Source organism: Faecalibacterium sp. An192, assembly GCF_002160175.1.
Lineage (GTDB): Bacteria > Bacillota > Clostridia > Oscillospirales > Ruminococcaceae > Faecalibacterium.
The window spans coordinates 1-96,458 of the sequence record NZ_NFKB01000005.1; the positions used below are offsets into that span (position 1 = coordinate 1).

90 protein-coding genes, 3 tRNA genes and 2 riboswitches are annotated in these 96,458 nt (G+C 63.8%); of the genes, 44 read left to right on the plus strand and 49 right to left on the minus strand.

Going from position 1 to position 96,458, the window contains the following annotated elements:
* Window positions 1–146: 146 nt before the first annotated feature.
* Together B5F27_RS02785 and B5F27_RS02790 are read right to left on the minus strand one after the other, a co-directional pair.
* Window positions 147–1,334 (minus strand): cation:proton antiporter, encoded by a 1,188-nt coding sequence (locus B5F27_RS02785; protein ID WP_087364531.1) that lies wholly within the window; start codon window positions 1,332–1,334, stop codon window positions 147–149.
* 63 nt (window positions 1,335–1,397) lie between these two features.
* Window positions 1,398–1,470: riboswitch (Fluoride riboswitch) on the minus strand.
* Between the two features lie 398 nt (window positions 1,471–1,868).
* Window positions 1,869–2,333 carry a CBS domain-containing protein gene (locus B5F27_RS02790; protein WP_087245339.1) on the minus strand — a complete coding sequence of 155 codons (465 nt, stop codon included), beginning with the start codon at window positions 2,331–2,333 and terminating at the stop codon, window positions 1,869–1,871.
* Window positions 2,334–2,664: 331 nt separating this feature from the next.
* Here B5F27_RS02790 and B5F27_RS02795 point away from each other — a divergent pair, with 331 nt between their 5' ends.
* The 6 genes from B5F27_RS02795 to B5F27_RS02820 all read left to right on the plus strand — a co-directional run bounded on the left by B5F27_RS02795 (window position 2,665) and on the right by B5F27_RS02820 (window position 11,798).
* Entirely contained in the window at window positions 2,665–4,197 is a 1,533-nt protein-coding gene (locus tag B5F27_RS02795) for an ABC transporter substrate-binding protein (RefSeq protein ID WP_087364533.1), read from the plus strand.
* Between the two features lie 52 nt (window positions 4,198–4,249).
* On the plus strand, window positions 4,250–4,600 hold the full coding sequence (locus B5F27_RS02800) for an Asp23/Gls24 family envelope stress response protein (protein ID WP_087245335.1): 351 nt from the start codon (window positions 4,250–4,252) through the stop codon (window positions 4,598–4,600).
* 56 nt (window positions 4,601–4,656) lie between these two features.
* On the plus strand, window positions 4,657–6,363 hold the full coding sequence (locus B5F27_RS02805; RefSeq protein WP_087245333.1) for a DAK2 domain-containing protein: 1,707 nt from the start codon (window positions 4,657–4,659) through the stop codon (window positions 6,361–6,363).
* 511 nt (window positions 6,364–6,874) lie between these two features.
* Window positions 6,875–9,523: a cation-translocating P-type ATPase gene (locus B5F27_RS02810; protein WP_087364535.1), complete on the plus strand. Its 2,649-nt coding sequence runs from the start codon at window positions 6,875–6,877 to the stop codon at window positions 9,521–9,523.
* A 281-nt stretch (window positions 9,524–9,804) separates the two neighbouring features.
* On the plus strand, window positions 9,805–11,103 hold the full coding sequence (locus tag B5F27_RS02815; RefSeq protein ID WP_087364538.1) for a potassium transporter TrkG: 1,299 nt from the start codon (window positions 9,805–9,807) through the stop codon (window positions 11,101–11,103).
* A gap of 14 nt (window positions 11,104–11,117) precedes the next feature.
* Window positions 11,118–11,798 (plus strand): TrkA family potassium uptake protein, encoded by a 681-nt coding sequence (locus B5F27_RS02820; protein WP_087245325.1) that lies wholly within the window; start codon window positions 11,118–11,120, stop codon window positions 11,796–11,798.
* 91 nt (window positions 11,799–11,889) lie between these two features.
* On the opposite strand, the gene B5F27_RS02825 is transcribed toward B5F27_RS02820, so the two are convergent.
* From B5F27_RS02825 to B5F27_RS02870, 10 genes are all read right to left on the minus strand, one after another.
* Window positions 11,890–16,179, minus strand: coding sequence for a PolC-type DNA polymerase III (locus B5F27_RS02825; RefSeq protein ID WP_242962045.1), 4,290 nt, complete (start codon window positions 16,177–16,179; stop codon window positions 11,890–11,892).
* Between the two features lie 12 nt (window positions 16,180–16,191).
* On the minus strand, window positions 16,192–16,698 hold the full coding sequence (locus tag B5F27_RS02830; protein ID WP_087364540.1) for a GNAT family N-acetyltransferase: 507 nt from the start codon (window positions 16,696–16,698) through the stop codon (window positions 16,192–16,194).
* Window positions 16,695–17,741 (minus strand): flavodoxin-dependent (E)-4-hydroxy-3-methylbut-2-enyl-diphosphate synthase, encoded by a 1,047-nt coding sequence (ispG, locus tag B5F27_RS02835; RefSeq protein WP_087245321.1) that lies wholly within the window; start codon window positions 17,739–17,741, stop codon window positions 16,695–16,697. Before ispG ends, B5F27_RS02830 begins: the two co-directional genes overlap by 4 nt.
* Window positions 17,742–17,763: 22 nt before the next feature.
* Window positions 17,764–18,882 carry a site-2 protease family protein gene (locus B5F27_RS02840; protein WP_087245319.1) on the minus strand — a complete coding sequence of 373 codons (1,119 nt, stop codon included), beginning with the start codon at window positions 18,880–18,882 and terminating at the stop codon, window positions 17,764–17,766.
* 58 nt (window positions 18,883–18,940) lie between these two features.
* On the minus strand, window positions 18,941–20,092 hold the full coding sequence (gene dxr, locus B5F27_RS02845; RefSeq protein WP_087364542.1) for a 1-deoxy-D-xylulose-5-phosphate reductoisomerase: 1,152 nt from the start codon (window positions 20,090–20,092) through the stop codon (window positions 18,941–18,943).
* 27 nt (window positions 20,093–20,119) lie between these two features.
* Window positions 20,120–20,980, minus strand: coding sequence for a phosphatidate cytidylyltransferase (locus tag B5F27_RS02850; protein WP_087364544.1), 861 nt, complete (start codon window positions 20,978–20,980; stop codon window positions 20,120–20,122).
* Window positions 20,981–21,009: 29 nt separating this feature from the next.
* Complete coding sequence (gene uppS, locus B5F27_RS02855) at window positions 21,010–21,726, minus strand: polyprenyl diphosphate synthase (RefSeq protein WP_087245313.1); 717 nt, start codon at window positions 21,724–21,726, stop codon at window positions 21,010–21,012.
* A 105-nt stretch (window positions 21,727–21,831) separates the two neighbouring features.
* Window positions 21,832–22,386, minus strand: a complete 555-nt coding sequence (frr, locus tag B5F27_RS02860; protein ID WP_087245311.1) for a ribosome recycling factor — start codon at window positions 22,384–22,386, stop codon at window positions 21,832–21,834.
* Between the two features lie 165 nt (window positions 22,387–22,551).
* Window positions 22,552–23,262 carry a UMP kinase gene (pyrH, locus tag B5F27_RS02865; protein WP_087364546.1) on the minus strand — a complete coding sequence of 237 codons (711 nt, stop codon included), beginning with the start codon at window positions 23,260–23,262 and terminating at the stop codon, window positions 22,552–22,554.
* A 156-nt stretch (window positions 23,263–23,418) separates the two neighbouring features.
* Window positions 23,419–24,114: a DNA alkylation repair protein gene (locus B5F27_RS02870; protein ID WP_087364548.1), complete on the minus strand. Its 696-nt coding sequence runs from the start codon at window positions 24,112–24,114 to the stop codon at window positions 23,419–23,421.
* A 115-nt stretch (window positions 24,115–24,229) separates the two neighbouring features.
* Between B5F27_RS02870 and B5F27_RS02875 the strand changes: the two genes are divergently transcribed.
* The 3 genes from B5F27_RS02875 to B5F27_RS02885 all read left to right on the plus strand — a co-directional run bounded on the left by B5F27_RS02875 (window position 24,230) and on the right by B5F27_RS02885 (window position 26,018).
* Window positions 24,230–24,304, plus strand: a tRNA-Gly gene (locus tag B5F27_RS02875).
* 72 nt (window positions 24,305–24,376) lie between these two features.
* On the plus strand, window positions 24,377–24,877 hold the full coding sequence (locus B5F27_RS02880; protein ID WP_087364550.1) for a GNAT family N-acetyltransferase: 501 nt from the start codon (window positions 24,377–24,379) through the stop codon (window positions 24,875–24,877).
* 151 nt (window positions 24,878–25,028) lie between these two features.
* Window positions 25,029–26,018: a C-GCAxxG-C-C family (seleno)protein gene (locus tag B5F27_RS02885; protein WP_158098180.1), complete on the plus strand. Its 990-nt coding sequence runs from the start codon at window positions 25,029–25,031 to the stop codon at window positions 26,016–26,018.
* A gap of 105 nt (window positions 26,019–26,123) precedes the next feature.
* Here the strand turns inward: B5F27_RS02885 and B5F27_RS02890 are convergent, their stop codons facing one another.
* The 25 genes from B5F27_RS02890 to B5F27_RS03010 form a co-directional block, all read right to left on the minus strand.
* On the minus strand, window positions 26,124–26,837 hold the full coding sequence (locus B5F27_RS02890; RefSeq protein ID WP_242962046.1) for a TraX family protein: 714 nt from the start codon (window positions 26,835–26,837) through the stop codon (window positions 26,124–26,126).
* 25 nt (window positions 26,838–26,862) lie between these two features.
* On the minus strand, window positions 26,863–27,543 hold the full coding sequence (locus tag B5F27_RS02895) for a precorrin-8X methylmutase (RefSeq protein WP_087364554.1): 681 nt from the start codon (window positions 27,541–27,543) through the stop codon (window positions 26,863–26,865).
* Window positions 27,540–28,052 (minus strand): cob(I)yrinic acid a,c-diamide adenosyltransferase, encoded by a 513-nt coding sequence (locus tag B5F27_RS02900; protein WP_087245299.1) that lies wholly within the window; start codon window positions 28,050–28,052, stop codon window positions 27,540–27,542. Before B5F27_RS02900 ends, B5F27_RS02895 begins: the two co-directional genes overlap by 4 nt.
* Before the next feature lie 2 nt (window positions 28,053–28,054).
* On the minus strand, window positions 28,055–29,536 hold the full coding sequence (locus B5F27_RS02905) for a cobyric acid synthase (RefSeq protein ID WP_087364556.1): 1,482 nt from the start codon (window positions 29,534–29,536) through the stop codon (window positions 28,055–28,057).
* Window positions 29,533–30,606, minus strand: a complete 1,074-nt coding sequence (locus B5F27_RS02910; RefSeq protein WP_087364559.1) for a threonine-phosphate decarboxylase — start codon at window positions 30,604–30,606, stop codon at window positions 29,533–29,535. The genes B5F27_RS02905 and B5F27_RS02910 overlap by 4 nt, the downstream gene beginning before the upstream one ends.
* Entirely contained in the window at window positions 30,603–31,580 is a 978-nt protein-coding gene (gene cbiB, locus B5F27_RS02915; RefSeq protein WP_087364562.1) for an adenosylcobinamide-phosphate synthase CbiB, read from the minus strand. The genes B5F27_RS02910 and cbiB overlap by 4 nt, the downstream gene beginning before the upstream one ends.
* On the minus strand, window positions 31,574–32,182 hold the full coding sequence (locus B5F27_RS02920) for a histidine phosphatase family protein (RefSeq protein WP_087364564.1): 609 nt from the start codon (window positions 32,180–32,182) through the stop codon (window positions 31,574–31,576). Before B5F27_RS02920 ends, cbiB begins: the two co-directional genes overlap by 7 nt.
* Window positions 32,179–32,517: a bifunctional adenosylcobinamide kinase/adenosylcobinamide-phosphate guanylyltransferase gene (locus B5F27_RS02925; RefSeq protein ID WP_087364566.1), complete on the minus strand. Its 339-nt coding sequence runs from the start codon at window positions 32,515–32,517 to the stop codon at window positions 32,179–32,181. The genes B5F27_RS02920 and B5F27_RS02925 overlap by 4 nt, the downstream gene beginning before the upstream one ends.
* A 27-nt stretch (window positions 32,518–32,544) precedes the next feature.
* Entirely contained in the window at window positions 32,545–33,432 is an 888-nt protein-coding gene (locus tag B5F27_RS02930) for an adenosylcobinamide-GDP ribazoletransferase (RefSeq protein ID WP_242956722.1), read from the minus strand.
* The gene (locus B5F27_RS02935; RefSeq protein WP_087364568.1) at window positions 33,429–33,959 is read right to left on the minus strand and encodes a bifunctional adenosylcobinamide kinase/adenosylcobinamide-phosphate guanylyltransferase; all 531 of its coding nucleotides are present in this window, start codon (window positions 33,957–33,959) and stop codon (window positions 33,429–33,431) included. The genes B5F27_RS02930 and B5F27_RS02935 overlap by 4 nt, the downstream gene beginning before the upstream one ends.
* A gap of 1 nt (window position 33,960) precedes the next feature.
* Window positions 33,961–35,043, minus strand: coding sequence for a nicotinate-nucleotide--dimethylbenzimidazole phosphoribosyltransferase (gene cobT / locus B5F27_RS02940; RefSeq protein WP_087364570.1), 1,083 nt, complete (start codon window positions 35,041–35,043; stop codon window positions 33,961–33,963).
* A gap of 5 nt (window positions 35,044–35,048) precedes the next feature.
* Window positions 35,049–36,386, minus strand: a complete 1,338-nt coding sequence (locus B5F27_RS02945) for a cobyrinate a,c-diamide synthase (RefSeq protein ID WP_087364639.1) — start codon at window positions 36,384–36,386, stop codon at window positions 35,049–35,051.
* A 30-nt stretch (window positions 36,387–36,416) separates the two neighbouring features.
* Window positions 36,417–37,613 (minus strand): precorrin-6y C5,15-methyltransferase (decarboxylating) subunit CbiE, encoded by a 1,197-nt coding sequence (gene cbiE / locus B5F27_RS02950; protein ID WP_087364640.1) that lies wholly within the window; start codon window positions 37,611–37,613, stop codon window positions 36,417–36,419.
* Window positions 37,601–38,353, minus strand: coding sequence for a precorrin-6A reductase (cobK, locus tag B5F27_RS02955; RefSeq protein ID WP_087364572.1), 753 nt, complete (start codon window positions 38,351–38,353; stop codon window positions 37,601–37,603). The genes cbiE and cobK overlap by 13 nt, the downstream gene beginning before the upstream one ends.
* Window positions 38,350–39,081: a precorrin-3B C(17)-methyltransferase gene (gene cobJ / locus B5F27_RS02960; protein WP_087245281.1), complete on the minus strand. Its 732-nt coding sequence runs from the start codon at window positions 39,079–39,081 to the stop codon at window positions 38,350–38,352. Before cobJ ends, cobK begins: the two co-directional genes overlap by 4 nt.
* Window positions 39,078–40,076: a cobalamin biosynthesis protein gene (locus tag B5F27_RS02965; protein ID WP_087364574.1), complete on the minus strand. Its 999-nt coding sequence runs from the start codon at window positions 40,074–40,076 to the stop codon at window positions 39,078–39,080. Before B5F27_RS02965 ends, cobJ begins: the two co-directional genes overlap by 4 nt.
* The gene (cobM, locus tag B5F27_RS02970; protein WP_087364577.1) at window positions 40,073–40,831 is read right to left on the minus strand and encodes a precorrin-4 C(11)-methyltransferase; all 759 of its coding nucleotides are present in this window, start codon (window positions 40,829–40,831) and stop codon (window positions 40,073–40,075) included. Before cobM ends, B5F27_RS02965 begins: the two co-directional genes overlap by 4 nt.
* A 4-nt stretch (window positions 40,832–40,835) precedes the next feature.
* The gene (gene cobI, locus B5F27_RS02975) at window positions 40,836–41,543 is read right to left on the minus strand and encodes a precorrin-2 C(20)-methyltransferase (protein WP_087364579.1); all 708 of its coding nucleotides are present in this window, start codon (window positions 41,541–41,543) and stop codon (window positions 40,836–40,838) included.
* Window positions 41,533–42,681: a cobalt-precorrin-5B (C(1))-methyltransferase CbiD gene (gene cbiD, locus B5F27_RS02980; RefSeq protein ID WP_206422984.1), complete on the minus strand. Its 1,149-nt coding sequence runs from the start codon at window positions 42,679–42,681 to the stop codon at window positions 41,533–41,535. The genes cobI and cbiD overlap by 11 nt, the downstream gene beginning before the upstream one ends.
* Window positions 42,682–42,706: 25 nt before the next feature.
* Window positions 42,707–43,474, minus strand: coding sequence for a sirohydrochlorin cobaltochelatase (locus B5F27_RS02985; protein WP_087364581.1), 768 nt, complete (start codon window positions 43,472–43,474; stop codon window positions 42,707–42,709).
* The gene (locus B5F27_RS02990) at window positions 43,471–44,244 is read right to left on the minus strand and encodes an ABC transporter ATP-binding protein (protein WP_087364583.1); all 774 of its coding nucleotides are present in this window, start codon (window positions 44,242–44,244) and stop codon (window positions 43,471–43,473) included. The genes B5F27_RS02985 and B5F27_RS02990 overlap by 4 nt, the downstream gene beginning before the upstream one ends.
* Window positions 44,241–45,317 (minus strand): iron ABC transporter permease, encoded by a 1,077-nt coding sequence (locus B5F27_RS02995; RefSeq protein WP_087245269.1) that lies wholly within the window; start codon window positions 45,315–45,317, stop codon window positions 44,241–44,243. The genes B5F27_RS02990 and B5F27_RS02995 overlap by 4 nt, the downstream gene beginning before the upstream one ends.
* Window positions 45,317–46,339 carry an ABC transporter substrate-binding protein gene (locus tag B5F27_RS03000; protein ID WP_087364586.1) on the minus strand — a complete coding sequence of 341 codons (1,023 nt, stop codon included), beginning with the start codon at window positions 46,337–46,339 and terminating at the stop codon, window positions 45,317–45,319. The genes B5F27_RS02995 and B5F27_RS03000 overlap by 1 nt, the downstream gene beginning before the upstream one ends.
* A 217-nt stretch (window positions 46,340–46,556) precedes the next feature.
* Window positions 46,557–46,753, minus strand: a riboswitch (cobalamin riboswitch).
* Window positions 46,754–46,787: 34 nt separating this feature from the next.
* A complete protein-coding gene (gene dusB / locus B5F27_RS03005; protein WP_087364589.1) occupies window positions 46,788–47,783 on the minus strand; it encodes a tRNA dihydrouridine synthase DusB in 996 nt (331 codons plus the stop codon).
* 97 nt (window positions 47,784–47,880) lie between these two features.
* Window positions 47,881–48,543, minus strand: a complete 663-nt coding sequence (locus B5F27_RS03010; RefSeq protein ID WP_087245263.1) for a GntR family transcriptional regulator — start codon at window positions 48,541–48,543, stop codon at window positions 47,881–47,883.
* A gap of 357 nt (window positions 48,544–48,900) precedes the next feature.
* Here B5F27_RS03010 and B5F27_RS03015 point away from each other — a divergent pair, with 357 nt between their 5' ends.
* Both B5F27_RS03015 and asnB read left to right on the plus strand, forming a co-directional pair.
* A complete protein-coding gene (locus B5F27_RS03015) occupies window positions 48,901–49,347 on the plus strand; it encodes a transcriptional repressor (protein ID WP_087245261.1) in 447 nt (148 codons plus the stop codon).
* A 329-nt stretch (window positions 49,348–49,676) separates the two neighbouring features.
* Window positions 49,677–51,251, plus strand: a complete 1,575-nt coding sequence (gene asnB / locus B5F27_RS03020; protein WP_087364644.1) for an asparagine synthase B — start codon at window positions 49,677–49,679, stop codon at window positions 51,249–51,251.
* Window positions 51,252–51,613: 362 nt separating this feature from the next.
* Here asnB and B5F27_RS03025 read toward each other — a convergent pair whose 3' ends face one another.
* From B5F27_RS03025 to B5F27_RS03040, 4 genes are all read right to left on the minus strand, one after another.
* Window positions 51,614–52,363 carry a DUF4097 family beta strand repeat-containing protein gene (locus tag B5F27_RS03025; protein WP_087364591.1) on the minus strand — a complete coding sequence of 250 codons (750 nt, stop codon included), beginning with the start codon at window positions 52,361–52,363 and terminating at the stop codon, window positions 51,614–51,616.
* A 112-nt stretch (window positions 52,364–52,475) separates the two neighbouring features.
* Window positions 52,476–53,657: an HD domain-containing protein gene (locus B5F27_RS17105; RefSeq protein ID WP_242962047.1), complete on the minus strand. Its 1,182-nt coding sequence runs from the start codon at window positions 53,655–53,657 to the stop codon at window positions 52,476–52,478.
* A gap of 183 nt (window positions 53,658–53,840) precedes the next feature.
* A complete protein-coding gene (locus tag B5F27_RS03035; RefSeq protein WP_087245257.1) occupies window positions 53,841–54,359 on the minus strand; it encodes a transcription repressor NadR in 519 nt (172 codons plus the stop codon).
* Window positions 54,360–54,375: 16 nt separating this feature from the next.
* The gene (locus B5F27_RS03040; protein WP_087245255.1) at window positions 54,376–55,734 is read right to left on the minus strand and encodes an alpha-amylase family glycosyl hydrolase; all 1,359 of its coding nucleotides are present in this window, start codon (window positions 55,732–55,734) and stop codon (window positions 54,376–54,378) included.
* Between the two features lie 190 nt (window positions 55,735–55,924).
* Between B5F27_RS03040 and glgB the strand changes: the two genes are divergently transcribed.
* From glgB to B5F27_RS03135, 20 genes are all read left to right on the plus strand, one after another.
* A complete protein-coding gene (gene glgB / locus B5F27_RS03045) occupies window positions 55,925–57,871 on the plus strand; it encodes a 1,4-alpha-glucan branching protein GlgB (RefSeq protein WP_087364594.1) in 1,947 nt (648 codons plus the stop codon).
* 165 nt (window positions 57,872–58,036) lie between these two features.
* The gene (locus B5F27_RS03050; protein WP_087364596.1) at window positions 58,037–59,947 is read left to right on the plus strand and encodes a hypothetical protein; all 1,911 of its coding nucleotides are present in this window, start codon (window positions 58,037–58,039) and stop codon (window positions 59,945–59,947) included.
* 105 nt (window positions 59,948–60,052) lie between these two features.
* Entirely contained in the window at window positions 60,053–60,322 is a 270-nt protein-coding gene (locus tag B5F27_RS03055; RefSeq protein WP_087245249.1) for a glutathione S-transferase N-terminal domain-containing protein, read from the plus strand.
* Window positions 60,323–60,337: 15 nt separating this feature from the next.
* A complete protein-coding gene (tig, locus tag B5F27_RS03060) occupies window positions 60,338–61,330 on the plus strand; it encodes a trigger factor (protein ID WP_087364599.1) in 993 nt (330 codons plus the stop codon).
* Between the two features lie 6 nt (window positions 61,331–61,336).
* Window positions 61,337–62,575: a 4Fe-4S dicluster domain-containing protein gene (locus B5F27_RS03065; protein ID WP_087364601.1), complete on the plus strand. Its 1,239-nt coding sequence runs from the start codon at window positions 61,337–61,339 to the stop codon at window positions 62,573–62,575.
* A 204-nt stretch (window positions 62,576–62,779) separates the two neighbouring features.
* Window positions 62,780–64,810: an ABC transporter substrate-binding protein gene (locus tag B5F27_RS03070; RefSeq protein WP_087364603.1), complete on the plus strand. Its 2,031-nt coding sequence runs from the start codon at window positions 62,780–62,782 to the stop codon at window positions 64,808–64,810.
* Between the two features lie 118 nt (window positions 64,811–64,928).
* Entirely contained in the window at window positions 64,929–65,870 is a 942-nt protein-coding gene (locus B5F27_RS03075; protein WP_087245242.1) for an ABC transporter permease, read from the plus strand.
* Window positions 65,870–66,904: an ABC transporter permease gene (locus tag B5F27_RS03080; RefSeq protein WP_087364605.1), complete on the plus strand. Its 1,035-nt coding sequence runs from the start codon at window positions 65,870–65,872 to the stop codon at window positions 66,902–66,904. The genes B5F27_RS03075 and B5F27_RS03080 overlap by 1 nt, the downstream gene beginning before the upstream one ends.
* A gap of 15 nt (window positions 66,905–66,919) precedes the next feature.
* Window positions 66,920–67,972, plus strand: a complete 1,053-nt coding sequence (locus tag B5F27_RS03085) for an ABC transporter ATP-binding protein (RefSeq protein WP_087245238.1) — start codon at window positions 66,920–66,922, stop codon at window positions 67,970–67,972.
* Entirely contained in the window at window positions 67,973–68,908 is a 936-nt protein-coding gene (locus B5F27_RS03090) for an ATP-binding cassette domain-containing protein (protein ID WP_087245237.1), read from the plus strand.
* 261 nt (window positions 68,909–69,169) lie between these two features.
* Entirely contained in the window at window positions 69,170–70,900 is a 1,731-nt protein-coding gene (locus tag B5F27_RS03095; protein WP_087364607.1) for a class I adenylate-forming enzyme family protein, read from the plus strand.
* Between the two features lie 656 nt (window positions 70,901–71,556).
* Window positions 71,557–72,771, plus strand: coding sequence for a GDSL-type esterase/lipase family protein (locus tag B5F27_RS03100; RefSeq protein WP_158098181.1), 1,215 nt, complete (start codon window positions 71,557–71,559; stop codon window positions 72,769–72,771).
* A gap of 249 nt (window positions 72,772–73,020) precedes the next feature.
* Window positions 73,021–73,094, plus strand: a tRNA-Arg gene (locus tag B5F27_RS03105).
* Between the two features lie 8 nt (window positions 73,095–73,102).
* Window positions 73,103–73,179, plus strand: a tRNA-His gene (locus B5F27_RS03110).
* Between the two features lie 223 nt (window positions 73,180–73,402).
* Window positions 73,403–73,990, plus strand: coding sequence for a DUF3793 family protein (locus B5F27_RS03115; protein ID WP_087245231.1), 588 nt, complete (start codon window positions 73,403–73,405; stop codon window positions 73,988–73,990).
* A gap of 166 nt (window positions 73,991–74,156) precedes the next feature.
* Window positions 74,157–74,369, plus strand: a complete 213-nt coding sequence (locus B5F27_RS03120; RefSeq protein ID WP_087245229.1) for a FeoA family protein — start codon at window positions 74,157–74,159, stop codon at window positions 74,367–74,369.
* A 64-nt stretch (window positions 74,370–74,433) separates the two neighbouring features.
* Window positions 74,434–74,655, plus strand: a complete 222-nt coding sequence (locus B5F27_RS03125) for a ferrous iron transport protein A (protein WP_087245227.1) — start codon at window positions 74,434–74,436, stop codon at window positions 74,653–74,655.
* Window positions 74,656–74,682: 27 nt separating this feature from the next.
* Entirely contained in the window at window positions 74,683–76,866 is a 2,184-nt protein-coding gene (gene feoB, locus B5F27_RS03130; RefSeq protein WP_087364609.1) for a ferrous iron transport protein B, read from the plus strand.
* A 43-nt stretch (window positions 76,867–76,909) separates the two neighbouring features.
* The gene (locus B5F27_RS16440; RefSeq protein ID WP_143405370.1) at window positions 76,910–77,083 is read left to right on the plus strand and encodes a FeoB-associated Cys-rich membrane protein; all 174 of its coding nucleotides are present in this window, start codon (window positions 76,910–76,912) and stop codon (window positions 77,081–77,083) included.
* Between the two features lie 27 nt (window positions 77,084–77,110).
* Window positions 77,111–77,500, plus strand: a complete 390-nt coding sequence (locus tag B5F27_RS03135; protein ID WP_087245223.1) for a MarR family transcriptional regulator — start codon at window positions 77,111–77,113, stop codon at window positions 77,498–77,500.
* 64 nt (window positions 77,501–77,564) lie between these two features.
* Here the strand turns inward: B5F27_RS03135 and B5F27_RS03140 are convergent, their stop codons facing one another.
* From B5F27_RS03140 to B5F27_RS03155, 4 genes are all read right to left on the minus strand, one after another.
* The gene (locus B5F27_RS03140) at window positions 77,565–78,074 is read right to left on the minus strand and encodes a phosphatase PAP2 family protein (protein WP_087364611.1); all 510 of its coding nucleotides are present in this window, start codon (window positions 78,072–78,074) and stop codon (window positions 77,565–77,567) included.
* Between the two features lie 10 nt (window positions 78,075–78,084).
* A complete protein-coding gene (locus B5F27_RS03145) occupies window positions 78,085–78,648 on the minus strand; it encodes a DUF1643 domain-containing protein (RefSeq protein ID WP_087245219.1) in 564 nt (187 codons plus the stop codon).
* A 111-nt stretch (window positions 78,649–78,759) separates the two neighbouring features.
* Window positions 78,760–79,149, minus strand: coding sequence for a hypothetical protein (locus tag B5F27_RS03150; protein ID WP_087364613.1), 390 nt, complete (start codon window positions 79,147–79,149; stop codon window positions 78,760–78,762).
* 30 nt (window positions 79,150–79,179) lie between these two features.
* Entirely contained in the window at window positions 79,180–79,563 is a 384-nt protein-coding gene (locus tag B5F27_RS03155) for a hypothetical protein (RefSeq protein ID WP_087364615.1), read from the minus strand.
* A 314-nt stretch (window positions 79,564–79,877) separates the two neighbouring features.
* Between B5F27_RS03155 and B5F27_RS03160 the strand changes: the two genes are divergently transcribed.
* Entirely contained in the window at window positions 79,878–81,836 is a 1,959-nt protein-coding gene (locus B5F27_RS03160) for a BMP family ABC transporter substrate-binding protein (protein WP_087364617.1), read from the plus strand.
* Between the two features lie 67 nt (window positions 81,837–81,903).
* Window positions 81,904–82,566 (plus strand): metallophosphoesterase family protein, encoded by a 663-nt coding sequence (locus B5F27_RS03165; RefSeq protein WP_087245213.1) that lies wholly within the window; start codon window positions 81,904–81,906, stop codon window positions 82,564–82,566.
* Window positions 82,567–82,804: 238 nt separating this feature from the next.
* Here B5F27_RS03165 and B5F27_RS03170 read toward each other — a convergent pair whose 3' ends face one another.
* Window positions 82,805–83,794 (minus strand): D-isomer specific 2-hydroxyacid dehydrogenase family protein, encoded by a 990-nt coding sequence (locus B5F27_RS03170; RefSeq protein ID WP_087245211.1) that lies wholly within the window; start codon window positions 83,792–83,794, stop codon window positions 82,805–82,807.
* Window positions 83,795–84,045: 251 nt separating this feature from the next.
* Between B5F27_RS03170 and pepT the strand changes: the two genes are divergently transcribed.
* Window positions 84,046–85,263: a peptidase T gene (pepT, locus tag B5F27_RS03175; RefSeq protein ID WP_087364620.1), complete on the plus strand. Its 1,218-nt coding sequence runs from the start codon at window positions 84,046–84,048 to the stop codon at window positions 85,261–85,263.
* A 54-nt stretch (window positions 85,264–85,317) separates the two neighbouring features.
* On the opposite strand, the gene B5F27_RS03180 is transcribed toward pepT, so the two are convergent.
* On the minus strand, window positions 85,318–85,860 hold the full coding sequence (locus B5F27_RS03180; protein ID WP_087245207.1) for a GNAT family N-acetyltransferase: 543 nt from the start codon (window positions 85,858–85,860) through the stop codon (window positions 85,318–85,320).
* Between the two features lie 265 nt (window positions 85,861–86,125).
* On the opposite strand from B5F27_RS03180, the gene B5F27_RS03185 reads away from it, so the two are divergent.
* The 3 genes from B5F27_RS03185 to B5F27_RS03195 are packed head-to-tail and all read left to right on the plus strand — an operon-like array spanning window position 86,126 to window position 88,277.
* Window positions 86,126–86,881, plus strand: a complete 756-nt coding sequence (locus B5F27_RS03185; protein WP_087364623.1) for a GntR family transcriptional regulator — start codon at window positions 86,126–86,128, stop codon at window positions 86,879–86,881.
* A 15-nt stretch (window positions 86,882–86,896) separates the two neighbouring features.
* Window positions 86,897–87,838: an aspartate carbamoyltransferase gene (gene pyrB / locus B5F27_RS03190; RefSeq protein WP_087245203.1), complete on the plus strand. Its 942-nt coding sequence runs from the start codon at window positions 86,897–86,899 to the stop codon at window positions 87,836–87,838.
* A 1-nt stretch (window position 87,839) separates the two neighbouring features.
* Entirely contained in the window at window positions 87,840–88,277 is a 438-nt protein-coding gene (locus B5F27_RS03195) for an aspartate carbamoyltransferase regulatory subunit (protein WP_087364625.1), read from the plus strand.
* A gap of 81 nt (window positions 88,278–88,358) precedes the next feature.
* Here the strand turns inward: B5F27_RS03195 and B5F27_RS03200 are convergent, their stop codons facing one another.
* Together B5F27_RS03200 and B5F27_RS03205 are read right to left on the minus strand one after the other, a co-directional pair.
* Window positions 88,359–88,646, minus strand: a complete 288-nt coding sequence (locus B5F27_RS03200; RefSeq protein WP_087364627.1) for a hypothetical protein — start codon at window positions 88,644–88,646, stop codon at window positions 88,359–88,361.
* A 226-nt stretch (window positions 88,647–88,872) separates the two neighbouring features.
* Window positions 88,873–89,763 carry a LysR family transcriptional regulator gene (locus B5F27_RS03205; protein WP_087364628.1) on the minus strand — a complete coding sequence of 297 codons (891 nt, stop codon included), beginning with the start codon at window positions 89,761–89,763 and terminating at the stop codon, window positions 88,873–88,875.
* Window positions 89,764–90,005: 242 nt separating this feature from the next.
* Between B5F27_RS03205 and B5F27_RS03210 the strand changes: the two genes are divergently transcribed.
* The 7 genes from B5F27_RS03210 to atpC are packed head-to-tail and all read left to right on the plus strand — an operon-like array spanning window position 90,006 to window position 96,305.
* A complete protein-coding gene (locus B5F27_RS03210; RefSeq protein WP_087245195.1) occupies window positions 90,006–90,848 on the plus strand; it encodes a F0F1 ATP synthase subunit A in 843 nt (280 codons plus the stop codon).
* Window positions 90,849–90,885: 37 nt separating this feature from the next.
* Window positions 90,886–91,281 carry an ATP synthase F0 subunit C gene (locus B5F27_RS03215; protein ID WP_242962050.1) on the plus strand — a complete coding sequence of 132 codons (396 nt, stop codon included), beginning with the start codon at window positions 90,886–90,888 and terminating at the stop codon, window positions 91,279–91,281.
* 17 nt (window positions 91,282–91,298) lie between these two features.
* Window positions 91,299–91,805: an ATP synthase F0 subunit B gene (locus B5F27_RS03220; protein WP_087364630.1), complete on the plus strand. Its 507-nt coding sequence runs from the start codon at window positions 91,299–91,301 to the stop codon at window positions 91,803–91,805.
* Complete coding sequence (atpA, locus tag B5F27_RS03225; protein ID WP_087245191.1) at window positions 91,783–93,546, plus strand: F0F1 ATP synthase subunit alpha; 1,764 nt, start codon at window positions 91,783–91,785, stop codon at window positions 93,544–93,546. The genes B5F27_RS03220 and atpA overlap by 23 nt, the downstream gene beginning before the upstream one ends.
* Window position 93,547: 1 nt before the next feature.
* Window positions 93,548–94,462 carry an ATP synthase F1 subunit gamma gene (gene atpG, locus B5F27_RS03230; RefSeq protein ID WP_087245190.1) on the plus strand — a complete coding sequence of 305 codons (915 nt, stop codon included), beginning with the start codon at window positions 93,548–93,550 and terminating at the stop codon, window positions 94,460–94,462.
* A gap of 5 nt (window positions 94,463–94,467) precedes the next feature.
* Window positions 94,468–95,871: a F0F1 ATP synthase subunit beta gene (atpD, locus tag B5F27_RS03235; protein WP_087245188.1), complete on the plus strand. Its 1,404-nt coding sequence runs from the start codon at window positions 94,468–94,470 to the stop codon at window positions 95,869–95,871.
* Window positions 95,871–96,305, plus strand: a complete 435-nt coding sequence (atpC, locus tag B5F27_RS03240; protein WP_087245186.1) for an ATP synthase F1 subunit epsilon — start codon at window positions 95,871–95,873, stop codon at window positions 96,303–96,305. The genes atpD and atpC overlap by 1 nt, the downstream gene beginning before the upstream one ends.
* The last annotated feature ends 153 nt before the right edge of the window (window positions 96,306–96,458 follow it).

Sequence of the window (96,458 nt, forward strand, 5' to 3'; positions counted from 1 at the left end):
AGACTGGCCTGGCTCCGCTCTCGCTTCGCCAGGCCAGTCTTTGATTCGCTTGTTCTACCCCTTGCAGGCCTCTTTTTTGTACTGTCCGCACAATATGGGGCGGTTCAGCTGCCGGGGCTTTTTTCAAGTCGTCTCGGGTTCCCTGGTCAGGAATTTCCTGTATAGGTCAGGTCCATTCCCAGAGCGCCCAGCGGGGCGGTGATGAGGATGGCCAGCACCGCCACCGACAGCACCATCTGGCCGCAGGGCAGGCCCATGGCCAGGGGCACCGAGCCGATGGCCGCCTGAACGGTGGCCTTGGGCAGGTAGGCGATCATGCAGAACAGCCGCTCTTTCCAGGTCAGCTGGGTGCCGGCCACGCAGAGAGCCACGCCCACCGACCGGAAGGCCAGCGCCGCCAGAATCATCAGAACGGCGGCGGGGCCGGCGGTGAGGGTGTAGCGGATATCCACCGCCGCACCCACCAGGACGAACAGGATCACCTCGGCGGCCAGCCACAGCTTGCCGAATTTTTCGCTCAGGCGTTTGGACACAAAGCTGGTGCTGCGGATTTTCAGGACGCAGGCCATGCTGACCACCGCCAGCAGGCCCGACACCGACACAATCCCCTCCAGCCAGGTCTCCACCGCCATCAGTAAAAAGGACACCCCCAGCACCACAATCACCTTCATGCTGTTGCGGACATAGTGCTTGTGGGCGTAGGCGGTCTCAAAGAACTGGCTCAGCAGCCAGCCCGCCGCGGCGCCCAGCAGCACCCCCAGCACAATGGACACCGGAATATTCACAAAGTCCATCACATGGGCCGCGCCGCCCTGGGCCATGCTCACAAAGGTGGAAAAGAGGACGATCACATAGATGTCGTCGCAGGAAGCTCCCGCCAGCACCATCTGGGGGATGCTCTTGCCGGTACCGTAGCGGCTGTCCATCAGCTGGACCATCCGGGGCACCACCACCGCCGGGGACACCGCGCCCAGCACCGCGCCCATGACGGCGGCCTCGATGCGGTTCACCCCCAGAATGGCCGGGGCCAGCAGAAAGAAAGCCAAAATCTCAAAGCTGGCCGGGACGCAGGCCATCATCACCGCCGGCCGGCCCACCTTTTTCAGGTCGGCCAGGTCCAGGGACAGGCCCGCCTTGAGCAGAATGATAATCAGGGCCATCTGCCGCAGGTCGGCCGAGATGGACAGGATGGACGGGTCCAGCACGTTCAGCACATAGGGATCCAGCAGGATGCCGGTGAACAGCATCCCGATGATGCGGGGCAGGTGCAGACGCTGGCACAGCGCCGCCAAAGCCAGCCCCACCAGGAAAATAAACGCCAGAGATGTGAGCATAAAATCGTTTCCTCCTATCGAATCGGGACAGGACGCAAAAAAGCCGATGCCTTCTGCGACCTTGCAATCACAGAAGTCATCAGCTTGTTCAAGCGGTTCAGGTTGCCCTGGGGAGAACTTCATTCCCCGGCGCACGCCCCATCTGCGGGCCCGGAACGGGCCGGCGGGGACGTCTCCGCGGGAGATTATACCCCCCTGCTGCCGGTTTGTAAAGGACTTTTTTCAGCCCTGCAGCTCCTCCATGGCCTCCCGCAGGTTGTCGGCAGAGAAGAGGAACGCCCCATTTCTGCTGTATACCTCCACATGTCCGCCCACATACCGGATCTCGATTTCGCTCATCTTCTGTCTCTCCTCTCTGTCGGATGTTTCGGGGAGGGTTCCCTCCCTCGTCCTGACAAGAGAATACCAGAACAAAAGCCCCATAAACCGTACTTTCAAGTTTTTTCTGCGGCTTTTGGCGCAAAATTTGATGGGATGGACCTTCCGGGGGCAGAAAAAAGCCCCCGCCGGGCGGCAGGGGTGAAGCGATCTTGTTCAGTTGCGGGCGGTGCAGACCGCCATGCCGGCGTTCTGGTCCGGGCTGTTTGCCTGTTCGCACCGGCGGGACTTGTCGTAGCAATAGCGGATGATGGCCTGGCGGCGGACAATCCCGATGAACACGCCCCGGTCATCCACCACCGGCACAAAGTTCTGGTTCATGGCGGCCTCGATCAGCTGGTCCATGCTGGTGTTGACCGTCACCGGCAGGTAATCCCTCTTGCGCTCAAAGCTGCTGATGGGGATATCCTCGGCCCCCTCGATGTCCAGGCCGTGGTACCGCTTGATCCCCCACAGCAAATCTCCCTCGGTGAGGGTGCCCACATATTCCCCTTTCCGGTTCAGGATGGGAATGGATGCATAGCGGTTGTTCTCCCACTTCTCCAGGGTCTGCCGGAGGGTGAAGTCGTCGTAAACGTACATCAGGTCCTGTTTGGGGGACAGGAAAAACAAAATATTCATTTCGATGAAGCTCCTGCTTGTATAATTGTCGGTTGGCCGGGTCTGAATAAAGTCTGTCTGCGGCGCATGGCCACAGGGGGGTGCCGTCCATGGCGTCCGCCCCCTTTCTCTTTTCTATTTTAGCACTTTCGCACAGCAAAATAAAGTTCCGCACAGATTTTTTAGATTTTATTCACAACTGCCCTTCAACTTTTTCGAAAATCCATGCCAAATCCATGCACAAGCTGCGGTTTTGTGCTATACTAAAGTTATCCCTGGGCGCGCCGTCTGCTCACCTGTTCAGTATAGCAGACCTCTGCGCCGAATCTTGCCAAAGGAGGCCGGAAAGCCCATGCACCTGTTTTCCTTCGTCCGCCGCGGCACAGCGGCGGTGCTGGCCTGTCTGGTGCTGGCCAGTTGTTCCCGACCTGCCGTCCTGCAGCCCTCCTCGTCGGAGGCAGAGAGCGCAGCCTCGGGGACGGACGGGTCCGGCGCCAGCCAGAGTCAGCCGGCCCGCTTCGCCATTGCGGTGAGCGAGGGCAACTATAACCCTTATCTGAACACCAACACCCTCACCGAACAGGTGGCGGGGCTGGTTTTTGAAAAGCTGGTCCGCATCTCCCCCCGGATGGAGCTGGAAATGCGGCTGGCTGAGTCGGTGGTGTCCACCGGCGCCACCGTCACCATCCGGCTGCGCAGCGGCTGCACCTTTGCCGACGGGGTTCCCATCACCGCCGATGACGTGGCCGCCAGCCTTCTGGCCGCCAAGGCCAGCGGCTTTTATGCCGGCCGGCTGGCCAGCCTCACCGACGCCCAGGCCGTGGGCAGCGACACCGTTGTGCTGACCCTGGCCTCCCCCGACAGCCTGTTCGGTTACCTGCTGGATCTGCCCATCCTGAAGGCGGCCGAGGTGGCCTCCCCCCAGCCCACTCCCAGCGGGCGCTACACCTACGGGGCGGAGGAAAATACCCTCACCCCCAATCCCCGGGCGCCCTTCCCGGAAGAGGGGCCCGACACCATCTGGCTGACCCCTGTCAGCGACTACGCCGAACTGGTCTCCCAGCTGGCCATGGGCCAGATCAGCTTTTATCTGGCGGAGGAGAGCGCCTCCTCGGCGGTGGCCACCTCCGAGAGCTATTTCCGCACCAACACCCTGTTGTTCCTGGGGGTGAACGGCTCGGCGGACAATCCCCTGTGCTCCACCAGCCAGGGCCGTGTCCTGCTGAGCACTGCCCTGTCCCGTCAGGACCTGGCCGATCGCTACGCCAGCGCCACCCCCGCCACCGGCGCCCTCAACGGGCTGTATGAGTGCGCCCGGGGCCAGCAGGTCATCTCGGCCGAGTCCGATCCCAACGCCCTGCCCGCCGCCATGGCGGCCCTGGGCTACACCCTGGACGAGGCCTCCGGCTACTACCAGAACGCCGCCGGACAGCGGGCCAGCGTCAATATTCTGGTGTGCGGCAGCTCGGCCGACCGGGTCTATGCGGCCCGTCTGCTGCAGCAGCAATGGGCCGAGGCGGGCATCGAAGTCACCCTCACCCAGGCCGAGGATTTCAACGCGTATCTGCAGATGATTCAGAGCCGCGAATTTGAACTGTACATCGGTGAAATGAAGTTGTATAATAATATTGACCTCTCGCCGTTCTGGAGCGGCAGCGCCCGCTATGGTCTGGCCGTCACCCAGCAGCTGCTGGACGCCTACAACCTGATGCGGGCCGACAGCTCCACGGCCGGTGCATTCGAGAGTCTTTTCGCCGAACAGATGCCCTATATTCCTCTGCTGTGGAGGGGCGGGGTCACCGTTTCCAACCGCCGCACCAGCGGCGTGGTGTCCAGCGTCAGCGATTTGTATTATTCGCTGGCCAGCCTTTCCATCGCAGAGTAAGCGCAAAACGCTTTATTAAATTCAAATTTTAATAAGAAGGAGCAGAGCGATTATGATCACTACGCATTTTCCCTTGGGCGATGTCCGCTTTTCCGCCGAGTACTTCTCGACGCTGGTAGGCGAAGCCGCCAAGAGCTGCTACGGCGTGGCCGCTATGGCGCCCCGCGGGGTGGCCGACACGGTCAAAAGCCTGGTGCGCGGCGAGGATTTCGCCGAGAAGGGCGTCCGTGTCACCCCTGAGAATGGCCGTCTGGTCATCGAGATCCACATCGCTGTCGGCTATGGGCTGAACATTTCCACCGCAGCCCAGAGCATTACCCATCGCGTGCAGGACGAAGTGGAGCATGCCACCGGCCTGCGCGTGGCCCGCGTGATCGTGTCGGTGGACGACGTGATTGCCTGATCTGACCAAACACAACTCCCCGGGCGCGCCCGTGGGCTGACAAGGAGTAAAAAGCAATGATTAGTGGTAAAATTCTGCGTGACGCCATCATTTCAGGCGCAAACAACATCAACAACCAGCGCTCCCGCGTGGACGAGCTGAACGTCTTCCCCGTGCCCGACGGCGACACCGGCACCAATATGGGCATGACGGTGGGCGCTGCCGTCCGCGAGCTGGAAGCTCTGGGCGCTGACTGCACCGTGGGCGAAGCCGCCAAGACCGCCGCTTCCGCCATGCTGCGGGGCGCCCGCGGCAACTCGGGCGTCATCACCAGCCTGCTGTTCCGCGGCTTCTCCAAGGCCCTGGAGGGCAAGAAGGAGGCCGGCGCCGACGATCTGGTCCTGGCTCTGGAGAAGGGCGTGGAGGCCGCCTACAAGGCCGTCATGAAGCCCACCGAGGGCACCATCCTGACGGTGGCCCGCATCGCCTCCGAGGAGGCCAAGGCCAGCAAGATCGCCGATGTGGCCGAGCTGTGGGACCTGGTGCTGGCTGCCGGCCAGCGCGCCCTGGAGGACACCCCCAACCTGCTGCCCGTCCTGAAGAAGGCCGGCGTCGTGGACGCAGGGGGCCAGGGCATCATGATTATCTTTGAGGGCATGGGCAAGGTGTTCCACGGCGAGGACATCATTGCTCCCGCCGAGGAGACCCAGCACAAGGCCAAGCTGTCCACCGCCAACGCCGGCCGCGGCGTCTTTACCGACGACCTGATGAAGGTGGAGGACATCAAGAACGGCTACTGCACCCAGTTCCTGATCCACAAGGACGACGGCGCCAGCGCCGCCAAGATGCGCGCCTTTGCCGAGTCCAACGGCGACAGCGTGGTCTGCATCGAGGATGACGACGTCATCAATCTGCACGTCCACACCGCCGACCCCGGCAAGATCCTCACCGAGGCCATCAAGTACGGCTATCTGACCAACTTCAAGATCGAGAACATGCACGAGCAGTTCCTGGCCCGTCAGAAGCAGGGCAAGAGCCTGGAGAAGCAGGCCGAGGCCGAGCAGAAGCAGCGCGCTTCCGACGCCATCGCCAGCGAGTTCGTCTACGCCGCCGTGGATCCCAGCCGTGACTATGGCTTTGTGGCCGTGGCTGCCGGCGAGGGTCTGAAGGCCGTCTTTGCCGACCTGTCGGTGGATGCCGTGGTGTCGGGCGGCCAGACCATGAACCCCGCCACCGAGGACATCCTGGCTGCCGTCCAGAGCGTGCCGGCCAAGACCGTCTTTGTGCTGCCCAACAACAAGAACATTATCATGGCCGCCGAGCAGGCTGAAAAGCTGGCCGACCGCCGTGTGGTGGTCCTGCCCACCCGCACCATCCCCATGGGCATCACCGCCATGCTGAACTTTGATCCCACCGCCTCGGTGGAGACCAACACCATCAACATGATGAAGGCCGCCGACAACGTTTCCACCGGCCTCATCACCTACGCCGCCCGCGACAGCGAGTACGACGGCCGCCGCATCCGCAAGGGCGACATCATGTCCCTGGAGAACGGCAAGATTGTGGCCACTTCCAGCGACCTGACCAAGGCCACCTACCGTCTGGCCCGCAGCATGTGCAAGAAGGATTCCAGCTTTGTGACCATCATCTCGGGATGCGACGTCAGCGATGAGGATGCCGAGCGCACCACCGAAATCGTCAAGGCCAAGTGCCCCAGCCATGTGGAAGTCAGCCACATCCGCGGCGGCCAGCCTGTCTACTATTATATGATCAGCGTCGAGTAAGACGCAGCTGTATGCCTCCTGACCGGTGCCGGAGGCTGTCTATGGGACAGGCCTCCGGGTCCGCGGGCATGGGAATGCGGCGGGCCCGGGCGCTTGCCTGTTTTACAAAGAAACGGGTTTGCTTATTGACAAATCTTCCCTCATCCTCTATAATCATGTACACATGGGGGAGTAATTCCGCGTGAAAACGCGAGGCCAGCCCGTCAGGACGACTCATCTGTGAATGAGTTCGGGCAGCTTTGATCAGAATGAGACTCATGCACCGGAAACCGATCCAGTGCATGGGTCTTTTTGTTTTCTGAAAAAACCGACGGTCCCGGGCTGCCCGCTGCTGCGGCGCAGCGCCCCGGGGCGGCCCCCATGCGCACAATCAGGGCGGGTCTGAGAATGCAAACACATGGAATCCTTCGGCCCCAAAGACGCAGCTGCAGCGCGGCAGATGCGCTTTTTGGGCAGAATGAGACAGTGTGGATGTGTTTTCCGATCCACCCCAGGAGGGAGAATATCGAGAATGAAACAGGAGTATGTACAAACCCCGCAGGAGCTGATGGAGCAGCTGAACGCCAGCCCCGACGGCCTGAGCAGCACCGACGCTGCCGCCCGGCTGGAACAATACGGCCCCAACAAGCTCAAGGACGCTGAGAAGCCCACCCTGCTCCAGCGCTTCATCGACCAGCTGAAGGACCCCATGCTCATCATCCTGATGATCGCGGCGGCCGTGTCGGCTGTGACCAACTTTATTTCCCACGAGAGCTTTGCAGAGGTGTTCATCATCCTGATCGTGGTGCTGCTGAATGCAGTGCTGGGCGTTTTTCAGGAGAGCAAGGCCGAGGCCGCCATCGAAGCGCTGCAGACCATGACCGCCGCCACCTGCAAGGTGCTGCGGGACGGCAAGCAGATTTCCCTGCACAGCGATGAGCTGGTGCCCGGCGACGTGGTGCTGCTGGAGGCCGGCGACGCCGTCCCGGCAGACGGCCGCCTGCTGGAGAGCGCCAGCCTGAAGATCGAGGAGGCCGCCCTCACCGGCGAGAGCGTCCCGGTCAACAAGATCATCGACGCCCTGGGCCTGGCCAAGGGCCAGGAGGACGTTCCTCTGGGCGACCGCAAAAACATGTGCTATATGGGTTCTACCGTGGTCTATGGCCGCGGCAAGGCCCTCATCACCCGCACCGGCATGGACACCGAGATGGGCAAGATTGCCGGCGCTCTGGCCAACACCGACCAGGAGCAGACCCCGCTGCAGCGCCAGCTGGAGCAGCTGAGCGGCGTTCTGTCCAAGCTGGTGCTGGGCATCTGCCTGTTTATCTTTGTCTTTGACCTGATCGTGGCCGGGTCCTTCACTCTGGACTCGATCCTGTCCACCTTCATGGTGGCCGTGTCTCTGGCCGTGGCCGCCATCCCCGAGGGCCTGGCCACCGTTGTGACGGTGGTGCTGTCCATCGGCGTCACCAACATGAGCAAGCGCAGCGCCGTCATCCGCCGGCTGACCGCTGTGGAGACCCTGGGCTGCACCCAGGTCATCTGCTCGGATAAGACCGGCACCCTGACCCAGAACAAGATGACGGTGGTTCAGCACCTGGGCGAGACCGCTCCCCTGGCCACCGCCATGGCCCTGTGCAACGACGCCCATCTGAACGACGCCGGCGAGGCCGAGGGCGAGCCCACCGAGGCCGCTCTGGTGAACTTTGCCGCCAAGGAGGGCCTGCCCAAGGACCAGCTGGCCGCCGCTGAGCCCCGTGTGGACGAGGCACCCTTTGATTCTTCCCGCAAGATGATGAGTACCGTCCACACTTCGGCCAAGGGCTTTGTCCAGTACACCAAGGGCGCCCCCGACGAAATCCTCAAGCGCTGCACCAGCTATCTGGAAAACGGTCAGGTTCTGCCCATGACCGACGCCAAGCGGGAGGAAATCCTCAAGGCCAACAAAGAGATGGCCGACCAGGCTCTCCGCGTCCTAGCTGCCGCCAAGCGCGACTGGACCGAAAAGCCCTCCAGCAACGACGCCGCCTATCTGGAGCAGGATCTGTGCTTCCTGGGCCTGACCGGCATGATTGACCCGGTCCGTCCCGAGGTTAAGCCCGCCATCCAGGAGTGCCGCGAGGCCGGCATCCGCCCCGTCATGATCACCGGCGACCACAAGGATACCGCCGTGGCCATCGCCAAGGAGCTGGGCATCATCACCGACGCCAGCCAGGCCATCACCGGCGCTGAGCTGGACAAAATCCCCGACAGCGAGATCGGCCAGGCCGTCCAGAAGTACGGCGTTTACGCCCGTGTGCAGCCTGAGCACAAGGTCCGCATTGTCACGGCCTGGAAGGCCAACGGCGCCATCACCGCCATGACCGGCGACGGCGTCAACGACGCGCCCTCCATCAAGGCCGCCGACATCGGCGTGGGCATGGGCATCACCGGCACCGACGTCACCAAGAACGTGGCCGACATGGTCCTGGCCGACGACAACTTCGCCACCATCGTGGGCGCCGTCGAAGAGGGCCGCCGCATCTACGCCAACATCCGCAAGGCCATCCAGTTCCTGCTGGCCTCCAACATGAGCGAGGTGCTGGGCGTCTTCTGCGCCACCCTGCTGGGCTTCACCCTGCTCAACCCCGTCCACCTGCTGTTCATCAACCTGATCACCGACTGCTTCCCCGCTCTGGCCCTCGGCATGGAGCAGGGCGAGTCCGACATCATGAAGCGCAAGCCCCGCAACTCGAAAGACGGCATCTTTGCCGGCGGCCTGGGCTTCGACATCGCCTACCAGGGCCTGCTGATCGCGATCATCACCCTGGCCTCCTATATCATCGGCCACTGCATGGAAGTGGGCTACTTTGAGATGCCCCACGGCGTCAGCGACGACGGCATGACCATGGCCTTCCTGACCATGAGCATGTGCGAGATCTTCCACAGCTTCAATATGCGCAGCCAGCGCAAGAGCGTCTTTACCCTGCACAGCCACAACAAGGTGCTGTGGGGCGCTATGCTGGGCAGCCTGGTGCTGACCACCATCGTGCTGGAAGTGCCCTTCGTTGCCAATATGTTCGGCTTCACCCCCGTCGACCTGAACGAGTACCTGGTCGCCCTGCTCCTCGCCTTCGTGGTCATCCCGGTGGTCGAGGTCGTCAAGGCCATCCAGCGCGGCATGAGCAAGCAGGCCGCCTGAGCCTGCGCGCTTTCCTCCCTGCCTTTTTGAAATGGGCCTGTGTTCCCGCCTTTGGGGGCACAGGCCCCTTTTCAAAGCAGTAATGTGGAAACCGAAAAACTTTCACCCCGCTTTTTTCCAGAAAAGCGAAAAAAGGCTCTTCCCTTTTGGATATTTCCTGCTATACTATGGGGTAACTCGACAGGTCAGTTTCCTGAACAAACCGGCCTTTCGAGCCGCGATCCCCAGTCTTCAATGGCGCGGCCCGGCGCACGGGCCGCAACGGCAAGCAAGGAGATTTTATGTTTGAGTTCATCAAAAAGCAGTCGCCGGTGCGGGTCATTGCCCTGGGCTTTGCACTGGTGATCCTGCTGGGTTCGGTGCTGCTCATCATGCCTTTCAGCGTACAGGAAGGCGTGGACGTAGCCTACATCGACACCCTCTACACCTCGACGAGCGCGGTCTGCGTCACCGGCCTGATCGCCACCGACGCGGGCGACACCTTCACCTTCATCGGGCAGTTCATCCTGATGCTGCTGATCCAGGTGGGCGGCCTCGGCGTCACTTCGGTGGGCGCGGGCATCATCCTGGCGATGGGCCGCAAGATCAACCTGAAGGAGCGCAGCGTCCTGCAGGAGGCCCTCAACCTCGATTCGGCCCAGGGCATCCTCCGCTTCCTCAAGAGCATCTTCCTGATGACCCTCTGTTTCGAGGGCGCGGGCGCGGCGCTCAGCTTTCTGGTCTTTGTGCAGGATTACCCGCCCCTGCGGGCGCTGTGGATCAGCATCTTCCACTCGGTCGCAGCCTTCAACAACTCGGGCTTTGATATCCTGGGCAACTACCAGAACCTGATCCCCTACCGGGACAACGTGCCCCTCAACCTGATCACCTGCGGGCTGATCATCTTCGGCGGCATCGGCTTTCTGGTCATCCGGGATGTGCTGCACAACCGCTTTTGCTGGAAGAAGTTCTCGATGCACACCAAGGTGGTCATCTCGGTCAGCGCGGTGCTGATCGTGGTGGGCGCGGTGCTGCTCAAGCTGACCGAGGACATCACCTGGCTGGCAGCCTTCTTCCACAGCGTATCGGCCCGTACCGCCGGCTTTTCGACCTACGCGCTGGGTGAATGGAACAGCGCCGGCCTGCTGGTGCTGATCGTGCTGATGTTCATCGGCGCCTCCCCCGGATCCACCGGCGGCGGCATCAAGACCAGCACCTTCTTCGTCCTGCTGCAGGGCATCAAGTCGGCCGCCACCAACCGGGGCGAGAAGGCTTTCCGCTATTCCATCCCCTCCGGCGCCTTCCGCAAGGCTGCGGTCATCACCCTAATCGCCGTCAGCGTGGTGCTGACCGGCACCTGGCTGACCATGGTCTTTGATCCCCAGCTGGAAATGGTGGACGCCCTGTTTGAAATGACCAGTGCCTTCGGCACCGTGGGCCTGTCCACCGGCATCACCACATCCCTGAGTGTGCCGTCCAAGCTGGTCTCCATCCTCATCATGTATATTGGCCGCCTTGGACCCTTGACCATTGCCTCGGTCTGGTACTTCAACAAAGGCGAACGCATCCGCTACCCCGAGGGCAACATCGCCATCGGCTGACAGGAGGAAACAACATGTTTGGCAAATCGAAGAAAGCAAAAGCGTCTTATGGCATTGTGGGCCTGGGACGGTTCGGCATGGCCCTGGCCATTGAGCTGGCCGAGGCCGGCGAGGACCTGGTGGTTCTGGACCAGGACGAGGAAAAGGTCCGCATCATGCGGGATTACACCGAGAGCGCCTATGTGGTCAAGGGCCTGGACAAAAAGACCCTGGAGGAGACCGGCATCCAGAACTGTGATGTGGCGGTGGTCTGCATCGGCGAGAAGATGGACGTGTCCATCCTGACCACCCTGCACCTGGTGAGCCTGGGCATCCCCAACGTCATCGCCAAGGCCGCCAGCGAGGAGCAGGGCCAGGTCCTGCGGAAGCTGGGCGCCCAGGTGGTCTATCCCGAGCACGACATGGCCATCCGTCTGGCCCACCGTCTGGAGACCACCGGCATGCTGGACTTTGTCCAGCTGAGCGAGCGGGTGAGCATCTCCAAGCTGGCCGTTCCCCCCAAGATGATCGGCCGCACCGTCGTGGATGTGAACCTGCGCGGCCAGTTCGGCCTGAACATTATCGCCATCGAGAACGGCGGCAAGGTCAACGAGACCGTCGGCCCCCACACCGTTTTCCAGGAAGGGGACATTCTCTTTGTGTCGGGCGGCAAGAACGCTGCCAACAACCTGATTGAGTGGCTGGATAACCACTGATCCCCTCCCCGTTTTTCCCATCAAAGCAAACAGCCCGCCCTCCGGCAAAACCGGCAGAGCGGGCTGTTTTTTGTTTGCTTTTGGGCCCGGTTCAGAAGAAGGACACCTGACTGCTCTCGGGCAGATCTCCCAGGGCGCCCACCTGGCGCAGGCGGTCGATGACCGCACTGGTGACGCCGGCGGCCTGCTGCAGCTCCTCCACCGAGAGGTAGTCCTCTCCGTGAATGGTGACGTTTTCCAGCGCCAGCGCCGCGCTGGCGCCCAGGCCCTTGATGGCCGCAAAGGGCAGCCGGACCTTGTCGTCCTCCAGCACATACTTGACGCCCCGGCTCTTGCCGATCTGGATGGGCAGGAACTCATATCCCCGCATCAGCATCTCATTGACCAGCTGGAGGGACACCAGCAGGTCTTCGTCCTTGGCGTTCTTTTCCTCCTTGAGGCGGCGGTTTACCTCGTTCATGTGGGCGCGGGCCACGTCGGGGCCGCCCACAGCCGCCTCATAGTCGATGTCGTCGCCGCGAACGGTGAAATACACTGCGTAGAACGCCTGTGGATAATACAGTTTGTACCACATCAGCCGGATGGCGCTCATCAGGTAGGCCACCGCGTGGGCCTTGGGGAACATATATTTGATCTTGCGGCAGGACTCGATGTACCAGTCGGGGACATCGTGTTCCCGCATGGCATCCTCCCAGCCGGGCTGGAAGCCGCCCTTGGCCACCTTGCCCTTTCGGACCGCCTCCATGATGTCAAAGGACATCTTGGGTTCCAGGCCCTTGCGGATCAGGTACAGCATGATGCTGTCACGGCAGCCGATGACCTCCGCAATGGTACAGGTGCCGTTGCGGATCAGTTCGTCGGCGTTGTTGGTCCAGACGTCGGTGCCGTGGGACAGGCCCGAAATCTGGATCAGCTCGGAGAAGTTCTTGGGCCGGGCCTCCACCAGCATCTGACGGACAAAGTTGGTGCCCATCTCGGGGATGCCGAAGGTGCCGGTCTGGCTGTCGATCTGCTCGGGGGTGACGCCCAACGCCTCAGGACTGGTCAGCAGGCTGTAGACCTTGGGGTCGTTCATGGGGATGCTGTCCACCGGCACCCCGGTATACTCCTCAAAGTACTTGTAGAAGGTGGGCATATCGTGGCCCAGCTCGTCCAGCTTGAGAAGGGTGTCGTGGAGGTATTTGAATTCGAAATGGGTGGTCAGCAGGCCGCCGGCCACGTCGTCGGCGGGGTGCTGGATGGGGCAGAAATCGTAAATCTGACTGGTGGCCGGCACAACCACCATGCCGCCGGGGTGTTGGCCGGTGGTGCGCTTGACGCCGGTGCAGCCCAGGGTCAGGCGGTTTTCCTCGGCGTGGTTGACCGTCATCCCCCGCTCTTCCAGATACCGCTTGACGTAGCCGTAGGCGGTTTTATCCTGAATGCCCGAGACGGTGCCCGCCTTAAAGACGTTCTCCTTGCCGAACAGTTCCTCGGTGTAGCGGTGGACGCTGCTCTGGTACTCGCCTGAGAAGTTCAGGTCGATATCCGGCTCCTTGTCGCCGTAGAAGCCCAAGAAGGTCTCAAAGGGGATGTCGTGGCCGTCCACCAGCATGGGGGTGCCGCAGACGGGGCAGTCCTTGTCGGGCAGGTCGAAGCCGTCCTCCACGCTGCCGTCGGTGATGAATTCGCTGTGCTTGCACTTGGGGCAGCGGTAGTGGGGCGGCAGGCTGTTGACCTCGGAAATGCCCGAGAAGTGGGCCACAGCCGAGGAGCCAACCGAGCCTCGGCTGCCCACCTGGTAGCCGCCGGCGTTGGAATAGGCCACCAGCTTGACCGCGATGACGTACAGAACCGCGTATCCGTGGCCGCAGATGGAGTCCAGCTCCTTTTGCAGCCGCTCCCGCACCAGATCGGGCAGAGGGTCGCCATAGTCCTCTTTGGCCCGTTTCCAGGTTGCCTCACGGAGCTGTTCCTCCGCGCCCTCGATGCTGGGGGGATAGGTGCCCCGGGGGATGGCCCGGACGGTGTTGTCCACCATGGCCGCAATCTTGTTGGGGTTGGTGACCACGATTTCCAGGGCCTTTTCCGGGGGCAGGTAGTCGAACTGGGCCAGCATATCCTCGGTGGTGCGGTAGTACAGAGGCGGCTGATGGTCGGCGTCCTTGTAGCCGCCGGCCGCCTGCATCACCGTCCGGTAGATGGCGTCCTCCGGCTCCTGGAAATGGACGTCGCCGGTGGCGATGACCGGCTTGTGCAGGTCCTCGCCCAGCCGGATCACCGTCCGGTTGAAGTCCTTCACCCGCTCGATGCTGTCCACCCGGCCCTCACGGACCATATAGGCGTTGTTGCCCAGGGGCTGCACTTCCAGGATATCGTAATAGGCCGCGATCTTTTTCAGTTCCTCATAGGGCCGCTCGTCCACGATGGCCCGGTACAGCTCGCCCGCCTCGCAGGCCGAGGTGATGAGCAGGCCTTCCCGGTACTGGTTCAGCAGGCTGCGGGGCACCCGCGGCTTTTTGAAGAAGTAATCCAGATGGGCCTTGCTGACGATCTGGTAGAGGTTTTTCAGGCCCGACTGGTTTTTCACCAGCAGGATGATGTGGTAGTATTTTTTCTTGAGGACTTCCCGGTTGCCGCCCAGGCCGGTGTTGATGCCGCTGATATCGGTGATCTGTTTTTCTTCCAGATCCCGCAGCATGACGCAGAAAATCCGGCCCAGGGCCCCGGCGTCCTCACAGGCCCGGTGGGCCTCGTAGTCGGGCAGCTCCAGGTGTTTGTTGATGGTGCCCTGTTTGTAGTTGTGGAGGCCGGGGTACATGGTCTGGGCCATGGTCAGGGTGTCGATGTAGGTGGGCTCAAACTTGATGCCGCTGCGCTTGGCCGCCGCTCGCATAAAGCGGATGTCAAAGCCGTTGGCGTTGTGGGCCACCAGCACCCGCCCCCCGGCAAAATCCAGAAACGCCTGCAGCGCCTCCCCTTCCAGGGGGGCGTCGGCCACCATCTCGTTGGTGATGCCGGTGAGCTCGGTGATCTTGGGGGTGATGGACTTGGGCGGCTTGACGAAGGTGTCGAACTCGTCCACCACTTCCCCGTCCCGCACCAGCACCGCGCCGATTTCGGTCAGGTACTCGCAGCCGGGGTCCAGGCCGGTGGTCTCGGTGTCAAAGACGCAGAACTCCCCTTTCAGGGGCTGGTCCTGGGTGCCGTAGACACAGGGGACCATGTCGTCCACAAAATAGGCCTCACAGCCATAGATCAGTTTGAAATTGGGGTCGGATTTATGGATGTCGTCGGCGGCCAGCATGGCCTCGGGATAGCCCTGGCAGACGCCGTGGTCGGTGATGGCGATGGCGGGATGGCCCATCTTATGGGCCAGCTTGACGATGCCGCCCGGGTCACAGAAGCCGTCCAGGGCCGACAGTTTGGTATGCAGGTGGAGCTCCACCCGCTTCTGGGGGGCATGGTCCTCCCGATGGCGGCGCTCCACAATCAGGACGTCGTAGGGATAGACGATGTAGTCGTGCTCATACTTGTCGTAGGCGCAGTCGCCCCGCACCAGCAGGGTGGTGCCGTTCTTGATGCCCTCCCACTTGGAGCAGTCCTCCCCTTCCTGGGCCCGGACCTTCAGGTTGATGGAGCCGGTATAGTCGGTGATGGAGACGCTGTACATCTTGCGGAAGCTGCCCTTCACCTCGGTGGCAAAGACATCGCCCCAGATCATGCACTTGCCGCCCTCGCCGCCCAGATTTTTCAGGGGGGTCAGGTCCTTGGGCTTGAACATCTTGCCGTGGAAGATCTGGACCGGCTTGTCGGTCAGGTCCAGGCCCTCCACCTGGATGGTGGGGCCGGTGCGCTTGGCCTCAAACTGGACCACCGGCGGCGCCGCCTTTTCTTCCAGCTTCTTTTCCAGCTCCCGGCGCTCAGCCTCTCCGGCGGCCGACACCAGGGTCACGGTGGGGCGCTCGCCGGTATGGCTCTCCACCCGGTCGGCCAGCAGGCGGTCAAACTCCAAATCCCGCAGAAAACCGGTGCCGTTGCGGACCCCCACCGTGATGTGTTTGCCCTCCAGAGCCAGGGTGCACCGGTCCAGAAAGCCGTTGATGGGGATGCTGTCCTTTTTCATCTCCTCAAAGAGGTCCTGCAGGGTCTCCTCGGTGAGGCTGGCGTAGGGGTAGCAGTTGTGGATCAACAGCTCATAGCCCTCATAATCGGGCTGCAGAGACGCCAAAAGCCGCGCACACAGGCCCTTGTCCAGCGGCGCGGCACTCTGCAGGGTAAAAATCACCTTTTGCTCGGTCCGCAGCATCAGGGCGTGCTCCACAATCACCCTGCCGAAACAGGCGGCAAAGTCGGGGTCGGCCATGAACTGGGGCCAAAGCTGGGATACCAGTGGTTTCAATGCGTTTCTCCTCTAAAACAGCTCTTTTTCAAAGCAGTCAAAGTCCATTTCGTACAGCCGGGCCTCCCCTGCGCGGCGAAATCCCAGCCCGGCATACGCCCGCAGGGCCCGGACATTCCCCCGGCCCACCAGGATGCGGCAGCTGCGGCATCCCTGTGCCGCCAGCCGCGCCATGGCATCGGCCAGAAGGCGCCGGCCCAGGCCCTGGTTTTCCCAGGCGGGGGCTACCACCAGCCGCACCACCTCGCCGGCGGGCTCCAGGGTGCGGTCCCAGCAGGGCAGGGCGTCGGTCTCGGGGTCAAAGGCCAGGGAATAGCCTCCCATCAATTCCCCTGCCGGCCCCCAGGCGCAAAAAAGCCTACCCTGGGCCTGGTCGGCGGCCAGGGTGGCTTCATCGGGGTACCATTCATCCCAGGGGCAGTCGGGTCGGGCCGCCGCTCCGCGGCAGAGGGCCAGCATGGGGGCCACCTGGGCGGGGGCCGCCGGAGCAATCCGAAGGGCTGTCACAGCTTCTCTCATAGTTTATAGACCTCCTCCATGAACTGGTCCAGGATATTGTCCCCGGTCAGCTTGCGGACCGGCTCGCCATGGACAAACAGCAGGGCCTCGCCCTTGCCGCCGGCGATGCCGATATCGGCCTCCCGGGCTTCGCCGGGGCCATTGACCACACAGCCCATCACCGCCACCTTGATGGGCTTTTTGTAGCCCTGGAGCCGGCGCTCCACCTCGTTGGCGATTTCAGTGCAGGGGTACTGGGTGCGGCCGCAGGTGGGGCAGGTAATGACCTCGGGGCCCGCCACCGGGAACCCCACCGCCCGCAGAATGTTGTAGCCGGCCTCCACTTCCTTTTCGGGTTCGGCCGCCAGGGACACCCGGATGGTGTCGCCGATGCCTTCCAGCAGCAGCCCGCCAATGCCCATGCCGGATTTCAGCAGGCCCATCTGGTAGGTGCCGGCCTCGGTGACTCCCACGTGGAGGGGGTAGTCGGTGACTGCCGACAGCTGGCGGTAGGCCTCCATCATCCGGGGGACGTTGGAGCTCTTGATGGAGATGACAATGTCGTGGAAATCAAACTTTTCCAGCAGGCGCACATGGTACAGGGCGCTCTCCACCATGGCCTCGGGCACCGGCGCGCCGTACTGGGCCAGGATGTGCTTTTCCAGGCTGCCGCCGTTGACGCCGATGCGGATGGGGATGTTTCCGGCCCGGCAGGCCCGGACCACTTCCTTTACCCGGTCGTCGTCGCCGATGTTGCCGGGGTTGATGCGGATTTTATCCACGCCCACGGCGGCGCAGGCCAGAGCGGCCCGGTAGTCAAAGTGAATATCCGCCACGATGGGGATATTCACCGCCTTTTTCACCGCCTCGATGCACTTGGCGTCGGCGGGGGTGGGACAGGTCACCCGCAGAATCTGGCAGCCCGCCGCCTCGCACCGTTTGGCCTGGGCCACGTTGCCCTCAATGTCCTCCACGGGGACGTTGAGCATGGTCTGAACGGCGATGGCGTGGTTGCCGCCGATGGTGAGATTGCCGATTTTAACTTCACGCTTGAGCTGGCGCATGGGGATACCTCCTGTTGATGGGTCAGGCGCCGGTGATGAGACGCAGCACGTCGTTGTAGGTGGCGAAGATCATCAGGCCGAACAGCAGAATGAAGGTCGCCAGGGTGAGATTTTCCTGGACCCGCTGGGACACAGGCCGCCGGAGGACGGCCTCCACCGCCAGAAAGACCAGACGTCCGCCGTCCAGCGCCGGAATGGGCAGCAGGTTAAGGACGCCCAGGTTGACGGTGATGAGAACCAGCAGCTCCAGCAGGTCGGTGAGGCCATAGCTGGCGGCCTGGCTGATGGCGGACACAATGCCCACCGGGCCCGACAGGTTGTTGATGCTCTCCCGGCCCCGCAGCAGGTCGATGAGGGATGTGAAAATGATCCGCCCATAATAGAGCTCGCTGTTGAAGGTCTCTTTCAGTATATTGACCGGCGTTTTTTCCAAAGCGTAAACGGTGAAACCGATATCCATCCGGCTGTTGCCGTTTTCATCGGTGTAGCTGTCAAACTGAACCCCCTGCAGCTGAACCAGTTTGCCGTCCCGGCGGACGGTGAAGTCGGCCTGGGTGTTCTGGGTGCGGACCAGTTCGTACAGGATGTCGTTGGCGATGAAGCACCGCCGGCCGTTGACCGCCACAATCTCGTCCCCGGCCTGCAGGCCGGTCTGGCCGCAGAGGGCCCCGTCGGCGATGTTGTAGATGACCCGGCTGGCGATGGGGTCGGACCGGAACGAAATCAGCCCCAGCAGCACCACAAATCCCAGCACAAAATTCATCAGGGGGCCGGCCACCATCACCAGGGCCCGCTTCCAGATGGCGGCCTCCGGGAAGGGAATGCCGGTGCGCAGCTCAGGGGGAATGGGGCACAGGTCCTCCTCTTCCTCCTGGTCCTCCCCGTCCCGCTCCCGCTGGGCCGCGTTGGCCTCGGGGCTGCCCTCTCCTTCCATGGCCACATAGCCGCCGATGGGCAGCAGCCGGAGGGTGTACTGGGTACTCCCGATGATCTTTTTGAACAGGGTCGGGCCCATTCCGATGGAATACTCGTTCACCTGGATGCCCGAGAGCTTGGCGGCGCCGAAGTGCCCCAGCTCATGGATGGCGATGACCGCGCCGAACACCAGCACAGACGCCAGAAAGGTTATCAGCATTGACATAGATTTCCCTCTGCGGCGCCCCGCGCCGCCTGCCCCCTCTCGCCGGGGCTCTCAGTTTTTACAGGTGGCTGTGGACAAAGGCCCGGGCCATCCGGTCGCACTCGTACACATCCGCCAGGGTATAGCTGCCGCCGAAGCGGTCGCTGTCCACCACCGCCTCCACCAGGCGGCCGATATCCAGAAAGCCGATCTTATCCTCCAGGAACAGCTTGACGGCCTCCTCGTTGGCGCCGTTGGCGGCGCAGGGGCCCAGGCCGCCCTTGGCGATGGCCTTTTTGCAGGCCGCCAGGCAGCGGAAGGTCTCCTCGTCGGCCACATCGAAGGTCAGCACCTTGAGGGCCGCAAAGTCCAGCTCGGGAGCCACCGGCCCGCCGCGGCGGGGCCAGGTCAGGGCATACTGGATGGGGATGCGCATATCCGGCACGCCCAGCTGGGCAATCACCGAGTTGTCGCTGAACTGGACCGCCGAGTGGATGATGCTCTGGCGCTGGACCACGATCTGGATTTTCTCGGGGGGCAGGCCGAACAGCCACACTGCCTCGATCAGTTCCAGGCCCTTGTTCATGAGGGTGGCGCTGTCGATGGTGATTTTGGCCCCCATATTCCAGTTGGGATGGCGGAGAGCGTCCGCCTTGGTCTTGCCACGCAGCTGGTCGGTGGTCATCCCAAAGAAGGGCCCGCCCGAGGCCGTCAGCAGGATTTTGGTGAGGGATTTGGCGCTCTCGGTGTCCTGCAGGCACTGGAAGATGGCCGAGTGCTCGCTGTCCACCGGCAGCAGCTTGACGCCGCAGCGCTCCACCGCCTGGGTGACCAGGTGGCCGCCGGTGACCAGACTTTCCTTATTGGCCAGGGCCAGGTCGTGGCCGCTCTCGATGGCGCTGAGGGAGGCCCCCAGGCCCGCGATGCCCACCACGCTGTTCAGCACCACATCGGGGCCGTCCAGGGCGGCCAGCTCCCGCAGGCCCTCGGGGCCCCGCAGCAGCCGGGGTGCGCCGGCGCGGCCCGCCAGGGCGGCGTCCAGCCGATCGGCGGCGTCCAGGCTGGTCATGCAGACCACCTGGGGGTGAAATTCTTCGATCTGACGCAGAAGCAGATCCACCTGGCTGTGGGCCGACAGGCCAAACACCTCATAGCCCTCGGCCCGGACCACGTCCAGGCTCTGGGTGCCGATGGAGCCGGTGGAGCCCAGCAGAGTAATCTTTTTTGCCATAGGAGCCTTCTTTCCTTTTGGAGCGCCTCAGCGGTAGAACACGGCGGTAATCACCATGGACACAAAGGGCGCAATGAACATGACGCTGTCAAACCGGTCCAGGATGCCTCCGTGGCCGGGGAAGATGGTGCCGTAATCCTTGATGCCGCACTGGCGCTTGACCACGCTGGCGAACAGGTCGCCGTAAATGCCCAGCACCGCGGCCACCACGCCCAGCAGGGCGATGATGACGTACATGGACACGCCGATGTTGCTGCGGGTAAAGGCCTCGGTGCGGTCAGCCAGCAGGGAGTAAATCACCGTGATGATGACGCCGAACAGCATGGTGCCCAGCACGCCGCCGATGGCGCCCTCCACCGTCTTTTTGGGGCTGACCTTGGGGCAGAGCTTATGCTTGCCGAAGGCGCGGCCGGCGAAATAGGCGCAGGTATCCCCGCCCCAGGCAAAGCAGAGGATCAGCAGGATAAAGAAGATGGCGTCGTAGCTGTACTCCTCCACCGGCAGCAGCATCTTCAGGTGGATCAGGGAGTAAAAGCAGAACAGGATAATCCCTGAAAAAAGCACCAGGCCGCTGACTTTTTGATAGCTGACGCTGCCGTTGCGCACCACCAGATAGATGCAGTAGAACAGCATCAGGGCGAAGGAAACCGCCATCACCATTCCCCGGGCGACCCGGTAGCTGGACAGCATCACCAGCAGGGTGTAGGGCACCAGAACGGCGTACAGCAGCCAGTCCTTCCGGTCAAAACCCAGGGCGGCGTAGACCTCGTGCATTCCAATCAGGGCGACGGCGGCCACCACCAGGTTGAACACCATGGTGTTGAAGGTCAGCATGACCAGAACCAGGACGGCAATGCCCACCAGGGCTGTAATCACTCGTGTTTTCATCGTTTCTCCTTACTTCGGGGTGTCCCCGGTCAGATGCCGCCGAACCGGCGGGAGCGCCGGTTGTACTCCTCAATGGCGGCGTCCAGGTCGGCCGGGGTGAAGTCGGGCCAGAGGACGTCCATCTCCACCAGCTCGGAGTAGGCGGCCTGCCACAGCATGAAGTTGGACAGCCGCTTCTCCCCGCTGGGGCGAAGGATCAGGTCGGGGTCCCGCTGGCCGGCGGTATACAGATGGGCCGACAGCATTTCCTCGGTGATGGAGGCGGGGTCCAGCTGACCGGCGGCGGCCTGACGGGCCAGGGCCTGGGCCGCCCGGACAATCTCCTGGCGGCCGCCGTAGTTGACGGCGATGTTCAGCACCATGCCGGTGCGGTCGGCGGTGCCCTCCTCGATCTCGTTCATCAGCTTCTGGTAGCGGGGCTCCAGGGCCGTGCGGTCCCCCAGAAAGACAATCTTATTGTTGCGGCTCTTGTAATCAAAGGCCTTGATAAGATATTCCCCCAGCAGCTTCATAATAGCCCCCACCTCGTCGGCGGGGCGCTTCCAGTTTTCGGTGGAAAAGGCATAGAAATACACCGACGCCAGGCCCAGCTGGTCGCAGTAATCGGCGATCTGCTGGAACACCTCGGCGCCCTTTTTATGGCCGGCGGTGCGGGGCAGGCCCCGCTTTTTGGCCCAGCGGCCGTTGCCGTCCATGATGATTCCCACCGACAGCCCGCGTGCAAATGAATCGGGATGCTGCGGCATTGTTTCAACCTCCTGTCCCGGCCGGCACTTCCCCGGCCGGTTATCGCAAAAAGTGCCGCGCACCTCCCAGCACACGGCACCTCCTGTTCCTTTGCTTGTGATCGATCAGACCGACATGATTTCCTTCTGCTTTTCCTCGACTGCCTTGTCGACCAGCTTGATGAACTTGTCGGTGACCTTCTGGACATCTTCTTCCATGGTCTTCTGGCTGTCCTCGGTCAGCTCGCCGGCCTTCTTCATGGCCTTGGCCTTATCCATGGCGTCGCGGCGGACGTTGCGGATGGCCACCTTGGCCTCCTCGCCCATCTTGGCCACGTCCTTGGCCAGCTGGCGGCGGCGCTCCTCGTTGGGTGCGGGGAAGTTCAGGCGGATGGTCTGGCCGTCGTCAATGGGGTTGATGCCCACGTCGCTGGCCTGGATGGCCTTGCTGATGGGACGCAGCAGAGAGCGGTCCCACGGGGTGATGGTCAGGGTGCGGGCCTCGCTGACGGCCACCGAAGCCACCTGCTGGATGGGGGTGGGGGAACCATAGTAGTCCACCGTCACCTTATCCAGGACGGCGGGGTTGGCCCGGCCGGCGCGGACAGCGGCCAGCTCCCGCTCCAGATGCTCCACCGCGCTTTTCATCTTGTCCTCAAACACCTTGGTATTGCTGCTCATAGTCGTCTATCTCCTGTTCGTTATCGTAATCCTGCCGGGCTGCGCGCCCAGTCTGATCCTGATTCCAGCATCGCGCTGCGGCGAAAAGCTCTTCGCCGCGGCTCGCCCCGCGGGCCGGGGCCCGGACGGAGAGAGCAAGTTCTTTCAGATTAGTATAGCGCCGGGTTACTCCTCGTAGACCAGAGTGCCCACATTTTCGCCCTGGACAGCCCGGGCGATGTTGTCGGGGTCGGCCAGGTCAAACACCAGGATGGGCAGGTGATTTTCCCGGCAGAGGGTGGCGGCGGTGCCGTCCATGACGGCCAGCTGATCCTCCAGCACCTTGGTGAAGGTGAGGGTATCGTACTTCTTGGCGTCGGGGTACTTGTGGGGGTCCTTGTCATAGACGCCGTCCACCATGGTGGCCTTGAACATCACATCGGCGGACACCTCCACGCCCCGCAGAGCGGTGGCGGTATCGGTGGAGAAGAAGGGGTTGCCGGTGCCGCCGCCGAAAATAGCCACCTTGCCGGCGTTCATGGCGTCCAGAGCGGCCTTGCGGTCAAAGACCGGGGCCACCTTGGGCATCTCGATGGAGGTGAAGACCTCGGCGGGAACCTCCAGCTGGGCCAGCTTGTCCGAGACGGCCAGGGCGTTCATGACGGTGGCCAGCATTCCGATCTTGTCGGCCAGGGTGCGCTCCATCTTGCCGCTGGTGCGGCCGCGCCAGAAGTTGCCGCCGCCCACCACAATGCCGATCTGGACGCCCAGGTCATAGGCCTTCTTGACGCCGCCGCAGATGGAGTCCATGGCGGCCTCGTCAAAGCCCGAGCCCTTGTCGCCGCCCAGAGCCTCGCCGCTGATTTTGAGAAGAATACGATTATATTTCAGTGCCATACAATTTATCACTCCGCGCAAATTAAGATTCTCATTGTGCCTATTTTACAATAAAACCGGCCCAAAGTAAACAGGAAAAGCATCTTCCGCCGCCGGGTATTTGCCAAAAGGCTCGTGCCAGGGAACGGGGGCGGCTATTTCCCCGGGAAATGGCCCTCAGAGGCTGTCCCGCAGGGCCCGGAGGGCCTGTTTTTGTTCCGGGGTGATGCGGCGGCTTTCCAGAGCTTTCTGGATGGCCTTGGCCCGGACCCAGGGGGACAGCCAGGGTTCGGCCACCCAGGGCCAGGCGGCCTCGGGCTGTTTGGCCAGGGCGGTGGCAAAGAACCAGGCCACCATCATCCGCACATAGTACTCCTCCGAATCCACTGCCCCCGCCCATTCCAGGTACTCAGGCCGGAACCCATCGTCCAAATAATAGCGCATCAGCATCCCCAGACCATAGCGGACGGTATAGACCCGGTCGGAATCCATCCACCGCCGCACCGGTTCCAGCAGGCGGTCGGTGTTTTTGGCGAACACCCTGGGGCTGGTGGTGTCGCAGGTGGCCCAGTTGTCCATGTAGGGCAAGAAGGCCTCCACCCCCGCCAGGGCTGCGTCGTAGTCCCGGATTCGCTCCAAAAGGAAGCCGTGGAGGTTGTCCTCCTCATAGTAGGCGTGGGGCAGCCGGCCCAGAAAGGCCTCCCCTTCGGGGGTGCCGGCCAGCTCCCTGGCCAGGGCCCGCAGAGCCGGAATCCGAACCCCGATCACCCTTTCGGGCGGAACGGTGGGCATCAGTCTGCACTGAAAGGCCCGATAGCTCTCATCCTGCATGGCAAAGAGTTTCTGGCGGATCTGCTGGGCTGCATCGGACATGGAACACCCCTCCTTTCCCCTATCTTACCGGAAAGCCGGGCCGGTGTAAAGCAGGATTTTTCATTTTTCGCTCTGGACTTTTTGAAAAAAGTGTGGTAAAATACTACTCACACATGCGGGTATAGTACATCGGCTAGTATAACAGCCTTCCAAGCTGTGGAGGTCGGTTCGATTCCGATTACCCGCTCCAATCGCCCCACAGGTTTCGGCCTGCGGGGCTTTTTTGTCGTTCTTTTTCCCGTGAACCCCAAGGAGGCCCATCATGTCCGCTGTCATCCAGCTCAAACCCTACCAAAATGAAACCGACACCGCCCTCTCCCTGATCCAGGCCTTCTGGCTGCACCACAGCTATGTGGAGCAGACCGCCGAGGAGGCCGCCCGGGACCTGGAGGCCTGGACCGGCGACGGCCACGCCTTTTATCTGATCCAGTGCCAGGGTCAGGTGGTGGGCTTTCTCCATCTGGGCAGTCGGGGCGGCCCCATCGACTGGCTGGAGGAGCTGTTCATCCTGCCCGCCTGGCAGAACCAGGGCATCGGCACCGAGACCATCCGTCAGGCAGAGGAGATGGTCCAGGTCTATTCCGACGCGGTCCACATCGAGGCCGTCGCCCGGAACGAAGGCGCCATCCGGCTGTACCGCCGTCTGGGCTATGACTGCCTCAACTCCATCACCATCCGCAAAGACCTGCGGGACACCGGATTCCGCTGCCTGCGGCAGGAAAAACTCTACGATCTGCCCTTTGAAATCCGCAAAAAAGACTGAGCCGGAGACGCTGGTAGAATACATCATCCATTTGTTTGAAAATTATTTGACAATCACCGCCGAAAGCGTATAATATCACTAAAGCCTTTGACTCACACGAAAGTCTCTGGCTTTTATGGCTTTCATGGACTTATATGGAGGAGATTGTATCATGTCCAAGTTGGAAACCCGCAGAACGTTCCTGAAGCAGACCGGCCTGTCCCTGGGCGGCCTGGCTCTGCTCGGTCTGACCGGCTGCTCTCAGCCCGCCGCCAGCTCCACCGCAGCATCCTCTGCCGCGTCCTCTGAGGCCACGGCCACCGCTGCTGCCGCAGAAGCCACCATTCCGGCCCATCCCTATCCTTCCTGTGAATTCGATCTGGACCGGGTGCAGGAGCTGGGCTATGAGAGCTTCTATCAGAACGGCTGCTGCTTTGCAGTGTCCAACGCTCTGCTGACCGAGCTGAAGGAAAAGGTCGGCTTCCCCTACACTGCCATCCCCGCCGAGATGTTCGTCAACGGCAAGGCAGGCTACGGCGCCGGCACCCTCTGCGGCTCTCTGGGCGGCGCAGCCGCCGTCATCGGCCTGATGTGCTCTCCGGAGGATGCTTCGGCCATCACCAAGGAGCTGTTCAGCTGGTACACCTCCACCAATCTCCCCATCTATCAGCCTGAGATCACGGCCGAAACCCCCACCATCGCCAAGACCGTGAACTGCTCCGACAGCGTCACCGCCTTTATGAACGCCGCCGGCATCACCGAGATGAGCGATCCCCGCCGTATGGCCCGCTGCGGCGGCGTCAGCGCCGACGTGGCCCGCAAGACCGCCGAGCTGCTGAACATCCACTTCGGCTACATGGATGCCGCCCCGGCTGAGAACACCGCCGAGGAGGCTCTGGCCGACAACGAGTACATCGGTGAGGGCGAAGGCTTTGGCGGCACCATCAAGGTCAAGGTCACCATGGACGGCGACAAGATCAGCAAGATCGAAGTGCTGTCCCACGGCGAGACCGCCGGCGTGTCCGACCCCGCCTTTGAGACCATCCCCGACGCCATCATCAAGGCCCAGTCCACCGACGTGGATCTGGCTGCCGGCGCATCCTTCTCCAGCCAGGGCATCATTGACGCCGTGAACGACGCTCTGTCCAAGGTGGCCAAGTAAGCGCCTGTTCCCTTTTTTCTGAATAAAAAGAAATCCGCATCTTTCCTGTGCCGTTTCGGCCGGAGGGATGCGGATTTTTCTGGTTTCAGGGGATGTTCCCGGGCTTCACAGCAGGGCGAGGCGGATCAGGCCCAGCACCAACAGGTGAACCGGGTAGAACAGGTAGAAAAACCACTGGGCGAACCGGCGGCCTTTCTCGGCCCGCCGGCCGTTGTAGAGGCACAGGATGACAAAGCCTGCCAGCACCACCCCCAGGGCGCCCCAGGGTCCGGTCTGGCTCAGCAGGCCCATGGCGGCAAAGAGAACCGTGGCCCAGCCAAAGGCCTGGATGGTCCGCCGGCGGGAACCCCTGGCCCAGGCGAACAGGAGGGTGTAGCAGGGAGCCAGCAAAGCCCAGTCGCAGATGCAGGACAGCAGCACCAGACCCGTCAGGGCGGTTTTGCGCCGCAGGCCGGGGGCCAGGCGCTCCCGCACCTCCAGAAGGCCAAAGCAGATCAGGAGGGTGAACAGCATGTTCAGACCCTGGAACTGGATGTCTGTTCCCTGGCTGAAAGCCAGGCTGAAGGGCAGCTGGGACAGCAGGGCGAACCCTGCCAGCCGGAGGGCATATTTTTTCTTGGATCGGGTGTAGCCGTATCCCTCCACCAGAAACCAGCACATGACCGGCGCGGTGAAATAGCCGATGTCCACCATCACCTCATACAGAAGGCCGGGGGCCAGAAAGATATTGGCGATGTGGTTCAGCAGCATGGTGAACATGGCGATGTACTTGATCTGGTCCCGGTTCAGCACCGGCCAGCGCGCGGCTTGCTCGTCCATTGGAAACAACTCCTTTCCCGTTTCCTCAGCCCTGCCAGCCCCGGGCGGCGGGGTCCAGCTGGCCGGCGGCGGTATACAGCAGGGCGTTGCAGACGGCCGCCGCCACGCTGCTGCCCCCCTTGCGGCCCATGGCGGCAATGGCCGGCACCCCCAGCTTTTCGCACAGGGACATCAGCCGTTCCTTGCTCTCCACCACATTGACAAAGCCCACCGGCACCCCAATGATGAGGGCCGGACGGAAATCCCCTGCCTCCATGGCGTCGCAGAGGGCAAAGAGGGCGGTGGGGGCGTTGCCCACCGCAAACACCGCCCCCGGATGCTGCCGGGCGGCATACTTCATGGCCGCCACCGCCCGGGTGGTGCCCGCCTCTTTGGCGGCGGTTGCCACTGCCGGGTCGGCCATATAGCAGAAGGCCGCCCCGCCCAGTTTGGCCAGGGCCGGCTTGCTCACCCCCGCCAGGGCCATATTGGTGTCAGTGACGATGACTGCACCGGCGGCCAGGGCTTCCGCCCCCCGCCGGACTGCCTCCGGGGTGAACCGGAGGTTTTCGGCGTACTCGAAATCCGCCGTGGCGTGGACCACCCGGCGGACCACCGCCTCATTCTCAGGCGGCGGAGTCAGACCCCGCTGGGCCAGCTCCTCCGCAATGATGGCCAGGCTGGTCCGCTCGATGTCGCCGGGCAGTTTATGGGTTTGTTCGCTCAAAATTCCACCCCTTTCCGGGCTTTGACCCCTTTTTCGTAGGGGTGGCGCCAGCAGTGCATCTCGGTGGAATAGTCGGCCAGCTCCTCCATCCAGGGGGCGGGCTTGCGGCCGGTGAGGACAATCTCCTGCCCCGCCGGACGTTCCCGCACCGCCTGTTCCAGCAGCTGCCGGTCCACCATGTTCAGTTCCCAGGCGGCGCAGGCCTCATCCAGCACCAGCAGGTCCGCCGGGCGGGCCAGCGCGGCCCGCAGATTCTCATTTTGCAGGGCCCGGGTGGCGGCTTTTTCGGCATCGTTCATCTGAAAGACAAACTTCTGCCCCGCCTTGCCCCGGTAAACCTCAGCCCCCAGCTGCCGCAGCAGAGGGATTTCGCCGGTGTCGGCGCCTTTCAAAAACTGCACCACCACCACCCGGCATCCATTGCCCAGGGCCCGCAGGGCCAGGCCCATGGCGGCGGTGGTCTTTCCCTTGCCTTCTCCCCAGTAGAGGTGTACCATTCCCAGTTCCATTGTCAGCCCTCCATCATTCGATAAATGGCATCCATGTCCAGCGCGGCCCGGACCGCTTCGGCCAGGCGGTCAAATTCCCGCTCCTGGAACGCCCGGTGGGACAAAGGCGCCGCCCCGGCCGGGTCGATGCCCTTGGTTTTGCACAAGAGGTCCGCCAGGCGGGCGGTGGCCTCGCCGGTGTCAAACAGGCCGTGGAGGTAGGTGCCGTAGACATGGCCCGCCGCACAGCCCTCGGCCCGGCCGTCTTCCAGGCGGCAGAAGGGTTCCCCGTCCACCCGGGTCCGGCCCATGTGGATTTCGTAGCCCTCCAGCCGGGCCCCCGCGAAGGGCCCTGCCAGGGCCCGGGCTTCCACCCGGGTGCGGGTCTTTTGGGCACAGAACACTGTATCCACCGGCAGCAGGCCCAGACCCCGCACCACCGCCCCGGGAACGCCGCCTTCAGTGCCCTCGGGGTCGGAGAGGGTGCGGCCCAGCATCTGATACCCGCCACAAATCCCCATCACCGGCACGCCGGCGGCGGCCAGTTTCAGGATGGCGGCTTCCAGGCCGTTCTCCCGCAGCCAGACCAGGTCGTCCAGGGTACTCTTGGTCCCGGGCAGGATCACCACGTCGGGCCGGCCCAGCGTCTGGGGGCCGCTGACATACCGCACCCCCAGCAGCGGATGCTGTTCCAGGGGGGAAAAGTCGGTGAAGTTGGAGATCCGGGGCAGACGGATCACCGCGGCGTCCAGAGGCTTGTGGGCCTCGGTGCGGCCCAGGGACGGGGCCAGAGAGTCCTCGTCGTCGATCTCGATCCGCACATAGGGCACCACACCGATGACCGGCACCCCGGTCTTTTCTTCCAGCGGGGCCAGGCCGGGGCGCAGGATTTCCACATCGCCCCGGAATTTGTTGATAATCAGGCCCTTGACCCGGGCCCGTTCCTCCGGTTCCAACAGGGCCACCGTGCCGTACAGCTGGGCGAACACCCCGCCCCGGTCGATGTCTCCCGCCAACAGCACCGGCGCATCCACCAGCCTGGCCAGTCCCATATTGACGATATCGTCGGCCTTGAGGTTGATTTCGGCGGGGCTGCCCGCCCCCTCAATGACGATGACGTCGTTTTCCTCCGCCAGGCTGTGATAGGCCGCCAGAATCTCGGGCACCAGCTGCTTTTTGTACCGGAAATACTCCCGGGCCGGCATCTGGCCCCGGACCTCGCCGTTGACAATCACCTGGCTGCCCACATCGCTGCAGGGTTTCAGCAGGATGGGATTCATCCGCACATCCGGCTCCACCCCAGCGGCCATGGCCTGCACCACCTGGGCCCGGCCCATTTCCAGGCCGTCCCGGGTGACGTAGCTATTCAGGGCCATGTTCTGGCTCTTGAAGGGGGCGCACCGCAGCCCGTCCTGATGGAAAATCCGGCACAGGGCTGCACACAGCAGGCTTTTGCCTGCCCCCGACATGGTCCCCTGCACCATGATGCAGCGGGTCTTTTTCATCCCAGCACCTCCTTCAAAGCCGCCAGCAGGCGGTCATTTTCCGGCCCGGTGCGGACCGCCGTCCGGTACCATGCATCGTCCAGGCCCTGATAATTGCCGCAGCTGCGCAGCAAAATCCCACGCTGCCGCAGAGGGTCTATCAGGGGCTTTTCGCAGCGGAACAGCAGGTAGTTGGCCTCGCCTTCCACCACCCGGCAGCCCAAAGCCCGCAGGCCCGCCGCCAGCCGGGGCCGCTGGGCCCCGATCAGGGCCCGCACCCGCTCCACATAGGCCGTTTCGTTCAAAGCGGCCAGACCCGCCTCCTGGGCCGGGGTAGACACCGCCCAGGGCTGGCCGGCCCGGCGCATCCGGTCCAGCAGGTCCTCATTGGCGGACAGAGCATAGCCCAGCCGCACCCCCGCCATGCCGTAAATCTTGGTGAAGGCCTTGAAAATCAGCAGGTTGGGAAAATCCTTCAGCCTGCCTTTCAGCGTATGGGCGTCGGGGTCGGCCAGAAAATCCCCGAAGCACTCGTCCAGGGCCAGCACCGCCCCCACCTCCCGGCAGCGAGTCAGAATCCGTTCCAGCAGGGGCCGGGGGGTGGTGCGGCCGGTGGGGTTGTTGGGCTCACAGAGAAAGACCATCTCCACCCCGGGGCGAATGGCCTCCAGAATCCCCTCGTCCAGGGCAAAGTCCTTTTCTTCCCGCAGGAAATAATGTTCCACACGGCAGCCGGCGGACTGTTCCAGGGCTTCCTGATATTCCGCAAAGGTGGGGGCGGTCACCAGGGCCCGCTTGGGCCTCAGGGCCAGCGCCGCCCGCCAGATCACATCCGCGGCGCCGTTGCCGCAGAGAATCCATTCCGGCGGCAGGCCCTCCGCCCGGCCGATGGCCTCCCGCAGGGCGCGGCAGAGGGGGTCCGGGTAGCGGGTGCACCGGCCGGCGCAGGAGGTCAAAGCCCGGGCCACCCCTTCCGGCAGGCCCAGCGGGCTGACATTGGCCGAACAGTCCAGCAGCGGGGCGTCGGGGCCGTACTGGGCCGCAAAGCCCGCCCAGTCCCCACCGTGGGTCAGCGTCACATTCTGCTTCATAGCCACCACCTCAGCCCAAACCACACACCCAGCCGGAGGGCCAAACCCAGACCCAGAGCCAGGAATCCCGCCAGGTAGAGAATCCGGTTGGCCCGGAGGATGTCCTCCGGCTCCACCGGGCGGCCGGGGTCGCCGATGGTGGGCTTGTCATAATATTCCCCAAAATACCAGGCCGGGCCCGCCAGCTGGACCCCCAGGGCTCCGGCGCAGGCCGATTCGGTCTGGGCCGAATTGGGGCTGGCGTGGCAGCGGCGGTCCCGCCGCCAGATGCGGAAGGCGTTTTTGGCGTCAAAGCCGGCCAGGGCCGAGGCCGCAATCCAGACCAGGGCCGCCAGCCGGGCGGGAATCCAGTTGGCCGCGTCGTCCAGATGGGCCGCCGCCCGGCCAAAGTAGAGATACCGCTGGTTTTTGTAGCCCACCATGCTGTCCATGGTGTTGACGGCCTTATAGGCCAGGCCCAGGGGCGCGCCCCCGATCAGCAGGTAAAACAGCGGCGCCAGCACCCCGTCCGAGAAGTTCTCGGCCACCGTCTCCACGGCGGCCTTGGCCACCCCTTCCGACGACAGGGCCGCGGTGTCCCGGCCCACAATCCGGCTCACCTGACGCCGGGCCGCCGGCAGGTCCCCGGCTTTCAGGGGCGGATAGACCCGGCTGCTCTCGTCGGCCAGCCCCTGCAGGGCCAGCGCCTGCCAGCACCACAGCAGCTCCACCCCAAAGCCCAAAGCCGGGTGGATATGGTAAGCCAGGGCGCAGACCGCCGCCGTGACGGCCCAGGTGCCCAGAGGCAGAACCGCCGCCAGCACCCGCCCCGCCATCTGCTGTCCGGCGGGGGTGTCGGGAAAAATCCGCCGCAGCAGCTGTTCCAGCCGGGCGATGATTTTGCCCATCAGCACCACCGGGTGGGGCATCCAGGCCGGGTCGGCCAGCAGCAAATCCAGCCCGAAGCCCCCCAGCACCGCCAGCGCCGTCAGCATTCAGCCTCCGGGCGGGTATACTGGACGGTGCCCAGACAGCGCAGATGGTGTTCCTTCTGCCAGGTATCGGCGTCCCCTTCCAGCACAAAGCCGCCGGCGTTGGGGCCGCACCATTCATGGTAGGTCTTGCGGGGCAGGGCGTACCGCTCCATGGAGGCCATCTGGGTGCCGCCATGGGCCAGAATCACCAGCTGGTCCTTTCCCTCGGCAAAGGCCTGGTCCACCAGACGGGCAAAGGCCGCGCAGACCCGGGCCGAAAAGTCCTCTTTCCGCTCGCCGTCGGGGCAGGTGCTCTCACAGTTGGAGGCCACCCAGGCCAGATAGTCGGGGTCCTGCTCCATCTCGATGTAGTTGCGGCCCTCAAAGGTGCCGAAGTTCATTTCCCGCAGATCGGGCACCACCACCTGGCGGGCCTCCGGGAACAAAATCCTGGCGGTCTGGCGGGCCCGGGTCAGGGGGCTGACATAGACCACCTCGGGGTCAAAATCGGCCCGGCGCAGCATGGCCCGGCCTTTGGTGGACAGGGGGATATCCCGCTGTCCCTGATAGCGTTTCTGGGTATTGTACTCGGTCACGCCATGGCGCAGCAAATAAATTTTCACAGTGCACACTCTCCTTTCAATACCAGCGGCAGCCCGCAGAACACCCGCACCACGCAGTCGGCCCGGGCCGCCAGCAGGCAGGCCAGGCGGCCCGCCGCTTCCCGGCTGGCCCGCTGGGCGGGGTCGGCCGGCACCACGCCGGCCCCCACCTCGGTCATCAGGACCACCTCCCGGGCGGACAATTCTTCCGCCAGGGCTTCCAGATTCTCGCAGTCTGCCGCCAGGTCCTGGGCATCCCAGACGGCGCGGGAGGACAGTTCCTCCGGGGTACAGCCCAGCACACGGCAGGCAAACGCCCGCTTCCCGCTCCAGAGCGGGCCGGTAATCAGCATCATTTTACCCGTTCCCCCTCTCTGCGGGCCTCAAAGGCCCGCCAGCTGCACCGCCGTCAGGGCGGCCAGCATCCACAGTTCACACCGCTGGAGGAACCATCCGGCCAGGTCCCCGGTGATGCCGCCGAAATCCCGCCGGGACACCACGGTATACCGGCCCAGGGCCGCCAGGGCGGCGGCCAGCACCGCCCAGCCCGAGGCACCCCCGGCCCCCACCAGGATCATGGACACCACCAGGATCACCCCGGTGAGGATGGCTTTCACCCGCCTGCGGTCGGCGGCGGTGGAAAAGGTATAGGCCAGGCCGCTGTGTTTGGCCAGCGGCAGGGCGGCCACCGCCCAGCCCGAAATCGCCCGTTCCAGCACAAAGCCCAGCTGCATGCAGCCCACCGCCTTGGGGGTCAGGGGCAGGGTTCCCCACAGGGCAAAGCTCAGCACAAACCAGCTGCACAGCCGGATCACCGCAAAGGCCCCGCAGTGGGAGTCCTTGAGGATGGAAAGGCGTTTTTCCTGGTCGCCGTAGCTGGCCAGGGCGTCGCAGGTGTCGGCGTAGCCGTCCAGATGAATCCCGCCGGTGATCCACACCGGCAGAAGGCAGAACACCGCCGCCCGCAGCAGCACCGGCAGTTCCAGCGAGGCCGCCAGCCAGCCCCAGATCCCGGCAGCCGCGCCGCACACCACCCCCACCAGAGGGAAGGCGCACAGGGCGTACCGCATATTCTGTTCATTCCAGATGGGCTGGGGCACCGGCACCGCCGAGAACATCCCGAAGGCCACCGACACCGTCTGGCCCATGATTTTCAGCCGGCCCGGCATCTTTGCGCCGGCCCGTTCGGTCCAGTCTTTCACCCGGGCCGTTCCCCGCGCCCAGCCTGCCCGGATTTTTTCCCGGGCCTTTTCCATGGTTTCCTTGTTCATTCCTCTGCCCCCTTGTAGTAATACGGCAGCCCGCAGACCACCTCGCAGACCCGGTCAGCCCGGGCCGCCAGCGCCCGGTGCGCCCGGGCCATCAGGCTGAGATAGTCCCCGGTTCCCGGGGCGTAGTCCCGCCCGCCGGCAAAGATCTCATTGGAGACCACCACCAGTGCGCGGCACCGCACCCGCAGATGTTCGATTCCGTCCAGAATGGCGTCCAGTGCCCCTTCCGGGCCGGCTCCCGCCGGGCTGTACAGCTCGTTGGCCGCCAGGTTGCCCAGATCTTCCAGCAGCACCGTCCCGCCCGGCCCGGGCAGGGTCAATCCCGCCAGGCCGGTGTACCGCTCCACCGTCACAAAGCCTTTCTCGGCCCGCATGAGCCGGTGGCGGTCAATCCGGGCATGGCACTCGCCGTCCATGGGCTCCATGGTGGCCAGGTAGTACCGGGGCCCCGGCCCCGCCGCCAGCACCAGGCTTTCGGCGTATTCGCTTTTTCCCGAGGCCGACCCGCCAATCACCAGCGTCAGCATCTCACACACCTTCTCCCTGGGGCTGGTAGGCCTCCACCCCGCACTGGTCAAAGCTGTAGCTCTCGGCGTAGACCGCCCGGGCCATATCCCACAGGGGGATGGAGGCCACCGCGCCGGTTCCCTCTCCCAGCCGCATCCCGGCGGTTATGAGTGGCTGTTTGCCCAGAGCGTCCAGCACCGCACGGCCGGCCGGCTCCGCCGACACATGGCTGGCAAACACCGCCTTGGCTGCGCCGGGGCACAGCCGCACCGCACACAGAGCCGCCACCGTACTGATGAGACCGTCGGCCAGCACCGGCACCCGGTACGCCGCGCCCCCCAGAAAGACGCCGCACAGGCCCGCCAGGTCAAAGCCGCCCACTTTGGCCAGCACGTCCAGGGGGTCGGCGGGGTTGGGGCGGTTGACTTCCAGCGCCCGCCGGACGGCGACACGCTTGCGGGCCAGGCCGGCGTCCGACAGGCCGGCGCCCCGGCCCACAAAGTCCTCCGCCGGACGGTCCAGCAGAGCGCAGGCCACCGCCGCCGAGGTGGTGGTGTTGCCGATGCCCATTTCGCCGGTGGCCAGAAGATTCACTCCGGCCTCCGCCTGGCGGGCCACCAGGGCCGCCCCGGCCAGCACCGCCTGTTCCGCCTGGGCCCGGGTCATGGCCGGGCCGCAGGTGATATCCCCGGTGCCGTTGCCCACCCGGCAGGACAGCACCCCCTCTGTGGGGGGAAAGTTCAGAATGCCCATGTCCACCGGCACCACGGCGCACCGGGCGGCGTGGGCCATCCGGCAGACTGGGCTCTCCCCCGCTGCAAAGCCCCGGGCCACCGCTGCGGTGACCTCCGGCCCGGTCTGGGTAACCCCCTGGGCCACCACTCCATTGTCGGCGCAGAGCACCAGCACCGCCCTCTTGTCAAAACACAGGTCGGCGCTGCCGGTGAGGGCTGCCGCATCTTCCAGCATGGTCTCCAGCAGGCCCAGACTGCCCAGCGGGTGGGCCAGGCTGGCCCAGCGCCGATGGGCCGCCGCCCGGGCGGTCTCGTCCGCCGGGGTCGAGGCTCGTTCCAGCAGGGTTTCGATGTGCTCCAACTGTTCCATTTTCTTCACCTTCCCTTTCGATAGGCTGCCGCCGCGGCAAACCGTTCCGCCAGCCGGGGCTGGCCCGCAAAGTACAGATGCGGGAATCCGGCGTACAGATTGGGGGAACTGTACCCGCAGGCCCAGCGGCGGCCATCCGGCTTTTGGGCCTCAAAGGCCTCTCCCGGCCGGGTGGAGTCCCAGTGATGGAACTCATGGGCCGGGGCGGTCTCCCCCGCCCGGAACAAAAGGCTGTCCTCCCGGGCGGTGAGGGCCGCATAACCGAACCGCACCAGCCGTCCCACCCGGATTCCTTCTCCGGGCAATACCCCCGCCATGGGCCACACCGTCCCGGCCTCATCGGCCAGGCTCTGGCCCAGGTAGAGAAAGCCTCCGCACTCGGCCACGGTGGGCATACCGGCCTTCACCGCCTCCGCAATGGCCCGGCGCATGGACTGATTTTGGCTCAGGGCCCGGGCGTGCAGCTCAGGGTACCCGCCGGGCAGATAGAGGCCGTCGGCCTCGGGCAGGACCGCATCCGCCATGGGGCTGAAAAAGACGCACTCCGCCCCCGCCTGCCGCAGGGCTTCCAGCCCTTCAGGATAGCAGAAGGAGAAGGCCGCGTCCCGGGCCACCGCAATCTGGGTCCGCACCGGGGGCAGAGGCTGGGGCGCGCTGGCCGGCGCCGGCCGGCGGCACAGATCCAGCAGCCTGTCCAGGTCGGCGTTGGCCTCCAAAGCATCCGCCAGGGCGTCCAGACGGCCGGTCAGGTCCTGAATTTCCTGGGCGGTGTACAGGCCCAGGTGGCGGCTGGGCAGTTGGGCGGCCTCCAGCCGGGGCAGGCAGCCCACCACCGGCAGGCCGGTCTCCTGTTCCAGCAGGGGGGCCAGCCGGGCGGCATAGGCCGCCGAGCAGTCGTTCAGCAGCAGAGCCGCCAGGTGACTATTTTGCCGGAAAGCCTGCAATCCCTTGATCTGGGCCGCCAGGGTCAGACTGGCGCCCCCAGGCCGCACCACCAGCATCACCGGCAAATCCAGCGTGTCCGCCACCTGCCAGCCGCTGGCGGCGTCGGTGAGGCCTGCGCCGTCGTAGTACCCCATGGCCGACTCCACCACCGCCGCGCCCCGGCCCGCCAGCCGGGCCTCATAGAGGGTTCGCAGCCGCTGGGGCGGCGTGAGGTACAGATCCAGGTTGCAGCTGGGCACCTCCAAAGCCGCCCGGTGAAACATGGGGTCGATGTAATCGGGGCCGCACTTGAAGGCGCAGGGGTCCAGCCCCCGCCGCCGCAGCGCCCGCAGCAGGGCGCAGACCACTGTGGTCTTGCCGCTGCCCGAGGCCATGGCCGCCGCCATCAGCTGGGGAATCTTTGGGTTTTCCATGGCCGCAGCCCTCCTTTAATCCTGTGCGGTGAGAATGAAAATCGGGTTTTCGGCCCGGAGAAGATGGACTTTTCCGCTCCCGGTGTGGGAGGCCGCAATCTGGCTGACCTGCACCGTCCGGCCCAGAGCCGTCAGGGCCGCCACGGCCGAGGCCAGGGTCTCCACCGTCACGGCGGTGATGCAGACCCGGGCGGCGGGGTTCGACCGATACACAGCGGCCAGAATCTCCCCCATCTCTCCCCGGGTGCCCCCGATAAAGACAGCGTCGGGGGCGGGCAGGCCCGCCAGCGCCGCCGGGGCCCGGCCCTCCACCACCCGGACGTTCCAGCCGCCCAGACGGCGGCGGTTCTCCCGGATGAGGTCACAGGCCTCGGGCAGGCATTCCACCGCCCACACCGGGGCCCCGCCATTGGCAAAAGCCAGCTCCAGGCTGACGCTGCCGGTGCCGGCCCCGATGTCCCAGACCGTCTCCCCGGGGCGGATGGCCAGCTTGGCCAGCACCTGGGCCCGGACGGCCTGTTTGGTCATGGGGATGGCCTCGGCCCGCACAAAGGTCTCGTCGGGCCAGCCGGGGGTCCGGGCCGGGGCCCGGGACGCCGGTTCCGCCAGCAGCACCGCCAGGGGGCCAAAGGTCCGGCCGGCCAGTTCTCCGGCCGTGCCGGCGGTGATGATCTCGCCGGGACAGGCCAGGTTCTCCCCCACCGTCACCGGCAAATCTCCCAGCCCGGCCTCAGCCAGGCGGGCGCAGAGGTCGGCGGGACCGGTGTCCTTTCCGCCGGTGAGGAAGAACACCGGCTGGCCGCCGCAGACGGCGGCCACCGGGTCACAGGCGGTGCCGTGGGCCGACACCAGTTTCCAGTCCTGCCAGGGGCGGCCCAGACGGGCGGCCAGCAGCTGGACGCTGGAAAGTCCCGGCAGCACCCGGGCAGGGATGTTTCTCTGGGCCAGCCGTTCCAGCAGGCCCGCCGCCCCCGAGTAAAACCCGGTGTCCCCGCTGTAGAGGGCCACGCAGGGCCCCGGGGAATCCAGCACCGCCGCCAGCACCTCATCGGCCCGGGCGGCGGCGACCCTCTCGGCGGTCAGGTCCTGGGGCAGGGCGTCCAAAAGGCGCCTGGCCCCCACAATCCGCACCGCCTCAGACAGGGCCCGGGCGGCCTCGGCGGTGAGGGTGGCGGCCGAAGCCCCCATTCCCACCAGTGTTACCTGTTCCATGATGCCACCGCCTTTCTGCATTGGTCCAATACTTCCTCATAGGATGCGCCGCCGTCGGCAGGACGGCGAATCACCACCAGGGCGGCCCCCGCCGCCCGGGCGGCTTCCACTTTGGCTCCAAAGCCTCCGGCCTCGCCGCCGTCCTTGGTGACCAGATACCGGGCCGAGAACTGCCGCAAAAGGGCTTCGTTCATCTCCCGGGTGAAGGGCCCCTGCATGGCTACAATGTTCCGGGCCGGGATGCCCGCCGCCGCGCAGGCGTCCAGCCCCTCATGGCTGGGCAGGACCCGGGCGATCAGCCGCTGGCCTCCCAGAGGCCCAAAGACCGCCAGCTCCTTGGCCCCGGTGGTCAGCAGGATATTTCCCTGGGTGCCGGCCAGCAGCCGGGCCGCCGAAGCCGCATCAGGGGCGGTCAGGGCGTCCTCGGGCAGAGGGCTGGCGGGGCGGAGCAGCCGGAGACAGGGCACCCCGGCCTGTTCACAGGCCGTCCGGATGTTGGCGCTGGCCTGGGCGGCGTAGGGGTGGGTGGCGTCCACGCAGAGGGCCGCCCCCGCCACCAGAGCCGCCATGCCGGCGGGGTCCAGCCGGCCGGTATGAACCGTGATGCCTGGGGCTTCCCCCTGCTGGATCTGGCCGTATTCGGTGGCCACGCAGACGGTGACCGGTATCCCTTCCGCCGCCAGCTGATGGGAGAGGGTCCGCCCCTCGGTGGTGCCGCTGAATACGGCAATCCCGGTCATTTCCGGTACCCCCGCGGGGTGATGAGGCGTCCGTTCTGGACCCGGGTCTCGGAGGAGCCCACAAAGACGGTGGTGAACATATCCAGCTCGGCGCTGCGCAGTTCTTCCAGGGTCAGCAGGCGGGCGGTCTGGCCGCCCCGGGCAATGTTCCGCACCCAGCCGCAGGCGGTGTCGGGGCGCAGGCCTGCATCCAGCAGGATCTCACAGGCCCGGCGGAGGGTATCTTTCCGCCGGTGGGAGGCGGGGTTATACAGGCAGAGGACAAAATCCCCCGCCGCCGCGGCCCGCAGCCGCTTTTCCACCATCTCCCAGGGGGTCAGCAGGTCGGACAGGGACACGGTGCAGAAGTCATGCCCCAGGGGCGCACCCAGCACCGCCGCCCCGGCCAGGGCCGCCGTCACACCGGGAACCACTTCCACCTCCACCATGGGATAGTTCCCCGCCAGTTCCAGCAGGGGGGAGGCCATGCCGTACACCCCCGCATCGCCGCTGCACACCAGAGCCGCTGTGCGGCCCTCGGCGGCCAGCTCCAGCGCCATCCGGCACCGGTCGATCTCCTTGGTCATAGGGGTGGAGCGCATCTCCTTGCCCGGGAACAGGGGGGCCACCAGGTCCAGATACACCGTGTATCCGCAGATGACATCCGCCTCCTGCAGGGCGGCACGGGCCGCCGCCGTCATTCCCAATGCGCTGCCGGGCCCCAGGCCCACTACATAGACTTTGTTCATTCCATCCACTTCCAATCCGGCTCAAAAGCCTTTGCGGCCAGGGCCAGCGTCACGCCGTCCCCGGCCTGTTTGGGTATTTGCAGCGGCCCGCCCTCTGCGCCCAGCACAGCGGCCCGCTCACACACGTTGTCCACCCCCACCGTCCGGGCCACAAAGGCCGAGGGGGTGAAGGTTCCTTCCACCTGTTCCAGCTGCTGCGCCGAAAAGGTCCGCAATGGCCAGCCGTGGGCCCGGCAGAGGTCCAAAAGCCCCGGTTCCCGGGCTTTGAGGTCAATGGTACAGACCATAGCCACCGCCTGGGCCGGGATGCCGGCCGCTGCAAGGGCCTGCTGCACAGCTTGTTCCAACCGCTGGACCGGCACGCCCCGGCGGCAGCCCATCCCCAGCACAGCGGCCCGCGGGGCAATCCAGAGGGGGCCCGGGCCGGGGTCGGTGAGGGTGACGGCGGCGTCGCAGGCCGACTTGTCCTCCGTCCGCTCCACCCCGGCGGGGGGTGCGCCGGCGATGGGCCAGTCGCTGTAGATGCGGCAGGTTTTCCCCGCCAGGATGGCGGCGGAAAAGTGCTTGATGGTTTCGGGCCGCGGAATGACGCAGCCCTGTGCCCGGGCCCAGTCGTCCACCGGGAACAGTCCCCCGGCATCGGTGGCGGTGGTCAGCACCGGCACCGCGCCGCAGACTTTGGCGATGGACCGGGCCAGGGCATTGGCCCCGCCCAGATGGCCCGACACCAGGGGCACCGCAAAGTGTCCCTGCTCGTCCACCGCCACCACGGCGGGGTCCTCGGCCTTATGAACCAGGTGGGGGGCCACCGCCCGGACGGCGATGCCGCAGGCTCCCACATACACCAGCCCCGCCCCGGAGGCAAAATGTTCCGCCGTCCAGCCGGCCAGGGTCACCGGCCCGCCGCAGCGGACCGCCTCCCCGCCCAGGGCGCGGGCCAGGGTTTCGGCCAGAGCCAGACCCCGGGCGCTGAAGGCCAGATAATACAGCCTCACAGGGAGGCCTCCCGGTATTCGGTGGTGAACGAGGGGTCGTAGAGCTTGCTCCGCTCATAGCCCCCCTGCCCCAAAAAGCCCCCCACCAGCACCAGAGCGGTCTTGCGGATGCCGGCCTCGGCCCCTTTGGCGGCCAGGGTGCCCACGGTGCACCGGACGATTTTTTCCTCCGGCCAGGTGGCCTTATAGACGATGGCAGCGGGGGTGTCGGGGGTATAGGCCCCCTTCAGCAGCTCCTCCTGGACCTGGGGCAGCATCCCCGACGACAGGAACAGCACCATGGAGGCCCCATGGGAGGCCATGGAGGCCAGACTTTCTTTCTCAGGCACCGGGGTCCGGCCGGCCAGCCGGGTGATGATGACGCTCTGGCTCACCCCCGGCAGGGTGTATTCTGCCCCCAGAGCCGCCGCCGCCCCGCAGAAGCTGGACACCCCCGGGGTGTCGTCCCAGGGGATGCCGGCGGCGTCCAGGGCGTCCATCTGTTCCCGGATAGCCCCATAGACGCAGGGGTCCCCGGTGTGGAGCCGGACGGTGTCCCGGCCGTCGGCCTCGGCGGCCCGGATGGTGTCCAGAACCTGTTCCAGGGTCATTTCGGCGCTGTTGTAGATGGGGCAGCCCTCCGGCGCCATCTCCAGCAGGGCCGGATTCACCAGGCTGCCGGCGTAGATGATGCAGCCTGCTTCGCCCAGCAGTTTGGCCCCCCGCAGGGTCAGCAGGTCGGGGGCTCCCGGCCCTGCTCCCACAAAATGTACCATCTTCTCACCCCTCCTTGACCACGATGGTCACAAAGTACCCGGCGTCCAGGGCGCGGACGGCGTCCTGGTCCAGGCTGGGCAGCACCAGCTCCCCCGGCAGGCCGCAGTTGGCCACCAGGGCGCTGCGGTCCGACAGGCCCTTCTGCTCCAGGGTGTTCAGCACCTGGGGCAGGCGGCGGGCGCTCTTCATCAGGATCTTGGTGCCGGGCCAGTCCAGGGCCGCCGCCAGATCTTCCTCCTGGCCGCTGGGAATGATGTGCAGCGGGGTGTCGATCTCGGTGAGGCTGATGTTCAGCCGGGCCGCCGACGCGCAGAAGCTGGGCACTCCCGCCACCCGGGCGGTGGCAAAGCCCTCCTCGGCCAGGTGTTCCATGAGGTAGGAACAGGTGGCGTAGATGGACACATCCCCGATGTTCAGCATGGCCACATCCCGGCCGGCCTCCAGCCGGTCCCGGACCAGGGCCATGGCCGCGTCATAGGAAGCTTTCCGCTTGGCCGGGTCGGGGGACATGGAGATATCCAGGGGAAGGATTTCTTTTCCCTCCAGGTCCACCGCCTGGCGGGCGATGTCCAGGGCGATCTGGTTGCCCCCGGCGGTGCGGGGGGCGGCAATCACCGGGCATTCCCCGATGATCCGCACCGCTTTCAGGGTGAGAAGTTCGGGGTCCCCCGGGCCGACGCCCACCCCGTAGAGTGTACCTTTATTGTTCATGATGTTCTTCCCTCCAGCTATGGATGATGGCCTCGGCCTGGGGGCTGACCCCCAGGGTGCCGTATACGTTGGAAAAAAGCAGGACCCCCGCCTCATAGGCGCCGGCGGCCCGGCGCTCCACATGGCGCTGGGCGGCGGCGGTGAGGCTGGCCAGCACCGGCGGACGGAGGTTTTCCTCCTCCAGCAGGGCAATGCAGGCGTCGGTGGTGGCGGCCTCCATCAGCCGGGCGCAGAGGCTCCGGCTGGCCCCGGCCACCGCCGCATGGGCACAGAACAGCTCACAGCGGCCGTCGGCCTGGCGGGAGTGGGTGTTCATGATCCCCCCGGCCAGCTTGACCAGCTTGCCGATATGGCCCGCCAGAAGCACCTGGGCAAAGCCCTCGGCGGCGGCCATGTCCAGGGCGTCCCCGATGAAGTTGGAACACCGCACCACCGGCACGCCCAGCCCGTCCAGGCCGTGGGCCGCCAGGAAGTCCGCCCCATAGTTGCCGGGGGTCAGAATCAGCCGGCGGCTGGTCTGGGCGGCCTGGCGCACCTCCACCGCAATGGTGTCCACAATGGCCTGTTCGCTCATGGGCTCCACGATCCCCGAAGTGCCCAGCACCGACAGGCCGCCCTCGATGCCCAGCAGGGGGTTGAAGGTCCGTTTGGCCCGCTCCTCCCCGCCGGGGATGGAGACAATCACCTCCACCCCGCCGGCATAGCCCGCCTCGCGGCAGACGTTTTCCACCGCCTGGGCGATCATCTGCCGGGGAACATGGTTGATGGCGGCGGCCCCTACCGGCTGGTCCAGGCCGGGCCGGGTGACCCGGCCCACCCCTTCCCCGCCGTCGATGCGGACGCCCGGTTCTTCCGTCCGCCGCACCAGCGCGGTCACCAGCATTCCATGGGTGACGTCGGCATCGTCGCCCCCGTCCTTGCGGACCGAGCAGACCGCCCCGTCCTTCGTGCGGGCCAGGCCCTCGGGGCAGACCTCCACCGTCCAGCCCTTGGGGGTGGGCAGAGAGAGGGTTTCGGGCGTCTCACCCAGCAGCAGAAGCCGCGCCGCCCCCGACGCCGCCAGCGCGGCGCAGGTGCCGGTGGTATAGCCGCAGCGCAGCATCTTCTGGCCGCTGCGGATGTAATGTTCAAAGGCCACGGCCTGTTCCTCCTTGCGGATGCGTTTAGTTCAGGTCCTGGGTCAGGTGGGCGGCATACAGAGCCTGGATCTCCTCCCGGCGGCCCAGACCCTCCAGGGTGGCGGTGACGGCATAGCCGTCCTGCTCCAGCAGGGTTTTCCAGCTGTCGGGGCCCTCCCCGGCCATGTCGTTGAGGGCGTGGTCCCCGGCCACCAGCATCAGGGGGGCCAGGTGGACCCGTTCCACCTTCATACTGCGCAGGGTCTCGCGCACTTCCTCCAGGGTGGGCCAGCCCTCCACCGTACCCACGCGGATATCCGGCCGGCCGGCCAGCTCAAAAATGGTCTGGATGGCCGGATACACCACGTTGGCAAAGTGGGTGGAGCCGTGGCCCATCAGGACCACCGCCCGGCCCGTTTCGGCGGGAAAACGGTCCGCCACCATGGCGGCCACCGCCCGCAGGTCTTCGGTGGAGGCCAGCAGGGGCCGGCCCACCCGCAGCCGGGCAAAGCCGGAGGCGGCGGACAGGGCTTCGGCCCTTAGTTTATCATATTCGACGCCGCAGAGGAAGTGGGTGGGCTGGACAAACACATCCTCCACCCCGTCCCGGCGCAGCGATTCCAATGCCTCGGGCAGGCTGGGCACCGGCTGGCCCCGCCCGGCCAGCACCCGGCGGATCATGCCGCTGGTGAAGGCCCGGACCATAACCCGCTCCGGGGCGGCGGCGGACAGGGCCTGTTCCACCGCCTCGATCTCCTGGCGGGCCGAGGGCACCGTGGTGCCAAAACTGACGCAGATAAGGGCTTGTTTCATGGGTTGGCTCCTTTCATGGGCCGGTACCAGATGGCGGGCCGGCCGTCCATTTCGGTGACCCGGGCGTCCACATGGTAGACCTGCCGGATCAGCTGTGGGGTGAGTACATCCCGGGGCGTGCCGCTGCCGGCCAGGGCCCCGTCCTTCAAAGCGTACAGCCAGTCGCAATAGGCCGCCGCCAAATTCAAATCGTGCAGCGCCGCCACCACCGTCAGGCCCAGACCCCGCACCAGCTCCATCATGGACAGCTGATACTGAATATCCAGGTGGTTGGTGGGCTCGTCCAGCAAAAGGCACTGGGTCTGCTGGGCCCGGGCCCGGGCCAGCATCACCCGCTGGCGCTCCCCGCCCGACAAGGTCCCGAAGCTGCGTTTTTCCATGCCGGCCATTCCCACCGCCGCCAGGGCGTCGGCAGCTATCTGCCGGTCGGCGGCGGTGTCCCGCTGGAGGGGTTTCTGGTGGGGCGCACGGCCCATCAGTACCAGTTCCTCCACCGTGAAATCAAAGGCATAGGCATTGTGCTGGGCCACCACCCCGATCTTTTGGGCCGACTGGCGGAGGGTGTAGTCCTGCAGGGGCCGGCCATCCAGCAATACCGCCCCGCCGGTGGGCGCAAGGGTGCGGTAAATGCACTTGAGGAGGGTGGATTTGCCGCTGCCGTTGGGGCCGATCAATCCCACAAACTGCCCCGTGTGGGCGGTCAGGTCGATGCCGTGGAGGATTTCCCGGCCGCCGGCGGCGGCGCGGAGGGCTTTGGTTTCCAGTTTCATGGGTTGGGCCCTCCAAAACCATAGCGGCTGCGGGCCATCAGGCCCAAAAACACCGGGGCGCCCAGCATAGCGGTCAGGATGCCCACCGGCAGCTCGTTGCCGGGCAGAATCACCCGGCACAGGACGTCGGCCCACAGCAGGAACAGCGCCCCGCCCAGCGCCGACAGAGGAATCAGGCGGCGATGGTCGCTGCCGAAGGCCAGCCGCACCAGATGGGGAATCACCAGGCCCACAAAGCCGATGATTCCCGCCGCCCAGACCGACAATCCCACCAGCAGGGAGGCCGCCGCCAGGTAGACCATCCGCCGGCGGCGCAGGGAGACCCCCAGGGTCAGGGCGGTGTCCTCCCCCAGCAGCATCAGATTGAGGGGGCGGCACTGGGTGAGGAAAAAGGCGGTGCCGCCCAGGGCGGCAGCCAGCAAAACGCCGTTCACCGGCCAGGACGCCCCCGCCAGGCTGCCCATGGTCCAGCGGACAATCTGGCTGGCGGCCCGGTCGGGGCCGGCCTGGTAGATCAGGAAGTTGGAGAAGGCCCCGCAGACCGCCGACAGGGCCGCCCCGGCCAGCAGGAGCTTGACGGTGCTGGGCCGGCCGCCGGCGTTGGCCAGCAGGACCACTGCCGCCGACACCCCCATGGCCCCCAGAAAGGCCATGACGCCCACAAAATTCTCTCCAAAGGCAGCGCCCACCCCCAGCAGCAGGGCCAGGGAGGCCCCCAGCGACGCCCCGGAGGAAATCCCCAGCACATAGGGGTCAGCCAGAGGGTTCTGGACCACCGCCTGCATCACCGCGCCGCACAGGGACAGACAGCATCCCACCGCCGCGGCCAGCACCAGCCGGGGCAGCCGGATCAGCCACACCACGTCGTGGATGGGGGTACCGGGACCCCAGCCCTCCGGGATGGGCCGGCCCAGCACCTTCCAGGCCAGTTCATCCCGGAGGACGGCGTAGACCTGGCCGGCGGGCAGCGGGTTGGTGCCCATGCACACCGCCGCCAGAAAAGACAAAGGCAGCGCCGCTCCCAGAAGGGCCAGCGTCAGCCCGAAGGCGGGCCGAAAGCTCCGGCGGGCCATCAGGCTGCATCCCCATACAGGCCGGCGGCGATGGTGCGGATGCCGTCCACCGTGCGGGGGCCGGCGGCATAGATATCCCCCAGCATCACCGGGTACACCCGGCCGTTCTGCACCGCCGACAGGCTGGCCAGGGCGGGGTCCTCGGTGATGGCCGCCAGCTGGCTGGCCATGACCGTCTCAGGGTCCTCCCCCGAATAGGCCATATACACCACAAAAATCACCTCGGGGTCGGCGGTGACCAGGGCTTCCTTGCTCATTTCGCTGCCCTCGGGCTGGACCAGCTGGCCTCCCAGCTGGGTCACCATATCCCCTGCCAGGGTGTTGGCCCCGTAATTGGTCACCGTCCCGCCGATGGGCTCCACCACGGCGGTCCGCACCGCCGGGCGGCCCTCCACCGCCTGGAGGGTGGACTCGATCTCCTGGCGCATTTCGGCCACCAGAGCCTCGGCCCGGTCCTCCACGTCAAAGATCTTGCCCAGGTTCAGAAGGTCGGTGTATTCGTTTTCCAGGGTGCGGGAGCCGCCGGGGCAGGTGTTGCTGTTCATGTAGGTCCCCACTCCCTTGGCGTTCCATGCGGCGGTATCACCCAGGTTTTTCTCACTGAACAAGGACCCCCAGGACAGGATCAGGTCGGGCTGAAGCAGGGTCACCGTCTCCTTGTCGGGGGCAAAGACATCGGCCTGGTAGTTCATTTGGGCAAAGCCCTCCTGCCACTCGGCCTTGACCTCATTGTCCAGGCCATAGGAGGCCACCACATGGTCCTCCAGGCCCAGGGCGATCATACTCTCGATGGAGCCCTGGTACACCGCCACCACCCGCTGGGGGGCCTGGGTGTAGGTATAGGTCACCGGCTCGCCGGCGTAGTTGTAGTTGGTGATGGTCACCGGGTAGTGGCTGTTTTCCGGGGCGGATGTCTGGGGGACGACGCTGGAGGCCGGCGGGGTGGTGCCGGCGGCGCAGCCGGCCAGCTGGACGGTCAGGGCCATGGCGGCCAGGGATGCAAGGAAGGTTCTGCGTTTCATGGGATCTTCTCCTTTCGCCTGTACTGCACCGCGCTGCAAAAAGAAAACGCCCCTCTCATAATTCCCTTATGAGAAAGGCATCCCAAAGACAAAGCTCCTCCAAGGGCAGACCGCGGGGCCCGCCCTCCAAAAATCAGCGCACTTGTTTTCCGCGCCGGCGTTTGGTCCGTCCGCAGCGCGGGTTCTGCCCTTCCGCCGCCGGACAGGCTCCGGGGCGTGCAGTATGAACCGACAGGGCAGGTCTTCCGGCTCGGGCGTCAGCGCCCCGGCCTGCCTTCCCGCATGATCGCATGCAGTGACATCGTTGGCCGGAGCTCCTCCCTTACGGCGGCGGTCCCGCACAGGCTTTGCACCTGTTTCCCTATTCTCCCGGCCGGCCCTGCGGCCCCGGGCACCCTGCGGCGCTTTGTGTTTTATAGCATAGCATAAACCCGGCTCTGCCGCAAGGTTATTCCTCATCTCCGGCGGCCCGGCGCTGCTCGGCAAACACCGTCTCGATCAGCTCGTCCAGGTCGGACAGGTAGGTCAGCTGGCAGCAGGCCCGGCGCAGGGCGGCCGCCCCTTTCAGGCCCTTCATATAGTGGATGGCCTGGGCCCGGGCCTGGGGCATGGCGGTGCGCTCCCCCTTCTGCTCCACCATCTCCTCCACCTGGCGGCGGAGGGCGTTCATCCGGGCCTGGAGGTTGGGCTCGGGGGGCGCTTCGCGGCCCTCGATGGCGGCGTTGACCCGCTCAAAGAGCCAGGGATCCCCCAGAGCGCCCCGGGCGATCATCACGCCGTCGCACCCGGTCTCCTGCATCATGGTCAAGGCGTCGGCGGGGCTGTTGATATCCCCGTTGCCCAGCACCGGCACCTTCACCGCCTCTTTCACTGCACGGATGATGGACAGGTCGATGCCGGGGGTGTACATCTGCTCCCGGGTGCGGGCGTGGACGGCGATCAGCACCGCGCCGGCCTGTTCGCAGGCTTTGGCGCACTCCACCGCCGTCACATGGTCGGCGTCCCAGCCCTTCCGCATCTTGACGGTGACGGGGCGGCTGGTATGGGCCACCACCTGGGCCACGATCTCTCCGCACACCTCGGGATGGAGCATCAGCTTGCTGCCGGCGCCTCCCGAGACGATCTTGGGGGCGGGGCAGCCCATGTTGATATCCAGAAAGTCGAAGTCGTATTCCTCCAGGGCGGCGGCAGCCTCGCCCATGATGGAGGGCACTTCTCCGAAGATCTGCACCCCGTAGGGGGCGCCGTTGGGCTCGGCCTTCACCAGGCTCAGGGTCTTGTAGTCGTGGTAGGTCAGGGCCCGGCTGGACACCATCTCGCTGACGGTGAACCCCGCCCCGTGCTGGGCCATCAGCCGCCGGCAGGGGGCGTCGGTGAAGCCGGCCATGGGCCCGAACACCGCCCGGTGGGCCAGGGTCACCGGCCCGATTTGGATTGTCTGCATAGTCTCTCCCCGCGCCGTTTTTCCGCCGGCGCGCTGCAAAAAAGGGAGGCCAGCCCCTGCGGCTTTGCCGCCGGGCCGGCGTCCCCTGGTGTGTCGCTTATTCGCCGAGGTGAATCCGGTCCAGGACTCCTTCGGCCTTGGCCCGGGCCAGCTCCAGATGATGGGTCAGGGCGTCGGCGGCCGCCGACCAGTCCCCGGCCAGAGCCGGCTCCAGAATGGCCAGATGCTCATCGCAGGTGTCCCGCTGGCCGATCATGCCCACCTTGCCGGTCATGATCCGGAACCGGGTGTTCTGGCCGGTGATGGAGTCATGGGCCGACCGGAGGTACCGGTTGGGCAGGGTGCTGATGAGCAGCTCATGGAACGCGTCATCCCCTGCGCAGAAGTCCGGCATCAGTTCCGGGTGCTGCATCAGGGTGACAAAATGCTCCAGCTGGTCCCGCGGAAGCTGGGAGCCATACATCCGCAGCGCGTAGGGCTCCACCAGAAGCCGCACTTCGTAGATGCTGTGGACGTCCTCATCGGTGATGGGGGACACCATCAGGCCCTTCTTGGGCAGGATGGTGATGAGCCCCTCCTGCTCCAGGCGGCCCAGCGCATCCCGCATGGGGGTGCGGCTGATGTTGCCCATCTCGGCGCACAGCTTCTGTTCGTTGAGGAACTGGCTGGGCGCATACTCACAGTTCAAAATTTTGGTTTTCAGGTATTGGTAAGCCTGCAGCTTTAAGCTGGGCTTGGCGGTGGTCTCGTTTTCTTTCATTCTTCTCTGCCTTCCCTTGAAATGCCGGCCCTGCAAACCGGACTTTGGACGCTGATGCCCCGGCCCTCTGAGGGATTCTGCGCCCTGTGCGCAGCGCACCCGCGGCCGATGGCAATAGTAATACAGTTTTATTATTTCATATTTCGGGCCAGATTACAAGGTTTCGGAACGGGTTTCACTTTCCTTCCACGTTTTATACAAAATTTTGCCTTTTTTTCTTCAATTTTGCCCAGTTTTTCTATCCGGAGTTTTGGGGCGTGATTTTCCGCTTGCGCTTTTTGGCCGGGATGCTATACTAAAATGACGCAGAACTTACCCCCAAAACCTCGATCGAACGCAAAGGAAGTGTACCATCCCATGGCCCGCAGCAGCAGCTACAACACCCACACCCGCCAGCTCATTCTGGATTATCTCACCGAGAACCGCCGACGGGCGGTGAGCGCCGCCGACATCGTCTCCCACCTGGAGGCCGCCGGCCAGCGCACCAACCCCACCACCGTCTACCGGTATCTGGACAAGCTGGCGGGAGAACAGCGGGTGATGAAATACGTGGCCGACAAGGGCGAGCGGGCGGTGTACCAGCTCACCGACGCCCAGCGCCATTGTCACCAGCACATCCATCTCAAGTGCACCCGCTGCGGCGAGATCTTCCACATGGACTGCCATTTCATGGACGAGGTGCGGCGGCATCTGCTGGCCGAGCACGGGTTCACCCTCCAGTGTGAGGGGAGCATCCTGTACGGTCTTTGCCGCCGCTGCGCAGAAAAAGAGAATTCGGCGGTTGACAGCGAGGCCCAGCCGTGATACAATGCTCCCATCAAAAGCTGTGACCGGGAAAAGTAAGGTCCAACAGGCTTTCTCCCAGAGAGCGCGGGCAGGTGCAAGCCGCGCAGAAGGCCGGACCCGAACGAACACCCGCGAGCTTCCCCCTGAACCCGCCGGCCATGCCGGGGCAGTAGGGCCGGACGGCGGCCGCACGTTACGCGGCGGCGCTTTCAATGAGGAGAGCGCAGAGGGGCCGGCGTATGCCGGCAAACTAGGTGGCACCACGGATACGGCAGCATTCGTCCTAACAGAGGATGAACGCTGCCGTATTTTTGTTTGCAAAGGAGAATCGCCATATGTGTTGTATCATGGGTTACACCGGGCACGATCTGTCTGCCGCCGCCTTCAAAGAGTACCTGCTGCGCACCGTCAGCCGCGGCCCCGACGACCAGCGGGTGGTGGAAGGGCCTTTCGGCCTGCTGGGTTTTGGGCGTCTGGCCATCATGGGCCTGACCCCCGAGGGAATGCAGCCCTTTTACCGCGGGGCCGACTGCGTGGTCTGCAACGGCGAGGTCTACGGCTTCCGCTTTGAGAAAGAGATTCTCAAGCGGGCGGGCTACAAATTCGCCTCCGACTGCGACTGCGAAATCCTGCTACCCCTGTACTACGAGTACGGGCTGGATATGTTCCGCCACATGGACGCCGAGTTCGCCCTGATCCTCTACGATTCCCGCAAGGACCGGCTGATTGCCGCCCGGGACCCCATCGGCATCCGGCCCTTGTTCTACGGCTATTCCAAGTCCAGCCATCAGATCGCCTTTGCCAGCGAGATGCAGAACCTGGTGGGCTGGTGCGAGGACATCCGTCCCTTCCCCATCGGCAGCTATTACTGTGACGGGCGGTTTGTCCGCTACGAGGACATCGCCGACGTTCCCGCCCCCCACGCCGACGGGATGGAGACGGTGCTGCGCAGCATCCGCGAAAAGCTGATCGCCGGGGTGGAAAAGCGTCTGGACGCCGACGCGCCGGTGGGCTTCCTGCTGTCGGGCGGCCTGGACTCCTCCCTGGTCTGCGCCATTGCGGCCCGCAAGCTGGGCAAGCCCATCCGCACCTTTGCCATCGGCATGGACACCGACGCCATCGACCTGAAATACGCCCGCCAGACGGCGGAGTACCTGGGCACCGAGCACCACGAAATCATCATCAACCGGGACACCGTGATCCAGAGTCTGGAGGAAGTAATCCGGATCCTTGGCACCTGGGACATCACCACCGTCCGGGCCAGCGTGGGCATGTATCTGCTGTGCAAGGCCATCCATGAACAGACCGACGTGCGGGTGCTGCTGACGGGAGAAATTTCCGACGAGCTGTTCGGCTACAAGTACACCGACTACGCCCCCACAGCAGACGCCTTCCAGCAGGAGTCCCAGAAGCGGATTCGGGAGCTGTACATGTACGACGTACTGCGGGCCGACCGGTGCATCTCGGCCAACAGCATCGAGGCGCGGGTACCCTTCGGGGATCTGGATTTTGTGCGGTACGTCATGGCCATCGACCCGGAAATGAAGCTGAACAGCTACGGCAAGGGCAAGTACCTGCTGCGCAAAGCCTTTGAGGGGGACTGGCTGCCCCCGGAGATTCTCTGGCGGGAGAAGGCGGCTTTTTCGGACGCAGTGGGCCACAGCATGGTGGACGACATCAAGCAATACGCCGAGGAGGTTTACACCGACGAGATGTTCCAGCTGCGGCGGGCCAACTATTCGGCCCACTGCATGCCCTTCACCAAGGAGAGTCTGCTCTACCGCGAAATCTTCGAGAAATACTACTACGGCCAGGCCCGGACCATTGTCAGTTTCTGGATGCCCAACAAAGCCTGGCCCAACTGCAACGTCAACGATCCTTCCGCCCGCGTCCTCGCCAACTACGGCGCCTCCGGCGTATAATCTCCTACTTTTTCGAGAAAAAGTAGGCAAAAAGCTTTTCACTGGGTACCATCAACTCGGGCCGCTCTTTAGAAGGTCCAGCCGGCGGGACACTTTGCCGCGCTCACCCAGGTCCGGGCTGCGCCCGGGTACGATGCAACGTTTGTTGCAATCTGATGCTTGCATTGGTTTCAGGCGCAGGGAACCGCAGGTCGGGCCCTTGACTTGGCCCGATTTGCGTTCTTACAGCCAGATAACATGAAAAATCCCTGTTCCCGTCCAGGAGCAGGGATTTTGTTTTGCTACCGGGCACGGTGGCCGGGCACACAAAAAGGCCCCCGCCGGGCCGGCAGGAGCCTTTGAAAACGATATCCGAATAGATGTCAGCCGGTGAAGCGCAGGTTGATGGACCCGTTGGTCACCCGGAAAGACCCGCTGGCCACCCCGCTGCCCGCCTGGTTTGCCAGATTGCTGCGGCCGTTTCGGGTTTCCACTTCCAGTCTGTAATCCGCTTTGGTTCCGGCCAAGGTCCCCTGAATATTCCCGTTTCGGGTATTCAGGTGGTAGTCCAACCCGTAGGGCTCATACAAATGAATCCCTCCGTTGGTGGTTTTGGCCTGTACCTTCACCCCACGGGTGTTTTCCAGGGTCACATTGCCATTTGCGCTGTCCAGGGACAAGGTTTCAGCCTCCACCTCTGATGCCGTAATACTGCCGTTGTGGGTTTTACCCTCGATTTTCTCATACACTGCCTCTGGCAGGGTGATGGTGATTTCGTTTTCACACACCACGGCATCCCCCATCACAGTCACATGGATCACCGGAATGTGAATCGGCTTGATCTTTTCCCCTTCGATGGCTTCCACCCGCACCGTCAGAACGCCGTCCTTTAGGTTGATGTCATAGGAATATTCTCCTCTGGCGTCGGCGGCGGAGTCCACCTGGATGGTATTCCCCGTCCCTTTTTGAAACACAAGGTCAGCGTTTTCCACATCCGCCACAACCGACGTCACCGGCTGGGACGTCTCATACTGGCGAATCATGGATTCTTCCGCCGAGGCCGGCAGGACCGAGCCCAGCATCAGCCCCGCCGCAGCGGCGGCCGCCAGACATTTCACAGACCATTTGGACATGATATACCTCCTTTGTCTACCGGAAAGATCTTTTGATCCAGTATAGCACCAACCTGTGTTTTTTGTACGGTTTTGCAGCAAACGGTGGAAAAATGCAGCCAAATGAGGCTCCCTATACCGGCTGGCCCACGACGGCGTACAGATCCGCCCCGGCCCAGTGTTCAAAATAGCCCTTCAGCTCAAAATTGCGGTTCCACTTGTCCTGGGGGTAGCTGCCGTACCGGCGGCGGACGTCCTCCATCCGGGCCGCCATATCCACCGGGCCGTCCACCCCCGCAATCGAGTCGCACAGCTGAATCAGGCGGTCGTAATCATCGTAGACCACCGCATCCAGGGCCGCGGTCAGTTCCTCCAGAGCGTCGGCCGGAATATCCCGGTGGCCGATATAGGCGTCGATGCCCTGAATCTGGAACGAGTGGGTCAGGCAGATGCGGGCCACATCTTCAAAGCCCTGTTCCTGCATATACTTCCAGCCATAGTAGACATGGCGCAGATGGCCGTCCCCGTACCGGCGGCCGATATCGTGGAGCAGACCCAGCACATAGGCCTTGTCGGGGTCCAGACCGGGGCACCGGGCTGCGATTTTCTCGGCGCAGGCCGCCGCCGTCCGGCAGTGGTCCGCCCAGCGGCCCTGGATTTCGCTCACCTCGCTGTAGCGGGCCTGAGCCTCTGCCAGCAATGCCTGTGCCTGTTGACGGGTGGGGTACATAGGCTTTCTCCTTTCTCTGGACCACCGGGGATTTTCCTCCATCAGGGGTCCGATGTTCTGGGCCGCCCGGGACACCGCTCCCAGCACCTGCACCAGGGCCGCCTCGTCCAGCCGGCCGGAATTATTTTGAAAGGCATAATAGCTCCCCTGCACGCAGAAGGACAGCACCACGCTGCGCACCGGGTCGTCCCAATAGCCGGGAATTTCCCGGCTGGTCAGTTCCCGCAGGCCCCGTTCCAGCCGGTCCACCAGGGCTCCCCGCCGGGAACCTGAAAACAAAATCTCCACCTGGCGTCCATGGGCCGTGAAGGCCCGGAACAGCTCCCGGGTCAGCCATTCCGGCCTGCCCCGCAGGTCCTCCGTCCGGATCTGGGCCACCTGGGCCAGAATCGATTCCACCAGCTGGCCCTCCATGGCGTCCGCCAGGGCGTATACATCCTGATAGTGGGCGTAAAAGGTGGATTTGTTGATCTCGGCCGCTTCGCACAGCTCCCGCACCCGGATCTTTTCCAGCGGCTTTCCGGCCCGCTGGGTCAAAAACGCCTCCCGAATCGCCCGCTCTGTCTTTTCAATCCGCCGGTCCAAGGCTACCGGTTCCCTCCTTTTCTGGTCTGTGTGCGCAAAGGCCGGCAGCCTCTGCGCTTGCCTGCGCAGGGCCCCGGCCAGAGCACATATCCCACTGTTTTCCAACAAGTGTCGGTTATCCAACGCTTTTCGGTTTTTGCCGCTGGACACCAACCCTCCATCAACGTACAATTGGGATGGGTATTACTCTTTCCGGTAGAGGAGGCCGGCCGCATCCAGCGCCGCCTCGATCCGCCGGAACGCTTCCTCATCGGCGCACCGGATGGTGTGCAGATGAACGCCCCCGGTCATCCGGCTCAGCAGGCTCTCGGGAGAGGCCTCCGCCTGTTTCACAAAGGCGTCGGCGTCGTACCGGCTGGCCACATTCAGGTTGGCCCGGATTTCCCCATAGAGGGCGTTTTCCACCATGACGTCCACCACCGTGCCCCCCTGGTCTGCCACCGTGTACAATTCCCGGCGCATTTCCTCGGGGGTGTTGTGAACGCAGGCCACCAGGCCGGTATATCCCGCCATGGCGGTCCGCATCCGGTAGCCCCGGGGCGTGGCGTCAATCTGGGTGCCGCCGGCACGCAGCAGGGCTACATCTCCCACCACGATCTGGCGCGACACCCCCAGCTCCCCCGCCAGCACGCTGGCGCTCACCGGGCCGCTGGCTTTCGACAGTTTTTTCAAAATGGCTTCACGCCGGGCTGCAGCATCCATACTCTGCCTCCTCCTTTCAGCCGCCCAGGCCCAGAACGGTGCCGTAGTTGCCGGGCAGCTCCACAATCAGCCGTCCATCTTCGATGCGGGCGTGCACCGGCTGGCTGCCTGCGCAGTCCTCCAGCAGGTCCTCCACCGTGTCGGCGGGCACCGGCAGGTTCATCTCCAGACGGGCGGGGGCGTCGGCGTTGTTCAGCACCGTCAGCAGCGCCCGGCCATCCAGCACGCGGGCAAACACATACCGCTCGGTGGTCAGGATCAGTTCCTGGGGCTTGCCGTAGGTCAGAGCCGGTTCTTCGGCTTTCAGCTTGCCCAGGGCGGCGTAGACGCTGGTCACCGGGTTGGTGTTCACCGCGTCGGGATAGTCCTCCAGCTCCAGGCAGGGCCGCAGAGGCCAGTCGCTGCCCCATTCCTTCTTGCCCTCGATGCCGAACTCCGAGCCATAATAGATGGACGGAATGCCCCAGAGGGTGTACACCAGGATAGCGATGTGCCGGATATGGTCCCGGTTGCGCAGCTTGTTGGGCAGGCGCTCCACATCGTGGTTGTCCGAGAAGGTATACAGGCGGGTATCGTGGCACAGGCCGTCCAGACGGCGCATGGTGTGGGCGATCTCAAAATAGTTGTGGTCGTTGTGGCCGCTCCACAGGCCCTTGTGCAGCTCATAGTTGGTCACCGAGTGGAGGGTCTGGGGGTTGGCCCAGCGGCTGTAATCCCCGTGGATCACCTCGCCCATCAGCCAGAATTCGGGCTTGAGGCCGTCGGTGAAGCGGCGCAGATTCTGCATGAAGCCGAAGTCCAGCACGTCCGCCGCATCCAGACGGATGCCGTCGATGTCGAATTCCTCCACCCAGAAGCGGACGGTGTCAAAGTGATACTGCTGCACCTCGTGGTTGCGCTGGTTCAGCTTGACCAGCAGGTTGTGGCCGCCCCAGTTGGCGTAGGAGAAGCCGTCGTTGTATTCGTTGTTGCCCCAGAAGTTGACGTCGCAGAACCAGTCGCGGTAGCGGCTGCCCTCCCGGTGGGCTTTCAGGTCCTCAAAGGCGAAGAAGCCCCGGCCCACATGGTTGAACACGCCGTCCACAATCACCTTCTGGCCCCGGTCATGGCAGGCCGCCACAAAGGCCTTGAATTCCTCATTGGTGCCCAGCCGGCGGTCCACGCGGCGGTAGTCCACCGTATCGTAGCCGTGGGAGCCGCTCTCAAACAGCGGTCCGATATAAATGGCGGTGCAGCCCAGTGTATAAGCGTGGGCCGCCCAGGCGTCCAGCTTCTTGAACGCGCCGGGCACAGCCTGCCCGTCGTTCTCATGGGCGCACCCGCACAGACCCAGCGGATACATATGATAAAATACAGCGCTGTCATACCAAGCCATAAAATCATTCACTCCTGTAATTGCATTTTCGGACAGTCGTCGGACTATCCCCCGACAGTATACCACAAAACTGGGTATTTTGTATCGGTTTTTTCCAGATTTTCCAAAATTTTGTTGCCCGTTTAACAAATTCCACACATTCTTTTTGTATTCTGAACCCATTGCAGTTTGAACCAAAGGAGAGCAATCTATGAGTTATCCTGAAATCCCGCAAGCATTTTGGGACGGCGGGTGCTTTGACGCCTACCGTTGGATGGGCGCCCACCCCGCCGCTGGTCCCGACGGCGAGGCCGGCTGGCAGTTTGTGTTCTGGGCGCCGGGCGCCACCGACGTCCAGCTGGTGACCGGCGGACGGGATATCCCCATGCAGCGGGCCGAAACCGGATTCTGGAGCGTCTTTGTTCCGGGCCTGGCCGAGGGAGACTGCTACCAGTACCGGGTGACGGGGGCGGACGGCAGCGTCCAGCTTCACGCCGACCCCTACGCCTTTGCGGCCGAACTGCGCCCCGGCACCGCCAGCCGTCTGGCTGTGCTGGACTTTGCCTTTGACGACGGGGAGTGGATGGCCCAGCGCACCAAGGGCCGGGACCTGCCCATCAGCATCTACGAGATGCACGCTGGCAGCTGGAGGCACAAGCCCGATTCCTGTGCCCCCGACGGGTCGGACGGGTGGTACAACTACGAGGAACTGGCCCGGGAGCTGATTCCCTGGCTGAAAGAGCACCACTACACCCATGTGGAGCTGCTGCCCCTGGCGGAACATCCCTTTGACGGCAGCTGGGGCTACCAGACCACCGGGTATTTCGCGGTGACCAGCCGGTACGGCACCCCGGCCCAGTTTGCCCGGTTTGTCAACGCCTGCCACCGGATGGGCATCGGGGTCATCATGGACTTTGTGCCGGTGCACTTTGCCGCCGACCCCACCGGCCTGGCCCGGCTGGACGGCACCTTCCTCTACGAATACGACAGCGACGTGGGCCAGAGCGAATGGGGCACCTGCAACTTCAACTACTACCGCGGCGAGGTGCGCAGCTTCCTGAACAGCGCCTGCGCCATGTGGATGGACGTCTATCACTGCGACGGCATCCGGATGGACGCCATCTCCCGGGCGGTGTACTGGCTGGGGGACCCGGCCCGCGGGGTGAACCAGGGCGCCCTGGATTTTCTGCGGAACCTGAACCACGGCCTGAACCAGCGGTGGCCCACCGGCCTCTACATCGCCGAGGACTCCACCAACTACCTGAAAATCACCGCCCCCACCCGGTACGACGGCATCGGCTTTGACTACAAGTGGGACATGGGCTGGATGCACGACACCCTGGATTATTTCGCCACCCCCTTCGGGGAGCGGCCGGGGCAGTACGACAAAATCCTGTTCAGCATGCACTACTTCTACCACGAGCTGTACCTGCTGTCTTTGAGCCACGACGAGGTGGTCCACGGCAAAAAGACCATCATCGGCAAGCTGTGGGGCACCTACGAAGAAAAGTGCTGCCAGCTGCGGACCCTCTACTTTTATATGTTCACCCATCCGGGCAAAAAGCTGAACTTTATGGGCAACGAGCTGGCCCATTTCCGGGAGTGGGACGAGAAAACCCAGCTGGACTGGAACCTGATGGCCTATCCCTTCCACGACAGCTTCCAGAAATTTTTCGCCGAGCTGTCCCGGATTTACGCCAGTGAGCCGGCCCTCTATGTGGGGGAATACGACAGCCGGTGCTTTGAGTGGGTGGCCTGCGAGAGCCGCACCGAAGGGGTATACGCCTGGCTGCGGCGGGGCCGGGGCCAGAGCCTGCTGTGCGTCATGAACACCCAGGACAAGCCCCACCATCAGTTCCCCCTCTATCTGGAACTGCCCGCCGGGGCCCAGGAACTGCTCAACACCGAGGACAGCTGCTGGGGCGGCTGCTTTGAGGGGGAGCGGAACCTCCACACGGTGGACGGCGGCGTCTATGGCCGGGACTACACCCTCTTTGTGGACCTGCCCGCCATGGGCAGCCGGCTGTTCCGCCTGATCCCCGAGGCGCCCCATCCCGGCGCCGCCCAGGTCAGCGCCGCCAACGCTGCCCGTCTGGCCCGCAACGCCAAGGCCCGGGCCGCCCGCGCCGCCAAAAAGGCAGCCAAATCCAAAACCTGAACTTTTTCCTTCTTTTTCTCCTCCGGGCCTGCGCCTGTGTTCATCCGAACCGGCGCAGGCCCCTTTGTTTTGACCAAAAATGCCTTTTTCTGTCTTGACTGGACAGGATCGGTCCGACTTTGGTATACTGGTACTACAAATCCCCACCGAAAGGAAGTCTTTGCCATGCCGACCACCGTCGTCCGGCCCCGGCTGCGGGGGGCCGTCCCTGCGGCCCTCGCCCTGTCCCTGGTCCTGCTGTGCGTCTGCAACGCCGCGGGCCTGACCGGGTCCTTCTTTTTCCCGCTGTTCAGCCTGTGGGCTGACGCCTTGCTGTTCTGCCTCACCCTGGCGGCCATCCGCCGGGCCGGCGTCCGGTTCCAGCTGTTCCACGGCTCCATCCTCGTTGCCGTCTACCTGGTGCTGGCCATCTGCATCACCCTCCAGGTGAACAGCCGGGCCTTCGTCTACGTCTGGGACTACAGCAACTACACGCTGCTGCAATACCAGGCCGAGGCCGCCTTTGAGGGCGGAGCTCTGGCGGGCCTGTGGCACCTCATCTCCACCCTCACCGAGGACTACACCAGTTTCATCTGTCTGTTCACCGAGTTTCCCTTCTTCCTGTCCGCCCACACGGGGGACAGCTTTGTCCTCAGCCAGCTGGTCAGCATCCTGCCCACCCTGCTGGTGGCTCTGGGCGGTCTGGCCGTCAAGCTGGGCCAGATGCTCCAGGTCCGCAACGAAAACGGCTTTTTCCTCATCGGCGTCAGCCTGGCGGCCTCCTTCCCCCTGCTGCGGATGGCTGCCGCCCTGGGCCAGCCCGACTGGTTCGGCCTCATTTTCGCCCTCATCATCCTGCTGCTGACCATTGACTTCCGCTTTGACACCGGGGACCCCCTGCGGTGCATGGGCATCTTCTTCGCCACCGCCGCCCTGGTTCTCACCCGCCGGTGGTATCTGTATTTCATTGTGGCCTACTACGCCGTCTACGCCGTCACTGTTCTGGCCGGTTCGGTCCGCCTCATTCAGGAGGGAGACGGCCGCCGGGCCGCCGACCGTCTGCGGGGCCTCATCACCTTCGGGGCCGGGTCGGTGGCCGCCATGATCATCCTGTTCTGGCCCATCGTCCAGCACATCCTGACCTACAGCTACAGCACCTACTACGCCGCCTACAACGTGGGCGGTCTGGCGCTGGAACTGGCCAGCCAGTCCATGCGGCTGGGCCCCATGTTCCTGCCGCTGGTGGTCTGCGGGGCGGTCTGGGCGGTTTTCCGGGGCAACCGGGCTCTGACCGTCCAGACTCTGGCGGTACTGGCCATCAGCGTGGTGCTGTTCACCCGGGTCCAGAACATGGGCTCCCACCAGTCCCTCCTGCTGATGCCGGGGTATTTCATCCTGATGCTGATGGGCGCCGCCGCCCTGGCCGACAGTCTGGACCGGCTGCGGTATCTCAAGCTGGGGTACTGGATGCTGGCTCTGGCTTTCAGCCTGTCGGCCCGGCTGTCCCCCCTCACCACCATCGCCCTGCCCGACTTCCTTTTCGACTACATCACCGCCCCCTCGGTGCAGGAGTTCATCCGGCTGGACACCCTCATCTATGACCGCTCCGACACCGACCAGATCCGCCGTCTGGCCCGCTGGATCGACACCCACTGCGGCGACGGGGAGTTCGCCTACATGATCCCCCACTCCATGACCTACTGCCCCGATACCTTTAAGAATGTGGATCTGCCCGAGCAGCCTCTGGAGGACAAGCTCTCCTTTGGCTTCGGCATTCTGGGGACCCACACCTTCCCCACCGATCTCTTTGAGGCCAAGTACGTCATCACCGCCGACCCCTTCCCCTGGTGCTACGAGGTGAGCGGCGTGGCCGCCAAGCTGAACGACCAGTTTCTGGCCCTCAAGGACACCTATTTCGCCTACGAGGCCAGCTTTGACATGGGCAACGGCACCGTCTTTACCGTCTACCGCCGCATCGTGCCCGCCACCCGGGCCGAGGCCAACGCCTATCTGTCCGCCTTCGCCGCCGAGGACGCCCAGTTCCCCGAGCTGTACAGCCAGGTCATCAACAGCTGGTGCGACCAGCACGGCCTGTGAGGTGAATTTTCCCAAGGGCCTTGCCCAATTCACGGTCCTGGTGTATACTTACTGGATGGATACTTGCTATTCCAATCCTTTCGATATACAGGAGGTCAAATCACCATGATGAAGTTATACGGTGCGCCCATCTGCGTCAACTGCCGCGAAGTCAAGCAGCTGCTGGACGAGAAGGGCATCCCCTACGAGTACGTGGACATCACCGAGAGCACCAAGAACCTGCGGGCCTTCCTGGCCATGCGGGACACCCTGCCCGTCTACGACGCCGTCAAGGCTGAGGGCCGCATCGGCATCCCCACCTTTGTGTGGGAGGACGGCTCGGTCACCCTGGACACCGATTGGCTGAGCGCCGGCGGCGCCTGCACCGACTGCTGAGAACAGGAGCGAAGCATGGCAGACAAACATCCCAACATCACCCTGGGCCAGTACAAAGGTCTGGCTGTCACCCGGCACGTCCGGCCCGTTCTGGACCAGACCGTCGAACAGGAGATCGGCCACCGCTGCCGCCTCCACGCCCGCTACGTTCCCACCAGCGCCCCCGCCAAGCGGGGGGATAAGGTCACCCTGGACTTTGAGGGCTTCCGGGACGGTCAGCCCATCCCCGACAGCAAGATGGAGAACGTCACCGTCCTGCTGGGCACCGGCAAGCTGATGCCCGCCGCCGAGCAGGCGGTCTATGGCCACAGCGCCGGCGAGACCTTCCAGTTTGATTTCACCTATCCGGCCGACTTCCGGGTGGAAAACCTGTCGGGCGTCACCGCCCAGTTCACCATCACCCTCCACTCGGTGGCCGAAAAGCACACCCCCGCCGCTGACGAATCCTTTGCCAAGAGCCGGGGCTTTGAATCCATGGAGGCCATGCGGGCCCAGATCCGCAAGGAGAAAGAGGCCATCCACGAGCAGGCCGCCGACCGCAAGGCCGGCCAGGACCTGCTGGACATGGCCGGGGCCAACCTGACCGCCGACCTGCCCGAAAAGCAGCTGGCCGCCGAGGCCCAGCGGGAATACCGCCTGCTGGAGGACAAGCTGAAAAAGAGCGGCATCCCTCTGGACGCCTACTGCAAGTCCTGCCGCACCACCCCTGAGCAGCTGAAGGCCAGCTACCGCCAGATCGCCGAAAAGCGCCTGCGCAGCATCCTGGCCGCCAAGGCCATCTCGGAGGCCGAGGGCATTGTGGCCCGCAAGGACGAGGTGGACGCCGAATACCGCCGTCTGGCCGCCCAGCACGTCACCTCTGAGGAGGAGATCCGCAAGGTTCTCTCCCCCGACGCCGTGGCCGCCGCCCTGGTGGCCCAGAAGGTCCAGGCCTTCCTGCTGGAAAACGCCCAGGTGACCACCATTCACGACAAGGCCCCCGAACGCCCTGCCAAAAAAGAGGACTGAGCACCCATGAGCATCTTCACGAAAGTTGCAATGAACGTCCTGCTGAACAATTCTCACCCCGAGATTGAGCGCAAGCAGTGCTGGAACCTGCACCCCCACCGGGAGCAGTGCACCGACTGCAAGGATATCTGTCCCTACGGTGAGGATATTTTCAGCCGGCCCAACCTGGTCAAGGACTGGGACCCCTGCACCGACTGCGGCCTGTGCGTGTCGGTCTGCCGGGCCCGGTGCATTATTCCTTCCACCGAACAGGTCCAGCGGGACCTGGCCCCCGCCACCTCGGACAACGACACCGTGTGGATCGGCTGCGAAAAGAGCACCCGCCACAACGACCTGGTCCGGGCCTGCGTGGGCGCTTTGTCCTGGGAGGCCCTGGCCTATCTGGCCCTGAACAAAAAGCTGGTGCTGGACCTGACCCCCTGCGGCGAGTGCGAGAACGACCTGTGCGCCCAGATGCTGCGGAACAACCTCACCCGTCTGGTGGAATTCCTGGGCGAGCCCTTGTTCAACGCCCGTTTCACCCTGGCCTACCAGCCCGAGGACGCCCCCTATGAGGCCAAGGAACTGTCCCGCCGGGAGATGTTCACCCACATGAGCGACAGCTCCAAGAACGGCACCAAGCAGCTGCTGCGGCGGCTGCCGGTGCTGCAGGACGACGAGGAGAACCGGATTCAGCCCTTCCGCTACGCCCTGAGCGAGCGGGTCAAGCAGCTGAAAACCGCCACCGAGACCCCCTTCCACTACGGGGTGTACCTGCCGGCCTTTACCAGCAAATGCTTTGGCTGCGGCCGGTGTGAAAAGAACTGCAAGGCCGGCGCCATCCGGCTGGAGGACCTGCCCGACGGCCAGACCCGGGTGGTCATCACCCCCTGGAAGTGCAGCGAGTGCGGCATGTGCGTGTCCTCCTGCAACCACAAGGCCATCGACGGGATGAAGCTGCGCTCCCTCACCAGCCTGGGGCCGGTGAGCGTCCTGCGGTTCAAAAAGAATCTGTGCAAGGACTGCGGCAAGCCCATCCCCCCCGAGACCACCGATGGCGTCTGCGCCACCTGCCGGGTGAAGCTGCGGACCAAGCAGCGCCAGGCCGCCGCGGCCGAGCGGGCACGGGCCCGGGCCGCCGAGCGGGCAGCCCAGAAAGCCGTCCAAAAGGCCGCCGCCGAAGCCGCCGAAGCCGCCGAAACGGCTGCTTCCGCCCCGGCTCCGGCCCCCGCGGAACCCGTTTCCGCCCCCGGAACCCCTCACTAAACCGCCCTGTGCGGCTGGTGTAAGCCCTGTGTAAAATATTGACAGACGCCGGTTTCAATGCTATACTTCATTGCAAGCCGAAACATAGACCGGCGGACTGTTACAACGGAGTAACGGATGTGTTTCCGTTGCTCCGTTTTTGTTTTCTGTAGAAGCAGGGCTTTTGCAGAGCGGTCAACTTTAAAAAATAAAGGGGAGTTTTTCATGCGTCACATGCTTTCACGCCGCCAGTTTCTCAAATCTGCCGGCATGACCACCGCCACCGTCTGCGCCGCCGGGCTGCTCAGCGCCTGCGGCTCCGGCTCCTCGGGATCTTCTTCGGGCGCCGCATCCGCCGACACCTCCAGCTACACCATTCTGTATTCCAGCCAGCCCTCCACCCTCAACTACCTCACCACCTCCTCCGACGTGGAAATGGTGGTGGGCGCCAACTGTGTGGACACCCTGCTGGAGTTTGACAACAAGGGCGCCCTGAAAGAGGGTCTGGCCACCTCCTGGGAGTTCGACGAAGCCACCCTCACCTGGACCTTCCATCTGCGGGACGAGAACTGGGTGGACATGAACGGCGAAGTGGTGGCCCCTGTCACCGCCCAGGACTTTGTGGACGCCCTGCGCTATCTACTGACCCCCGACTATGCCGCCTCCAACGTGGGCCTGGTCACCTCTTACATTGCGGGGGCCGACGAATACTACAACTACCAGGTCAACCTGACCAACGCCAACAACGGCTATGTGGGCGACGACGGCACCACCTATACCGTGGACGCCGCCGGCGTGGTCACGGTGGCCGCCCCCGGCGCCGAGGCCCAGACCTTCCAGCCGGTGGACTTTGACGCTGTGGGCGTCAAGGCGGTGGACGAGCACACCCTGACCTACACCCTGACCTACAATTTCCCCGGCTTCCTGAGCCTGCTGGTCTACCTGCCCTACGAGCCGGCCTACGGCCCCCTGCTGGAGGAGATGGGCGACCAGTTCGCCACCTCCGCCGAGACCACCTACAGCTGCGGCGCTTTCTATCTGGCCGAGTACATCCCTCTGGAGAGCTGGGTCATGAAGAAGAACCCCGAGAACTACGACGCCGACAACGTCTTTATTGAGACGGTGAGCCGCATCTACAACGCCGAGGCCGACGTCAACGGCCCTGAGATGGTCAAGCGCGGCGAGATCGACGAGGCCACCATCGGCGCCGACATTCTGGACAGCTGGCTGGCCGACGAGTCCACCAAGGACCTGGTGTCCATGGACCGTCCCAACACCAACTACACCTATTTCTACCTGTTCAACTTCATGCCCTTCTACCATGAGTTCTCGGGCCAGACGGTGGAGGGCCTGGACGACGCCTATGAGCCCGAAAACTGGGCCAAGGCCATCAACAGCACCAATTTCCGCAAGGCCTTCCTGTACGGCATCAACAATTCCGTCACCCTGGCCGTCACCGCTCCCGAGGGCTACGAGGGCTACAAGCTGAACACCGTCACCCCGCCCTCCTTCTGCGCCAACGACGACGGCGTGGACTACACCCAGTGCGGCGACCTGGCCTCCATCACCGAGTTCTTCGACGAGGCCAAGGCCAAGGAATACCGTGACGCCGCCATCCAGGAGCTGACCGCCCAGGGCGTCACCTTCCCGGTGAAGGTCCAGCTGCCCTACAACCCCTCCACCAACAACTGGGACCGCCAGTGCCAGATCTTCAAGCAGCAGCTGGAGGGCGTGCTGAACGACGGGGCCGACTTCATTGACATCATCATCACCGAGGGTCCCTCGGACAACTATCTGTCGGCGGTGCGCCGGGCCGGCAAGTACTGCTTCCAGCTGTGCAACTGGGGCGCCGACTACTCCGACCCCGAGACCGAGACCGATCCCTTCTACCAGGCCGCAGGCGAGCGTGGCGGCCGCTACGCCTATCTGCGGACCGGTGTGGAGGACGGCTTCATCACCGGCGAGACCGCCGACGCCATCATGGCCTACATGACCGCCGTGGAAGAGGCCAAGGCCATCACCGGCGACATCAACGCCCGGTATGACGCCTTCGCCAAGGCCGAGGCCATGCTCATCAACAACGCCCTGGTCATCCCCATGGGCATGAGCGTGCCGGCCTACCTGGCCACCCGCCTGAACTACTGGGAGGGCCAGTACGCCTCCACCGGCTTCTCCAACAAGCGTCTGAAGGGCATCCACGTGCTGGACCACTATGTCTCCATGAGCGAATACGAGGCCAACCGCGACGCCCGCTGACGTCTCTTTGGCTCACAGGCTGCAGGGGCCGCACCCGTGCAAATCCGGGCGCGGCCCTTTATTTTGTCCCGCGGCGGGTTCTGATGCCCTCCGCTGAGAAAGGAAGTGCGCAAACCCTATGGCGAGCTATCTGGCCAAGCGCATTGGGCACTCGATTTTGACCCTGTTCATCATCGTGACGCTCGTGTTCTGCCTGCTCCGGCTGATGCCGGTGGAGGGCTATTTTGCCAACTACGAAAAAATGACCGAGACCCAGATCCAGGCCGGCCTCCAGTCCATGGGCCTGCTGGACCCCCTGCCGGTCCAGATCTTCCGCTTCTGGCGGGACGCCCTCCAGGGTGATCTGGGGGTCAGCCACATCTACCGGGTGAATGTGCCGGTGGTGGACATCCTCAAGGACAAGCTGCCCATCTCGATCCAGATGGGCGTGCTGGCCATGCTGGTGTCCCTGGTGGTGGGCATCCCGCTGGGATCGGTGATGGGCCGGTTCAAGCACCGGCTGCCCGACAAGATCGGCACGGCGGTGGTCATCCTGATTCAGGCCGTCCCCGCCGCCGTCTACTACCTCTATATCCAGATGTACGGCACCACCGCCCTCAACATTGGCCTTTTGTTCAACGCCGACCGCTGGCAGTACTGGGTGCTGCCGGTGTTCTCCATGAGCCTGGGCAACATCGCCTTTTATGCCATGTGGCTGCGGCGGTACATGGTGGACGAGAGCAACAAGGACTATGTGCTGCTGGCCCGGGCCAAGGGCGTCAGCGAGGACCGCATCGCCCTGAAACACATCTTCCGCAACGCCATGGTCCCCCTGGTGCAGTATATTCCCTCGGCGTTCCTGAACACGGTGGTGGGCTCCATCTACATTGAGAGCCTGTACAGCATCCCCGGCATGGGCGGCCTGCTGGTCACCTGTGTCCAGCGCCACGACAATACCATGGTCCAGGGCATCGTCCTGCTGTACGCCTGCGTGGGCATCATCGGCCTGATTCTGGGCGACCTGCTGATGGTCCTGATCGACCCGCGGATCTCCCTGGCCAAGAAAGAAGGTGGTCGCTGATGCTGTTCTTTTTCAAAAACGCCAAGTCCGCCCAGCTGGAAGCGGCCCTGAACCGCCAGCAGGCGGCCGACGGGCCCGACGCCTGGGCCCATCTGCCCGAGGAGGAACTGTTCACCCCCGCCGGGTTCAGTGAAAAACAGGCCGAGGCCACCGCCTATTCCAACTACAGCTACTGGGGCAGCACCCTGCGCTCCTTCTTCAAGAACAAGTTTGCGGTGGCGCTGCTGATCGCCCTGGTGGCGGTGGTGGGCTTCGCCTTCCTGCAGCCCCATCTGCCCGGCCAGGTGGACCCCAACTACTGCCGTGTGGACCCTGACACCGGCATCCAGCTGCGGAACGTTGCCCCCGGCGTGGACGGCTTCATCTGGGGCTCCAACGCCATCGGCCAGGATCTTTGGGCCCGCATCTGGGCCGGCACCCGCACCAGTCTGGTCATCGCCTTCTTTGTGGCCATGATTGAGGCAGTGGTGGGCATTACGGTGGGCGTGCTGTGGGGCTATGTCCGGCAGCTGGACTTCTTCTTCACCGAACTGTACAACATCTGCGACAACATCCCCTCCACCATCATCCTGATCCTGATCTCCTATGTGGCCAGCCCCAGCGTCCCCACCCTGATTCTGGGCATGTCCCTCACCGGGTGGATCGCCATGGCCCGCTTCATCCGCAACCAGATCCTCATCATCCGGGACCGGGACTACAACGTGGCTTCCCGCTGCATCGGCACCCCCACCTTCCGCATCGTGCTGCGGAACCTGCTGCCCTATCTGGTGTCGGTCATCATGCTGCGGATGGCCCTCACCGTCCCCGCCGCCATCGGCAGCGAGGTGTTCGTCACCTACATCGGCCTGGGCCTGTCGGTGGAGACCCCCTCTCTGGGCAACCTCATCAACGACGGCCGCCAGGTCATGATGCAGGCGGGGCTGCGCTATCAGCTGATCTATCCCACCATCATCCTGAGCTTTGTCACCATCGCGTTCTATCTGATCGGCAACGCCTTCTCGGACGCCGCCGATCCCAAGAACCACATGCAGTAAAGGAGGGCTGAAATTATGGACAACCAAACTCCCATCCTTTCGGCCCGCAATCTCCACATCTGCTTCAACCTGCGGGGCCGGGTGCTCCACGCCATCCGGGGCATCGACCTGGACATTTACAAGGGCGAGGTCCTGGCCATCGTGGGCGAGAGCGGCTCGGGCAAATCGGTGTTCACCAAGTCCTTCATGGGCCTGCTGGACGCCAACGGCTCCATCACCGAGGGCACCATCGACTACTACGGCGCCGACGACGGGAAAACCATCCGCCTGTCCGGCCTGAAAAAGGAAAAGGACTGGCTGAAGGTCCGGGGCCACGAAATCGCCATGATCATGCAGGACCCCATGACCAGCCTGAACCCCCTGAAAACCATCGGGGACCAGATCGCCGAGGCAGTGGAGCTGCACCAGCATCTGAAAGGCAAAGCCGCCCGGGAAAAAGCCATCGAATACCTGCGGGACGTGGGCATCCCCGACCCGGAGCGCCGGGCCAAGCAGTACCCCCATGAGTTTTCGGGCGGCATGCGCCAGCGGGTGGTGATCGCCATTGCGGTGGCCTGCAACCCCCAGATTCTGATCTGCGACGAGCCCACCACCGCCCTGGACGTCACCATTCAGGCCCAGATTCTGGAGCTGCTGAAGGAGATGCGGGTCAAGTACAACCTGACCATCGTCCTCATCACCCACGACCTGGGCGTGGTGGCCAACATCGCCGACCGGGTGGCGGTCATGTACGCCGGGGACATTGTGGAGATCGGCACCGCCGACGAAATCTACTACGACCCCCGCCACCCCTACACCTGGGCGCTGCTGTCCAGCATGCCCCAGATGGGGGTCAAGGGAGAGGACCTGTTCAACATCCAGGGCACCCCGCCCAATCTGTTCGCCGAAATCCGCGGGGACGCCTTTGCGCCCCGGAACCCCCAGGCCCTGAAAATCGACTTTGTCAAGCAGCCGCCCTACTTCACCGTCAGCCCCACCCACCGGGCCAAGACCTGGCTGCTGGACCCCCGGGCGCCCAAGATTGAGCCTCCGGCGGTGGTGCAGCGGCTGCGAGAGGAGGGAATCTGAATGCCGGAACCCAACAAGGAAGTCCTGCTGGAGGTCAAAGACCTGGAGGTGACCTACGGCACCGGCCGCAAGAAATACCGGGCGGTGTCCCGGGCCAACTTCACCATCTACAAGGGCGAGACCTTCGGCCTGGTGGGCGAGAGCGGATCGGGCAAAACCACCATCGGCCGGGCCATCATGCGGATCATCCCCACCTCCGGGGGGCAGATTCTCTACAAGGGCCAGCAGATCAACGGCAAAATCTCCAAAGAGCTGGACCGGAAGGTCATCAAGGAAATCCAGATGATTTTCCAGGACCCCCAGTCCTCTCTGAACGAGCGGGCCAAGGTCAGCTACATTGTGGGGGAGGGCCTGATGAACGTCCGGCCCGACCTGACCGCCGCCCAGCGGGAGGAAAAAGTCCGCCAGGCCCTGCTGGAAGTGGGCCTTCTGCCGGAATTCGCCTCCCGGTTCCCCCACGAGTTCTCGGGCGGCCAGCGCCAGCGCATCGGCATCGCCCGGGCCCTGATCGTGGAGCCGGATTTCATCATCGCCGACGAGCCCATCTCGGCCCTGGACATGTCCATCCGGGCCCAGGTGCTCAACCTGCTGCGGCATCTCCAGCAGCAGCGGGGCATCACCTATCTGTTCATCGCCCACGACCTGTCGGTGATGCGGTACATTTCGGACCGGATCGCCGTCATCCACAAGGGCGACATTGTGGAGCTGGCCGACGCCGAGGAACTGGTGACCCACCCCATCCATCCCTACACCCGCAGCCTGCTGTCCGCCATTCCCATGCCCAGCCCCCGTCGGGAACGGGGCAAAAAGCTGCTGGTCTACGACCCCTCCATCCATCGCTACGACGCCTGCCCGCCCGAATGGCGGGAGCTGCGGCCCCGCCACTGGGTGCTGTGCAACGCCCAGGAAGCCGGCGCCTGGCTGGAGGAACCGTGACTTTCATTTCATAAACCGTCTGCCGGGCCATGCCTTTGTTAAAAAGGGGCATGGCCCGGTACTTTTGTTTCAAAAATGGGCTGCGTTCACTCTTTAGACAAAAGTTTCTGTTATACTGACATCCAGCGGCGGGGGCTCCGGTGTTTGTATTGACTTGCCCCTTTCCGTGCTTCTATAATAAGGGATGTGCGGGGTCCGCCGTCACAGCCACATCCGGCCTGACCCCCGTCCACGCATCCGTCCATGAAAGAAAGGAATATTATGCCTGTCACCAAAGAGCCGGTCTATGCATCCCAGGCAAAGCCCTGGCTTGCATCCTATGACCCCAAGTTCCGGGATATGCCCGTTCCTGAATGCACCGCATTTGAGTACATCTGCCGCCAGAACAAAGGGCACCTGTCGGATATCGCCCTCAGCTATTACGGCAACCAGATCACCTATGCCGCCCTGTTCGTCCAGGTGAAAAAGACCGCCGCCGCCCTCCGGGCCGCCGGCGTCCGCAAGGGCGACATCATCACGGCGGTCAGCGTCATGACCCCCGAGCTGATCTATCTGTTCTACGCCGTTGACATGGTGGGCGCCACCCTGAACCTGGTGGACCCCCGCTACAGCCCCGACGGCATCCATGAGTACATCGAGGAAGCCCAGTCCAAAATGCTGATCTCCCTGAGCGTCTGCTACGACAAGTGCCATCAGGCCGTCCGCCGGACCACCGTGGAGAAGATTCTGCTCCTTTCCCCCGCCGACTCCCTCAAGGGACCCATGAAGCTGGCCTACATGGCCGCCAACCCCGACCGCAACCGCTACGCCTCCAACGTCATCCCCTGGAAGCAGTTCATGGCAGCCGGCAAGGACGCCAGCACCGCCAGCGAGCCCTTTGACCCCAAGCACAGCTGCGTCATGGTCCACACCGGCGGCACCACCGGCTCCCCCAAGGGGGTTATGCTGGGCGACACCGCGTTCAACGCCATCGCACAGCAGTTCTCGGCCTTTGAGGCTCTGTTCTCCCGCCAGCAGCGGCTGCTGAACGTCATGCCCCCCTTCATCGCCTACGGCTACGCCTGCGGCGTCCATCTGCCCCTGTCCCTGGGCCTGACGGTGGTCATCGTCCCCAATCTGGACCCCGCCGAGCTGGGCAAGCTGATCCTCAAGCACAAGCCCTCCCACATGTTCGGCGTGCCCTCCCACTATCAGGTGCTGGCCGCTGATCCCCGGATGAAGAACAAGGACCTGTCCTTTGTGCTGAACCTGGCCTGCGGCGGCGACGCCATCTCGGTGGGCGCCGAGCGGTCGGTCAACGACTTCCTGATCGGCCACGGCGCACCCTACGGCCTGGCCAAGGGCTACGGCATGACCGAGGTGTGCTCGGCCGCCACCGCCGCCGCCGGCATCCACAACAAGCCCGGTTCGGTGGGCCGTCCCCTGCCCAGCACGGTGATCTCCATCTTTGAGCCCGGCACCGAAAAGGAACTGCCCATCGGCGAGCGGGGCGAGATCTGCATCTCGGGCCCCTCCATGATGCAGTGCTACTACAACAAGCCGGACGAGACCGCTTTCGTCATGCGCAAGCACGCCGACGGCCGGGTCTGGGTCCACAGCGGCGACATCGGCTACATGGACGAGGAGGGCTATGTCTTCCTGGACAGCCGCATCAAGCGGATGATTATCCGTCACGACGGCTTCAAGATCTTCCCCTCCATGATTGAGAACGTCCTCAGCACCCATCCCGCCGTGGCCAACTGCTCGGTGGTGGGCTGTGTGGACAAGGACCACGTCCAGGGCCGTCTGCCCCTGGCCTACATCGTCCTGAATAAGGACTGCCAGAAGAAAAAGCGCCAGATCATCCGGGAGCTGCGGGCCATGTGCGCCGACGAGCTGCCCGAATACATCCTGCCGGTGGCCTACAAGTTTATCGACCAGCTGCCTCTGACCCCCGTGGGCAAGGTGGACTATCTGGAGCTGGAAAAGCAGGTCACCCCCCAGGACTACTAAGCCCCCCGAATGGAAATACAGCGGCTCTGTGCAGGGAGCCGCCTCCCAATCGACCCCGGCGGACGGCTTCTCCGAAACGCCGTCCCATCAAGCCGCACCTGTATGACAGGCAGCTGAGCCGAGCGCGTCCAGTGGACGAAACAGCGAGGCGAAGCTGGCGCAGCGGTCTGAATTTTCAAGCATCATCTTTGATGCGCCGAAAATTCAGGGCACCGCAAGAGGCTAACATACCGAGCGCGTCCAGTGGACGAAACAGCGAGGCGAAGCTGGCGCAGCGCTCCACTTTTTGCAAGGGCATTTATGCCCGCAGAAAAAAGTGGCTAAGCGCAAGAGGACAACACAGCTGCTGCGTTCCATCGTCGAAACGAGAAGCTGTATTTTGTGCCGCGCTTTCAAAAATGCAGCGCACCGCAAAACCGGCTCTGTGCAGGGAGCCGCCTCCCAATCGACCCCGGCGGACGGCCTCTCCGAAACGCCGTCCCATCAAGCCACACCTGTATGACAGGCTGCGGCTTTTTTATTTGAAATTTCCCCGCCCGGGGTTGACATTTGGGGCCCGGGCATTTATGATGAAGAGGTAAAATTTCCCCAAAATCACGTAATTCGTCCTTATTTTACCGGCTTTTTGCCGAATCCGGGACGAAAAGGAGTCTGCTATGAAAAAACGCATTCTCAGCTTCCTGCTGGCGGCTGCTCTGGCGGCATCCTGTCTGCCCATGAGCGCATTTGCTGAGGAACCCGCCGCCCCTTCCGGCCCCGCATCCGTTGGCATCATCGGCAGCGCCGATGGCCCCACCCCCATCCTGATCTCCGAGACGCCCGAGACCGACGGTCCTGCGGCCCCTGCCGCACCGGAAGCTCCCGCCCCCGCGGCGGAAGCACCGGCCCCTGAAACGCCCGCCGCGCCTCCCGCTCCCGATGCGGCCGCCGAGGATTCGGCCCAGCCCGCCGCACCGGAAGCCCCCGACGCCCCGGTCCTGGTGCCTGAGACCCCCGCTGAGGACGCCGCCGAAGGCCCCGAGGAGGACCACAGCCTCACCTACATCGCCTTTGGCGACAGCATCGCCGCCGGCGTGGGCCTGACCGGCTTCATGTACGACGATTCCAACGTGTTCTATGACATCCGCCCCAACTTCAAGGGCTATTCCAACGAGTGTTACGTCTCCTACGTGGCCGAGGCTCTGGGTCTGGACCGGGATCACGCCATCAACCTGGGCCTGCCCGCTCTGATGACCAAGGACCTGCTGGAAATGGTCCGGGACGGCCAGATGTCCGAGTTCAACCAGCCCGCCGGCACCTACTACTCCTACCCCGAGTTCCAGGACTACATCCGGGAAGCCGACGTCATCAGCATTGAGATCGGCATGAACGACGCCATGGTTCCCTTCATCGTCTCCATCGGCGAGGCCACCAACTGGAAGTCGGAGCAGCTGGCCAACACCATCGTATCGGGCGGTTACCGGGATATGTCCTTCTCCAGCTTCGTCCAGATGGTGCAGCAGCTGTTCAGCATCCGTCTGACCTTCAAGGAGACCTCCGACCTGTTCTACGCCCTGACCACCGGCGCCTCCAACGTCTGCCGCGACGCCTACACCAGTGTGGAAACCTATCTGCCCCAGATCATCGAGGCCATCCGCGCCCAGAACCCGGATGCACAGATCCTGCTGCTGGGCTGCTACAACCCCGTCCCCCTCATGTGGACCTGGAGCAGCTTCTTCAACAAGTACAACCGCTTTGTCCGTGATCTGGCCGAGGATACCGGCTGCACCTATGTGCCCATCCCCCGCACCAAGGTCGCCAACGACGGCCATCCCACCATCGCAGGCCACAAGTACATCGCCCGCCAGATTGTGGACGCCATCGAGCAGTAAAAAATTTTCGGACACTTTTTTCAGATTTTTCCGCGTCCCCGGAGTTTCTCCGGGGATTTTTTATTGCCCGGGCGCTGTTTCAAACACACGTTATTGCGTTTATTTTCAAGTGTGCAGCGGTACCCGCACAAAAATCCGAAAAAATTTTCCCATTTTTGCTTGACAGATCCACCCGGTTGTGCTATTATACTTCTCGCAGCCTGTGCCGAACGGCTGTCCCTGATATAAAACCCCATGGGATAAGGACATGCGCCCGTAGCTCAGCTGGATAGAGCAACTGCCTTCTAAGCAGTGGGCCGGGGGTTCGAGTCCCTTCGGGCGCATTGCTGTGGTGCCCATAGCGTAGTCGGTTAACGCGCCAGATTGTGGATCTGGAGATCGAGGGTTCGAGTCCCTCTGGGCACCCCACCAAACGACATCCGCTTTTGCGGATGTCGTTTTTCTTTTTCCCTCTTGTTCCCTCTTGACAGCTCCGCCGCCCCTGTGGTAAGATAAGACCGTTAGATATAGCTAACCTTCTCCCCGGCGGGAGAGGCCCTCCGGCGCGCGGCGCCTTCTTTTTGGGCCAGGAGGTTAGTCTACACTTACCGCATTTCACCGGGCCCCGGCCCCAGACCAAGAGGTACAACCCATGGAGAGAAATTTCGAGACCGTCATGATCGAGCAGTGCTCCCCCGTGCTGGCGGGGATCAAACCGGCCAATCTGTTCCGGTATGTGACCCGGGACAAGGCGGGGCTGTACCGGACGGTGGAGGACTGGAACGCCCAGCTCAACGGCCGCGGGCTGCATCTGCGGGTGATGAAGGAATGTCCCCACGGGGAGTGGTATCTCCTCTACCTCTACCGGCCCGCCCGTCTGGGTCCCATTCTGGCCGGGGAGGAAACCGGCCGCTTTCTGGAACAGGAGGGCTACACCCTCCCCGCCCGGCCCGACAGCCCCGCAGGCTGTCAGGTCCTGCTGGACCAGCTGGCCCGGCGTCTGGAATGCGGGGGCGAGTTCCCCCACGAAATCGGGGTGTTCCTGGGCTACCCGCTGGCCGACGTCATCGGGTTCATCCGGAACCGGGGACAGAATTTCACCTTCTGCGGCTTCTGGAAGTCCTACAGCGACCCCGACGACGCCCGGCGCTATTTCTGCCAGCTGAAAAAGTGTACCGACGTCTACCTCCGGCTGTTCCACAGCGGCACCCCCATTCTCCGGCTGGCGGTGGCGGCGTAAGTTGTGCCAAACCTGCCCAAAAAATCCGGTCCCTGGAGGGAAACAAGTTGTTTGTTTTCACAAACTTACTGATTTTTCGCAAAAGCGATTGACTTTTGAAGTTAGTAAGTATAAACTTACTGCCAGAACGAAGTTTGACAAAGCGAACCAACAGGAGGAATTGCCTATGATGCCCCTGACAACAGCCCGGCCGGGCGAGACAGTGACCATCCGGCGGATCACCGGACGGGACCAGGTGCGCCAGCACCTGGCGGAGCTGGGTTTTGTGGTAGACAGCGACGTGACGGTGGTGAACGAAATCGCCGGCAGCCTGATTCTGCAGGTGAAAAACGGCCGGATCGCGCTGGACAGCCAGATGGCCAACCGGATTCTGTACTAAGGCAAAGCGGCCGCCCTGCCGGGGCGGCGGTTTGGATACAGCAACAATGTGGGAGGAAAATGCTATGAAAACCCTGAAAGACGCCAAGGTGGGCCAGACGGTAACGGTGGCCCGGCTGAACGGAACCGGCCCGGTCAAGCGGCGGATCATGGATATGGGCATCACCAAAGGGGTCCAGATCTATATCCGCAAGGTGGCCCCTCTGGGGGACCCCATGGAACTGAACGTCCGCGGCTATGAGCTGAGCGTCCGCAAGGCCGACGCCGAGATGGTGGAAATCAACTGAGGACAGCGGAGAAAGGAGAGACAGCAGATGGCACAGATCAAGATTGCCCTGGCGGGCAACCCCAACAGCGGCAAAACCACCCTGTTCAACGCCCTGACCGGCTCCAACCAGTATGTGGGCAACTGGCCGGGCGTCACGGTGGAAAAGAAAGACGGCCGCCTGAAGGACCACAAAGACGTGGTGATTCAGGACCTGCCGGGTATCTATTCCCTCTCCCCCTACACGCTGGAGGAAGTGGTGGCCCGTGGTTATCTGGTGAGCGAAAAGCCGGACGCCATCCTGAACATTGTGGACGGCACCAACATCGAGCGCAACCTCTACCTCACCACCCAGCTGATCGAGCTGGGCATCCCGGTGGTGGTGGCGGTGAACATGATTGACCTGGTCCGCAAAAATGGGGACCAGATCCATCTGGACAAGCTGGGCCAGGCCCTGGGTTGTCCGGCGGTGGAGATCAGCGCCCTCAAAGGCGAGGGCTGCAAGGCTGCCGCCCAGGCTGCCCTCCGGGCCGCCCAGAGCCGTGCGAGCGTCCGCCTGCCGGCGGTCTTCACCGGCGAGGTGGAACAGGCCCTCCAGGCCATCGAAGCCCTGCTGAAGGGCAAGGTGGAGGAGCGGTTCCTCCGGTGGTATGCCGTCAAGCTCTTTGAGCGGGACGAGAAGGTCCAGGCCGAACTGGCCCTGGACCAGGCCGCCGCCGATTCCATCGAACAGGCCGTCGCCGCCTGCGAGGCGCAGCTGGACGACGATGCCGAGAGCATCATCACCAACCAGCGCTACACCTTCATCCACAACGTGATTCAGGAGGCCTGCACCCGCAAGCCCCGCACCGACAACCTGACCGTCTCGGACCGGATCGACCGCATCGTCACCAACCGGGTGCTGGCCCTGCCCATCTTTGCCGCCGTCATGCTGGCGGTCTACACCATCGCCATGGGCGGCACCAAGATCTCCTTCGGCACCATGGGCACCGACTGGGTCAACGACGTGCTGTTCGGCGAGATCGTACCCCCTGCGGTGGAAGGCTTCCTGGTGTCCATCGGCTGCGCCGACTGGCTGGTGGGCCTCATCAACGACGGCATCGTGGCCGGCGTGGGCGCAGCCCTCGGCTTTGTGCCCCAGATCCTGGTGCTGAGCTTCCTGCTGGCCATTCTGGAGGACATCGGCTACATGGCCCGCATCGCCTTTGTGATGGACCGCATCTTCCGCCGGTTCGGCCTGTCGGGCAAGAGCTTCATCCCCCTGCTGGTGGCCTCGGGCTGCGGCATCCCCGGCGTCATGGCCTCCCGCACCATCGAGCAGGACCGTGACCGCAAGCTGACCATCATGACCACCTGCTTTATCCCCTGCAGCGCCAAGATGCCCATCATCGGCCTGCTGGCCGGCGCCATCTTCGGCGGCAGCAGCCTGGTAGCCGTCAGCGCCTACTTCATCGGCATCGCCGCCGTCATTGTCAGCGGCGTGATGCTCAAGAAAACCCGTGCCTTTGCCGGCGACCCGGCGCCCTTCGTCATGGAGCTGCCCGCCTACCACGTGCCCGCCTGGGGCAACGTGCTGCGGGCCACCTGGGAGCGGGGCTGGTCCTACGTCAAGCGGGCCGGCACCGTCATCCTGGCCTCCACCGTGGTGCTCTGGTTCCTGCAGGGCTACGGCTTTGTGAACGGCGCCTTCGGCGCGGTGGAGGACGCCAACGCCTCCCTGCTGGCCGCCATCGCGGGCGTCGTCGCCCCCGTCTTTGCGCCGCTGGGCTTTGGCAACTGGCGTGCTACGACCGCCTGCGTGGGCGGCCTGATCGCCAAGGAGAACGTCGTTTCCACCCTGGCCGTTACCTTCGACGTGGCTGAAGTCGCAGAAAACGGCGACGAGATCTGGAGCCTCATCGCGGCCAATTTCACCGCCCTGGCCGCCTACAGCTTCATGATCTTCAATCTGCTCTGCGCCCCCTGCTTTGCCGCCATGGGCGCCATCAAGCGGGAGATGAACAACCCCCGCTGGACCGCCTTTGCCATCGGCTATATGTGCGTGTTCGCCTACGTCGTCTCGCTCATCGTCTATCAGCTGGGCGGGCTCGTCACCGGCGAAGTGAGCTTCAATCTCTTCACCATCGTGGCCGCGGCGCTGCTGGCCGGGCTGCTGTACCTGGTGTTCCGCAAGAATCCCTACGAGGACGGCGACGGCGTCCGCCTGCACAGAAAGACTGCGCTGCAGGCCTGAGCCCCTCGTTCCCATTACTTTCCCACAAGGAGGTCCTGCCGTTATGCTGGAATTTATCACCGCCAACCTCTCCACCATTCTGGTGGCCGCTGTGGTCTTTGGTCTGACGGGGCTGTCGCTCCGGGCCACCATCCGCAGCATGCGCTCGGGCAAGTGTTCGGGCTGCAGCAGCTGCGGCGGCCATTGCAGCGGCAGCTGCCACGGCTGCGGCCACTGACCCTCCCCGAAAGGAGCTGGTTCCCCCATGGAACTTTCCCCCGCCCATCTGCGCTATCTGCTGGCCATCTATGAGGCCGCCCGGACCCAGCGGGACATCTCCTCCCGCACCATCGCCGAGCGGCTGGGGGTGACCCGGCCCTCGGTGGCCCGGGCCCTGGGCCAGCTGATGGAGCGCGGGATGATCGTCAAAGCCCATTACGGCAAAATCTATCTGACTGACCGGGGCTCCTTTGTGGCACGCCGGGTCCAGCAGCAGCTGGACAGCGTGCTGGAAAACTTTCCTCCTTTGGCGCTGGACGCCGCCCCCCTGACCGACCAGGAAAAACGCCAGGCAGCCCTGGCCCTGGCCGCCGCCCTGCCGGAACGTCTCTACTCCGGCGCCTACCAAAACCTCCTGGACGACGCCAGCGTCTGATCCCATCAAAAAGACCCTGCCCGGACCAAACGGTTCACGGACAGGGTCTTTTTGTTTTGTACCGTTACAGCAGCATGCCCAGGGCCCCCAGGCCGAAGCCCAGAGCCGCGCCGGCGGCCACATCCCTCACCCAGTGGACTCCGGCCAGCACCCGGGTGACGCAGATGGCCAGGGCCGACACCGTCAGCACCCCGGCCACAGCGGGGTTCACCGGCAGCCAGGCCATGGCGATCACCGCGCCGCTGAGGGCGTGGCGGGAGGGAAAGGACTTGCCCCCGGTCTCCTTGGGCAGCAGAGGGGTGAAGCCGGGCTGCTGGTAGGGCCGGGGCCGGTTGAGGGCGGCCCGCAGGGCGCTGCCCCCCACAAACACCGCTCCCGGCACCAGGACTGCCCGGGCCAGCAGCTGCATACAATCCTCACCGGCGGCTGTACGGGCCGCCAGCAGCCCCAGCAGGGCCAGATACATTCCGGCCTGGGCCAGCGGCAAAAACCTTGTACAGGCCGCCAGAGCCGCCCTGGCGGCGGGCCGGGCGGCAAACCACCGGTACACCCGGCTGTAGCGCTCAGGACTCACAGCGGCCCCCTCAGAAACAGGTGTCGAGGTATTCCTCGACGTCAAAGGGATCGGGGGCGGCGTCCTTGCGCAGATAGAGGGGGTGGTGAGGGTGCCCCTTCTTGCTCCGCTTACCGATGGTGACCCAGGGGATATTTTTCTCCCGGGTGAGGGCCACCATCTCCCGCATCAGCCCCGGCAGGTAGGCCCGCTTTTCGATCAGGGTGCCCCAGGCTGCCCACATGGTGGGCTGGGTCTGGCTCAGCACCGCTTCCAGCCAGCGCAGGTTCTCATCGCAGAGGGCCCGGTCGGGGGTCTGATCCATGTCGTTGGGGTCGGTGGCCCGCTGGGGGTAGACGTTGAACATGATCCAGCTGTCAAAGCCATTGGCCGCCGCCAGCCGTTCCACGCTCTTGACGGTGGGGTCCAGCGCCCCGGGCTGGGCGGTGCTGGGATTGATGCCGATGCACACCAGGGGCCGCCGGCCCGGCTTTCCCAGCACAAACCGGTAGGGCATGTACACGTGGGGCTCATAGTACCACAGGCCCCCGGCGTATTCCCCCGCCTCCAGGACGGGAAGTTGTTTTGTCTCCATAGCGTTTTGGATTCCCTTTCGTTTTTTCTTCTATCCTACCTGAAAACCCCGCCCGGCGCAAGATGCAAAAAAGCCCGCAGGGCCAGGCAGACCCGCGGGCAGGATTCACTTTCAGGCCAGGAACGCAAACCACACAAAGGAAACCACGATTGCAGCCAGCATCACCAGCATGGCAGCGTTGGCCGCCCCCTTGCTGACCGGGTAATCCTCGTTTCCAAAGAGGATGCGGCGGCGGCGCTGCTCCAGCTCCGCTTCATCGGCGGGGCCGTGGATCCAGCGCCACACCCCTGTAAAACCGTTCAGCAGGAGCAGATCGTAGACGATATCAGCTGTGATCAGTGCCGCCATGCCAAAGGTCCAAATCCAGACGTCGAACCACAGGCCCAAGGGCTCCAGGATGGGGCGCAGTTCCCTTGCCCCGCCGGTGTATACCAGCAGGACATACACCACCGTGCAGGTAAAATGCCTGGACAGCGGGCCTTTCTGTTTGAAAAACTCCATCTTCGCTTCTCCTTCCCTGCGGCCGGCCTGTCAGGCCAGGAACATAAACCAGACAAAAGAAACCACGATTGCCGCCATCATCAGCAGCATGGCCCCGCTGGAAAAGCCGGTGGTCACCGAGGTTTCTCCGTGCTCATAGGTCAGCATCCGGCGGTACTGATCCAGGAACGAGTCGTCCACGTCCCCATAGAAGCGCCTCCACAGCCCGGGGCGGCCGCGGAGCAGCTGCCAGTCGGTGAGGATGCGCACAAAAAACACCAAGCCGAAGGCGAACATGGCGATCCAGATGGAATTCCACAGGTACAGCGGTTTCAGCACCGGGCGCAGCTTATCTGCATGGATGAAATACAGGATGAACACATACTCCAGCGTATTCAGAAAATGCTGCGTCAGCGGGCCTCTCTGCATTTCCATACAACCGGCCTCCTTTCGGTCTTTTGGAAAATACTTGTATGACAAGTTTATTATACTGCCCGCCACCGGGGATGTAAATGGACGGTTTTCACGGATTTTACACGTTTTTTTGTTCTTTTGCCCCAGACCGGGGCCGGGTTTTCATGCATTTTCCCGCTTTTGTAAAAATGGGCGCGGCTTTTCCTTCCCGGCCCATGCTTCTCCTAGAGACAAAAACAGGAAAATGTGGTATACTGAAACCAGGACGGGCCAAACTTGGCCGTTCTGTGTGTGATTTTCGGCTTTTCGATCTTTGAGAAAGGAGCCTTTATCTTATGTCTTTGGAAGAATACAAACTCGCCCTCAAGGCAGGTCAAAAGGACTACCGGGCCCACGTCGCCCGGGGCCAGAGCCCTTACCTGCCGGTTCTGGACGATATTCTGGTGAACGTCAAGATTGTGGCCACCGAGCCCCTGGGCCTGGTGAACATGCCCAGCGAGAGCATCGCGGGCACCAAGACCAGCGGCCGCCACACCGCCTTTGCCCCCAACTTCATGCCCCTGCTGGACGTGGACACCGAGTTCGCCAGCAAGTGGTCGGTCCTGTGCGAAGCGCACCTGGAGGAGGGCATCCGCAACCCGGTCACCGCCTATGAGTTCCTCAACCAGTTCTATATCGAGGAGGGCAACAAGCGGGTGTCGGTGCTCAAGCACTTCGACGCCGCCAGCATCCCCGGCACCGTCACCCGGCTGATCCCCGCCCGCAACAACAGCCTGGAGAGCCGCATCTACTACGAGTTCATGGACTTCTACAAGCTGTCCAAGGTGAACATCGTCCAGTTCTCCCGCCCCGGCAGCTACGCCAAGCTTCAGAAGCTGGTGTGCAAGGCCTCGGGCGAGGAGTGGACCGACGAGGACCGCAAGAACTTCAACGCCCTGCACACCAAGTTCCGCCAGCAGTTCCGCGCCCTGGGCGGCGCGCGGCTGCCCCTGACGGTGGGCGATGCTCTGCTGGTGTACCTGTCGGTGTACCGCTATTCGGACGCCTGCGACTCCACCCCCGCCCAGATCAAGGAGAATCTGGCCCGCATCTGGGACGAGATCACCGTCCTGACCAAGGACCAGGCGGTGGAAGTGGTGCTGGAGCCTGCCTCCGAGCCCGCCGAGGGCCGGCTGAGCCTGTCCAAGCTGAACATCTTCATCCCCCGGCCCAGCGAGCTGCATGTGACCTTCCTCCACGAGGCCAACGAGACCAACAGCGCCTGGGTCCGGGCCCATGAGAAGGGCCGCAGCGCCCTGGCCAACACCTTCACCGACCGGGTGATCCTCTCCTCCCACGAGAACGTGGACCCCGATGTGGACGCCGAACAGATTCTGGAGGAAGTGGCCCACAACGGCACCGATGTGGTGTTCACCACCAGCGTCCGGATGCACACCGCCTGCCTGAAGGTGGCCGCCCAGCATCCCAAGACCAAATTCCTCAACTGCTCCCTGAACACCCCCCACCCGCTGGTCCGCACCTACTATCCCCGGACCTACGAGGCCACCTATATCCTGGGCATGCTGGCCGGCATCCTGTCCCCCACCAATACGGTGGGCTATGTGGCCAACAACCCCATCTACGGCATCCCCGCCGCCATCAACGCCTACGCCCAGGGCCTGCGCTCGGTGCGGCCCGAGGGCAGGGTCCTGCTGCGGTGGGCCTGCCTGCCCGACCCGGCCCATCCCCTGGACTTCTCGGACCGGGAGGACGTAACCCTCTTTTACGCCCGGGACAGCCGCGAGGCCCCCGACACCCACCGGGACTACGGCCTGTGCCAGCGTCTGCCCGACGGAGTCATCCGTCCGGTGGGCCTGCCCCAGTGGCGGTGGGATGTGTTCTATATCGAGATCATCCGTTCCATTCTCAACGGCAGCTGGGACGAGGCGGACACCAGCAAGGCCATCAACTACTGGTGGGGCATGAAGAGCGGCGCCGTGGGCATCCAGTACAGCGACGGGCTGCCCGGCGGCCCCCTGCAGCTGCTGGGCCTGATGGAAACCCAGCTCCACAGCGGCCTGCTGACCATCTTCCCCTCTAAAGTGTACGCCCAGGACCACCGGATGCACTCCCCCCAGAAGATCGTCTACACGCCCAAGGAGCTGATGCTGATGGACTGGCTGGACGCCTGCGTGGAGGGCACCCTGCCCAGCTACGACCAGCTGGACGTGAAAACCCGCACCCTGGCCGACATCTGCGGCCTGGACGTCATCAAGGAGGACGCGGACGGCACAGCGGCGCCGTCCAAGATCTGATCCCCCTGTCTGCAGTACGAAACGACAAACGGTAAAAGGAATTTAACAGAACGGAGCATGAAGGAACGTGAAGATACTCGCTATATCGGACGAAGCCTCCAAGGCGTTGTGGTGTCCGCAATGCCGCGAACGGCTGGAAGACATTGACCTGATCCTCTCCTGTGGGGATTTACCCCGCAGCTATCTTGAATTTCTGACCAATTTCACAGCCGCGCCCATCCTCTATGTCCACGGCAACCACGACGCAGCCTATGCCAAGCAGGAGCCCGGCGGCTGCATCTGCGTGGACGACGAGGTCTACGTCTGGAAGGGCCTGCGGGTGATGGGTCTGGGCGGCTCCATCCGCTACAACCGGGAGAGTCCCTACCAGTACACCGAACAGAAAATGCGCCGCCGGATCGCCCGGCTGCGGCCCAAAGTCCGGCGTCTGGGAGGCATCGACCTGCTGCTGACCCACTCCCCCGCCAAGGGCCTCAACGACGGCACCGACCTGCCCCACCAGGGTTTTGACTGCTTCAACAGTCTGCTGGAGGAGCTGCAGCCCCAGTGGTTCGTCCACGGGCACATCCATCTGTCCTACGACTGCCGCCTGCCCCGGGTCTGTTCCCACAACGGCATCACCGTCATCAATGCCACCGAGCGCTATACCTTCGAGGTTCCTGATTTCGAGGACCGGCCCATCGGCAAGTCCTTCTCGCTCCGCTCGTTCCTTACCACCTTTGCCCGATAAGTCAAATCAAAAAAGGCCCGTCCTGCAGCTCTCCATGAGCCGCGGGGCGGGTCTTTGTGTATGTAAACGATGGGGTGGATCTGAAAACGCCTCCGCACCGTCTCTTCCTGCCCCAAAGCGCATCTGCCGCGTTGCAGTCGCTTGCATTCCACAGAGGAGTGCGGCGTTCCTGCGCCTTGCAGCTGCATCTTTGGGGCGAACGGTCCGGCACGTCTGCATTCTCAGATCCATCCCGGGGTTATTTCAGGCTGACGTCGTGGCGGGTGGGCTGGCCGGCGGCAAAGGCCCCGGCGCTCTCAAAGACGCCCCGCACCATGCTCTCCACGTCCTCGTCGGTATAGAAAGCGGTGTGGCAGGTCAGCAGCACATTGGGGAAGCTGCGCAGCAGGGCCAGTTCGGGGTTGGCGATGGGGTCGCCGGAACGGTTGTAGTAATACAGGCCGTTCTCGTTCTCCAGCACGTCCAGCGCGGCGGCTCCCACCCGGCCGCTCTCCAGGGCGGCGATCAGGGCGTCGCTGTCGATGAGGGTGCCGCGGGCAGTGTTGACGATCACCACGCCGTCCTTCATCTTGGCCAGGGCGGCCGCGTCAATCAGGTGATGGTTGGCCTCGGTGGCGTTGGTGTGGAGGGTGATGACGTCGCTCTGGGCAAACAGGGTGTCCAGGTCCACGTATTCCGCATACTTGGCGGCCTCCTGGTTGGGGTAGAGGTCATAGGCCAGCAGTTTGCAGCCGAATCCCGACAGGTGCTGCAGCACCGTCCGGCCGATGTTGCCGGTGCCGATGACGCCCACAGTGCAGCCGGACAGGTCCCGGCCGATCTTCCCCTTGAGGGAGTAATCCTGCACCTCGCCCCGCTTGAGGATATGGCCCACACGGCGCAGGGACATCATCATCAGCATGATGGCAAAGTTGGCCACGCCCCGGGGCGGGTAATCCACGTTGGAAACCTTCATCCCCAGTTCGCGGGCCTTCTGGCGGTCCACATGGTCGTAGCCGATGGACCGGCAGCAGATATACTTGACCCCCAGCTGGTGGAACCGCTCCACCATGGCGGCGCTCATGTCGCAGGGCGTCATCGAGACGGCGTCACAGCCGGCGGCCAGGGCGGCGTTTTCCAGGTTGGGGTATTCCTCACAGCCCTCAAACGCGATGCCGGTCTCGGCGCTGAGCTTCTGCGCACAGGGCAGCTCGTCGTAGGGGCGGAGGGTATAAAAGAAAATCTTCATTTGGCATTCCACCTTCCCAGTCTCTTTGTATGGGTTTCCCCGCCCCTAATGATAGCACGTTTTGGCCCGGCGCGGCGGGGTGTGCAGAGTGAATTTTTCTCACCTGTGGGATGAGCGGCCCACGGCACCGCGGGCCTTGTAAAAGGGCGAAAAATGGAGTATGCTAAAGAGCGGACCAAATCCAAACTGCACCGCCGCCCCGGTCCGGGCCGGGAAATTTTCCAGGCCGGACGGCTGAAAGGAGATCTGTTATGCGCGCTTACGAACGCCTTCTGCGGTACGCCAGAGTGTATACCACCTCGGACCCCACCACCGGGGCCCATCCCTCCACCGAACGCCAGTTCGACCTGGCCCGTCTGCTGGTGGACGAGATGAAAGAGATGGGCATTGAGGATGCCGCTGTGGACGAGCACTGCTATGTATACGGCAGCATCCCTGCCACCCCCGGCTGTGAGAACCGGCCGGCCCTGGGCCTGATTGCCCACATGGACACCGCCCCCGACGCCTCGGGCGAGAACGTCCAGCCCGTGATCCATGAAAATTACGACGGCCAGGACGTGGTCCTGCCCGGCACCGGCGCGGTGATGAAGGTATCCACCTTCCCCTTCCTGGCCTCCATGAAGGGCGAGACCCTCATCACCTCGGACGGCACCACCCTGCTGGGCGCCGACGACAAGTCGGGCGTGGCCGAAATCCTCACCGCCGCCGAGACCCTGCTGCAGGGTGAGATCCCCCACGGCAAGATCTGCATCGCCTTCACCCCCGACGAGGAAATCGGCGAGGGCGCCGACCTGTTCGACATCCCCCGCTTCGGCGCCGACTTTGCCTATACGGTGGACGGCGGCGACGTGGGCGGCATCGAGTACGAGAACTTCAACGCCGCTTCGGCCACCGTCACCATCCGGGGCCTGTCGGTTCATCCCGGCAGCGCCAAGGACACCATGATCAACGCCTCCAACGTGGCCATGGAGTTCCACATGGCCCTGCCCCTGATGGCCCGTCCCGAGACCACCGAGGGCCGCCAGGGCTTCTATCACCTGTGCCAGATGTACGGCGACGTCAACGAGGCCAAGCTGGGCTATATCCTGCGCGACCACGACGCCGACTGCCTGGAATACAAAAAGAGCGAGCTGCAGCAGATTGCGGCCTGGCTCAACAGCCGTTACGGCGAGGGCACCGTCACCGTCGAAATCAAGGACGGCTACCGCAACATGATCGAGAAGATCAAGCCCCACTTCCACCTGGTGGAGACCGCCCGCACCGCCATCCAGATGGCCGGTCTGGAGCCGGAGGAAATCCCCGTCCGGGGCGGCACCGACGGCGCCGTCCTGAGCTGGAAGGGTCTGCCCTGCCCCAACCTGGGCACCGGCGGCTTCAACTTCCACGGCGTGTTCGAGTGCACCACCGCCGAGCGGATGGACAAGGCCACCGAAGTGCTGCTGAACATCATCAGCCTGTACGCCAAGTAAAAACACAGCGCCCCGTACCTGTTTGTCAGGCCCGGGGCGCTTTTGCGGGGTTTTTCAGAGGATTTTCCGCAGCAGATACCGGTCAAAGCCGCCGTACATGGGCCGGCGGCAGACGATCTCAAACCCTTCGGCCAGGGCGTTGCGGAGGCTGTAGGCGTTGTCGGGGCTGACGGTGGCCCCCAGGCCCACAATCCCCTCCGGCAGCCAGCCGCAGGCCGCCCGGGCCATGGTCCGCTGAAGGCCGTTTCCCCGCCAGGCCGCGCAGACCACCGCGCTGTCGGCGTTGGCCCAGCGGGGCCATTCCGCCGGGGGCAGGCCCATGAAGGCGGCGTAATTCTCCGGGCTGGAGCCCATGCACCGCAGGGTGAAGTAAGCCCCCAGGGTTTCGCCGTCCCACACCCCCACGCAGACCCCGTCCGCCATGCAGGCCGCCAGCTGGTCCCGGGTGTCGGGCACAAACTGTTCCGGGTGAGGCATCCCGGCGTGAACCTCCCGCTGGAGCTGCTCCATGGCGTCCAGGTCCTCCGGACCGCAGCGCCGCAGCTCCACCGGCAGATGCGCCGGCTGACCGTTCACCTTTTCCAGGACTAAATCCATCTTGGTTTCCTCCCTTTGCACTGTGCATCGTGGCTTTTGTTTCCCAGTATAATCCCGGTTTTAAATCCTGTCAAATTATGGTATAATATAAAAAGATATGACTTTTGACCGGCGCACAGCGCCCACTTTGTACCACAGGAGCAAAGCGACTATGGTATAATAGCTGATAGATATGACTTTTCACAGCGCGGCCGCGGCGCTGGACAATCAAATTCACACGATGCGGAGCCCGCCGTCTGGGCGGCGGGGAAAGGAAGGCATTGCCATGAAGGAACCCATCCCTGACACAACGGGCCGCCTGGGCGGAACGGTCATCAGCGACCGCGTGGTCGCCCAGCTGCTGGAGGAACTGCGCACCGGCCGCTACGCCGGCGCAGACCGTCTGCCCGCCGAGCTGGACCTGGCTGCAGAGCTGGGCGTCAGCCGGACGGTCATCCGGGACGCCCTCAGCACCATGGAGCGGGCCGGCTATGTGGAGCGGGTCCGGGGGATCGGCACGGTGGTCAACCGCGCTGTTCTCTCCCTGCGCAGCAGGCTGGACCAAAAACTGGAATATTACCCCCTGATCCGCTCGTTCGGCAGCTATCCCCACGCCGACGGCATCCAGGTCCAGCCCATCCGGGCCAGCGAGGACCTGGCCCGCAGCCTGGGTCTGGAGCCCGGGGCCGAGGTCATCTGCATCCGCAAACGGGTACTGGCCGACTCCACCCCCGTCATCTACTCCATCAACTACCTGCCCAAGGCCCTGCTGGGCGGGCGGGACTACACCCGCCTGGATCTGGCCGGCTCCATCTTCGATGTGCTGGACCAGGTCTGCGGCCAGCAGGTCTCCTCCACCGTGGCCCACATCAAGGCCAGCTGCGGGGACGACACCATCCGTTCCGCCATGCGCCTGGCCCCCGGCGAGGCCATGCTGCTGCTGGACGAGGTGTGCTACACCCGTCTGTGCCGGCCGGTGCTGCGCGCATTCAGTTATTACACCAATTTCTTTGATTTTTCCATCTTACGCAAGCTGTTATAAGGAGGCAAATTGTCTATGCGCCATCTGATTGATCCGCTTGACTTTACCCGCGAGGAAACCGACGCCCTGCTGGATCTGGCCAGCCGCATCCGGGAAGACCCCGCCGCTTACCAGGAGGTGGCCCGCTACAAGAAACTGGCCACCCTGTTCTACGAGCCCTCCACCCGCACCCGCCTGTCCTTTGAGGCGGCCATGCTGAATCTGGGCGGCCATGTGCTGGGCTTCCCCAGTGAAAACGTTTCCAGTGCCACCAAGGGCGAGAGCGTGGCCGACACCATCCGTGTGGTGTCCTGCTACGCCGACATCGCCGCCATGCGTCATCCCAAGGAGGGCGCTCCCCTGCGGGCCAGCCGCTATTCCCGCATCCCGGTGATCAACGCCGGCGACGGCGGCCACCAGCACCCCACCCAGACCCTCACCGACCTGATGACCATTCGCAGCCGCAAGGGCACCCTGAACGGTCTGACCATCGGCCTGTGCGGCGATCTGAAGTTCGGCCGCACCGTCCATTCCCTCATCAAGACCATGGTCCGCTATGAGGGTGTGCGGTTCGTCCTCATCAGCCCCGAGGAACTCCGCGTGCCCGACTACATCATCACCGATGTGCTGGAAGGCAGCGACATTCCCTACGCCGAGACCCGCAGCCTGGAGGAATCCATGCCCGGGCTGGACATCCTCTATATGACCCGTGTCCAGAAGGAGCGGTTCTTCAACGAAGAGGACTATATCCGGTTGAAAAACAGCTATATCCTCACCCGGGACAAGATGGCCCTGGCCAAGCCCGACATGGCCGTACTGCATCCCCTGCCCCGCGTGAACGAGATCGCCCTGGATGTGGACGACGACCCCCGCGCCGCCTACTTTGAACAGGTGCAGAACGGCGTCTACGTCCGCATGGCCCTGATTATGACTCTGCTGGGTCTGCCTGACCCCAAAGCGCCGAAGGAGGGCGTCTGATATGCTGAACATTGACGAAATCCAGAACGGCATTGTAATCGATCACATCAAGGCCGGCACCGCCGTGGGCCTGATGGATCTGCTGGGCATCAAGGGCAACCGCTCCGCCAGCGTGGCCCTGATCCAGAACGCCCGGTCCCACAAGTCCCCCACCGGCCGCAAGGACATCATCAAGGTGGAGGGGGATTCCTCCTGGCTGAACCTGGACGTGCTGGCCTATCTGGACCCCAACATCACCGTCACCACCATTCACGACGGCAAGCCGGTGAAGAAGGAAAAGCCCCAGCCGCCCCGCCGTCTGGTGAACATCGTCCGGTGCCGCAACCCCCGGTGCATCTCTTCCATCGAGGAGGAGTGCGACCAGATCTTTGAGCTGAGCGCCAACGGGAAGTATCGCTGCATCTACTGCGAGCAGGAGCTGCAGGTGAACCGCGACTAAGCCCCCTTTCAGGCAAAACAATGCCCCCGCTGTCTTTTTCAGGACAGCGGGGGCTTTTTTGGTTTCCTGTTGGTCACACCGTCACACCAGAACGAAGTCCGCGGGCAGGCGGCCGATGACGATGGCAGCTGCCAGCATGGCCACCGTCAGGCCCAGGTACAAAAAGCAGAAGTTCTTTGCACGGCCGTCCTTTTGCTGCCGGGCCGCTTGGTACATCAGCCCAAAGCAGAGGACCGCCAGGCCAAACGCGCAGGCCAGCCCGCCCCACACATAAAAGGCGTACCCCGCCGGGATGAACCGTGCGCTGTTGCCCAGCCACACGGCGGCAAAGCTCCAGAGCAGAAACGCCGGGACCCACATCTTGTGCATTGACAGTCTCCTCCTTGTTATCCTGTCAGCCACCCACTGCCTGTACATACATCATGGTGGCATCTATGAAATGACCTCCCGAATTATACGATTTCAATGTTTCGTGATAACTCGGATTCATCCCCCCTGCAACAGTTCTATGGTTTTATTATATAACAAAAATATAATTCTTCAACAACTGCATTTAACTATATATGGCTTTATTTAGCACAGTCGCCAGCAGCAGTCACCCTTTCCCGCAGATCATCTCCCGGATGGCCTTCATGGCGGTGCTGCGGGGGCGGCTCATGTCCTCCACCAGGGAGATGGCCCGCTCGGGCACCGGCTGATCCAGCGGGACGCAGAACAGCTCCCCCCGGGTAATCTTGGGAGCCACCAGCTTTTCGGGATAAAAGCCGATGCCCAGCCCATGCTCCACCATGGGGAGGATCTGGTCCATGGTGGCCGCCTCCACGTCCACCCGGAAGGGCACCCCGTGGGAGGTGAAAAACCGCTGATAAAAGGCGTATGTACTGGTATCCTGGCCGATGCACACCAGCGGGTACCGGGCCAGCTCGGCCATGGTGCACCGCCGGGAGGCAATCTCGCTGTAGGCGGGGCCGCAGACCGGCACCTCCCGGAACCGCAGCAGCTCGGTCTGCTGGAGGGTGCGGTCGGTGAGCTGGGGCGCCGTGATCACCGCAAAGTCGCTCTCCCCGTTCCGCAGGCGCTCGATGGCCTGGGGGGTGGTCTCGTTGGTGATCCGCAGGTGCACCCCCGGATACTTCACCCGGAAGGCCGACAACTTGTCCAGCAGGATCATATGGAGGGCCGCCTCGCTGGCGCTGATGGACAGGGACCCGCTCTCCAGGCTGCCGTCCTGGCGGATCTCCTCCTCCCCCAGCTGCAGCTCCTCCACCGCCGCCGCCACCCGCCGGTACAGCCGCTGCCCCTCCGGCGTCAGGCTGATGCCCCGATTGGACCGGTGGAACAGTTTGCACCCCAGCTCCTGCTCCAGATTTTTCATGCAGCGGGTGATGTTGGGCTGGTTGTTCTTCAGCACCTCGGCCGCCCGGGTGAAGCTCCTGCACTGGGCCACCACATAGAAAATCCGGTAGTAATCGTAGTTGATCGTCATAGAAAATTTCCCTTATTTTTTATGAATTATGCTCTATTTGTCATACAAAAAATATATTACGAGCATATTAACAAGATATTTTACAATTTTCACTATTAATAGTATAATACGCTCGACCCAAAATTGCAATTTGACAACCGCTTCCTCCGGGGAGGCGGCGGTCGAAGCCCGGCAAATCCCCCTCCGGGGCGGCCGGGCAGGCAGGTTGAATATCGTTGGATGAAAGGAGTCTTTCCAAAACCATGAAACAGAATAAGCGGAGTCTTATCCTGTGGCTCGTGCTGATCGTGGTGCTGGCAGTCGCCTCTGTCCTCACCGGGACCCCCGGCGGAGAGAGCGAGAGCGTCAAGGCAGTGATGCGGGACGCTGTGCTGCACGAGACCGGCCAGGTGAGCCTTTTCGGGATCATGGACGTCAACCCCGGCCTGATCTCGGCCTATGTGGTGACGGCCGCGCTGCTGGTGCTGGCTGTCTGCCTGCGGATCTTCGCAGTGCCCCATTTCACGGAGGTTCCCGGCAAGCTGCAGATGCTGCTGGAACTGTGGGTGGATACCTTCCGCGGGATGGCCGAGAAGAACAGCCCTCACAACAACAAGGTGCTGGGCCCCTACCTCTTTGGTGCGGGCACCTATATCTTTGTCAGCACCCTGTTTGAGCTGCTGGGCGTCCAGGTGGTGACCACCGCGGGCCACTCGATGGCCCTGCCGGCCCCCCTGTCGGACGTCAACGCCGCCATCGCCATGGGCGTGCTGTCCTACCTGTTCATTATGTCGGGCGGCGTGGGCGCCGTGGGCATCCGCGGCGTGGGCCGCACCCTCAAGGAGTTCTCGCTCCCCATCTCCATGAGCTTCCGACTGTTCGGCGCTCTGCTCAGCGGCCTGCTGGTCACCGAGCTGGTCTACTACTACATCACCCTCAGCTATGTGCTGCCGGTGATCGTGGGCGTCATGTTCACCATGCTCCACTCCCTGATCCAGAGCTACGTGCTGACCATGCTGGTGGCCCTGTATTACGGCGAGGTGTCCGAGCCGGTCCAGCCCAAAGTCAAGAAAAACAAAAAGAACAGCGACGCCCTTGCGGCCTGATCCATCGCTGTCCCCAATTCAGGAGGTTATCACTACTATGAAGACGATGAACATCAAGAAAGTCCTTTCCGTCCTGCTGGTCATGCTGGCTATGGTCGTGACCATGGCTGCCCCCGCTTTCGCCGACGAGCCCGCTTCCAGCGAGCCTGCCACCACCCAGTCCGCTCAGGCTGAGACCGAGGCCGAGGCTGCTGATTCTTCCACCTTCACCACCGCCGCCAAGGCTTTCGCTTCCGCCATCGCCGTGGGCCTGGCTGCTGCCGGCGGCGCTGTCGCCATGGGCGTTCTGGGCGCCAAGTCCTCTGAGGCCATCGCACGCCAGCCCGAGGCCGAGGGCAAGATCCGCACTTCTATGATGCTGACCCTGGTCTTTATCGAGACCGCCATCATCTACGCCCTGCTGGTCGTTATCCTGATTATCTTTGTTCTGTAAGCACGGGAGGTACCACAATGAATCTCCCTCTGAATATCAATCTGCAGCAGATTTTTCTGCACATGCTGAACTTCGTGATCCTGGTGGGCGGCCTGTACTTCATCCTGTACAACCCCATCAAGAAATTCATGGATCAGCGCACCGCCCACTATGCCGAGATGGACAAGGCTGCCGCCGACAAGCTGGCCGCCGCTGAGAAGCTGGAGGCCGAGCATCAGGCTCAGCTGAGCAAGCTGGACGAGGAGCTGCGCCAGCGCCGCGCCGAGAGCCAGAAGATCGCTCAGGATGCCGCCCAGCAGCAGCTGAACCGCGCCCAGGAGCAGGCCGACCAGATCATCGCCGGCGCCCAGAAGGCCGCCGAGAGCATCCGCACCAAGGCCGTGGCCGATTCCCAGAAGGAAATCAAGGAGCTGGCCATGGCTGCCGCTGCCAAGCTGACCCTGCAGTCCAGCAAAGACGCCTTCGACGAATTTTTGAACCTGGCAGAGGAAGGGAAACAGAATGAGCAACATGAAAAAGCCTGAAGCAGCCACCGCCGCTTTTCTGTACAGCCCCGAGGCCCCTACTGAGGAGCAGCGCCAGCGGTTTGAGGATTTTCTGGCCCGCACCTACCCCGACCGCACCGTAACCCTCACCTGGAAAAAGGCCGCCAACCTGAAGGGCGGCTTCCGCCTGGAGGTGGGCTCCGACGTCTACGACTGGAGCCTGAAGGGCCGCATGGAGCAGCTGCGCCGCAAGATCGACGCACTGGATGTCCGCCAGGACAACCTGCTGCCCCTGATGCGCCAGACCGTTGTGGACTGGGCCCCCAGCACCAAGCCCGAGGAGATCGGCACCGTGCTGACGGTGGGCGATGACATCGCCACCATTTCGGGCCTGCAGGACGCCGTCTACGGCGAAGTCCTGGACTTCACCAACGGCATCCGCGGCATGGTCCAGGAGCTGCGCCCCGATGAGCTGTGCTGCGTCCTGTTCGGCGACAGCAGCGGCATCGAGGCCGGCGACCCGGTCCGCCGCACCGGCAAGGTAGCCGGCATGCCGGTGGGCGACGCCTTCCTGGGCCGCGTGGTGGATGCCCTGGGCAACCCCATCGACGGCGGCCGGGAGATTCAGGCCGACGCCTACTATCCCATTGAGCGGCCGGCCCCCGGCATCATCCACCGCCAGCCCGTCAACCAGCCCATGGAGACCGGCCTGCTGGCCATCGACGCCCTGTTCCCCATCGGCCGCGGCCAGCGCGAACTGATCATCGGCGACCGCCAGACCGGCAAGACCGCTGTGGCTCTGGACACCATCCTGAACCAGAAGGGCAAGAACGTGGTCTGCATCTACGTGGCCATCGGCCAGAAGGCCAGTTCGGTGGCCCTGCTGACCGAGAACCTCCGCCGCCGCGGCGCCATGGACTACTGCATCGTGGTCAACGCCTCGGCCAGCGACTCCGCCTCCCTGCAGTACATCGCACCTTACGCCGGCTGCAGCCTGGGCGAGTACTTCATGCACCAGGGCCGGGACGTGCTGATCGTCTACGACGACCTGTCCAAGCACGCCATCGCCTACCGCGCCCTGTCCCTGCTGCTGGAGCGCAGCCCCGGCCGTGAGGCATACCCCGGCGACGTCTTCTACCTCCACAGCCGTCTGCTGGAGCGTTCGGCCCACCTGTCCGACGACATGGGCGGCGGCAGCATGACCGCCCTGCCCATCATCGAGACCCAGGCCGGCGACGTCTCCGCCTATATCCCCACCAACGTCATCTCCATCACCGACGGCCAGCTGTTCCTGGAGAGCAACCTGTTCTTCGCCGGCCAGCGCCCCGCCGTCAACGTGGGCCTGTCGGTGTCCCGTGTGGGCGGCGACGCCCAGACCAAGGCCATGAAGAAGGCCGCCGGCGCCATGCGTCTGGATCTGGCCCAGTACCGCGAGATGGAGGTCTTTACCCAGTTCTCCAGCGACCTGGACGAGACCACCAAGCGCCAGCTGACCTACGGCCAGGGCCTGATGCGGCTGCTGCGCCAGAAGCAGTATCACCCGCTGACCCAGCACGAGCAGGTCATCACCCTGGTGGCCGCTCTGAACCACACCATGGAGTCCATCCCCGCCGAGAAGATCAGCGACGCCCAGCATGAGATGCTGGCCTGGTTCGAGGAGCAGGACGCAGCTCTGTGCCAGCGGATCGACTCCACCGGCCTGCTGTCCGACGACGACCGCCAGCAGATCATCGACCTGGCCCGCACCTTCGTGGCCGGCTATCAGAAGAAGGGGCAGTGACATGGCGAGCACCAAAGAGATCAAAGACCGGATCGAAAGCGTCCGGGAGACCCAGAAGATCACCAACGCCATGTACCTGATCTCCTCCACCAAGCTGCGCCGCGCCCGGGAGGACCTGGCCCACACCCGCCCCTATTTTGAGGCGCTGCGGGGCGAGATCAAGCGGATTTTCCGCACTTCCAGCGACATCCACAGCCGCTATTTCTATCCGCCCCACGAGGACGACATCAAGGGCGGGCCCTACGCCTGCCTGGTCATCACCGCCGACAAGGGTCTGGCCGGCGCCTACAACCAGAACGCCGTCAAGGAAACCATGCGGGTCCTGGCCGACCACCCCGGCACCAAGCTGTTCGTCGTCGGCGAGTACGGGCGGCACTATTTCAACCAGCACCATATCCCCATCGAGCAGAGCTTCCTCTACACGGCGCAGAACCCCACTTTGCAGCGCGCCCGTGAGATCAGCTCCATCCTGCTGGAGGGCTTCAACGCCGGCCAGTGGAAGAAAATCTATATCGTCTACACCGATATGGCCAGCAGCCTGGCCTCGGCCGCCCAGAGCACCCGCCTGCTGCCCTTCCACCGGGCCCACTTTGCCTCCACCGAAGAAGATCACTCCTCCGACAGCTTCGAGTTTATGCCCGATATGGTCACCGTGCTGGACAATATGATCGAGAGCTATATCTCGGGCTTTATCTACAGCGCCCTGATCGACAGCTTCTGCAGCGAGCAGAACGCCCGCATGACCGCCATGGACGCCGCCAACGAGAACGCCCAGCGGCTGCTGGACGAGCTGTCCCTGCAGTACAACCGGGTGCGTCAGGCGGCCATCACCCTTGAGATCACCGAGGTGTCTGCGGGTGCAAAGGCCCAGCGCCGCAAGCGCCAGGCAGCCCATAAAGAACGAAAGGATGTGTGACCCACTTGAATACAGGCAAAATCGTACAGGTCTCGGGCCCTGTCGTGGACGTGACGTTTGAAAATCTGCCCCTGCCCCGCATCCGTGAGGCCCTCACCGTCACGGTGGAGGGCAGCGAGCGGGTGATGGAGGTGTCCCAGCATCTGGACAGCCACACCGTCCGCTGCGTCATGCTGGCCCCCAGCGAGGGCCTGGCCCGCGGCATGGAAGTAAACGCCCCCGGCCACACCATTCAGGTGCCGGTGGGCGAGCGGGTTCTGGGCCGGATGTTCAACGTCCTGGGCCAGCCCATCGACGGCGGCGAGCCGGTGCCCGCCGACACCCCCGTCAAGAGCATCTACCGCAAGCCCCCTCCCTTTGAGGAGCAGAACCCCGCAGTTGAAATCCTGGAGACCGGCATCAAGGTCATCGACCTGCTGGAGCCCTACGCCAAAGGCGGCAAGATCGGCCTGTTCGGCGGCGCCGGCGTCGGCAAGACCGTCCTGATCCAGGAGCTGATCCACAACGTGGCCATGGAGCACGGCGGTTATTCCATCTTCACCGGCGTGGGCGAGCGCAGCCGCGAAGGCAACGACCTGTGGCACGAGATGAACGAGAGCGGCACCGCCGACAAGACCGCCCTGGTCTTTGGCCAGATGAACGAGTCCCCCGGCGTCCGTATGCGTGTGGCCCTGTCGGGCCTGACCATGGCCGAGCACTTCCGTGACGAGGCCCACAAGGACGTGCTGCTGTTCATCGACAACATCTTCCGTTTCGTCCAGGCCGGCAGCGAGGTCTCCACCCTGATGGGCCGCATGCCCTCGGCCGTGGGCTACCAGCCCACCCTGGCCAACGAGATGGGCGAGCTGCAGGAGCGGATCACCTCCACCAAGGAGGGCTCGGTTACCTCGGTCCAGGCCGTCTACGTCCCCGCCGACGACCTGACCGACCCCGCCACCGCCACCACCTTCACCCATCTGGACGCCACCACCGTTCTGAGCCGTAAGATCGTGGAGCAGGGCATCTACCCCGCCGTGGACCCCCTGGAGTCCACCTCCCGCATTCTGGAGCCCGACATCGTGGGCGAGGAGCACTACCGCGTGGCCCGCAAGGTCCAGGAAATCCTCCAGAAGTACCGCGAGCTGCAGGACATCATCGCCATCCTGGGCATGGACGAGCTGAGCGAGGAGGACCAGAAGACGGTCAGCCGCGCCCGCAAGGTCCAGCGTTTCCTGTCCCAGCCCACCCACGTGGCTGAGAAGTTCACCGGCATCCCGGGCGTCTATGTCCCCCTGTCCGAGACCATCAAGGGCTTCGCCGCCATCGTGGACGGCGAGATGGACCAGTACCCCGAGGCCGCTTTCTTCAACGTGGGCCCCATCTCGGACGTGCCCGAAAAGGCCCGCAAGATCGAGGCAGGTGAGCTGTAATGAACACCTTCCACCTGCGCATCCTGGCGGCGGACGACATGTTCTTTGAGGGTGAGTGTGAAAACCTCATCGTCCCCAGCCCGGACGGCTCCTTCGGCGTCCAGGCGCACCACTCCAACATGATTTCGGCCGTCTTCCCCGGCGAGCTGCACTACCGCCCCTCCGAGGGCCCCGACGCCGGCGTTGAGAAGATCGCCGCCGTTTCCTCCGGCCTGATCAAGGTGGAGAACAACGACGTGCTGGTGCTGGTGGATACCGCCGAGCGCCCCGAGGAGATCGACGCCAACCGCGCCCGCCGGGCCGCCGACGAGGCCAAGGAAGCGCTGCTCCAGAAGCGCAGCATTCAGGAGTACCGCATCGCACAGTACAGCCTGGCCCGCGCCGTCAGCCGTCTGCAGGTCCACAGCGACTTCCAGAACTGGAAAAAGGGCTGATCCCCTGCGCCGGATTCCTTATAAGTACAGAAAAGCCTCCGCCTTCTGAACTGAACCAGTAAAAACGGACAATAGACAAAACGCCCCCTGTGTAGGAAAATAAACCTATACAGGGGGTGTTCGTATGTCCAGACAAAAATACACACATATCCA

Coding starts and splice junctions, on each gene's coding strand:
- B5F27_RS02785 (WP_087364531.1), bottom strand. CDS start 1,334: ATGCTCACATCTCTGGCGTTTATTTTCCTGGTGGGGCTGGCTTTGGCG.
- B5F27_RS02790 (WP_087245339.1), bottom strand. CDS start 2,333: ATGAATATTTTGTTTTTCCTGTCCCCCAAACAGGACCTGATGTACGTT.
- B5F27_RS02795 (WP_087364533.1), top strand. CDS start 2,665: ATGCACCTGTTTTCCTTCGTCCGCCGCGGCACAGCGGCGGTGCTGGCC.
- B5F27_RS02800 (WP_087245335.1), top strand. CDS start 4,250: ATGATCACTACGCATTTTCCCTTGGGCGATGTCCGCTTTTCCGCCGAG.
- B5F27_RS02805 (WP_087245333.1), top strand. CDS start 4,657: ATGATTAGTGGTAAAATTCTGCGTGACGCCATCATTTCAGGCGCAAAC.
- B5F27_RS02810 (WP_087364535.1), top strand. CDS start 6,875: ATGAAACAGGAGTATGTACAAACCCCGCAGGAGCTGATGGAGCAGCTG.
- B5F27_RS02815 (WP_087364538.1), top strand. CDS start 9,805: ATGTTTGAGTTCATCAAAAAGCAGTCGCCGGTGCGGGTCATTGCCCTG.
- B5F27_RS02820 (WP_087245325.1), top strand. CDS start 11,118: ATGTTTGGCAAATCGAAGAAAGCAAAAGCGTCTTATGGCATTGTGGGC.
- B5F27_RS02830 (WP_087364540.1), bottom strand. CDS start 16,698: ATGAGAGAAGCTGTGACAGCCCTTCGGATTGCTCCGGCGGCCCCCGCC.
- ispG (WP_087245321.1), bottom strand. CDS start 17,741: ATGCGCCAGCTCAAGCGTGAAGTTAAAATCGGCAATCTCACCATCGGC.
- B5F27_RS02840 (WP_087245319.1), bottom strand. CDS start 18,882: ATGTCAATGCTGATAACCTTTCTGGCGTCTGTGCTGGTGTTCGGCGCG.
- dxr (WP_087364542.1), bottom strand. CDS start 20,092: ATGGCAAAAAAGATTACTCTGCTGGGCTCCACCGGCTCCATCGGCACC.
- B5F27_RS02850 (WP_087364544.1), bottom strand. CDS start 20,980: ATGAAAACACGAGTGATTACAGCCCTGGTGGGCATTGCCGTCCTGGTT.
- uppS (WP_087245313.1), bottom strand. CDS start 21,726: ATGCCGCAGCATCCCGATTCATTTGCACGCGGGCTGTCGGTGGGAATC.
- frr (WP_087245311.1), bottom strand. CDS start 22,386: ATGAGCAGCAATACCAAGGTGTTTGAGGACAAGATGAAAAGCGCGGTG.
- pyrH (WP_087364546.1), bottom strand. CDS start 23,262: ATGGCACTGAAATATAATCGTATTCTTCTCAAAATCAGCGGCGAGGCT.
- B5F27_RS02870 (WP_087364548.1), bottom strand. CDS start 24,114: ATGTCCGATGCAGCCCAGCAGATCCGCCAGAAACTCTTTGCCATGCAG.
- B5F27_RS02880 (WP_087364550.1), top strand. CDS start 24,377: ATGTCCGCTGTCATCCAGCTCAAACCCTACCAAAATGAAACCGACACC.
- B5F27_RS02885 (WP_158098180.1), top strand. CDS start 25,029: ATGTCCAAGTTGGAAACCCGCAGAACGTTCCTGAAGCAGACCGGCCTG.
- B5F27_RS02890 (WP_242962046.1), bottom strand. CDS start 26,837: ATGGACGAGCAAGCCGCGCGCTGGCCGGTGCTGAACCGGGACCAGATC.
- B5F27_RS02900 (WP_087245299.1), bottom strand. CDS start 28,052: ATGGAACTGGGAATGGTACACCTCTACTGGGGAGAAGGCAAGGGAAAG.
- B5F27_RS02905 (WP_087364556.1), bottom strand. CDS start 29,536: ATGAAAAAGACCCGCTGCATCATGGTGCAGGGGACCATGTCGGGGGCA.
- B5F27_RS02910 (WP_087364559.1), bottom strand. CDS start 30,606: ATGAAGCAGAATGTGACGCTGACCCACGGTGGGGACTGGGCGGGCTTT.
- cbiB (WP_087364562.1), bottom strand. CDS start 31,580: ATGCTGACGGCGCTGGCGGTGCTGGGGGGCTTCGGGCTGGATTTGCTG.
- B5F27_RS02925 (WP_087364566.1), bottom strand. CDS start 32,517: ATGATGCTGATTACCGGCCCGCTCTGGAGCGGGAAGCGGGCGTTTGCC.
- B5F27_RS02930 (WP_242956722.1), bottom strand. CDS start 33,432: ATGAACAAGGAAACCATGGAAAAGGCCCGGGAAAAAATCCGGGCAGGC.
- B5F27_RS02935 (WP_087364568.1), bottom strand. CDS start 33,959: ATGCTGACGCTGGTGATTGGCGGGTCGGCCTCGGGAAAAAGCGAATAC.
- cobT (WP_087364570.1), bottom strand. CDS start 35,043: ATGGAACAGTTGGAGCACATCGAAACCCTGCTGGAACGAGCCTCGACC.
- cbiE (WP_087364640.1), bottom strand. CDS start 37,613: ATGGAACAGGTAACACTGGTGGGAATGGGGGCTTCGGCCGCCACCCTC.
- cobK (WP_087364572.1), bottom strand. CDS start 38,353: ATGACCGGGATTGCCGTATTCAGCGGCACCACCGAGGGGCGGACCCTC.
- cobJ (WP_087245281.1), bottom strand. CDS start 39,081: ATGAACAAAGTCTATGTAGTGGGCCTGGGGCCCGGCAGCGCATTGGGA.
- cobM (WP_087364577.1), bottom strand. CDS start 40,831: ATGGTACATTTTGTGGGAGCAGGGCCGGGAGCCCCCGACCTGCTGACC.
- cobI (WP_087364579.1), bottom strand. CDS start 41,543: ATGAACAATAAAGGTACACTCTACGGGGTGGGCGTCGGCCCGGGGGAC.
- B5F27_RS02985 (WP_087364581.1), bottom strand. CDS start 43,474: ATGAAACAAGCCCTTATCTGCGTCAGTTTTGGCACCACGGTGCCCTCG.
- B5F27_RS02990 (WP_087364583.1), bottom strand. CDS start 44,244: ATGAAACTGGAAACCAAAGCCCTCCGCGCCGCCGCCGGCGGCCGGGAA.
- B5F27_RS02995 (WP_087245269.1), bottom strand. CDS start 45,317: ATGGCCCGCCGGAGCTTTCGGCCCGCCTTCGGGCTGACGCTGGCCCTT.
- B5F27_RS03000 (WP_087364586.1), bottom strand. CDS start 46,339: ATGAAACGCAGAACCTTCCTTGCATCCCTGGCCGCCATGGCCCTGACC.
- dusB (WP_087364589.1), bottom strand. CDS start 47,783: ATGCAGACAATCCAAATCGGGCCGGTGACCCTGGCCCACCGGGCGGTG.
- B5F27_RS03010 (WP_087245263.1), bottom strand. CDS start 48,543: ATGAAAGAAAACGAGACCACCGCCAAGCCCAGCTTAAAGCTGCAGGCT.
- B5F27_RS03015 (WP_087245261.1), top strand. CDS start 48,901: ATGGCCCGCAGCAGCAGCTACAACACCCACACCCGCCAGCTCATTCTG.
- asnB (WP_087364644.1), top strand. CDS start 49,677: ATGGGTTACACCGGGCACGATCTGTCTGCCGCCGCCTTCAAAGAGTAC.
- B5F27_RS03025 (WP_087364591.1), bottom strand. CDS start 52,363: ATGTCCAAATGGTCTGTGAAATGTCTGGCGGCCGCCGCTGCGGCGGGG.
- B5F27_RS03035 (WP_087245257.1), bottom strand. CDS start 54,359: ATGGATGCTGCAGCCCGGCGTGAAGCCATTTTGAAAAAACTGTCGAAA.
- B5F27_RS03040 (WP_087245255.1), bottom strand. CDS start 55,734: ATGGCTTGGTATGACAGCGCTGTATTTTATCATATGTATCCGCTGGGT.
- glgB (WP_087364594.1), top strand. CDS start 55,925: ATGAGTTATCCTGAAATCCCGCAAGCATTTTGGGACGGCGGGTGCTTT.
- B5F27_RS03050 (WP_087364596.1), top strand. CDS start 58,037: ATGCCGACCACCGTCGTCCGGCCCCGGCTGCGGGGGGCCGTCCCTGCG.
- B5F27_RS03055 (WP_087245249.1), top strand. CDS start 60,053: ATGATGAAGTTATACGGTGCGCCCATCTGCGTCAACTGCCGCGAAGTC.
- tig (WP_087364599.1), top strand. CDS start 60,338: ATGGCAGACAAACATCCCAACATCACCCTGGGCCAGTACAAAGGTCTG.
- B5F27_RS03065 (WP_087364601.1), top strand. CDS start 61,337: ATGAGCATCTTCACGAAAGTTGCAATGAACGTCCTGCTGAACAATTCT.
- B5F27_RS03070 (WP_087364603.1), top strand. CDS start 62,780: ATGCGTCACATGCTTTCACGCCGCCAGTTTCTCAAATCTGCCGGCATG.
- B5F27_RS03075 (WP_087245242.1), top strand. CDS start 64,929: ATGGCGAGCTATCTGGCCAAGCGCATTGGGCACTCGATTTTGACCCTG.
- B5F27_RS03080 (WP_087364605.1), top strand. CDS start 65,870: ATGCTGTTCTTTTTCAAAAACGCCAAGTCCGCCCAGCTGGAAGCGGCC.
- B5F27_RS03085 (WP_087245238.1), top strand. CDS start 66,920: ATGGACAACCAAACTCCCATCCTTTCGGCCCGCAATCTCCACATCTGC.
- B5F27_RS03090 (WP_087245237.1), top strand. CDS start 67,973: ATGCCGGAACCCAACAAGGAAGTCCTGCTGGAGGTCAAAGACCTGGAG.
- B5F27_RS03095 (WP_087364607.1), top strand. CDS start 69,170: ATGCCTGTCACCAAAGAGCCGGTCTATGCATCCCAGGCAAAGCCCTGG.
- B5F27_RS03100 (WP_158098181.1), top strand. CDS start 71,557: ATGAAAAAACGCATTCTCAGCTTCCTGCTGGCGGCTGCTCTGGCGGCA.
- B5F27_RS03115 (WP_087245231.1), top strand. CDS start 73,403: ATGGAGAGAAATTTCGAGACCGTCATGATCGAGCAGTGCTCCCCCGTG.
- B5F27_RS03120 (WP_087245229.1), top strand. CDS start 74,157: ATGATGCCCCTGACAACAGCCCGGCCGGGCGAGACAGTGACCATCCGG.
- B5F27_RS03125 (WP_087245227.1), top strand. CDS start 74,434: ATGAAAACCCTGAAAGACGCCAAGGTGGGCCAGACGGTAACGGTGGCC.
- feoB (WP_087364609.1), top strand. CDS start 74,683: ATGGCACAGATCAAGATTGCCCTGGCGGGCAACCCCAACAGCGGCAAA.
- B5F27_RS16440 (WP_143405370.1), top strand. CDS start 76,910: ATGCTGGAATTTATCACCGCCAACCTCTCCACCATTCTGGTGGCCGCT.
- B5F27_RS03135 (WP_087245223.1), top strand. CDS start 77,111: ATGGAACTTTCCCCCGCCCATCTGCGCTATCTGCTGGCCATCTATGAG.
- B5F27_RS03145 (WP_087245219.1), bottom strand. CDS start 78,648: ATGGAGACAAAACAACTTCCCGTCCTGGAGGCGGGGGAATACGCCGGG.
- B5F27_RS03150 (WP_087364613.1), bottom strand. CDS start 79,149: ATGGAGTTTTTCAAACAGAAAGGCCCGCTGTCCAGGCATTTTACCTGC.
- B5F27_RS03155 (WP_087364615.1), bottom strand. CDS start 79,563: ATGGAAATGCAGAGAGGCCCGCTGACGCAGCATTTTCTGAATACGCTG.
- B5F27_RS03160 (WP_087364617.1), top strand. CDS start 79,878: ATGTCTTTGGAAGAATACAAACTCGCCCTCAAGGCAGGTCAAAAGGAC.
- B5F27_RS03170 (WP_087245211.1), bottom strand. CDS start 83,794: ATGAAGATTTTCTTTTATACCCTCCGCCCCTACGACGAGCTGCCCTGT.
- pepT (WP_087364620.1), top strand. CDS start 84,046: ATGCGCGCTTACGAACGCCTTCTGCGGTACGCCAGAGTGTATACCACC.
- B5F27_RS03180 (WP_087245207.1), bottom strand. CDS start 85,860: ATGGATTTAGTCCTGGAAAAGGTGAACGGTCAGCCGGCGCATCTGCCG.
- B5F27_RS03185 (WP_087364623.1), top strand. CDS start 86,126: ATGAAGGAACCCATCCCTGACACAACGGGCCGCCTGGGCGGAACGGTC.
- pyrB (WP_087245203.1), top strand. CDS start 86,897: ATGCGCCATCTGATTGATCCGCTTGACTTTACCCGCGAGGAAACCGAC.
- B5F27_RS03195 (WP_087364625.1), top strand. CDS start 87,840: ATGCTGAACATTGACGAAATCCAGAACGGCATTGTAATCGATCACATC.
- B5F27_RS03200 (WP_087364627.1), bottom strand. CDS start 88,646: ATGCACAAGATGTGGGTCCCGGCGTTTCTGCTCTGGAGCTTTGCCGCC.
- B5F27_RS03205 (WP_087364628.1), bottom strand. CDS start 89,763: ATGACGATCAACTACGATTACTACCGGATTTTCTATGTGGTGGCCCAG.
- B5F27_RS03210 (WP_087245195.1), top strand. CDS start 90,006: ATGAAACAGAATAAGCGGAGTCTTATCCTGTGGCTCGTGCTGATCGTG.
- B5F27_RS03215 (WP_242962050.1), top strand. CDS start 90,886: ATGAAGACGATGAACATCAAGAAAGTCCTTTCCGTCCTGCTGGTCATG.
- B5F27_RS03220 (WP_087364630.1), top strand. CDS start 91,299: ATGAATCTCCCTCTGAATATCAATCTGCAGCAGATTTTTCTGCACATG.
- atpA (WP_087245191.1), top strand. CDS start 91,783: ATGAGCAACATGAAAAAGCCTGAAGCAGCCACCGCCGCTTTTCTGTAC.
- atpG (WP_087245190.1), top strand. CDS start 93,548: ATGGCGAGCACCAAAGAGATCAAAGACCGGATCGAAAGCGTCCGGGAG.
- atpC (WP_087245186.1), top strand. CDS start 95,871: ATGAACACCTTCCACCTGCGCATCCTGGCGGCGGACGACATGTTCTTT.